The 109,351-nt window shown below is 66.6% G+C and carries 117 protein-coding genes and 1 tRNA gene (1 of these 118 cut by a window edge); 73 read left to right on the top strand and 45 right to left on the bottom strand.

Going from position 1 to position 109,351, the window contains the following annotated elements; genetic code table 11:
- Nucleotides 1–508, bottom strand: partial view of an acyl-CoA dehydrogenase family protein gene (locus ACS5NL_RS17780; protein ID WP_439355228.1) — the start only. It extends 674 nt beyond the left edge of the window; 508 of the gene's 1,182 nt are visible here — the first part of the coding sequence; its start codon is at nucleotides 506–508; its stop codon lies beyond the left edge, outside the window.
- 78 nt (nucleotides 509–586) lie between these two features.
- A complete protein-coding gene (locus ACS5NL_RS17775) occupies nucleotides 587–1,258 on the bottom strand; it encodes a YceH family protein (protein ID WP_439355227.1) in 672 nt (223 codons plus the stop codon).
- Nucleotides 1,259–1,306: 48 nt separating this feature from the next.
- Between ACS5NL_RS17775 and purN the strand changes: the two genes are divergently transcribed.
- Nucleotides 1,307–1,885 carry a phosphoribosylglycinamide formyltransferase gene (purN, locus tag ACS5NL_RS17770; protein WP_439355226.1) on the top strand — a complete coding sequence of 193 codons (579 nt, stop codon included), beginning with the start codon at nucleotides 1,307–1,309 and terminating at the stop codon, nucleotides 1,883–1,885.
- Here the strand turns inward: purN and ACS5NL_RS17765 are convergent, their stop codons facing one another.
- Nucleotides 1,886–3,505, bottom strand: coding sequence for a peptide chain release factor 3 (locus ACS5NL_RS17765; RefSeq protein WP_439355225.1), 1,620 nt, complete (start codon nucleotides 3,503–3,505; stop codon nucleotides 1,886–1,888).
- A 35-nt stretch (nucleotides 3,506–3,540) separates the two neighbouring features.
- Between ACS5NL_RS17765 and ACS5NL_RS17760 the strand changes: the two genes are divergently transcribed.
- Nucleotides 3,541–4,806 (top strand): RsmB/NOP family class I SAM-dependent RNA methyltransferase, encoded by a 1,266-nt coding sequence (locus ACS5NL_RS17760; RefSeq protein ID WP_439355224.1) that lies wholly within the window; start codon nucleotides 3,541–3,543, stop codon nucleotides 4,804–4,806.
- Between the two features lie 142 nt (nucleotides 4,807–4,948).
- Nucleotides 4,949–6,175: a DesA family fatty acid desaturase gene (locus tag ACS5NL_RS17755; protein WP_439355223.1), complete on the top strand. Its 1,227-nt coding sequence runs from the start codon at nucleotides 4,949–4,951 to the stop codon at nucleotides 6,173–6,175.
- Between the two features lie 95 nt (nucleotides 6,176–6,270).
- Here the strand turns inward: ACS5NL_RS17755 and rpmG are convergent, their stop codons facing one another.
- From rpmG to trxB, 3 genes are all read right to left on the bottom strand, one after another.
- Nucleotides 6,271–6,441 carry a 50S ribosomal protein L33 gene (gene rpmG / locus ACS5NL_RS17750; RefSeq protein ID WP_068173845.1) on the bottom strand — a complete coding sequence of 57 codons (171 nt, stop codon included), beginning with the start codon at nucleotides 6,439–6,441 and terminating at the stop codon, nucleotides 6,271–6,273.
- A 12-nt stretch (nucleotides 6,442–6,453) separates the two neighbouring features.
- The gene (rpmB, locus tag ACS5NL_RS17745) at nucleotides 6,454–6,687 is read right to left on the bottom strand and encodes a 50S ribosomal protein L28 (protein ID WP_056269541.1); all 234 of its coding nucleotides are present in this window, start codon (nucleotides 6,685–6,687) and stop codon (nucleotides 6,454–6,456) included.
- Between the two features lie 232 nt (nucleotides 6,688–6,919).
- Nucleotides 6,920–7,867, bottom strand: coding sequence for a thioredoxin-disulfide reductase (gene trxB / locus ACS5NL_RS17740; RefSeq protein WP_439355222.1), 948 nt, complete (start codon nucleotides 7,865–7,867; stop codon nucleotides 6,920–6,922).
- A 149-nt stretch (nucleotides 7,868–8,016) separates the two neighbouring features.
- Here trxB and ACS5NL_RS17735 point away from each other — a divergent pair, with 149 nt between their 5' ends.
- The 9 genes from ACS5NL_RS17735 (at nucleotide 8,017) to lysS (ending at nucleotide 18,590) form a co-directional block, all read left to right on the top strand.
- The gene (locus ACS5NL_RS17735) at nucleotides 8,017–8,691 is read left to right on the top strand and encodes a Crp/Fnr family transcriptional regulator (protein WP_439355221.1); all 675 of its coding nucleotides are present in this window, start codon (nucleotides 8,017–8,019) and stop codon (nucleotides 8,689–8,691) included.
- Nucleotides 8,692–8,806: 115 nt separating this feature from the next.
- Entirely contained in the window at nucleotides 8,807–11,164 is a 2,358-nt protein-coding gene (locus ACS5NL_RS17730; protein WP_439355220.1) for a DNA translocase FtsK, read from the top strand.
- Nucleotides 11,165–11,208: 44 nt separating this feature from the next.
- Nucleotides 11,209–11,847, top strand: a complete 639-nt coding sequence (lolA, locus tag ACS5NL_RS17725; RefSeq protein ID WP_439355219.1) for an outer membrane lipoprotein periplasmic chaperone LolA — start codon at nucleotides 11,209–11,211, stop codon at nucleotides 11,845–11,847.
- A gap of 5 nt (nucleotides 11,848–11,852) precedes the next feature.
- Nucleotides 11,853–13,142 carry a replication-associated recombination protein A gene (locus ACS5NL_RS17720; RefSeq protein WP_439355218.1) on the top strand — a complete coding sequence of 430 codons (1,290 nt, stop codon included), beginning with the start codon at nucleotides 11,853–11,855 and terminating at the stop codon, nucleotides 13,140–13,142.
- A 272-nt stretch (nucleotides 13,143–13,414) separates the two neighbouring features.
- Nucleotides 13,415–14,344 (top strand): branched-chain amino acid ABC transporter permease, encoded by a 930-nt coding sequence (locus ACS5NL_RS17715; RefSeq protein ID WP_439355217.1) that lies wholly within the window; start codon nucleotides 13,415–13,417, stop codon nucleotides 14,342–14,344.
- Between the two features lie 14 nt (nucleotides 14,345–14,358).
- Nucleotides 14,359–15,453 (top strand): branched-chain amino acid ABC transporter permease, encoded by a 1,095-nt coding sequence (locus tag ACS5NL_RS17710; protein ID WP_439355216.1) that lies wholly within the window; start codon nucleotides 14,359–14,361, stop codon nucleotides 15,451–15,453.
- Nucleotides 15,454–15,468: 15 nt separating this feature from the next.
- Nucleotides 15,469–16,239: an ABC transporter ATP-binding protein gene (locus ACS5NL_RS17705; RefSeq protein WP_439355215.1), complete on the top strand. Its 771-nt coding sequence runs from the start codon at nucleotides 15,469–15,471 to the stop codon at nucleotides 16,237–16,239.
- 17 nt (nucleotides 16,240–16,256) lie between these two features.
- On the top strand, nucleotides 16,257–16,973 hold the full coding sequence (locus ACS5NL_RS17700) for an ABC transporter ATP-binding protein (RefSeq protein ID WP_411363518.1): 717 nt from the start codon (nucleotides 16,257–16,259) through the stop codon (nucleotides 16,971–16,973).
- A 69-nt stretch (nucleotides 16,974–17,042) separates the two neighbouring features.
- Nucleotides 17,043–18,590: a lysine--tRNA ligase gene (gene lysS, locus ACS5NL_RS17695; RefSeq protein ID WP_439355214.1), complete on the top strand. Its 1,548-nt coding sequence runs from the start codon at nucleotides 17,043–17,045 to the stop codon at nucleotides 18,588–18,590.
- A 61-nt stretch (nucleotides 18,591–18,651) separates the two neighbouring features.
- On the opposite strand, the gene rpoH is transcribed toward lysS, so the two are convergent.
- On the bottom strand, nucleotides 18,652–19,608 hold the full coding sequence (rpoH, locus tag ACS5NL_RS17690) for an RNA polymerase sigma factor RpoH (protein WP_439355213.1): 957 nt from the start codon (nucleotides 19,606–19,608) through the stop codon (nucleotides 18,652–18,654).
- 155 nt (nucleotides 19,609–19,763) lie between these two features.
- Between rpoH and imuA the strand changes: the two genes are divergently transcribed.
- The 4 genes from imuA (at nucleotide 19,764) to ACS5NL_RS17670 (ending at nucleotide 25,351) form a co-directional block, all read left to right on the top strand.
- Nucleotides 19,764–20,642 (top strand): translesion DNA synthesis-associated protein ImuA, encoded by an 879-nt coding sequence (gene imuA, locus ACS5NL_RS17685; RefSeq protein ID WP_439355212.1) that lies wholly within the window; start codon nucleotides 19,764–19,766, stop codon nucleotides 20,640–20,642.
- Nucleotides 20,587–21,891: a Y-family DNA polymerase gene (locus tag ACS5NL_RS17680; protein ID WP_439355210.1), complete on the top strand. Its 1,305-nt coding sequence runs from the start codon at nucleotides 20,587–20,589 to the stop codon at nucleotides 21,889–21,891. Before imuA ends, ACS5NL_RS17680 begins: the two co-directional genes overlap by 56 nt.
- On the top strand, nucleotides 21,888–25,010 hold the full coding sequence (locus tag ACS5NL_RS17675) for an error-prone DNA polymerase (RefSeq protein WP_439355209.1): 3,123 nt from the start codon (nucleotides 21,888–21,890) through the stop codon (nucleotides 25,008–25,010). Before ACS5NL_RS17680 ends, ACS5NL_RS17675 begins: the two co-directional genes overlap by 4 nt.
- A gap of 62 nt (nucleotides 25,011–25,072) precedes the next feature.
- The gene (locus tag ACS5NL_RS17670; RefSeq protein WP_439355208.1) at nucleotides 25,073–25,351 is read left to right on the top strand and encodes a DUF2277 domain-containing protein; all 279 of its coding nucleotides are present in this window, start codon (nucleotides 25,073–25,075) and stop codon (nucleotides 25,349–25,351) included.
- Nucleotides 25,352–25,371: 20 nt separating this feature from the next.
- Here the strand turns inward: ACS5NL_RS17670 and ACS5NL_RS17665 are convergent, their stop codons facing one another.
- Nucleotides 25,372–25,839 carry an EVE domain-containing protein gene (locus ACS5NL_RS17665; RefSeq protein ID WP_439355207.1) on the bottom strand — a complete coding sequence of 156 codons (468 nt, stop codon included), beginning with the start codon at nucleotides 25,837–25,839 and terminating at the stop codon, nucleotides 25,372–25,374.
- A 102-nt stretch (nucleotides 25,840–25,941) separates the two neighbouring features.
- Between ACS5NL_RS17665 and ACS5NL_RS17660 the strand changes: the two genes are divergently transcribed.
- The 11 genes from ACS5NL_RS17660 to ACS5NL_RS17610 all read left to right on the top strand — a co-directional run bounded on the left by ACS5NL_RS17660 (nucleotide 25,942) and on the right by ACS5NL_RS17610 (nucleotide 34,080).
- The gene (locus ACS5NL_RS17660) at nucleotides 25,942–27,141 is read left to right on the top strand and encodes a multidrug effflux MFS transporter (RefSeq protein WP_439355206.1); all 1,200 of its coding nucleotides are present in this window, start codon (nucleotides 25,942–25,944) and stop codon (nucleotides 27,139–27,141) included.
- Nucleotides 27,142–27,245: 104 nt separating this feature from the next.
- Nucleotides 27,246–27,770, top strand: coding sequence for a DUF2889 domain-containing protein (locus ACS5NL_RS17655; protein WP_439355205.1), 525 nt, complete (start codon nucleotides 27,246–27,248; stop codon nucleotides 27,768–27,770).
- A 5-nt stretch (nucleotides 27,771–27,775) separates the two neighbouring features.
- Complete coding sequence (locus tag ACS5NL_RS17650) at nucleotides 27,776–28,555, top strand: NUDIX hydrolase (protein WP_439355204.1); 780 nt, start codon at nucleotides 27,776–27,778, stop codon at nucleotides 28,553–28,555.
- Between the two features lie 311 nt (nucleotides 28,556–28,866).
- On the top strand, nucleotides 28,867–30,243 hold the full coding sequence (locus ACS5NL_RS17645; RefSeq protein ID WP_439355203.1) for a tyrosine-type recombinase/integrase: 1,377 nt from the start codon (nucleotides 28,867–28,869) through the stop codon (nucleotides 30,241–30,243).
- Between the two features lie 12 nt (nucleotides 30,244–30,255).
- Complete coding sequence (locus ACS5NL_RS17640) at nucleotides 30,256–30,486, top strand: hypothetical protein (protein ID WP_439355202.1); 231 nt, start codon at nucleotides 30,256–30,258, stop codon at nucleotides 30,484–30,486.
- A gap of 219 nt (nucleotides 30,487–30,705) precedes the next feature.
- The gene (locus tag ACS5NL_RS17635) at nucleotides 30,706–30,912 is read left to right on the top strand and encodes a DNA-binding protein (RefSeq protein ID WP_439355201.1); all 207 of its coding nucleotides are present in this window, start codon (nucleotides 30,706–30,708) and stop codon (nucleotides 30,910–30,912) included.
- Nucleotides 30,909–31,208: a hypothetical protein gene (locus tag ACS5NL_RS17630; RefSeq protein WP_439355200.1), complete on the top strand. Its 300-nt coding sequence runs from the start codon at nucleotides 30,909–30,911 to the stop codon at nucleotides 31,206–31,208. The genes ACS5NL_RS17635 and ACS5NL_RS17630 overlap by 4 nt, the downstream gene beginning before the upstream one ends.
- Complete coding sequence (locus ACS5NL_RS17625) at nucleotides 31,205–32,197, top strand: plasmid recombination protein (protein ID WP_439355199.1); 993 nt, start codon at nucleotides 31,205–31,207, stop codon at nucleotides 32,195–32,197. Before ACS5NL_RS17630 ends, ACS5NL_RS17625 begins: the two co-directional genes overlap by 4 nt.
- Nucleotides 32,198–32,301: 104 nt before the next feature.
- Nucleotides 32,302–33,099 (top strand): hypothetical protein, encoded by a 798-nt coding sequence (locus ACS5NL_RS17620; RefSeq protein WP_439355198.1) that lies wholly within the window; start codon nucleotides 32,302–32,304, stop codon nucleotides 33,097–33,099.
- 64 nt (nucleotides 33,100–33,163) lie between these two features.
- Complete coding sequence (locus ACS5NL_RS17615; protein ID WP_439355197.1) at nucleotides 33,164–33,406, top strand: hypothetical protein; 243 nt, start codon at nucleotides 33,164–33,166, stop codon at nucleotides 33,404–33,406.
- A gap of 341 nt (nucleotides 33,407–33,747) precedes the next feature.
- Nucleotides 33,748–34,080 (top strand): hypothetical protein, encoded by a 333-nt coding sequence (locus ACS5NL_RS17610; RefSeq protein ID WP_439355196.1) that lies wholly within the window; start codon nucleotides 33,748–33,750, stop codon nucleotides 34,078–34,080.
- A 143-nt stretch (nucleotides 34,081–34,223) separates the two neighbouring features.
- Here ACS5NL_RS17610 and ACS5NL_RS17605 read toward each other — a convergent pair.
- Nucleotides 34,224–34,315 (bottom strand) — tRNA-Ser (locus tag ACS5NL_RS17605).
- A gap of 109 nt (nucleotides 34,316–34,424) precedes the next feature.
- On the opposite strand from ACS5NL_RS17605, the gene ACS5NL_RS17600 reads away from it, so the two are divergent.
- Nucleotides 34,425–35,837, top strand: a complete 1,413-nt coding sequence (locus ACS5NL_RS17600; RefSeq protein WP_439355195.1) for a sensor histidine kinase — start codon at nucleotides 34,425–34,427, stop codon at nucleotides 35,835–35,837.
- Between the two features lie 25 nt (nucleotides 35,838–35,862).
- Here ACS5NL_RS17600 and ACS5NL_RS17595 read toward each other — a convergent pair whose 3' ends face one another.
- The 7 genes from ACS5NL_RS17595 to ACS5NL_RS17565 form a co-directional block, all read right to left on the bottom strand.
- On the bottom strand, nucleotides 35,863–36,456 hold the full coding sequence (locus ACS5NL_RS17595; RefSeq protein ID WP_439355194.1) for a LuxR C-terminal-related transcriptional regulator: 594 nt from the start codon (nucleotides 36,454–36,456) through the stop codon (nucleotides 35,863–35,865).
- 204 nt (nucleotides 36,457–36,660) lie between these two features.
- The gene (locus ACS5NL_RS17590; protein WP_439355193.1) at nucleotides 36,661–37,956 is read right to left on the bottom strand and encodes a tryptophan--tRNA ligase; all 1,296 of its coding nucleotides are present in this window, start codon (nucleotides 37,954–37,956) and stop codon (nucleotides 36,661–36,663) included.
- A gap of 17 nt (nucleotides 37,957–37,973) precedes the next feature.
- On the bottom strand, nucleotides 37,974–38,642 hold the full coding sequence (locus tag ACS5NL_RS17585) for a site-2 protease family protein (protein ID WP_439355192.1): 669 nt from the start codon (nucleotides 38,640–38,642) through the stop codon (nucleotides 37,974–37,976).
- Nucleotides 38,643–38,693: 51 nt separating this feature from the next.
- The gene (locus tag ACS5NL_RS17580) at nucleotides 38,694–39,329 is read right to left on the bottom strand and encodes an L-threonylcarbamoyladenylate synthase (RefSeq protein WP_439355191.1); all 636 of its coding nucleotides are present in this window, start codon (nucleotides 39,327–39,329) and stop codon (nucleotides 38,694–38,696) included.
- A gap of 31 nt (nucleotides 39,330–39,360) precedes the next feature.
- Nucleotides 39,361–40,272: a DMT family transporter gene (locus ACS5NL_RS17575; RefSeq protein WP_439355189.1), complete on the bottom strand. Its 912-nt coding sequence runs from the start codon at nucleotides 40,270–40,272 to the stop codon at nucleotides 39,361–39,363.
- Nucleotides 40,269–41,123, bottom strand: coding sequence for a 3',5'-nucleoside bisphosphate phosphatase (locus ACS5NL_RS17570; protein WP_439355187.1), 855 nt, complete (start codon nucleotides 41,121–41,123; stop codon nucleotides 40,269–40,271). The genes ACS5NL_RS17575 and ACS5NL_RS17570 overlap by 4 nt, the downstream gene beginning before the upstream one ends.
- A 53-nt stretch (nucleotides 41,124–41,176) precedes the next feature.
- Nucleotides 41,177–44,101 (bottom strand): phosphoenolpyruvate carboxylase, encoded by a 2,925-nt coding sequence (locus tag ACS5NL_RS17565; protein ID WP_439355186.1) that lies wholly within the window; start codon nucleotides 44,099–44,101, stop codon nucleotides 41,177–41,179.
- A 137-nt stretch (nucleotides 44,102–44,238) separates the two neighbouring features.
- Between ACS5NL_RS17565 and hemC the strand changes: the two genes are divergently transcribed.
- Genes hemC through ACS5NL_RS17545 form a run of 4 tightly spaced genes read left to right on the top strand, consistent with a single transcriptional unit; the run spans nucleotide 44,239 to nucleotide 48,565 of the window.
- The gene (gene hemC, locus ACS5NL_RS17560; protein ID WP_439355185.1) at nucleotides 44,239–45,201 is read left to right on the top strand and encodes a hydroxymethylbilane synthase; all 963 of its coding nucleotides are present in this window, start codon (nucleotides 44,239–44,241) and stop codon (nucleotides 45,199–45,201) included.
- Nucleotides 45,202–45,219: 18 nt separating this feature from the next.
- Nucleotides 45,220–46,065 carry a uroporphyrinogen-III synthase gene (locus ACS5NL_RS17555; protein ID WP_439355184.1) on the top strand — a complete coding sequence of 282 codons (846 nt, stop codon included), beginning with the start codon at nucleotides 45,220–45,222 and terminating at the stop codon, nucleotides 46,063–46,065.
- Nucleotides 46,062–47,252 (top strand): uroporphyrinogen-III C-methyltransferase, encoded by a 1,191-nt coding sequence (locus ACS5NL_RS17550; RefSeq protein ID WP_439355183.1) that lies wholly within the window; start codon nucleotides 46,062–46,064, stop codon nucleotides 47,250–47,252. The genes ACS5NL_RS17555 and ACS5NL_RS17550 overlap by 4 nt, the downstream gene beginning before the upstream one ends.
- A gap of 29 nt (nucleotides 47,253–47,281) precedes the next feature.
- Entirely contained in the window at nucleotides 47,282–48,565 is a 1,284-nt protein-coding gene (locus tag ACS5NL_RS17545; protein WP_439355358.1) for a heme biosynthesis protein HemY, read from the top strand.
- A gap of 89 nt (nucleotides 48,566–48,654) precedes the next feature.
- On the opposite strand, the gene ACS5NL_RS17540 is transcribed toward ACS5NL_RS17545, so the two are convergent.
- On the bottom strand, nucleotides 48,655–51,669 hold the full coding sequence (locus tag ACS5NL_RS17540) for an Rne/Rng family ribonuclease (RefSeq protein WP_439355182.1): 3,015 nt from the start codon (nucleotides 51,667–51,669) through the stop codon (nucleotides 48,655–48,657).
- Between the two features lie 574 nt (nucleotides 51,670–52,243).
- Here ACS5NL_RS17540 and ACS5NL_RS17535 point away from each other — a divergent pair.
- The 6 genes from ACS5NL_RS17535 (at nucleotide 52,244) to galU (ending at nucleotide 56,733) form a co-directional block, all read left to right on the top strand.
- A complete protein-coding gene (locus tag ACS5NL_RS17535) occupies nucleotides 52,244–53,290 on the top strand; it encodes an RluA family pseudouridine synthase (RefSeq protein WP_439355356.1) in 1,047 nt (348 codons plus the stop codon).
- The gene (locus ACS5NL_RS17530) at nucleotides 53,287–53,679 is read left to right on the top strand and encodes an H-NS histone family protein (RefSeq protein WP_439355181.1); all 393 of its coding nucleotides are present in this window, start codon (nucleotides 53,287–53,289) and stop codon (nucleotides 53,677–53,679) included. The genes ACS5NL_RS17535 and ACS5NL_RS17530 overlap by 4 nt, the downstream gene beginning before the upstream one ends.
- Nucleotides 53,680–53,769: 90 nt before the next feature.
- Nucleotides 53,770–54,429, top strand: a complete 660-nt coding sequence (locus tag ACS5NL_RS17525; RefSeq protein WP_439355180.1) for an HAD family hydrolase — start codon at nucleotides 53,770–53,772, stop codon at nucleotides 54,427–54,429.
- A gap of 10 nt (nucleotides 54,430–54,439) precedes the next feature.
- A complete protein-coding gene (locus tag ACS5NL_RS17520) occupies nucleotides 54,440–54,811 on the top strand; it encodes a Rieske (2Fe-2S) protein (protein ID WP_439355179.1) in 372 nt (123 codons plus the stop codon).
- Nucleotides 54,812–54,822: 11 nt separating this feature from the next.
- A complete protein-coding gene (locus ACS5NL_RS17515) occupies nucleotides 54,823–55,815 on the top strand; it encodes a S49 family peptidase (protein WP_439355178.1) in 993 nt (330 codons plus the stop codon).
- Between the two features lie 33 nt (nucleotides 55,816–55,848).
- A complete protein-coding gene (gene galU / locus ACS5NL_RS17510) occupies nucleotides 55,849–56,733 on the top strand; it encodes a UTP--glucose-1-phosphate uridylyltransferase GalU (RefSeq protein WP_439355177.1) in 885 nt (294 codons plus the stop codon).
- A gap of 22 nt (nucleotides 56,734–56,755) precedes the next feature.
- Here the strand turns inward: galU and ACS5NL_RS17505 are convergent, their stop codons facing one another.
- Nucleotides 56,756–57,559 (bottom strand): SAM-dependent methyltransferase, encoded by an 804-nt coding sequence (locus ACS5NL_RS17505; protein ID WP_439355176.1) that lies wholly within the window; start codon nucleotides 57,557–57,559, stop codon nucleotides 56,756–56,758.
- A complete protein-coding gene (locus ACS5NL_RS17500; protein WP_439355354.1) occupies nucleotides 57,556–58,155 on the bottom strand; it encodes a Maf family nucleotide pyrophosphatase in 600 nt (199 codons plus the stop codon). The genes ACS5NL_RS17505 and ACS5NL_RS17500 overlap by 4 nt, the downstream gene beginning before the upstream one ends.
- Before the next feature lie 54 nt (nucleotides 58,156–58,209).
- Between ACS5NL_RS17500 and ACS5NL_RS17495 the strand changes: the two genes are divergently transcribed.
- The 22 genes from ACS5NL_RS17495 (at nucleotide 58,210) to nagZ (ending at nucleotide 77,748) form a co-directional block, all read left to right on the top strand.
- Entirely contained in the window at nucleotides 58,210–58,770 is a 561-nt protein-coding gene (locus ACS5NL_RS17495; protein ID WP_439355175.1) for a YceD family protein, read from the top strand.
- A 155-nt stretch (nucleotides 58,771–58,925) separates the two neighbouring features.
- The gene (rpmF, locus tag ACS5NL_RS17490; protein WP_439355174.1) at nucleotides 58,926–59,108 is read left to right on the top strand and encodes a 50S ribosomal protein L32; all 183 of its coding nucleotides are present in this window, start codon (nucleotides 58,926–58,928) and stop codon (nucleotides 59,106–59,108) included.
- Between the two features lie 138 nt (nucleotides 59,109–59,246).
- The gene (gene plsX / locus ACS5NL_RS17485; RefSeq protein ID WP_439355173.1) at nucleotides 59,247–60,308 is read left to right on the top strand and encodes a phosphate acyltransferase PlsX; all 1,062 of its coding nucleotides are present in this window, start codon (nucleotides 59,247–59,249) and stop codon (nucleotides 60,306–60,308) included.
- Between the two features lie 19 nt (nucleotides 60,309–60,327).
- Nucleotides 60,328–61,305 carry a beta-ketoacyl-ACP synthase III gene (locus ACS5NL_RS17480; RefSeq protein ID WP_439355172.1) on the top strand — a complete coding sequence of 326 codons (978 nt, stop codon included), beginning with the start codon at nucleotides 60,328–60,330 and terminating at the stop codon, nucleotides 61,303–61,305.
- Between the two features lie 59 nt (nucleotides 61,306–61,364).
- On the top strand, nucleotides 61,365–62,315 hold the full coding sequence (gene fabD, locus ACS5NL_RS17475; RefSeq protein WP_439355171.1) for an ACP S-malonyltransferase: 951 nt from the start codon (nucleotides 61,365–61,367) through the stop codon (nucleotides 62,313–62,315).
- 14 nt (nucleotides 62,316–62,329) lie between these two features.
- Nucleotides 62,330–63,091 (top strand): 3-oxoacyl-ACP reductase FabG, encoded by a 762-nt coding sequence (gene fabG / locus ACS5NL_RS17470; protein WP_439355170.1) that lies wholly within the window; start codon nucleotides 62,330–62,332, stop codon nucleotides 63,089–63,091.
- A 102-nt stretch (nucleotides 63,092–63,193) separates the two neighbouring features.
- On the top strand, nucleotides 63,194–63,433 hold the full coding sequence (acpP, locus tag ACS5NL_RS17465) for an acyl carrier protein (RefSeq protein ID WP_411363556.1): 240 nt from the start codon (nucleotides 63,194–63,196) through the stop codon (nucleotides 63,431–63,433).
- Between the two features lie 8 nt (nucleotides 63,434–63,441).
- Complete coding sequence (fabF, locus tag ACS5NL_RS17460) at nucleotides 63,442–64,686, top strand: beta-ketoacyl-ACP synthase II (protein WP_439355169.1); 1,245 nt, start codon at nucleotides 63,442–63,444, stop codon at nucleotides 64,684–64,686.
- A 29-nt stretch (nucleotides 64,687–64,715) separates the two neighbouring features.
- Nucleotides 64,716–65,183, top strand: a complete 468-nt coding sequence (locus ACS5NL_RS17455) for a hypothetical protein (protein ID WP_439355168.1) — start codon at nucleotides 64,716–64,718, stop codon at nucleotides 65,181–65,183.
- Nucleotides 65,184–65,239: 56 nt separating this feature from the next.
- Nucleotides 65,240–65,884, top strand: a complete 645-nt coding sequence (gene rpoE, locus ACS5NL_RS17450; RefSeq protein WP_439355167.1) for an RNA polymerase sigma factor RpoE — start codon at nucleotides 65,240–65,242, stop codon at nucleotides 65,882–65,884.
- 39 nt (nucleotides 65,885–65,923) lie between these two features.
- On the top strand, nucleotides 65,924–66,568 hold the full coding sequence (locus ACS5NL_RS17445; RefSeq protein ID WP_439355166.1) for a sigma-E factor negative regulatory protein: 645 nt from the start codon (nucleotides 65,924–65,926) through the stop codon (nucleotides 66,566–66,568).
- Nucleotides 66,569–66,575: 7 nt separating this feature from the next.
- Entirely contained in the window at nucleotides 66,576–67,607 is a 1,032-nt protein-coding gene (locus ACS5NL_RS17440; protein WP_439355165.1) for a MucB/RseB C-terminal domain-containing protein, read from the top strand.
- A gap of 81 nt (nucleotides 67,608–67,688) precedes the next feature.
- A complete protein-coding gene (locus ACS5NL_RS17435; RefSeq protein WP_439355164.1) occupies nucleotides 67,689–69,173 on the top strand; it encodes a Do family serine endopeptidase in 1,485 nt (494 codons plus the stop codon).
- A gap of 523 nt (nucleotides 69,174–69,696) precedes the next feature.
- Nucleotides 69,697–71,505, top strand: coding sequence for a translation elongation factor 4 (lepA, locus tag ACS5NL_RS17430; protein ID WP_439355163.1), 1,809 nt, complete (start codon nucleotides 69,697–69,699; stop codon nucleotides 71,503–71,505).
- Nucleotides 71,505–72,485 carry a signal peptidase I gene (gene lepB / locus ACS5NL_RS17425; RefSeq protein WP_439355161.1) on the top strand — a complete coding sequence of 327 codons (981 nt, stop codon included), beginning with the start codon at nucleotides 71,505–71,507 and terminating at the stop codon, nucleotides 72,483–72,485. The genes lepA and lepB overlap by 1 nt, the downstream gene beginning before the upstream one ends.
- 26 nt (nucleotides 72,486–72,511) lie before the next feature.
- The gene (locus tag ACS5NL_RS17420; RefSeq protein WP_439355160.1) at nucleotides 72,512–72,859 is read left to right on the top strand and encodes a DUF4845 domain-containing protein; all 348 of its coding nucleotides are present in this window, start codon (nucleotides 72,512–72,514) and stop codon (nucleotides 72,857–72,859) included.
- A gap of 43 nt (nucleotides 72,860–72,902) precedes the next feature.
- Entirely contained in the window at nucleotides 72,903–73,607 is a 705-nt protein-coding gene (gene rnc, locus ACS5NL_RS17415) for a ribonuclease III (protein ID WP_439355352.1), read from the top strand.
- 113 nt (nucleotides 73,608–73,720) lie between these two features.
- On the top strand, nucleotides 73,721–74,683 hold the full coding sequence (era, locus tag ACS5NL_RS17410) for a GTPase Era (protein WP_439355351.1): 963 nt from the start codon (nucleotides 73,721–73,723) through the stop codon (nucleotides 74,681–74,683).
- A 3-nt stretch (nucleotides 74,684–74,686) separates the two neighbouring features.
- Nucleotides 74,687–75,487, top strand: a complete 801-nt coding sequence (gene recO, locus ACS5NL_RS17405; protein WP_439355159.1) for a DNA repair protein RecO — start codon at nucleotides 74,687–74,689, stop codon at nucleotides 75,485–75,487.
- Between the two features lie 2 nt (nucleotides 75,488–75,489).
- A complete protein-coding gene (locus tag ACS5NL_RS17400) occupies nucleotides 75,490–76,266 on the top strand; it encodes a pyridoxine 5'-phosphate synthase (RefSeq protein ID WP_439355158.1) in 777 nt (258 codons plus the stop codon).
- Complete coding sequence (gene acpS, locus ACS5NL_RS17395; RefSeq protein WP_439355157.1) at nucleotides 76,263–76,655, top strand: holo-ACP synthase; 393 nt, start codon at nucleotides 76,263–76,265, stop codon at nucleotides 76,653–76,655. The genes ACS5NL_RS17400 and acpS overlap by 4 nt, the downstream gene beginning before the upstream one ends.
- 1 nt (nucleotide 76,656) lies before the next feature.
- Entirely contained in the window at nucleotides 76,657–77,748 is a 1,092-nt protein-coding gene (gene nagZ, locus ACS5NL_RS17390; protein ID WP_439355156.1) for a beta-N-acetylhexosaminidase, read from the top strand.
- On the opposite strand, the gene ACS5NL_RS17385 is transcribed toward nagZ, so the two are convergent.
- The 9 genes from ACS5NL_RS17385 to ACS5NL_RS17345 all read right to left on the bottom strand — a co-directional run bounded on the left by ACS5NL_RS17385 (nucleotide 77,749) and on the right by ACS5NL_RS17345 (nucleotide 87,892).
- The gene (locus ACS5NL_RS17385) at nucleotides 77,749–78,411 is read right to left on the bottom strand and encodes an LON peptidase substrate-binding domain-containing protein (protein WP_439355155.1); all 663 of its coding nucleotides are present in this window, start codon (nucleotides 78,409–78,411) and stop codon (nucleotides 77,749–77,751) included.
- Nucleotides 78,408–79,286 (bottom strand): acetyl-CoA carboxylase, carboxyltransferase subunit beta, encoded by an 879-nt coding sequence (accD, locus tag ACS5NL_RS17380; RefSeq protein ID WP_439355154.1) that lies wholly within the window; start codon nucleotides 79,284–79,286, stop codon nucleotides 78,408–78,410. The genes ACS5NL_RS17385 and accD overlap by 4 nt, the downstream gene beginning before the upstream one ends.
- A 169-nt stretch (nucleotides 79,287–79,455) precedes the next feature.
- On the bottom strand, nucleotides 79,456–80,265 hold the full coding sequence (trpA, locus tag ACS5NL_RS17375) for a tryptophan synthase subunit alpha (RefSeq protein ID WP_439355152.1): 810 nt from the start codon (nucleotides 80,263–80,265) through the stop codon (nucleotides 79,456–79,458).
- Nucleotides 80,262–81,548, bottom strand: coding sequence for a tryptophan synthase subunit beta (gene trpB, locus ACS5NL_RS17370; protein ID WP_439355151.1), 1,287 nt, complete (start codon nucleotides 81,546–81,548; stop codon nucleotides 80,262–80,264). Before trpB ends, trpA begins: the two co-directional genes overlap by 4 nt.
- Nucleotides 81,549–81,589: 41 nt before the next feature.
- Complete coding sequence (locus ACS5NL_RS17365; RefSeq protein WP_439355150.1) at nucleotides 81,590–82,267, bottom strand: phosphoribosylanthranilate isomerase; 678 nt, start codon at nucleotides 82,265–82,267, stop codon at nucleotides 81,590–81,592.
- Between the two features lie 101 nt (nucleotides 82,268–82,368).
- Nucleotides 82,369–83,148, bottom strand: a complete 780-nt coding sequence (gene truA / locus ACS5NL_RS17360; RefSeq protein ID WP_439355149.1) for a tRNA pseudouridine(38-40) synthase TruA — start codon at nucleotides 83,146–83,148, stop codon at nucleotides 82,369–82,371.
- Nucleotides 83,149–83,216: 68 nt separating this feature from the next.
- Complete coding sequence (locus tag ACS5NL_RS17355; protein ID WP_439355148.1) at nucleotides 83,217–85,940, bottom strand: FimV/HubP family polar landmark protein; 2,724 nt, start codon at nucleotides 85,938–85,940, stop codon at nucleotides 83,217–83,219.
- 261 nt (nucleotides 85,941–86,201) lie between these two features.
- Nucleotides 86,202–87,332, bottom strand: coding sequence for an aspartate-semialdehyde dehydrogenase (asd, locus tag ACS5NL_RS17350; RefSeq protein WP_439355147.1), 1,131 nt, complete (start codon nucleotides 87,330–87,332; stop codon nucleotides 86,202–86,204).
- A gap of 242 nt (nucleotides 87,333–87,574) precedes the next feature.
- On the bottom strand, nucleotides 87,575–87,892 hold the full coding sequence (locus ACS5NL_RS17345) for a DUF2322 family protein (RefSeq protein ID WP_439355146.1): 318 nt from the start codon (nucleotides 87,890–87,892) through the stop codon (nucleotides 87,575–87,577).
- 37 nt (nucleotides 87,893–87,929) lie between these two features.
- On the opposite strand from ACS5NL_RS17345, the gene ACS5NL_RS17340 reads away from it, so the two are divergent.
- Nucleotides 87,930–88,865, top strand: a complete 936-nt coding sequence (locus tag ACS5NL_RS17340; protein ID WP_439355145.1) for a M14 family metallopeptidase — start codon at nucleotides 87,930–87,932, stop codon at nucleotides 88,863–88,865.
- A 114-nt stretch (nucleotides 88,866–88,979) separates the two neighbouring features.
- Entirely contained in the window at nucleotides 88,980–89,408 is a 429-nt protein-coding gene (locus tag ACS5NL_RS17335) for a hypothetical protein (RefSeq protein ID WP_439355144.1), read from the top strand.
- Nucleotides 89,409–89,418: 10 nt separating this feature from the next.
- Here the strand turns inward: ACS5NL_RS17335 and ACS5NL_RS17330 are convergent, their stop codons facing one another.
- On the bottom strand, nucleotides 89,419–90,324 hold the full coding sequence (locus ACS5NL_RS17330; RefSeq protein WP_439355143.1) for a LysR family transcriptional regulator: 906 nt from the start codon (nucleotides 90,322–90,324) through the stop codon (nucleotides 89,419–89,421).
- A 115-nt stretch (nucleotides 90,325–90,439) separates the two neighbouring features.
- On the opposite strand from ACS5NL_RS17330, the gene ACS5NL_RS17325 reads away from it, so the two are divergent.
- The 4 genes from ACS5NL_RS17325 to ACS5NL_RS17310 all read left to right on the top strand — a co-directional run bounded on the left by ACS5NL_RS17325 (nucleotide 90,440) and on the right by ACS5NL_RS17310 (nucleotide 92,530).
- Entirely contained in the window at nucleotides 90,440–90,649 is a 210-nt protein-coding gene (locus tag ACS5NL_RS17325; RefSeq protein ID WP_439355142.1) for a hypothetical protein, read from the top strand.
- Between the two features lie 20 nt (nucleotides 90,650–90,669).
- Nucleotides 90,670–91,050, top strand: a complete 381-nt coding sequence (locus ACS5NL_RS17320) for a tautomerase family protein (RefSeq protein WP_439355141.1) — start codon at nucleotides 90,670–90,672, stop codon at nucleotides 91,048–91,050.
- Between the two features lie 64 nt (nucleotides 91,051–91,114).
- Complete coding sequence (locus ACS5NL_RS17315) at nucleotides 91,115–91,519, top strand: lysozyme inhibitor LprI family protein (protein ID WP_439355140.1); 405 nt, start codon at nucleotides 91,115–91,117, stop codon at nucleotides 91,517–91,519.
- Between the two features lie 48 nt (nucleotides 91,520–91,567).
- Nucleotides 91,568–92,530, top strand: a complete 963-nt coding sequence (locus ACS5NL_RS17310; protein ID WP_439355139.1) for a VgrG-related protein — start codon at nucleotides 91,568–91,570, stop codon at nucleotides 92,528–92,530.
- 18 nt (nucleotides 92,531–92,548) lie between these two features.
- Here the strand turns inward: ACS5NL_RS17310 and ACS5NL_RS17305 are convergent, their stop codons facing one another.
- Genes ACS5NL_RS17305 through ACS5NL_RS17295 form a run of 3 tightly spaced genes read right to left on the bottom strand, consistent with a single transcriptional unit; the run spans nucleotide 92,549 to nucleotide 94,161 of the window.
- The gene (locus ACS5NL_RS17305) at nucleotides 92,549–93,103 is read right to left on the bottom strand and encodes a GNAT family N-acetyltransferase (RefSeq protein WP_439355138.1); all 555 of its coding nucleotides are present in this window, start codon (nucleotides 93,101–93,103) and stop codon (nucleotides 92,549–92,551) included.
- Between the two features lie 14 nt (nucleotides 93,104–93,117).
- Nucleotides 93,118–93,504, bottom strand: a complete 387-nt coding sequence (locus ACS5NL_RS17300; RefSeq protein ID WP_439355137.1) for a DOPA 4,5-dioxygenase family protein — start codon at nucleotides 93,502–93,504, stop codon at nucleotides 93,118–93,120.
- 24 nt (nucleotides 93,505–93,528) lie between these two features.
- Entirely contained in the window at nucleotides 93,529–94,161 is a 633-nt protein-coding gene (locus ACS5NL_RS17295) for a hypothetical protein (protein ID WP_439355136.1), read from the bottom strand.
- Between the two features lie 116 nt (nucleotides 94,162–94,277).
- Between ACS5NL_RS17295 and ACS5NL_RS17290 the strand changes: the two genes are divergently transcribed.
- The gene (locus ACS5NL_RS17290; RefSeq protein WP_439355135.1) at nucleotides 94,278–94,565 is read left to right on the top strand and encodes a hypothetical protein; all 288 of its coding nucleotides are present in this window, start codon (nucleotides 94,278–94,280) and stop codon (nucleotides 94,563–94,565) included.
- Between the two features lie 53 nt (nucleotides 94,566–94,618).
- Here the strand turns inward: ACS5NL_RS17290 and ACS5NL_RS17285 are convergent, their stop codons facing one another.
- The 4 genes from ACS5NL_RS17285 to ACS5NL_RS17270 form a co-directional block, all read right to left on the bottom strand.
- Nucleotides 94,619–95,338 (bottom strand): hypothetical protein, encoded by a 720-nt coding sequence (locus ACS5NL_RS17285; RefSeq protein WP_439355134.1) that lies wholly within the window; start codon nucleotides 95,336–95,338, stop codon nucleotides 94,619–94,621.
- Nucleotides 95,339–95,342: 4 nt separating this feature from the next.
- A complete protein-coding gene (locus ACS5NL_RS17280) occupies nucleotides 95,343–96,287 on the bottom strand; it encodes a hypothetical protein (protein WP_439355132.1) in 945 nt (314 codons plus the stop codon).
- A gap of 1 nt (nucleotide 96,288) precedes the next feature.
- Complete coding sequence (locus ACS5NL_RS17275) at nucleotides 96,289–97,131, bottom strand: hypothetical protein (RefSeq protein WP_439355131.1); 843 nt, start codon at nucleotides 97,129–97,131, stop codon at nucleotides 96,289–96,291.
- A 203-nt stretch (nucleotides 97,132–97,334) separates the two neighbouring features.
- Nucleotides 97,335–98,288, bottom strand: coding sequence for a hypothetical protein (locus ACS5NL_RS17270; protein WP_439355130.1), 954 nt, complete (start codon nucleotides 98,286–98,288; stop codon nucleotides 97,335–97,337).
- Nucleotides 98,289–98,448: 160 nt separating this feature from the next.
- On the opposite strand from ACS5NL_RS17270, the gene ACS5NL_RS17265 reads away from it, so the two are divergent.
- The 4 genes from ACS5NL_RS17265 to ACS5NL_RS17250 all read left to right on the top strand — a co-directional run bounded on the left by ACS5NL_RS17265 (nucleotide 98,449) and on the right by ACS5NL_RS17250 (nucleotide 101,817).
- Nucleotides 98,449–99,414 (top strand): chemotaxis protein, encoded by a 966-nt coding sequence (locus ACS5NL_RS17265; RefSeq protein WP_439355129.1) that lies wholly within the window; start codon nucleotides 98,449–98,451, stop codon nucleotides 99,412–99,414.
- Between the two features lie 37 nt (nucleotides 99,415–99,451).
- Nucleotides 99,452–100,294 carry a glutathione-dependent disulfide-bond oxidoreductase gene (yghU, locus tag ACS5NL_RS17260; protein ID WP_439355128.1) on the top strand — a complete coding sequence of 281 codons (843 nt, stop codon included), beginning with the start codon at nucleotides 99,452–99,454 and terminating at the stop codon, nucleotides 100,292–100,294.
- Nucleotides 100,295–100,561: 267 nt separating this feature from the next.
- Nucleotides 100,562–100,891 (top strand): hypothetical protein, encoded by a 330-nt coding sequence (locus ACS5NL_RS17255; RefSeq protein ID WP_439355127.1) that lies wholly within the window; start codon nucleotides 100,562–100,564, stop codon nucleotides 100,889–100,891.
- 38 nt (nucleotides 100,892–100,929) lie between these two features.
- On the top strand, nucleotides 100,930–101,817 hold the full coding sequence (locus ACS5NL_RS17250) for an XVIPCD domain-containing protein (RefSeq protein WP_439355126.1): 888 nt from the start codon (nucleotides 100,930–100,932) through the stop codon (nucleotides 101,815–101,817).
- A gap of 1 nt (nucleotide 101,818) precedes the next feature.
- On the opposite strand, the gene ACS5NL_RS17245 is transcribed toward ACS5NL_RS17250, so the two are convergent.
- Entirely contained in the window at nucleotides 101,819–102,142 is a 324-nt protein-coding gene (locus tag ACS5NL_RS17245; RefSeq protein WP_439355125.1) for a hypothetical protein, read from the bottom strand.
- 130 nt (nucleotides 102,143–102,272) lie between these two features.
- On the opposite strand from ACS5NL_RS17245, the gene ACS5NL_RS17240 reads away from it, so the two are divergent.
- Nucleotides 102,273–104,024 (top strand): T6SS phospholipase effector Tle1-like catalytic domain-containing protein, encoded by a 1,752-nt coding sequence (locus ACS5NL_RS17240; protein WP_439355124.1) that lies wholly within the window; start codon nucleotides 102,273–102,275, stop codon nucleotides 104,022–104,024.
- A gap of 61 nt (nucleotides 104,025–104,085) precedes the next feature.
- Nucleotides 104,086–104,991, top strand: a complete 906-nt coding sequence (locus tag ACS5NL_RS17235) for a DUF3014 domain-containing protein (protein ID WP_439355123.1) — start codon at nucleotides 104,086–104,088, stop codon at nucleotides 104,989–104,991.
- A gap of 55 nt (nucleotides 104,992–105,046) precedes the next feature.
- Here the strand turns inward: ACS5NL_RS17235 and ACS5NL_RS17230 are convergent, their stop codons facing one another.
- The 8 genes from ACS5NL_RS17230 to ACS5NL_RS17195 form a co-directional block, all read right to left on the bottom strand.
- Nucleotides 105,047–105,907, bottom strand: a complete 861-nt coding sequence (locus ACS5NL_RS17230) for a restriction endonuclease (RefSeq protein WP_439355122.1) — start codon at nucleotides 105,905–105,907, stop codon at nucleotides 105,047–105,049.
- A gap of 58 nt (nucleotides 105,908–105,965) precedes the next feature.
- On the bottom strand, nucleotides 105,966–106,382 hold the full coding sequence (locus ACS5NL_RS17225) for a hypothetical protein (protein WP_439355121.1): 417 nt from the start codon (nucleotides 106,380–106,382) through the stop codon (nucleotides 105,966–105,968).
- Nucleotides 106,360–107,022, bottom strand: coding sequence for a nucleotidyltransferase domain-containing protein (locus ACS5NL_RS17220; protein WP_439355120.1), 663 nt, complete (start codon nucleotides 107,020–107,022; stop codon nucleotides 106,360–106,362). Before ACS5NL_RS17220 ends, ACS5NL_RS17225 begins: the two co-directional genes overlap by 23 nt.
- On the bottom strand, nucleotides 107,019–107,174 hold the full coding sequence (locus ACS5NL_RS17215) for a hypothetical protein (RefSeq protein WP_439355119.1): 156 nt from the start codon (nucleotides 107,172–107,174) through the stop codon (nucleotides 107,019–107,021). The genes ACS5NL_RS17220 and ACS5NL_RS17215 overlap by 4 nt, the downstream gene beginning before the upstream one ends.
- A gap of 18 nt (nucleotides 107,175–107,192) precedes the next feature.
- Complete coding sequence (locus ACS5NL_RS17210; protein ID WP_439355118.1) at nucleotides 107,193–107,903, bottom strand: nucleotidyl transferase AbiEii/AbiGii toxin family protein; 711 nt, start codon at nucleotides 107,901–107,903, stop codon at nucleotides 107,193–107,195.
- Nucleotides 107,896–108,408, bottom strand: a complete 513-nt coding sequence (locus tag ACS5NL_RS17205; protein ID WP_439355117.1) for a helix-turn-helix domain-containing protein — start codon at nucleotides 108,406–108,408, stop codon at nucleotides 107,896–107,898. Before ACS5NL_RS17205 ends, ACS5NL_RS17210 begins: the two co-directional genes overlap by 8 nt.
- Before the next feature lie 97 nt (nucleotides 108,409–108,505).
- Complete coding sequence (locus tag ACS5NL_RS17200) at nucleotides 108,506–108,853, bottom strand: HepT-like ribonuclease domain-containing protein (RefSeq protein WP_439355116.1); 348 nt, start codon at nucleotides 108,851–108,853, stop codon at nucleotides 108,506–108,508.
- Nucleotides 108,843–109,151: a nucleotidyltransferase family protein gene (locus ACS5NL_RS17195; protein WP_439355115.1), complete on the bottom strand. Its 309-nt coding sequence runs from the start codon at nucleotides 109,149–109,151 to the stop codon at nucleotides 108,843–108,845. Before ACS5NL_RS17195 ends, ACS5NL_RS17200 begins: the two co-directional genes overlap by 11 nt.
- Nucleotides 109,152–109,351: the final 200 nt, after the last annotated feature.

Below are 109,351 nucleotides of genomic sequence, written 5' to 3'. Positions count from 1 at the left end.
ACATCCAGTCGCCGTACTGGCCCAGGGTGGTCCAGGTCTTCTGGCCATTGACGATGTAGTGGTCCCCTTGGCGCTCGGCGCGGGTCTTGACCGAGGCCAGGTCGGAGCCCGAGCCCGGTTCGCTGTAGCCCTGGCTCCACCAGACTTCACCGCTGGCGATGCCGGGCAGGAAGCGATCCTGCTGCTCCTTGTTGCCGAAGGCCATGATCACCGGTGCCACCATCACCGGCCCGAAGGGCACGATGCGCGGCGCGCCGGCGAGAGCGCATTCTTCTTCGAACAGGTGTTTCTGCACGGCGGTCCAGCCCGGGCCGCCGAACTCCTTGGGCCAGCCGTAACCCAGCCAGCCTTTCTTGCCCAGGATCCTGGCCCAGCGCTGCATGTCGTCGCGCGAGAGGCGCAATGCGTTGTGGACCTTGTGGGCGATGTCGGCGGGCAGGTTGTCCTTGACCCAGCCGCGAATCTCGTCGCGGAACGCCAGCTCTTGCGGCGTGAATGCCAAATCCATGCTTGTCTCCGTGGTCGGGGGATCGGCGGCCGCCGGTGGTGGCGACCCGATCCACGGAGTTTCGCACGACCGTTCGTTTTAAGGCTGTCCGGGCTGCGACAAGCCCAGCTGCTCCCGCAGCTCGGCCAGCTGTGCCTGCAGGGCCGCCACCGTGGCTTCCAGCGCCTCCACACGCGTGGCCAGAGCGCCGTCCCCGGCCGACGGTTCGGCCGCCACGGGAGCCGTCAGATCCACCGGACCGCACAGCAGATGGGCCCAGCGCTGCTCGCGGGCACCGGGCGCGCGCGGCAGCTTGACCACCAGCGGGCCGCCTTTTTCGTCGCTGCGGTCCTGCATTTCCTCCAGAAAGCCCTCGACCGAAGCGATGTCGAGGAACTTGTACCAGCGGTCGGCGTTGATGCGCAGCTCGCCAGCCGTCTGCGGGCCGCGCAACATCAGCAGGCCCAGCACGGTGGCCGACTGGTCCGGCACGCCGGCGGCGCGGGGAAAGTTGTGTTCGTAGCGCGGCACGCGGGAGCCGCTGGACTCGATGACCATGGCGTAGTCGCGCAGCACGTCGATGGCATCACCGATCTCGGCCTCGCTGAGGTTCATCACCGGTTCGCGCGCGGTCTTCTGGTTGCAGCCGCTGTGCAGGCTGTTGAGCGACAACGGGTAGCTGTCGGGCACGGTGCGGGCTTTTTCCATCAGGGTGGCCAGCACGCGGGCGTCGGCGGGGGACAGGGGGCGGGTGCGGAAGTCGTGGGTCATTACACTTGGCGGCCCCAATGGGCGTTGAATCGGGCAGAACTTCGGGTCGTGAACAAGAACATCGTCATTCTCATCTCAGGCGGCGGCTCCAACATGGCCGCCATCGTCCAGGCGGCACAAAAAGGCCGCTGGCGCGAGCGTTTCGGCGCGCAGGTCGCTGCCGTGATCAGCAACAAGGCCGAGGCCGGCGGTCTGGCCTGGGCCCGCGAGCACCACATCCCGACCGCGGCCTTCGACCACAAGGCCTATGCCTCGCGCGAGGACTTCGACGCGGCGCTGATGGGCGAAATCGACCGCTACGAACCCGCGCTGGTGGTGCTGGCCGGCTTCATGCGCATCCTCACGCCCGGTTTCGTGCAGCACTACGAAGGCCGGCTGGTGAACATCCATCCCAGCCTGCTGCCAGCATTTGCGGGATTGCACACGCACCAGCGCGCCATCGACGCCGGCTGCCGGTTTGCCGGCTGCACCGTGCACCGCGTGACCGCCGAACTCGACCACGGCGAGTACCTGGACCAGGCCGTGGTGCCCGTCCTGCCGGGCGACACCGCCCAGACGCTCGCGGCCCGCGTGCTCACGCAGGAGCACCTGGTCTACCCCAGGGTCGTCGAGCGCCTGATCAGCTGATCACATCGATTTGTGGAACACCAGTCCCGCGTGCTCGCGCATCGCGTGGAACTTGATCTTCGGCCAGTTGGCCTCCACCGCGCGCAGCGTCGCGCCGTGGTCCAGCAGGACCGTCGGTGCATCCACCGCGTCCAGCGCCACCCGGTGGGCGTTGGCGTCGATGAAGCGCTTGAGTTCCTGCTCGCCGCCGTCCTCGGGCGCACAAGTGACCCAGCGCGCCACGTTGTAGGAACTGCCGGTGATGCGGGCACGCACGCCGTACTCGTGCTCCAGCCGGTGGGCCACCACCTCGAACTGCAGCTGACCGACGGCGCCCAGCAGCAGCACCGTGCCCGCCACCGGACGGAACACCTGGATCGCGCCTTCTTCACCCAGCTGGGTCAGGCCGGCGCGCAGCTGCTTGGTCTTGAGCGGGTCGGCCACTTCGACGCTGCGGATGATTTCCGGTGCGAAGAAGGGCAGGCCGGTGAACTGCAGGGCCTCGCCCTCGGTCAGGGTGTCGCCCAGCTGCAGCACGCCGTGGTTCGGGATGCCGATGATGTCGCCGGCAAAGGCCTCGTCCAGCAGCTCGCGGCGCTGCGACAGGAAGCTCACCACCGTGTTGGGGCGCAGTTCCTTGCCGCTGCGCACCACCTTCAGGCGCATGCCGCGCTCGAAGTGGCCGCTGGCCACGCGCACGAACGCGATGCGGTCGCGGTGTGCCGGGTCCATGTTGGCCTGGATCTTGAAGACCACGCCGCTGAACTTGGGCTCGACGGGTTCGACCACGCGCTGGATCGCGGCCTTGGCGCCCGGCTGCGGGGCCAGGTCGACCAGCGCGTCCAGCACCTCGCGCACGCCGAAGTTGTTGACGGCCGAGCCGAACAGCATGGGCGTCTGCGTGCCGCTCAGGAAAGCGGCCTTGTCGAAAGCCGGCGAGGCGCCTTCGACCAGTTCGAGTTCGTCTTTGGCCTGGGCCCATTCCATGCCGAAGCGGCTGGCGCTCTCGGCGTTGTCCAGTCCGGCCAGCACTTCCTCGTCGCCGCCACGGCGGTCTTCACCCGCGGCAAACACGCGCATCTGGTCTTCGCGGCGGTCGTACACGCCGCGGAACATCTTGCCCATGCCCACCGGCCAGGTGAAGGGCACCACGGTCATGCCCAGCTCGCGCTCGATCTCGTCCATCAGGTCCAGCGGGGCCTTCACCTCGCGGTCCATCTTGTTGACGAAGGTGAGGATGGGCGTGTTGCGCGCGCGGCAGACCTGCAGCAGGCGCCGCGTCTGCGGCTCCACGCCGTTGCCGGCGTCGATCACCATCAGCGCCGCGTCCACGGCGGTGAGCACGCGGTAGGTGTCTTCCGAGAAGTCCTGGTGGCCCGGGGTGTCCAGCAGGTTGATGACGCAGTCGCGGTATTCCATCTGCATCACGGACGACGCCACGGAAATGCCGCGCTGCTTTTCGATCTCCATCCAGTCGGAGGTGGCGTGGCGCGCGGCCTTGCGCGCCTTGACCGAACCGGCGATGTTGATGGCACCCGAGAACAGCAGCAGCTTCTCGGTCAGGGTGGTCTTACCCGCGTCGGGGTGCGAAATGATGGCGAAGGTGCGGCGGCGCTGCACCTGTTGGGCGATGTCGGACATAACCCTCGATTATCCCCGGTGGGACAATACCGCCCATGCACCCCAAAGCCCTCCTGGACGAAAGCGCCAGCCTGATCGAGAAAGTCTTCAAGTTCGACCACCCGGCTGACGCCGTGGTCGCACGCCATTTCCGCGAGAACAAGTCGCTCGGCCCGCGCGAGCGCGCCACGCTGTCGGACACCGTGTTTGCCGTGCTGCGCGAGCGGCTGAAGTTCGAGTGGCTGGCCCGTTCGGGCAGCGGCTCCAAGTGGCGCCGGCTGGCGATCCTGGCGTTTCCGGGTGAACGCGAGTTCCTCAAGAGCGCACTCAGCGACGCGGAAAAAACCTGGTGGGACGCCTGTGTGAAGGTGCCCGAAACGGAGCTGATGGCGCAGCACCGCCACAACCTGCCTGAATGGCTGGCGCAGGCGCTTCGCGAGCAAGTGGGTGACGGGTTCGACGCCCTGGCCGCCAGTTTGCTGGGCCCCGCGTCGCTGGACCTGCGGGTGAACACGCTCAAGCAGAAGCGCGAGGTGGCGCTGGCCGCGGTCGGCCAGGCCGGGTTGTCGGCCGAGCCGACGCCCCATTCGCCACTGGGCATCCGCCTGTCCGGCAAGCCCAATCTGGCCAAGCTGCCGGTGTTCGCCAGCGGCGAGGTCGAGGTGCAGGACGAAGGCTCGCAACTGCTGGCCCTGCTGCTGGCCCCGAAGCGGGGCGAAATGGTGACCGATTTCTGCGCTGGCGCCGGCGGCAAGACGCTGGCCCTGGGTGCGGCGATGAAGAACACTGGCCGCCTGTACGCCTTCGACACTTCCGGTCACCGGCTGGATGCGATCAAGCCACGGCTGGCGCGCAGCGGATTGTCCAACGTGCATCCCGTGGCCATCGCGCACGAGCGCGACGAGCGCATCAAGCGGCTGGCCGGCAAGATGGACCGGGTGCTGGTCGACGCGCCATGCTCAGGCCTGGGCACGCTGCGGCGCAGTCCCGACCTGAAATGGCGCCAGACGCCCCAGACGGTTGCCGAGCTGGCCGAACTGCAGCAACGCATCCTCGCCAGCGCCGCGCGCCTGCTCAAGCCCGGCGGTCGGCTGGTCTATGCGACCTGCAGTCTGCTGCCGCAGGAAAACGAGGCCGTGGCCCAGGCCTTTGGCCTGGCGCACCCCGGTTTTGAACCGCTGCCGGCGGTCGACCTGCTGTCGGCAGGGCAGGTGCCCGATGCCGCCGCACTCTGTTCGGCCGATGGCCGGTTCATGCGCCTGTGGCCCCACCGCCATGGCACCGACGGGTTCTTCGCCGCCGCCTGGCAGAAAAAGGCCTGATTCCACATTCGTTTCCGCTGTTTCACATTGTGGTTGCCGGTTTGTCGTTTTGAAGCGCCGCCTTTAAAATCGCGGGTTACCCGTTCCCCAGCGCCCAGGGGAATGGCACGACTCTTTCGCTTCTGGGCGCTTTAGGATTTCAATGTCTTCTTCCGATTCCGGGACCCTGTCCCTCCTGTGGGACAGGCTGGTCGATGTTCTCGCCAACGGTCTGACGCACGCCTCCGGCTGGCAGATGCTGGTGGTCGCTCTGGTGCTCACCCACATCACCATCGCGAGCGTGACGATCTACCTGCACCGTCACCAGGCCCACCGTTCGATGGATCTGCATCCGATCGCATCGCATTTTTTCCGCTTCTGGCTCTGGATGACCACGGGCCAGGTGACCAAGGAATGGGCGGCCATTCACCGCAAGCACCACGCCAAGTGCGAGCGCGAAGGTGATCCGCACAGCCCGCACGTCTTCGGCATCAAGACCGTGTTCTGGACCGGCGCCGAGCTGTACCGTGCCGAGTCGAAAAATCCTGAAACCATGGCGCGCTATGGCCACGGCACCCCCGACGACTGGATCGAGCGCAACGTGTACACCCCGCATTCCGCGCTGGGTGTCAGCCTGATGCTGATCATTGATGTGCTGCTGTTCGGTCTGGGTGGACTGGCCGTGTGGGCCCTGCAGATGGCCTGGATCCCGATCACCGCTGCCGGCATCATCAACGGCATCGGCCACTGGTGGGGTTACCGCAATTTCGAGGCGGCCGACGCCAGCACCAACATCTCGCCCTGGGGCATCATCATTGGTGGCGAAGAGCTGCACAACAACCACCACACCTTCCCGACCTCGGCCAAGCTGTCGGTCAAGCCCTACGAGTTCGACATCGGCTGGCTGTACATCAATGTCCTCAAGACCTTTGGTCTGGCTTCGGTGAAGAAGGTGCCGCCCAAGATGGCATATGGCGAAGTCAGGCCGGTGGCCGACGAGAAGACGCTGGAAGCCATCATCGCCAACCGCTACGAAGTCATGGCCGGTTTTGCCCGCGAACTGCGTGCCGCCTGCCAGCGCGAAGTGGAAGCGTTGAAGACTCGAAGTGGTGATGCAGCGGCGCTGGACGCCGCCCGCCGCTGGTTGCACCGCGACGACGACAAGGTGCCGGCCGAAGTCAAGCCGCAGCTGGCACAAGCCCGTGCCGAGCACCCGGTGCTCGACAAGATGGTGACCATGCGCGAAGAGCTGCGCTCGCTGTGGACGGGGACGAACGTCACCCGCGAGCAACTGGCGGCCGACCTGCAGGCCTGGTGCCGCCGCGCCGAAGAAAGCGGCATTGCCGCCCTGCGCGACTTCTCGATCCAGCTGCGTTCCGCCCGCGCCTGATCGGTGGGTGCACACCCCGCGCCGCGAAAGCGGTGCGGGCAACAAAAAAGCCGCTGTTTCCACAGCGGCTTTTTTGTTGGGGAAACCCTGCTGAATTACTTCAGCTTGATTTCCTTGTAGTCCACATGCTTGCGAGCCTTCGGATCAAATTTCTTGATCAGCATCTTCTCGGGCGTGGTCTTCTTGTTCTTGGTGGTGGTGTAGAAGTGGCCGGTACCCGCAGTGGATTCCAGCTTGATCTTTTCGCGTCCGCCTTTGGTTGCCATGTTGTGTGCTCCTTAAGCTTGGCCGCGTGCGCGCAGGTCAGCGAGCACGGCATCGATGCCGTTTTTGTCGATCAGGCGCAGGGCAGCACCCGACACGCGCAGACGAACCCAACGGTTCTCACTCTCGACCCAGAAACGGCGGTATTGCAGGTTCGGCAGGAACCGGCGCTTGGTTTTGTTGTTGGCGTGGGAAACGTTGTTCCCGACCATGGGCTTTTTGCCCGTGACGTCGCAGACGCGTGCCATGTGGACACTCCGATACTTTTAAACAGCTGCCGCAGCGGGTCGACTGGTCTGACTTGCAGAAACAGCCAACTGGCGGTTGAGCCTCACCTCGCCAGGAAAGGGTGGCGGTAACCCGAAATTTGCAGTGCATCCCGTCCTTCACAGGACGACGAAGGCACAGCAAAGCCCACCATTATAGCCACAGACCTCGTTGCAGGCCAGCCGCTGGTCGGCGGCCGGGACCTGCGGGCCGTCAGGCCGGGTTCTGTTCCAGAAAACGCTGAGCGTCCAGCGCAGCCATGCAGCCGGTGCCGGCGCTGGTGATGGCCTGGCGGTAGATGTGGTCCTGCACGTCGCCAGCGGCGAACACGCCGGGCACGCTGGTCATGGTGGCCAGGCCGTTGCTGCCCGATTGCGTGACGATGTAACCGTCTTTCATGGCCAGCTGACCCTGGAAGATCTCGGTGTTGGGGCTGTGCCCGATGGCGATGAAGCAGCCTTTGACCGAGACATCCTCGGTGCCACCGGTCTGCACATTCTTCAGTCGGGCGCCGGTGACGCCGCTGGCGTCGCCCAGAACCTCGTCGAGCACGCTGTGCAGCTTGAGTTCGATCTTGCCTTCCTTGACCTTGTCCATCAGCTTGTCGATCATGATGGCTTCGGCGCGGAAGCTGTCGCGGCGATGCACCAATGTGACTTTGTTGGCGATGTTGGACAGGTAAAGTGCTTCTTCGACTGCGGTGTTGCCGCCGCCGACCACGGCCACTTCCTGGCCCCGGTAGAAGAAGCCGTCGCAGGTGGCGCAGGCGCTCACGCCCTTGCCCATGAACGTCTCTTCAGAAGGCAGGCCCAGATAGCGGGCCGAGGCGCCGGTGGCGATGATGAGCGTGTCGCAGCTGTATTCACCGCTGTCGCCCTTGAGCACGAAGGGGCGCTTGCTCAGGTCGACCGCATTGATGTGGTCGAACACGATCTCGGTGTTGAAGCGTTCGGCGTGCTGCAGGAAACGCTGCATCAGGTCGGGTCCCTGGACACCATCCACGTCGGCGGGCCAGTTGTCGACCTCGGTGGTGGTCATGAGTTGGCCGCCCTGGGCGATGCCGGTGATCAGCACCGGGTTCAGGTTGGCGCGTGCGGCGTAGACGGCGGCGGTGTAACCGGCGGGGCCGGAACCTAAAATGAGGACTTTGGCGTGCTTCATGTGGATATCCCCGACGATCCTGCGGGGCAAGTGGTTTAGAGTCGGCGGGTATGCAATCGGGAACATGGTCCCGTCGTGCCGCGACGAACTGGATTGATCGGCATTGTAAGTAACGCGCTTTGTGCGCATTCACTGCAAAGGTATTTGGCATGGCCATTCTTTCCAACCTGGAACTGATCCGTCGGGTTCCGCTGTTTTCCACGCTGACACAGGCGCAGGCCGAGTCGGTGGCCGAGGCCGTGGTCAAGCGGCGCTACAAGCGTGGCGAGGTGATCGTCGAGCAGGGCAAGAAATCCAACTTCCTGGCCATCGTGCTGACCGGTCGGGCACGGGTCATCACCACCGACAGCCGCGGGCGCGAGGTGATCCTCGCGACGATGAATCCCGGTGACTACGTGGGCGAGATGAGCCTGATCGACAACCAGCCGCATTCGGCCACGGTGCGCGCCGAGGTGCAGACCGATGTGCTGATCCTGGGGCGGGTGGAGTTCGCCCGCTGCCTGCCGGAAAACACGTCGATGGCTTATGCCGTCATGAAGGGGCTGGTGTTGCGTCTGCGCCATGCGGACCGCAAGATCGAATCGCTGGCGCTGATGGACGTGTACGGGCGTGTGGCCCGTGCGCTGCTGGAGTTCGCCGTGCCGGACAAGGATGGTCGCCTGGTCATCCGCGACCGGGTGTCGCGCCAGGACGTGGCCAAGATGATCGGCGCCTCGCGCGAGATGGTCAGCCGTGTCATGAAGGATCTCGAGGACCGCGGGTTCATCGAGGTCGACGCAGACGGCACCACCATCATCAAGGACCGCCTGACTTCGCTGGGTTGAGTGCGTTGCAGCACGGAACATCCGTGCCGTTCTGACACAAGGTTTTACCAATGCGGCCCGGTGCGGGAACCGGTATCCGTTGGGGTAAGCTCGCCGCAGGACATCTGCGAGGTCTATGACGTATTCACTCAACACGCTCAACGCCGACCGGGCCAATGCGCCCCCGAGCGGCTTGTCGCGTTTCGCTCACGAAGTGGCGCTGGTGGCGGGCGCTGCCTTGCTGGGATTCTGGTTGGTGGCGCTGCTGAGCCATTCGCTGGCCGATCCGGCCTGGAGCACCACCGGCAACCGCGAACTGGCTGGCAACTGGGGTGGCCAGCTCGGCGCCTGGCTGTCGGACGCCAGCTATTACCTGTTCGGTTTTTCGGTCTGGTGGCTGGTGTTTGCGGGCCTGCGCGTCTGGCTGTCGGCACTGGCGGACCGGTTGCGGGGCAGCGCGCTGGCCCCGGTGGCCTCTCCTGCCGACGAAGACGGCCTGCCTCTCTGGCAGCGTCCGGCGGTGCGGCGCCTGGCTTCCGTGCTGTCGCTGGTGCTGCTGATGGTGGGCAGCGTGATCCTCGAATGGAGCCGTCTATACCGGTTCGAGCCGCTGCTGCCGGGGCACGGAGGCGGTGTGCTGGGGCACCTGCTGGGGCTGTGGGGCGTGCGCTGGCTGGGGTTCACGGGGTCAACATTGCTGGCTCTGGCGCTGATCGTGGTGTGTCTGCCCCGGGTGTTCCATTTCTCCTGGGGACAGTGGGCCGAGCGGCTGGGCAGCCTGTTTGACGGCTGGTTCGAGTCGCGCCGCGAAAAGCGGGAAGCGGTGGAAGACCAGCGCATCGGCGAGCAGGCAGCCCGCGAACGCGAAGAAGTGGTCAAGGTCGAGCGGGTGGAGATCGAGGAGCATCATCCGATGCCGGTGGTGATCGAGCCGACACTGGTCGATGTGCCCAAGAGCGAGCGGGTGGCCAAGGAGCGGCAGAAGCCGCTGTTCACCGAGATGCCCGACAGCAAGCTGCCCCAGGTCGATCTGCTGGACGCTGCACCGGCGCACCAGCAGGGTGTGGACGCGCAGACGCTGGAGATGACCAGCCGCCTGATCGAGAAGAAGCTCAAGGACTTCGGTGTCGATGTGCGGGTGGTGGCCGCCGCACCGGGGCCGGTGATCACGCGCTACGAAATCGAGCCGGCGACCGGCGTCAAGGGTTCGCAGATCGTCAACCTCGGCCGCGATCTGGCGCGCTCGCTGTCGCTGGTGTCGATCCGCGTGATCGAAACCATTCCGGGCAAGAACCTGATGGCGCTGGAGTTGCCCAACGCCAAGCGACAGACCATCAAGCTCAGCGAAATCCTGGGTTCGCAGGTCTATCACGACGCCAAGAGCTTGCTGACCATGGGTCTGGGCAAGGACATCGCCGGCCTGCCGGTGGTGGCCGATCTGGCCAAGATGCCCCACTGCCTGGTGGCGGGTACCACCGGTTCGGGCAAGTCGGTCGGCATCAACGCCATGATCCTGTCGCTGCTGTACAAGGCCGACGCCAAGGATGTGCGCCTGCTGCTGATCGACCCCAAGATGCTGGAGCTGAGCGTCTACGAAGGCATTCCGCACCTGCTGTGTCCGGTGGTGACCGACATGAAGCAGGCGGCCAACGGCCTGAACTGGTGCGTGGCCGAGATGGAGAAACGCTACAAGCTGATGAGCAAGATGGGGGTGCGCAACCTCGCCGGTTTCAATGCCAAGCTGGACGAAGCCCGGGCGCGCGGCGAGATCATCGGCAACCCGTTCAGCCTGACCCCCGAGCAGCCGGAGCCGCTGGAGCGTCTGCCCCACATCGTGGTGGTGATCGACGAGCTGGCCGACCTGATGATGGTGGTCGGCAAGAAGATCGAGGAGCTGATCGCCCGCCTGGCGCAGAAGGCGCGTGCGGCCGGCATCCACCTGATTCTGGCGACGCAGCGCCCCAGCGTGGATGTGATCACCGGCCTGATCAAGGCCAACATCCCGACCCGCCTGTCGTTCCAGGTCAGCAGCAAGATCGACAGCCGCACCATCCTTGACCAGATGGGCGCCGAGAGCCTGCTGGGCATGGGCGACATGCTCTACATGCCTTCGGGCACGGGCTTCCCGATCCGCGTGCACGGCGCCTTCGTCAGCGACGACGAGGTGCACCGTGTGGCCGCCTACCTCAAGGAGCAGTATGGCGAACCCAATTACATCGATGGCATCCTCGAAGGAGGTGTCGGCGATGGCGAGGGGGGCGACATCTTTGGCGAAGGTGGTGGCGATGGCGGCGAGAAAGATCCGCTGTACGACCAGGCCGTGGCCATCGTGCTGCAGGACCGCAAGGCCAGCATTTCCTATGTGCAGCGCAAGCTCAAGATCGGCTACAACCGCGCCGCGCGACTGCTCGAAGACATGGAAAACGCGGGCCTGGTCAGTGCATTGACCAGCAGCGGCCAGCGCGACATCCTGGTCGCGCCGCGCGGGGACTGAACCTGTCGGGAAACCTTTTCGGGAGCCTGAGGCTCCCAGCTTTCATGAACCTCAAGAACCTGATCCCTGCCGCCTTGGCCCTGACCCTGCTGTCCGCTCACGCCGATGGGCTGCAGGATCTCGAGGCCTTTCTGCGTGAGGTCAAGAGCGCACAGGCCGGCTTCACGCAGGTGGTCACTTCGCCCAAGCGCGAAGGCGAATCTGTGGGGCGCAGCAAGACCTCCAGTGGCCGTTTCGAGTTTCAGCGGCCGGGACGCTTCCGCTTCGAATACACCAAACCCTTCGAGCAGACCATCGTGGCCGACGGCCAGACGCTCTGGCTGTACGACGCCGACCTCAACCAGGTCACGGCGCGCAAGCAGCAGGACGTGCTGGGCAGCACGCCGGCGGCCCTGATTGCCTCGGGCACCGACCTCAAGGCGTTGTCGGAGTCGTTTGAACTCAAGGCCGCGCCCGCGAAGGACGGCATGGAGTGGGTCGATGCGCGCCCGAAGGCCAAGGACGGCCAGTTGCAGAGCGTGCGGGTCGGCTTCAAACAGGGACAACTGGCCGTGCTGGAGATCCTCGACAGCCTGGGGCAGCGCTCGGTGCTCAGTTTTGCCCAGTGGCAGGGCAACGCCGCCATCAAGCCCGAGCGGTTCAGGTTCCAGCCGCCGGCCGGCGCCGACGTCATCCGTCCCTGAACCCCGTGGCCACCGCTGCCCACCAGCCCCTGGCCGAACGCCTTCGCCCGCGCACGCTGGGCGAGGTGATCGGTCAGCAGCATTTGCTGGGGGAGGGCATGGCGCTGCGGCTGGCGTTTGAGTCGGGGCAGCCGCACAGCTGCATCCTCTGGGGGCCGCCGGGCGTGGGCAAGACCACGATCGCGCGCCTGATGGCCGATGCGTTCGACGCGCAGTTCATCACCATCAGCGCCGTGCTGGGCGGGGTCAAGGACATCCGCGAGGCGGTCGAGCGGGCCGAGGCGGCGCGCGACGGCCTGACCTCGCAGCGCACCATCGTGTTCGTCGACGAGGTGCACCGCTTCAACAAGAGCCAGCAGGATGCCTTCCTGCCGCACGTCGAGAGCGGGCTGTTCACCTTCATCGGCGCCACCACCGAAAACCCCTCGTTCGAGGTCAATTCGGCTTTGCTGTCTCGGGCCGCGGTGTATGTGCTGCAGCCGCTGGGCGAAGAAGACCTGCGGCAGTTGCTGGTGCGCGCGCAGGACATCGGGGCGGTGCCGGCCGTGGAGAAAGCCGCTGCCGACCGCCTGATCGCCTACGCCGATGGTGACGCCCGCCGCCTGCTCAATACGCTGGAGACGCTGGCGGTGGCGGCCGGGCGCGAAAAGCTGACCGAAGTCACCGACACCTGGCTGCTGCGTGTGCTGGGGGAACGCATGCGCCGCTACGACAAGGGCGGCGAGCAGTTCTACGACACCATCAGTGCCTTGCACAAAAGCGTGCGTGGTTCCGATCCGGACGCGGCGCTGTACTGGTTCGTGCGCATGCTCGACGGTGGCGCCGATCCGCGCTACATGGCGCGCCGTTTCATCCGCATGGCGGCCGAAGACATCGGCCTGGCCGACCCGCGCGCGCTGCGCCTGGCGCTCGACGCGGCCGAGGTGTATGAGCGCCTGGGCACGCCCGAGGGCGAGCTGGCGCTGGCCGAGTGCGTGGTCTATCTGGCGGTGGCGCCCAAGTCCAATGCGGTCTACAAGGCCTTCAACGAGGCCAAGGCCTTCGTGAAGAAGGATGGCAGCCGGCCGGTGCCGATGCACCTTCGCAATGCACCGACCAGGCTGATGAAGGACCTGGACTACGGAAAGGGCTACCGTTATGCCCACGATGAGGCGGGCGGCTTCGCGGCGGGCGAAAACTACCTGCCGGAGGGCATGACCGGTACGCAGTTCTACCGGCCGGTGGACCGCGGCCTGGAAATCCGTATCGGCGATAAGCTGCGCGAACTCAAAAAGCTCAACGATCAAAAGAACTAATGGATCGCCTGATGCGCTGATGCAGCGTGGTCCGGCTTCCGAAAACGAGGGAAAACCCGCGCCAGATCAGGGCTCGCCCGTATCCGGGGCCTCGTAACCCTTGGCTACAATCCGCCTCCAACCCGCCGTCTGCCCTGTGACAAGGTCCGACCTGGCGGGTTTTTTGCTAAGTTGAAGCGGGTCTGAACACGGGGCCCCGCGCTGCACAACGGCGCGGGATCGGATTTCCCGGTCGATGTGTCCCGGCCTGTCAAAAACACGGAGAAAACTTCATGGACGTCTTGCTGCAGCAGATCATCAATGGTCTGGTCCTGGGCAGTATGTATGCGCTGGTGGCGCTGGGGTACACGATGGTGTACGGCATCATCGGCCTGATCAACTTCGCGCACGGTGATGTGCTCATGGTCGGTGCCCTGACCAGCTGGACCATCATCGGCTGGATGAGCAATGCCTCGCCCGGTCTGCCGGGCTGGCTGGTGCTGCTGCTGGCCACGCTCATTGCGATGGTCGTGTGCGGCGCGCTGAACTACAGCATCGAGAAACTGGCCTACCGGCCGCTGCGCAACTCGCCTCGGCTGGCGCCGCTGATCACCGCGATCGGCATGTCGCTGCTGCTGCAGACCTTTGCCATGATCATCTGGCAACCCAACCCCAAGGCCTATCCGGCGATGCTCTCGCGCGAGCCGATCGAGTTCGCCGGCGCCGTGATCTCGGTGACGCAGATCGTCATCCTGGCCGCGACCGCGATCACCCTGGCCTTCCTGATGTGGCTGGTCAACAAGACCAACCTGGGTCGCGCCATGCGCGCCACCGCCGAGAACCCGCGGGTGGCGGCGCTGATGGGCATCAAGCCCGACGTGGTCATCTCCGCCACCTTCATCATTGGCGCCATGCTGGCCGCCATTGCTGGCGTGATGTGGGCCTCCAACTACGGCACCGTGCAGCACGCCATGGGCTTCATGCCCGGCCTCAAGGCCTTCGTGGCCGCCGTCATGGGCGGCATCGGCAACCTGGCCGGTGCGGTGGTCGGTGGCATCGCGCTGGGCCTGATCGAGTCGCTGGGTGCCGGTTACCTGGGCGAACTGACCGGCGGTGTGCTGGGCAGCCAGTACGTCGACATCTTCGCCTTCATCGTGCTCGCCCTGGTGCTCACGCTGCGTCCTTCGGGCCTGCTGGGTGAACGTGTGGCCGATCGCGCCTGACCGGGAGACGCAACATGACGAACACCAAGAACGGCAAGATCATTGCCTTTGTACTGGCCGGCATCGCACTGCTGGTCCTGCCCCTGCTGCTGCAGGCCACCGGTTCCAACTCCTGGGCCCGCATCGTCGACCTCGCGCTGCTGTATGTGCTGCTGGCACTGGGTCTGAACATCGTGGTGGGCTACGCCGGCCTGCTGGACCTGGGCTACATCGCGTTCTACGCGGTGGGTGCCTACATCTACGGCCTGCTGGCCTCGCCGCACCTGGCCGACACCTTTCCGGCCATCAAGGCCATGTTCCCCAACGGCGTGCACGTCAACGTCTGGCTGGTGATGCTCGCGGCCGCGGGGATCGCGGGTCTGGTCGGCATGATCCTCGGCGCGCCGACGCTCAAGCTGCGTGGCGACTACCTGGCGATCATCACGCTGGGCTTCGGCGAAATCATCCGCATCTTCATGCTCAACCTGGACCGTCCGGTGAACATCACCAACGGTCCCAAGGGCATCGCGCAGATCGACGCGCTCACCGTGTTCGGCATCAACATGGGACAGCGGCAGACCATCACGCTGGGCGACTGGAGCTACACCTTCCAGCCGGTGACGATGTACTACTACCTGTTCCTGTTCTTCGTGCTGCTGTCGATCGTGCTGTCGTACCGTTTGCAGGACTCGCGCATCGGCCGTGCATGGATGGCCATCCGCGAAGACGAGATCGCTGCCAAGGCCATGGGCCTGAACACCCGCAACCTCAAGCTGCTGGCCTTTGGCATGGGCGCCACCTTCGGCGGCATGTCGGGCGTGCTGTTCTCCTCGTTCCAGCGCTTCGTGTCGCCCGAATCCTTCTCGCTGATGGAATCGGTGATGGTGGTGGCCATGGTGGTGCTGGGCGGTATCGGTCACATCCCGGGCGTGATCCTGGGGGCGCTGATGCTCGCCGGCCTGCCGGAACTGCTGCGCCACATGCCCGACCTGTCCTATGTGACCGGCGGTCGTCTGGGCCCTGAAGTGTTGCGCCAGTTGCTGATCGCACTGGCCATGGTGGTCGTGATGCTGCTGCGTCCGAAGGGCCTGTGGCCTTCGCCCGAGCACGGCAAGGCACTGACGAAGTAACCGAAGGACACCACCATGAGCGAAACCATTCTGAAAGTGGCCAATGTGTCCAAGCGCTTCGGCGGCCTGCAGGCCCTCAGCGATGTGGGCATCACCATCGAACGCGGCCAGGTCTATGGCCTGATCGGCCCCAACGGCGCCGGCAAGACCACGTTCTTCAACGTGCTGACCGGCCTCTACACCCCCGACAGCGGCAGCTTCGAGCTGGCCGGCAAACCCTACACGCCCACCGCGGTGCATGAAGTGGCCAAGGCGGGCATCGCCCGCACGTTCCAGAACATCCGCCTGTTCCCCGAAATGACGGCGGTGGAGAACGTGATGGTCGGCCGCCATGTGCGCACGCACTCGGGCCTGATCGGCGCCGTGCTGCGCACACCGGGCTTCAAGAAAGAGGAAGCGGAGATCCGCAGCCGCGCGATGGAACTGCTGGAGTACGTGGGCATCGCCAAGTTCGCCGACTACAAGTCGCGCACGCTGAGCTACGGTGACCAGCGCCGCCTGGAAATCGCCCGTGCGCTGGCGACCGATCCGCAGCTGATCGCGCTGGACGAACCCGCGGCCGGCATGAACGCGACCGAAAAGGTGCTGCTGCGGGAACTGATCGACCGCATCCGCAAGGACAACCGCACCATCCTGCTGATCGAACACGACGTGAAGCTGGTGATGGGCCTGTGCGACCGCGTGACCGTGCTCGACTACGGCAAGCAACTCTCGTCCGGCACGCCGGCCGAGGTGCAGAGCGATCCCAAGGTGATCGAGGCGTATCTGGGCACTGGCGGCCACTGAAAGAGAGAGCAGACAACATGGCAAACACACTCCTCAAAGTCAGCGGGCTGAAGGTCTCCTACGGCGGCATCAAGGCCGTCAAGGGCGTCGACCTCGAAGTGCGCGAAGGCGAGCTGATCTCGCTGATCGGCTCCAACGGCGCCGGCAAGACCACCACCATGAAGGCCATCACCGGTTCGCTGGGCTTCGAAGGCGGCGACATCGAATACCTGGGCCAGAGCATCAAGGGCCGCGGTGCCTGGGATCTGGTCAAGCTGGGTCTGGCGATGGTGCCGGAAGGCCGCGGTGTCTTCACCCGCATGACCATCACCGAAAACCTGCAGATGGGCGCCTACATCCGCACCGACAAGGCCGGCATCGCCACCGACATCGAGCGCATGTTCGGCATCTTCCCGCGCCTGAAGGAACGCAAGGACCAGCTGGCCGGCACGATGTCGGGCGGCGAGCAGCAGATGCTGGCGATGGCGCGCGCGCTGATGAGCCAGCCCAAGGTGCTGCTGCTGGACGAACCTTCGATGGGGCTGTCGCCGATCATGGTCGACAAGATCTTTGAGGTCGTGCGTGACGTGTCGGCCCAGGGCGTGACCGTGGTGCTGGTCGAGCAGAACGCCCAGCGCGCGCTGCAGATCGCCGACCGTGGCTACGTGATGGACTCCGGCCTGATCACCATGACCGGTGCCGGCAAGGACCTGCTGGTCGACCCGAAGGTGCGTGAGGCGTACCTGGGGCATTGACCTCCGGCCGGAACTTACAATGACGGGTTGCGCTTTCCGGGCGCAACCCGTTTTTATTTGTCCCACACCATGACCACCGAACACGCCCACGCCATCCCCGCCGCCGACGACAACCAGCTGATTGCGGAGCGGCGCGAGAAACTCAAAGGCCTGCGCGAAGCGCAGCAGCGCGGCGAGGGCGTGGCCTTCCCGAACGACTTCAAGCCCCGCGACACCGCCGAAGCGCTGTTCGCCACGCACGGCGAATCGAGCAAGGAAGCGCTGGAAGCCAGCCCGGTGCGCGCCAGCGTCTCGGGCCGCATGATGCTCAAGCGCGTGATGGGCAAGGCCTGTTTCGCGACCATCCAGGATTCGTCCTTCGGCCCCAGCGGCGGCCGCATCCAGCTCTACCTGAACACCGACAGCGTGGGCGAGGAGAAGCTGGCCGCGTTCAAGCACTGGGACCTGGGCGACATCGTCGCGGCCGAGGGCGTGCTCATGCGCACCCGCACCGGCGAGCTGTCGATCCACGCCGACAGCATCCGCCTGATCACCAAGAGCCTGCGCCCGCTGCCCGACAAGTTCCACGGCGTGGCCGACCAGGAAATCAAATACCGCCAGCGCTACGTCGACCTGATGACCGACGAGGCCTCGCGCCGCCGTTTCGTCACCCGCAGCAAGGCCCTGTCCAGCATCCGCGACTACATGGTCGGTCACGGTTTCCTGGAGGTCGAAACGCCCATGCTGCACCCCATTCCCGGCGGTGCCAACGCCAAGCCCTTCAAGACGCACCACAACGCGCTGGACCAGGAAATGTTCCTGCGCATCGCGCCCGAGCTGTATCTGAAGCGCCTGCTGGTGGGTGGTTTCGAGCGTGTGTTCGAGATCAACCGCAACTTCCGCAACGAAGGCATCAGCGTCCGCCACAACCCCGAATTCACCATGATGGAGTTCTACGCGGCGTACTGGAACTACCAGGACCTGATGGACTTCAACGAGCAGCTGATCCGCCACGTGGTCAAGCAGGTGCACGGCGACACGCCGCTGACCTACAACGGTCAGCCGGTCGACGTGTTCTCGCCGTTTGAGCGCCTGACGATCCGCGAAGCCATCCTCAAGTACACCGACGCCGGTGCCGGCGTGGACGACACGGCCTGGCTGATCCCGGCGCTCAAGAAGCTGGGCATGAGCGAAGAGAAGCACCAGCTGTCCAGCCGCAGCCTGGCCAGCCTGCAGGTGCTGTATTTCGAAGAGACGGTGGAAGAGAAGCTCTGGAACCCGACCTTCATCATGGAGCACCCGACCGAGATTTCGCCGCTGGCCCGCGCCAACGACGACCGCCCGGAAGTGACCGAGCGCTTCGAGCTCTACATCACCGGCCGCGAATTCGGCAACGCCTTCTCCGAGCTGAACGACGCCGAAGACCAGGCCGCGCGCTTCCATGCGCAGGTCGCGGCCAAGGACGGTGGCGACGAAGAGGCGATGTACTACGACGCCGACTTCATCCGCGCGCTGGAATACGGCATGCCCCCGGCCGGCGGCTGTGGCATCGGCATCGACCGCCTGATGATGCTGCTGACCGACTCGCCCAGCATCCGCGACGTGATCCTGTTCCCGGCGCTGCGACGCGAGGCTTGATCCCAGACCGACAAAAAGAAACCGCCCTCGGGCGGTTTCTTTTTGGGTGGTCCGCGGCGGATCAGGCGAACTCGGCCAGCGCCTTGCGCATCTTCTTCATGGCCGCGACCTCGATCTGGCGGATGCGCTCGGCGCTCACGCCGTACTCGGCCGCCAGTTCGTGCAGCGTCATGCCGCCCGAGCCGTCGTCGTTCACCTTGAGCCAGCGCTCGGTCACGATGCGGCGCGAGCGGTCGTCGAGCTCGCCCATGGCGCGTGCCACGCCTTCGGTGGCCAGCGCGTCGCGCTGCGCCGATTCGAGCACGGCGGTCGGCTCGTGGGTCGCGTCGGCCAGATAGGCGATCGGGCCAAAACTGTCTTCGCCGTCCTCGCCGGGGCTGGGGTCGAGCACCACGTCGCCGCCCGAGAGCCGGGTTTCCATCTCGCGCACTTCTTCGGGCTTGACCTTCAGGTCGCGCGCGACCAGATCGACCTCGCCGTCGGAAAACGCTTCGCGGTGCGTGTCACCGTCCAGTGCCTCGGCGCGGAAACCCTGCTTCATCGAGCGCAGGTTGAAGAACAGCTTGCGCTGGGCCTTGGTCGTGGCGACCTTGACCATGCGCCAGTTCTTCAGGATGTATTCGTGGATCTCGGCCTTGATCCAGTGGATCGCGTAGCTGACCAGGCGCACGCCCTGTTCGGGGTCGAAGCGCTTGACGGCCTTCATCAGGCCGACGTTGCCTTCCTGGATCAGGTCGCCGTGCGGCAGGCCGTAGCCGAGGTACTGGCGGGCGATCGAGACCACCAGGCGCAGGTGCGACATCACCAGCTGCCCGGCGGCATCAAGGTCGTTGTGGTCGCGCAGGCGGCGCGCGGCCGACTGCTCTTCTTCCAGCGTCAGCAGCGGCATGCGGTTGACGGCGGAGATGTAGGCGTCCAGGTTGCCCAGTGGCGGCAGCGTCAGCGAACGGTTCCACGGGCTGGCAACGGCCAGCGTGGCAGACGGCAGGGCAGCGGGGGCAAGCAGGGTGTGGGACATCAGAAAGAGCCTCCTAAGTGGTCTCGCTCAAATATTAGCACTCTCTCTGAGTGAGTGCTAAAGGAATGGTTCCATGACCGTGAAGTCTGTGATGGACAATCGCTCCGGTTTCTTGTACTGTACATAAAAACAGTATTTGATGCCTTGAACCTGCCATGTCCGTCTTGCCCCTGCGTCTATCCGGCGACTTGCCGGAGGTTTCCGCGTCCGCTGCCGTTGCTGGCCGGCTGCCGCGCGAAACCATGCCACAGGCGTTGCCGCGTGCGGTGGCAGAGGCGATCTGGCGCGGTGACCAGCTGGGGCGACCGGTCATGGCCACGCTGCCCAGCGGGTTCGAGGCGCTGGACGCTGCCCTGCCGGGCGGCGGCTGGCCCTGTCAGGGGTTGACCGAGATCCTCAGCACCCAGGGGGGCACGCTGGAGTGGCGGTTGTTGGGGCCGGCGCTGGCCCGGGTCTGTGCCGCCGGTCGCAGCGTGGTGCTGGTCGGACCGCCGCAGCCGCCGCACCTGCCGGGTCTGCGTTTCGAGGGGGTGACAGAGCAGCAGCTGGTCTGGGTGCAGGCCGAAACGCCGGCCGAGCGCCTGTGGGCGACCGAACAGCTGCTCAAAGGGCGTTCCTGTGGGGCGCTGATCGCCTGGCTGCCCAAGGCGCGGCCCGAGCAGCTGCGCCGACTGCAGGTGCTGGCCGGTGCGGGCGATGCGCCGGTGTTCCTGTGCCGGCCGGCAGAGGAGGCCAGCAGTGCCTCGGCCGCACCACTGCGGCTGCTGGTGCGGGTGGAGGCAGACTGGTGCCTGGCGGTCGAGGTGTTCAAGCGCAAGGGGCCGCCGCTGGAGGCGCCCTTGCATCTGCAGGCCATGCCGGCGGCGTTGCACGCGATCCTGACGCCCCGGCTGCGCCAGCCCAGCCGGCTGCTGCCGCGCGATCCGGCGCGTGCACCCGCACCGGTGCCGACGGCGCCGGCTTTTCACGAGAGCGACCATGCTCTGGTCAGCGCTGCTGCTGCCACCGCCCGACGACAGCGCTTGGCCCACTGACGCGGCGCTGCAGGCGCTGGCGCTCTGGGCCCTTCAGTTCACGCCCCGGGTCGCCGTCGCCGACGAAGCCGTGGTCATGGAGCTGGCGGCCAGCGTGCGCCTGTTCGGTGGCCGGCATGCGCTGCACCAGCGTGTGCAGGCCGAAGGCGCCGAGCTGGGTGTGGGCCGGATCGCCTGGGCGCCCAACAGCCTGGCGGCGCTGGCGCTGGCGCGTGCCGGCATGTCCAACGGATTGGCCGGACCGCTGGGGGCACTGCTCGATGCCCTGCCCATGGAGACGCTCAGCGCCGTGCGCCCGCACCGGCTCACGCTGGCGCACATCGGCTGCCGCACCCTGGGCGATGTGCGGCGGCTGCCGCGGGGGGGCGTGGGCCGCCGCTTCGGCCAGCCGCTGCTGGCGGCGCTCGACCAGATCTACGGCCGGGCGCCCGAGGTGCACCAGTGGATCGAGCCGCCCGAGCGCTTTGCGCAACGGCTGGAGCTGATGTTCCGGGTGGACGACGCGCCGGCCCTGCTGTTCGGTGCGCGGCGCCTGCTGCTGTCGCTGTGCGGCTGGCTGGCGGCGCGCCACAGTGGCACCACCGCGTTCACGCTGCACTGGGCGCACGACGCCATGCGCGCGAAGTCGGCGGGCGAGGGCGGTTGCCTCACCGTGCGCACGGCAGAACCCACGCGCCAGATCGACCACCTGTGCCGTCTGCTGGCCGAGCACCTGGCCCGGGTGGAACTGCTGGCGCCGGTGGGTGACCTGGAACTCACCGCCGACGTCGTGCAGCCGCTGGAGGAGCACAGCGCCTCCTGGCTGCCCGACGAGGACGCCGGCAGCGAGGCGCTGCCCCTGGTGCTGGAGCGCATCGCCGTGCGCCTGGGACCGCAGCGTGTCCTACGGCCGGTGCTGTGCGAAGACCACCGCCCCGAGTGGATGTGCCGCTGGCAGCCGGCGGGCGAACCCTTGCCCCGCAAGCCGGTCCCGGGCAGCGATGTGCCGCAGCCCGGTTTCATCCTGCCGGCGCCGCTCAAGCTGCTGGTGCGCGGCGACCGGCCGTATTACCAGGGCGAGTTGCAGCTGCTTGTCGGCCCGCAGCGGGTCGAGGGCGGCTGGTGGGACCGCGACGAGGCGCAGGGACAGATCCGCCATGTGGCGCGCGATTACTGGGTCGCGCAGTCGGTGCACGCGGGGGTGCTGTGGGTGTTTCAGACGCGGCTGGATCAATCACCCGCATGGTTTTTGCACGGAGTGTTTGCATGAGCACGCTGCTGCCCGATTACGCGGAGCTGCTGTGTTGCTCCAACTTCAGCTTCCTGCGCGGCGCAAGCCGGCCGGAAGAGCTGGTGCAGCGCGCGCATGCGCTGGGCTACCACGCGCTGGCGCTGACCGACGAGTGTTCGCTGGCCGGGATCGTGCGTGCCCATGTGGCGGCGAAGGCGCTGCAGTTTCCGCTGCTGGTGGGCAGCCAGTTCCAGGTGCAGTGCGACGCGCCGTTCATGCAGTGCGACGCGCCGTTCAACCTGGTGGTGCTGGCCACCAACCTGAACGGCTACGGCAACCTCTGCGAGTGCATCACGCGGTTGCGCCGCACGGCGAGCAAGGGCACGTACCGGCTCACGCTGGAGCGCATCAGCGCCGATGCGCTGGCCGACTGCCTGGTGATCGCCGTACCGCAGCGCGGCAGCACGCAGGCGCAGATGGACAGCGTGGCGCGCTGGCTTCTGCAGCACTTCGTGGGGCGCTGCTGGCTGGGCGTGGAGCAGCTGCGCCTGATGGACGACGAGATGCGCCTGCACCGGCTGCGCCAGAGCAGCGAGCTCACGGCGGTGCCGCTGGTGGCGGTGGGCGACGTGCACATGCACGTGCGCTCGCGCAAGGCGCTGCAGGACGTGCTCACCGCGACCCGCGTCGGCAAGCCGCTGACCGCGTGTGGCCACGCGCTGGCGCCGAACGCCGAGCAGCACCTGCGGTCGCGGCTGTCGCTGGCGCAGTGTTACCCCGAGGCCCTGCTGGCCGAGACGCTGAAGGTGGCGGAACGCTGCCGTTTCTCGCTCGACGAACTGGCCTACCAGTACCCCAGCGAGGTGGTGCCGGCGGGCGAGACGCCGGCGAGCTACCTGCGGCGCCTGGCCTACGAAGGCATGGGCCGGCGCTGGCCCATGGGCGCGTCCGCGAAGGTGCAGCAGCAGGTCGAGCACGAGCTGGCGCTGATCGCCGAGCTGGGCTATGAGCACTACTTCCTCACCGTGTACGACATCGTCGCCTTCGCGCGCTCGGAGCACATCCTCTGCCAGGGACGCGGCTCGGCGGCCAACAGCGCGGTCTGCTACTGCCTGGGCGTGACCGAGGTCGATCCCGACCGCACGGCGGTGCTGTTCGAACGCTTCCTCTCGAAGGAGCGCAACGAGCCGCCCGACATCGATGTCGACTTCGAGCACGAACGGCGCGAGGAAGTCATCCAGTACCTCTACGCCAAATACGGCCGCGAGCGCGCGGCGCTGACCGCCACCGTCATCAGCTACCGCCCGCGCAGCGCCCTGCGCGACGTCGGCAAGGCGCTGGGTTTTGACGAGGCCGCGCTCGATGCGCTGGGCAGCGGCCACCGCTGGTGGGGCGAGGACGGTTTCGCGCCCGAACGCATCCGTGAGGCGGGACTGGACCCGGACAGCCTGCAGGTGCGCCAGCTGGTCCGGCTCACCGGGGACCTCATGGGCTTCCCGCGCCACCTCTCGCAGCACACGGGTGGCTTCGTGCTGACCCAGATGCCGCTCTCGCGCATGGTGCCGATCGAGAACGCCGCCATGGCCGACCGCACGGTGATCGAGTGGGACAAGGACGATCTCGACGCCATGGGGCTGCTCAAGGTCGACGTGCTGGCGCTGGGCATGCTGACCGCGATCCGCAAGTCGCTGGACTTCATCGGGCAGCGCAAGGGCTTCGTGTTCCAGATGCAGGACATCCCGCCCGAAGACCCGGTGACCTACGACATGATCTGCGCCGCCGATACGGTGGGCGTGTTCCAGATCGAGAGCCGCGCGCAGATGGCGATGCTGCCGCGCCTGCGGCCGTGCTGCTTCTACGACCTGGTGGTCGAGGTGGCGCTGGTGCGGCCCGGCCCGATCCAGGGTGGCGCGGTGCACCCGTATCTGCGGCGGCGCCAGGGCAAGGAAGACATCGACTACCCCAAGGGGCTGGAGGCCGCGCTGGAGCGCACGCTGGGCGTGCCGGTGTTCCAGGAGCAGTGCATGCAGATCGCCATGATCGCGGCCGACTTCACGCCCGGCGAGGCCGACGGCCTGCGCCGCGCCATGGGTGCCTGGCGCCGCACCGGCGGGCTGGGCGCCTACGAGCGCCGGCTGATCGACGGCATGACGCGCAACGGTTACCCGCTGGACTTCGCGCAGCGCGTGGTTGAGCAGGTCAAGGGCTTCTCCAGCTACGGTTTTCCCGAGAGCCACGCGGCCAGCTTCGCGCTGCTGGTCTACGCCAGCTGCTGGATCAAGCGCCACCACCCGGCCGAGTTCCTGGCCGCCATGCTCAACAGCCAGCCGCTGGGTTTCTATTCACCCAGCCAGCTGGTGCAGGACGCGCAGCGTCACGGCGTCGAGGTGCGGCCGGTGGACGTGATGGACAGCGACTGGGACTGCACGCTGGAGGAGTCGGCGGACGGGCAGGCCGCCGTGCGGCTGGGGCTGCGCATGGTCAGCGGGCTGTCGACAGCGGAGGGGGAGCGCCTCATGGCGGCGCGTGCGCAGGGTGCGTTCGTGGACACCGAAGACCTGGCCCGGCGCGCGGCGCTGGACCGGCAGACCATGGAGCAGCTCGCCGCCGCCGACGCACTCATGGGCCTGAGCGGCCACCGCCGCCAGCAGGTCTGGGACGCGGTGGCCCTCAAGGCGCCGCCCGCGCTGCTGCGGGATGCGCCAGTGGAAGAAGATGTGCTCGATCTGCCCGAAGCGCCCGAAGGCGAAGCGATCGTGTGGGACTACGCCAGCCTGGGCCTGACGCTGCGCCGCCACCCGCTGGCGCTCTTGCGCGAGCGGTTGAACCAGCGCCGCTTCATGACCGCCGCACAGCTCAGGGACGCGCCCGACGGACGCCTGGTGCGCGCCTGCGGCATCGTCACCGGCCGTCAGCAGCCGGACACCTCGCAGGGCGTGGTGTTCGTGACGCTGGAGGACGAAACCGGCGTGGTGCAGGTCATCGTCTGGAAGTCCGTGCGCCAGCGCCAGCGCAGCGAGCTCACCCGCTCAAGGCTGATGGCGGTGCATGGCGTCTGGCAGCGCGAGGGCGAGGTCTGCAACCTGATCGCCGGCCGGCTGGAAGACCTCACTCCATTGCTGGGCCGGCTGGCGACGGAGAGCCGGGATTTCCATTGAGCCATTGAAGCGGCGGCGCGGGCTTCGTACCATCGCGCCATCCACCGCAGGAGCCCAGACCCATGTGCCGCAACATCAAGACCCTGTTCAACTTCGAGCCACCGGCCAGCGAGCTGGAGATCCGCGACGCCTCGCTGCAGTTCGTGCGCAAGCTCAGCGGCTTCAACGTGCCGAGCAAGGCGAACGAAGAGGCGTTCGAGCGAGCGGTGCAGGAGGTCGCGGAGTCGGCGCGGCGGCTGATCCGCTCGATGGTGACCAATGCCGAACCGAAGAACCGCGAGGTCGAGGCACAGAAGGCGCGCGAGCGTTCGGCACTGCGTTTCAACGCGCCAAACAGATGACACCGTTGGCGAGGTGACGCTCAGCTGCCCAGCAACCGCTCCGTGATGAAGCGCCAGTGCGCCTCGCTCACCGGCGTGATCGAGAGCCGGCTGCCACGCTGCAGCACCACCATCTCGGCAAGCTCCGGTGTGGCGCGCAGCTCGGGCAGGCCGACCGGGCGAGTCTTCTTCAGCGCCTGCACGTCGCGCAGCAGCCAGCGCGGCGCATCGGTCTTCGACTTCGCATCGAAGTAGGCCGAGGCCGGGTCGAACTGCGTCGGGTCGGGGCGGATGTCCGAAGCCACCCGCGCCAAGCCCACGATGCCCGGTTCGGCGCAACTGGAGTGGTAGAACAGCACGCCGTCGCCGACCTGCATCGCGTCGCGCATGAAGTTGCGCGCCTGGTAGTTGCGCACGCCGGTCCAGGGCACGGTGGCCTGCGGGGCCGCCAGCGCGTCGTCGATCGAGCACTCCTCGGGCTCGGACTTCATCAGCCAGTACTGGGTCATGGCGCGATCTTAGCGAGGGGTATCGCACAGCGGACGGGGCCTGTCAGCGAATCGCGGTAGCCTCGGGGTCTTTCTCCGGGCCGAGCCCGCAGCCCCGCCCGCATGACCGAATCCTCCGCACGCCCCCAGCCGCACGGCTGGCTGATCGCCAACCTGCTGGCGCAGCTCGCCTTCGGCCTGCTGGCCATGACCATCTGCCTGCCCTCGATGCAGGAGTGGGGCGCGATCTTCGGCCGCTCGCAGGCGGCGGTGCAGCTGAGTTTCAGCGGCTACGTCGTGACCTACGGATCGCTGCAACTGCTCTACGGCCCGCTGTCGGACCGGCTGGGCCGCAAGCGCGTGCTGCTGTTCGGGCTCTCGGTGTCGTTCACCGGTTCGGTGCTGGCCGCGCTGGCGCCGAGCCTGCCGCTGCTGGTGGCCGCGCGCATCCTGCAGGGCGCGGGTGCGGCGGCGGGCATGGTGGTCGGGCGCGCCATGGTGCAGGACCTGTTCGCCGGCCCGGAGCGCACCCGCGTGATGGCCTATGTCGGCATGGCGATGGGCCTGTGCCCGCCGCTGGCGACCATCCTCGGCGGGCAGCTGCACGTGCGCCTGGGCTGGCAGGCCAACTTCGTCGTGATGGCGGTGCTGGCGGCGGTGCTGTTCGTGGCGGCCTGGCGCGGCCTGCCCGACCACCAGCCGTCGTCCACCGCGCAGCCGCACTGGCTGACCGCGATGCTGGGCTCCTACGCCCGGCTGGCGCGCGAGCCTTCCTTCCTGCTGCACGTGGCGATCCTGGCGATGACCACGGCGACCTTCTACGCCTTCCTCGGTGGCGCGCCGATCGTGCTGGGCAGCTATGGCGTGAAGCCCGACGGCATCGGCTTCTACATCATGTGCGTGCCCGGCGCGTACATCGTGGGCAACTTCCTGGCGGCGCGGCTGGCGATGGGCACCGGGCCGGTGCCCATGATGCGCTGGGGCCAGGCGCTGACCCTGGGCGGGATTGCATTGATGCTGGTGCTGGCCTATGCGGGCTGGCGCTCGCCGCTGGCGTTCGCGCTGCCGCTGACCCTGCTGGGTGTCGGGCACGGCCTGCTGGTGCCGCCGGCGCTGGCGGGCACGGTGGGCCTGGTGCCCGCGCTGGCCGGGTCGGCCGCGGCGGTGGCGGGGCTGTCGCAGCAGCTCACTGGCGCGGTCGGCGGTTTTGCCGTCGGCCTGTTTCCGCACGACGGCGCCGGCAACCTGGGCTGGCTGATGATCGGCTTCGCACTCTGTGGTGCCCTGGCGCAATGGGCGCTGCACCGCCGGCCGCGCCACTGACACCGGCGACAGCCCTTCACCGGTCCATCGGGGAAAATGACCGGCTTTCGTCCCACCTGCCGAGGTCCGTCTTGCCGCTGCCACCGCCCGCTCCCCGTTCCCTGATGCACACCCGCCGCGTCGAGTACCGCGGCTTCCGCCGCGACGACGGCCTTTGGGACATCGAAGGCGACCTGCTCGACACCAAGCCCTACGCGTTCGAGATCGAAGGCGAGGGCGAGTGGGCGCCCGGCGAGGCGATCCACCAGATGAGCATCCGCGTGACGCTGGATGAGGCCATGGTGATCCGCGACGTCGTGGCGTGCATGGACGCGCACCCGCACGACCCCTGCCCGCAGGCCATGCCGCCGATGCAGGGCCTGATCGGCGAGACCCTCGGCAAGGGCTGGCGCAAGACCATCGAGCGCCATCTCGGCGGCACGGTCGGCTGCACCCACCTGCGCGAACTGCTGTTCAACCTCGCGACCGCAGCCTTCCAGACCAAGGCCTCGTCGTTCGCGCCCGCCGGCGACGGTCGGCCGCCCATGCACCTGGGCCAGTGCAAGGCCTGGGCCTTCGATGGGCCGGTGGTCGAGAAGGTCTATCCGATGTTCTTCCGCTGGCAGCCGCCGGCCAGAAACGCAGGCTGAGCCGCATGGCACTGGAGATCCACTTCGACGCGGTCGACACCGCACCGATCGATTCCTCGACCGTGATGGTGCTGCGCGACGGGGCGCAGGGCCTGGAGGTGCTGATGGTGCGCCGGCACGGCGACTCGGGCGTGCTGGGCGGCGTGCATGTGTTTCCCGGCGGCAAGCTCGACGCGGCCGATGGTGAGACCGTCATCCGGGGCGAGCCACGGGCGTCCTCGTGGTACCCCGACACCCTGGGTGAACCCACGCTGTCGCCCGCCGTGGCGAGAGGACTGTTCACGGCCGCCGTGCGCGAAACCCGCGAGGAGTGCGGACTCGACCTGCCGGTGGACACGCTGTGGCCCTGGTCGCGCTGGATCACACCGCGCCAGCCTTCGGTGTCGCGCAAGCGTTTTGACACCCGCTTCTTCGTTGCTCCGGCGCCGCTGGGGCAGCAGGCGGTGCACGACGACTTCGAGGCGACCGAGACGGTGTGGGTGTTGCCCCGGGACGGGCTGCAGCGTTACTGGGCCGGTGAGATCGACCTGGCGCCGCCGCAGATCATGAGCCTGGTCCAGCTGGCGCGCGTCCGCGATGTGGCCCAGGCCATGGCCGCCGCCCGGCAGCGTCCGCCGGCCCTGATCGAGCCGCATCCGTTCGACGAGAGCGGCGAGCGGGTGATCTGTTATCCGGGTGATCCGCTGCACCCGGTGCGCGAAGCCGCGTGGGAGGGGCCGACCCGCCTGCGCTTCCGCAACCGCCGCTTCGAGCCGGAGGGCGGGTTGCCGGCCCTGCTGGGCTGATCCGGGGACCTGCAGAAACAGCAACGCCCACTGGTGTGGGCGTTGCTGCGGAACGAATTCCTGGCGGAGAGAGAGGGATTCGAACCCTCGGTACAGGAATACCTGTACGCCGGATTTCGAATCCGGCAAATGTGCTGTTTGTTGATGTTGATCTGTGTTTATAAAATCAATATAAATCAACAGCTTAGTTGGTTATACTGGACGGGTGAACAGTTGCGACTGTTGATCGAAATGCATCAAAATTGGGCAAAAGTGGCTACATGGTGGCTACATGGACCCAAGGTGCAGCCACCCAACCAGGATCAAGCAGCATGGCCAGACCGAAGAAAAGCGACGCACCCGACTTGTCCGAACGGGTGAGCCTGTCGGCGGGTGCAATCGAGCGTCTGACGTGCCCAGCAGGCAAGCAACAGGCGTTCATGCGCGACACCGAAGCGCCCGGCCTGCGCGTGCGCGTGACGGTTGCCGGCGCGAAGTCGTTTGTGTTCGAGTCCAAGCTGAACCGGCAGACCATTCGCCGCACCATCGGCGACGTGAAGTCATGGACCATTGAACAGGCCCGCACCGAAGCCCGCCGCTTGGCTGTGGAACTGGACAACGGGGCAGACCCCCGCGAAGTGAAGCGCCAGAAGGATGCCGCAGATACCGCCGAACGCCAGCGCCTGCAATCCATCGTTGTCCGGGAGAGATTGACCGGCCTGGAGGCATGGGCCGAATACGTCAAAGAGGGGCGCGAGGTGGGTTTCACCGAGCGCGGGCCGTGGGGCACCCGACACGCCGCAGACCATGACACCATGTCTACCGCTGGTGGCGTGGCCTACAAGCGAAAAACCAAGGGTGTGACCCAGCCGGGACCGCTGCACCCGTTGCTGTCCCGCCCGCTGGTGAAGATTGACGCGCCCGCTGTGGCTCAGTGGCTCAAAGAAGAAAACGCCCATCGGCCCGCACGTGCCGCGCTGGCGTTTCGCCTGTTGCGGGGCTTCTTGAACTGGTGCGCTGAACACGCGGTGTATTCGGCCATCGCAAAGCCAGAAGCGCACAAGCCCAAGGACGTGCGCCGGCTGATCCGCAAGCAGACCCCGAAAGATGATGTGTTGCAGCGCGAACACCTACCCGCATGGTTCGCAGGCGTGCTGTCTGATGCCAACCCCTACCCCCGCGCCTATCTGCTGGCGCTACTGTTGACCGGGGCTCGCAAAAATGAGCTGTCGCACCTTGCATGGGAAGACGTAGATTTTCGATTCGGCGGGAGCATGTCCATTCGGGACAAGGTGGACGGACTGCGCGTGATCCCGTGCCCGGCCTACCTTGCTCACATCCTGGCTCAATTGCCCAGGCGTGGCCCTTGGGTGTTTGGTGCCGGAGCTGCAGCCCCCGGCATTGGCGATACAGCGGCCTACAACCACCGAAAGGCCCTTGCCGCTGGTGGGCTGCCCCATGTGTCGCTTCATGGGCTCAGGCGCTCGTTTGGCTCGCTTGCGGAGTGGGTGGAGTGCCCGGCTGGTGTGGTGGCTCAGCTCATGGGACACAAGCCCAGCGCCACCGCTGAAAAGCACTACCGCGCCCGCCCCTTGGACTTGCTCAGAGTGTGGCACGAAAAAATCACTGCGTGGATGCTTGAGCAAGCCGGGGTTGAGTTCGACCCCAAGACCGCCGCCGCTGGTGGGCTGCGCGTCGTCAACAACTGAGAGGAAAACACCATGGACCTGAAAACACACGACTCCCAACAGCCCAATGGCTTCAATCTTGCTGACTTCGCAGCACGCGAACAGCGCCGCACACAACGTCTGGTGCGCGCCGCTTACGGTGTGGGGCACACCCACCCATGGTTCGTGGCGCTGTCGCGTGCTGATCAGGAAAAGAAGGTCAGGGAGTGGGTGGACGAAGCTTTGGACGCACGTGCGGAGCGACTTTGGTTGATGTCTTGTTAAAGAAATTTGCACAAGTCGCTTGCTCTCGTTTTTGGGTTGAACTTAAATAACCCCCACATAGCCCGGTTGGCTTTGCACTACAGCTCGGAGCGGGATAGCTCGGGTGGATGCCCTCTGTAGGCGACCCAACGAATAGTCTGGATGGACGGCTCAACAGTCACCTGTTGCCGTCCATTTTTCATCGGCAGCAGGTCAGTTACACCGACCTGGATCAATGCCATGAACGACCATTCTCGATATCCATCGCTGGCGCATGAAACCCGCGCCACCCTACCGACTCCCGAAGCCGCTTTCCATTTGAATCGCAAGTGCCAAACGTTGCGGCTGTGGGCGATGCGCGAGGATGGCCCTTTGCGTCCGCTGCGGGTGAACGGCCGGCTCGCCTGGAAAACGGAAGACCTGCGCCGTTTGCTGGGGGTGGCATGAGCACCCTCCGAAAAGTCTTCCAAGGCTCCGAAAACCCGCGCCAGCTCCGTGCAATTTTGGAACTGCTGCGTCGCAATCTTTGGCGCGAAGAAGTCGACGCCGTGGCCGGTGCATCCAATGGCCCCGACGTGGTTGCGCAGCTCCGCAGGCAAGGGCTTGAACTGCCCTGCAAGCTGGTGACGGTCACCGACCGAGACGGGCGCAAGGTCAGAGCAGGGCAGTACAGCTTGACCGCCGCCGACCGCCGCCTTTTCTACCGGTGGCTGTCGAACCGCATCAAGGGCAATACAGCGTGACCGGCACCTACGTCATGAGGGTGGGCGCTGTCGGTCTGTCAAAACTCGGTGCGCACAAACCTTCAACATTGCAACAGGCCGTGCGCCACAACCGGCGACAGATTCAGGCAGAACTCGGAGCGCATGGGAACATCGATCCGGCACGCACCTATCTGAATGAAGTCATTGCGGGGCCGGTTGATCCCGATGCCGTGGTGCCGCTGGCTCAGGCGCGCATGGCTGCTGCTGGGGTGGGCAAGCTGCGCCGGGATCATTGCCAAGCCGTCGAACTGGTCTATTCGCTGTCGCCTGACACCACGGTGAACGTCGGGGCGTTTTTCCGTCGGTGCGTGGTGTGGGTGGGTGAGCAGTTCGGCGCCGACAACGTGCTGACGGCAGATATCCACCACGACCAGTCTGCCCCTCACTGTCATGTCCTTGTGCTGCCGCTGATCTGTGGCCGCATGGTGGGCAGCTCGCTGATTACCCGGCCCGCTACCGCGAAGCTGCACGCCTCGTTTGCGCCAGTCGCAAAAGAGTTCGGCATGAAGCCGCCACCTGTGAAGCTGTCCGGCACATCGCGGGCCACTGGTGCACAGATGGTGATGGCACGGCTTGAATCGACCAATGACGCGATTTTGCGCAGCGCTGTGTGGGATGTGGTCCGCGATGCAGTCAAAGCCGATCCAGCGCCCTACATGGCTGCCTTGGGGATCAGTCGCGACGTGGTGAAGCCGAAGGCGGTCCAAAAGACCATGGCTCAAATCTTCACAAGCCCAGGACGCGGCCCGAAGGTGGAGAAACCAAACCCTATAGGGTTTGCTGTCGCATCGCCGAAACACCGAAGCCTATGTCCTGTAGGGTTCGCCCCGCCCGAGCTGTTGGTTTCAGTGACAGAAGCCACGACAGTGACCACCCGAGAGGCATCGGCAGGACGGCACTGCCACCGCATCGGCGGCTACGGCGCATACCGCCACTCAACTCAGCAGCCGCTCGGGTTCATCGCATGACCCACCACCGGCATATCCAAGGGTGCGGCCCACCTGCACCGCACACCAACTGTTCGCGTCCTCATTCCGACCACCTGGTCAAACCAACTTGAAAGCCTTTCCCAATGAACAACGACAAGACCTATACCTTGGCCCACGGCGGCTACGCACTCACGCAGGACAACCCCGAACGGCTCGGCATCGCTGGGACTGTCCCGCACAGTGCATTTCTGATGCTTCTTGAGCTGATGAACGGGCTGGCTTTGGACAAAGCTGCCATCGTTGGTGATAACGACCTGTCCAGCGTTGGCAGGCAGAACAAGCTTCAGCCGAAGTATTCCAAGGTCTGGGATGCTGTTTGCTTCGCCCATGCGACGCTGGCCGCCTATCAGCAGGCAACAGCCGAACGCGAGGCCCGACTGTTGGCTGTGCCGACGTTGCACGATGGCGCTACCGCTGTGGCAATCGAGGACGTGGAGACTCGGCAGTGGTGGCGCAGTCTCTCGCTTGGGGACCGGAATGAAGTGATGGCCGAAATCACCAAGGGCGGCGAAGAGGCGGCCACCAAATACAGCCGTCTGAGCATCGCACTCATGCGCAGCCCGACACCGTTGCCGCTTGAGCGGGAGACGGAATTTTTCCGTGGCGCATGGGCACAGGCCGCACGTGTTGCGAATCCTGGTGAGGCTGTGACCATTGACCGCGAAAAGGAGGCTGCACAGTGGGCCGTGCGTGGTCTGGCGCAGCTCGTCGGAATCTTGCATGGCCTCACTGGTTGGAGTCGTGCCGCCCTGCTGGCTTTCCTGGTGGCTGATCCCAAGCGCATTGGCGCTGCTGCTGCACTCGGGTACGGCAAGTTCGATGTTGCACGCGCTCAGCAAGCCCAGCAACAGACCGATGGACGCATCCCGGCGCTGGCCTAAGGCAAATCCACCCCGTGGCGCTGAGCGCTGCGCTACGGGGTCCCTACCGGCTTTGAATGACACCATGCCCAAGCTCAAACAACCCGCCCCGCCTGCATCCGAGCAGGCACCCCCCCGTCTCAGGCTCAAGCTGGCGACTGCTGACGATGTGCGCCGCGAGCTGGCCCGCCTCTATCGTGAGGGCAAGAACGGACAACGCGACGTGGGCGACGTGTCCCGCCTGGCGAACGTCTTGCAAATCCTGTCCCGCTGTATCGAGACAAGCGACCTTGAAGCGCGCATCAGCGACCTTGAGGGCAACACATGAGGCCCTTGGAGAAACGCATCGCCCGGCTTGAGCAGGCGGAACCAGACGGGCCACGTCCTGCATTGGTCATCGTGCATGGTGCTGGCTTCGATCCCGAAAGCATCACTTCAGTGGACGGCATCGACCTACACCGGGAAGACGGGGAGAGCGCCAGCGCCTACCTGGATCGCCTGACAGGCCATGTGAGGGCGACAAGGGGCAGGGCGGTGCCGTTCTTGGGGCTGGCGTGCTATGGGCCTGACGACGCGCCAGATGCACCACCCAAGCCAGACTCCGACGCGTTGTCGTGACCGACTGTTGATGATCCCTATGATGGGTCTCGAACCATAAGGGGAGCCATCGTGAAACACGCTATCACCACCGCCATCGCCGCAGCTCTTGCCTGCCTGACCGCGCATGCAGACGACGACCACCTGAACGCGAAAGCGATCTGTCAGAAGTTCGTCGCCAAGCAGCTCAAGGCACCAGCCACAGCGAAGTTCGAGCCCGTCAGCTCGGTCGCTGCACAGCCTGCGAAGGATGGCCCGGCGAACACCTGGGAGTCGGTCGGCTATGTGGACTCGCAGAACGCATTCGGCGCCATGCTGCGCTCCACCTACTTCTGCACTGTGCGCAAGACCGGCCCGGACAAGTGGCGACTGATCGAACTGTCCTGGTTGAAGGACAACGTGTGACGGTGCGACGGAAGCGCTGGCAATTGAGTCCACGGATGCTCAAAACCCGGTGCCGCTGGCTACATGGTGGCTACATGAGCGCTTGCTGCCAAAAACAAAATGCCCCGGACGCTACATAAAATATAGCGCCGGGGCCTTGTTCCTGGCGGAGAGAGAGGGATTCGAACCCTCGGTACAGGAATACCTGTACGCCGGATTTCGAATCCGGTGCATTCGACCACTCTGCCATCTCTCCGTGTCGAAGCCCATGATTCTAGCAGCAGCCGGGACGGCATTTTTGTGTTGCTTTTCCGGGCTTCACAACATGGTGTGCGGTGCGACAATGCCCGCCACTGAGCCCCTCCATGCTTGTCGACACCCAGCCAGTCACCTACCAGCACGTGCCGGCCACCGCCGAAGTCCGTGACCAATGGGTGAACTCGCGGCTGATCGCGGTCCTGATGGACAACGTGATGCCGACGCTGGGTGCTGCGCTGCTGGCCATCCCGCTGGTGGTGTTCATGTTGTGGAACGAGGTCAACGGCTATCTGCTGGCCGCCTGGGCGACCGCGCTGCTCTGCATGGTCGCGTTCCGCTACCGCATGCTGGGCATCTACCGCTTGCGTTTCGACAGCCAGGAAGGTCCCCAGCGCATGGCCTTCATCAAGCGCTACCAGTGGTCCTGGGGCGTGATCGGCGTGTTGTGGGGCAGCGTGGTGGGCCTGAGCTATGGCCGGGCCAGCATCGGCGTCCAGTTCATCTGCGGCATGCTGGTGCTCGGACAGGGCCTGATCACACTGGTCTCGTTCAGTTCCTATCTGCCGGTGTTCCGTCGCTATGCGAATGCCGTGGTGGTGGTCGTGGCGCTGTGTCTGGTGGTCGACGCGCTGACCAACCGCAGTGCGACCGCCATGCCGCTGCGCACCAGCGCCGGGTTGCTGGCGATGCTGGCCCTGTTCTGGTGGCTGCTGATGTCGGCGGGCAAGCGCCTGCACCAGGTCTACCGTTCCAGCTTCGAGTTGCAGTTTTCCAATCAGGAACTGATCGACTCGCTGACCCAGCAGACCCGCGCCTCGTTGCGCGCGGTGGCGACCAAGAACCGGTTTCTGGCCTCGGCTGCGCACGACCTGCGCCAGCCGGTGCATGCGCTGAGCCTGTATGCCGACTGGCTGGCGACCGAGCCGGACATGGCTCGCGAGATTTCACCGCGCATCCTGCAGTCGACCCGGGCGATCAACGAGCTGTTCGACTCGCTGTTCGACCTGACCCGCATCGACGCCGGCAACTACAAGGTGCGGCTGCAGCATGTGGACGTCCAGCAGCTGTTCGCCGATCTCGCGCTGCAGTTCTCGCCGGTGGCGGCGGGCAAGTCGATCAAGCTCAAGACCCACACGCAGCCGCGGCAGATCTGGGGTGACCCGGTGGTGTTGCGCCGCATTCTGGGCAACCTGCTGTCCAATGCCCTCAAGCACACGAGCAAGGGCGGCGTGTTGCTGAGCCTGCGGCAGCGGGAAGACATGCTGCTGTTCGAGGTCTGGGACACTGGCGTGGGCATCGCCCGTGAGCACCAGCAGGCGATCTTCCAGGAGTTTTTCCGTGTGTCCCAGCACCACGGCACCGAGGACAGCCTGGGCCTGGGGCTGACCATCGTGTCCAAGCTGGCCACGATGATGGGCTATCAGCTTGCGCTTTCTTCCGAGGCGAACCGGGGCAGTGTGTTCCGGGTGATGCTGCCGATCTACACGCAGGAACAGGGCATGCCGGACGTGCCGACCTGAAGCCCTCGGCTTCAGAGCTCGCGTTTCAGAGATCCAGCAGGCCGGCGGTGCGGGCCAGGTGGCTGGCTTGCGAGCGGCTCTTGACGTTCAGGCGGCGGAACAGGCGCCACAGGTGCACCTTGACCGTGTGTTCGCTGATCTGCAGTTGCTCGGCGATGTCGCGGTTGGACAGACCACGATCGAGCATGACCAGCAACTGCTTCTGCCGCTTGGAGAGCTTCTCAGGGATGGTCGGGGCGTTTTCGTCTTCGGGTTCGTCCGCGAGGAATTCGCGCAGCACGCGCCCGATCTGGGCGGCGCCGGCCGATTTCTCCACATAGGCGTCGGCACCGGCTTCCTTGGCCAGGTCTTCGTAATCGGAGGCCGGCGAGGCCGACAGCACGATCAGGGAGGTGTCGGGCAGCATCTGCCGGACTTCGCGCACCCCGGACACGCCGTGGGTATCGGGCAGCTTGAGGTCCAGACACACCAGCTCCGGCTCGCCATGCTCGGCGATCGCCCGGCTCACCGTGGCCAGTCGCTCCAGTTCCACGACCTGGGTGGAGGTGCGCAGACGCCGCAGCAGCATGACGACGGCTTCGCGCATCAGGGGGTGGTCGTCGATGACAAAGATACTCATGGCAGAGGCTGGAATGTGTTGGGTCTGTGTTTGCGAAGCATATCCACATCGGGGGCGCTTGGCGATAGCCAAAAGGACATGAATGCAGACCTTGTTTTTAGTTTTACCGGTCCGGGCATGTCCTCATGGGAACTCCGGACTTCCTGGGAATTGTCTCACCCTGGGCGCACCTCTGCGGTGTCCCGGGGGACCGAAACGCAGGGATCAAGCGGAATTCTGCGCAAAAAACCGAAGTGCGTCCCTGACTTTGGTGATGTCCGCCAGCAGGTTCAACCGTTCCTGGAGCGCGGTCAGGCCGGCGTCGCCCTGTTGCTGCAGCTGGGCAATGGCCTGCGCAGCGTCGCGCGGCGCAGGAAAACCGGTGCTCTGCAGCAGCAGCTCGCCCTGGGCGTCGATCAGTTTGAAATAGAACTGGCCGTCCTTTTCGCGGTACTGCTTGAACGACGGAGCCGCCACCTTGACCACCTTGGCGGCTTTCTGGTCGGACATCTGGTCCAGCGAGCGCAGGCCGACCGCATGGCGCAGGCGGGCGGTGAACGGGGTGGCGATGGCGCGGGCTTTTTCGGCGCCGGCCTTGAGCGTCTTCTCGATCCGGGACGGGTCCTGGATCAACTGGTTGTAGACCTCGCGCATCGGCGCGATTTCGCGGTCCAGCCGTTCGAACAGCACCTGCTTGGCCTCACCCCAGGCGATGCCGTCGGCGTAGGCCTTGGCCAGGGTGGCGGTTTCGTCGGCGCTGGCGAAGGCCTGGTAGAGCTGGAACAGGGCCGAGCCTTCGGTGTCCTTGGGCTCACCGGGTGCGCGCGAGTCGGTCAGGATGCCCATGATGAGCTTCCTGAGCTGATCCTTCGGGGCAAACAGCGGGATGGTGTTGTCGTAGCTCTTGCTCATCTTGCGGCCATCCAGACCGGGCAGCAGGGCCACGTGGTCCTCGGTCACCGCCTCGGGCAGCGTGAAGTGCTCGCCGTAGAGGTGGTTGAAGCTCGACGCGATGTCGCGCGCCATCTCGATGTGCTGAATCTGGTCGCGACCGACCGGCACCTGGTGGGCATTGAACATCAGGATGTCGGCCGCCATGAGCACCGGGTACATGAACAGGCCGGCGGTCACGCCCGCGTCCGGCTCTTCGCCCGCGGCGTTGTTCTTGTCGACCGAGGCCTTGTAGGCGTGGGCGCGGTTGAGCAGGCCCTTGCCGGTGACGCAGGTCAGCAGCCAGGTGAGCTCCGGGATTTCGGGGATGTCGGACTGGCGGTAGAACGTGACCTTCTCCGGGTCCAGGCCGCAGGCCAGCCAGGTGGCGGCGATCTCCAGCGTCGAGCGCTGCACGCGCACCGGGTCGCCGCCGGTCTTGATCAGTGCGTGGTAGTCCGCGAGGAAATAGAAGTTCTGTGTGTTGGCTTCGCGACTGGCACGCACCGTAGGACGCACGGCGCCGACGTAGTTGCCCAGGTGGGGGGTGCCGGAAGTGGTGATGCCGGTCAGGACGCGTTGGAGGCTCATGGGCAGGAGTCGGGATATCAGAAAAGGAGGGCGCGCAGCGGGGTCAGCAACAACTCGATCAAGGCGTTGGTCAGGCCCATCAGCGGGTACAACCACAGGCTGTCGATCACGTGGGTAACGACCAGGGCCATCACAATGAAGAAGCCCCAGGGCTCGATGCGGGAAACCGCCATGGCCTGTTTCCAGGGCAGCAGACCGACCAGGATGCGACCCCCATCGAGCGGCGGCAGCGGGAACAGGTTGAAGGCAAACATCACCAAGTTCACCGATACACCACCGCGCGCCATCTCGAGGAAGAAGCGCTCTTCGACGCCCATGGAACTCAACAGATACAGCACGATGGTCCAGAGCACCGCCTGCACCAGGTTGGCCCCGGGGCCGGCCAGCGCCACCCAGACCATGTCGCGCTTGGGATTCTTCAGCCGCCCGAACTGCACCGGCACCGGCTTGGCGTAGCCGAACAGGAATGCGCCGCCGGTGGAGAAAAACAGGATCAGCGGCATCACGATCGTGCCGACCGGATCGATGTGTTTCAGCGGGTTGAGCGTGATGCGCCCGAGCTTCCAGGCGGTGTCATCACCGAAGTGGCGCGCGGCATAGCCGTGGGCGGCTTCGTGCACCGTGATCGCGAAGAGCACGGGCAGGGCGTAGATGGCAATGGTTTGAACGATCTCGGCAAGGTCCATGCCGCTATTGTCCCAGACTGCGCCGCAGCCACGGCCCGCGGCGGGCCGACCTCACAGACCCAGCGGCTGCAGCGGACCCTGTCCCAGACGCACCACCTCGGGTTCGCCACCGTTGCCCATGGGCGTGAGGTCAACCACCGTGGTCGGCTCCAGCGCGCAGGCTCCGGCGTCGATCACGCCGTCCAGCACTTTCTCGAAGCACTCGCGGATCTCGCTGGCGTCGTTCATCGGCTCGCGCTCGCCGGGGGCGATCAGCGTGGTCGCCAGCAGCGGCGCGTTGTGCAGGTCGAGCAGGGCCAGCAGCGCGGTGTGCTGTGGCACCCGCAGGCCGATGGTCTTGCGCGACGGGTGGCTCACGCGCCGCGGCACTTCCTTGCTGGCTTCGAGGATGAAGGTGTAGGGGCCGGGCGTGGCGAGCTTGAGCAGCCGGTACTGGCGGTTGTCGACCTTGGCGTAGCTGGCGAGTTCGCTCAGGTCGCGGCAGAGCAGGGTCAGGTGGTGCTTGTCGTCGACCTCGCGCAGGCGGCGCAGCCGGTCGGCCGCGGCCTTGTCGTCGAGGTGACAGACCAGGGCGTAGCTCGAATCGGTCGGCACGGCCAGCACGCCGCCGCGTTCGAGCAGTTGCACCGCCTGCTTGAGCAGCCGCGGCTGCGGGTTCTCGGGATGGACTTCGAAGAACTGGGACATGCGCGTATTGTGCGCGCGCCGCCGCGACCGTTCAGGCTTCCGGTGGCTCCAGCAGACGCTGGTTTTCCCGGGCTGTGAGCCAGCTGGCGGTGATGCCACAGCACACGATCAGCGCAATGCCCATCGACTCCAGGCGTCCGGGCACATGGTCGAACACCAGCCAGCCGCAGAGCATCGCAAAGCCGATCTGGGTGTAGAGGAAGGGCGTGAGCGTGGAGGCGCTGGCGCGGGCGAACGCCAGGATCAGCAGGAAGTGCCCGACCGTGCCCATCAGTCCGACCAGGCACAGCAAGGCGAAGGTGCGCGCGTCGGGCATGGCCTGCCAGACGAAGGGCAGCACGGCGGTGGTCACCAGCGCGCCGACCCCGCCGGTGTAGAAATGCATGGTCATCGGGTCTTCGGTGCGTGCCATGCGGCTGGTCAGGATCTGGAACGCCGCATAGGAGAACACCATCACCAGCGGCAGCAGGCTGGCCCAGCCGATGCTGGCGCCACCGGGCTGCACCACCAGCAGCGCGCCGGCAAAACCGCCGCCCACCAGCACCCAGCGCAGGACCGACACCTCCTCCTTGAGGAAGGTCGCCGCCAGCAGGGTCACGACCAGCGGTGTGGTCATGACGAAGGCGGTGAATTCGCCCACCGGCATGTACTGCACGCTCACGAAACCCAGGATGCTGATCGTCAGCAGCAGGGCGCCTCGCAGCAGTTGCCAGCGGGGATGGGCGGTGTGCCAGAGCTGGCGACCACGCACCGGCAGCATCGCGGCGGTGACCGCGACGGCCTGGAACACATAGCGGAACCAGACCATCACCAGGACGGAAACGACGGCGCCGACCACCTTGACCGTGGTGTCGAGCACCGCGAAACAGGCCATGGCGCAGACCAGGAAAGCCACGCCCAGCACGGCGCGACCACCGGTCGACCCCGTTCGTGAGGCTGTCACTGAATGCGCGATTCGAGCAGCGACCAGACTGGCGTGAGGCCCGCGGGCAGTTCGGGCAGCTTGCCCAGATCGGTGTGGCTCTCGTCGGGGCTGTGGAAGTCGCTGCCGCGCGACGCCACGAGGTCGAACTCGCGGCAGAACTCGGCGTACTTCACCGCGTCGGCCTGGCTGTGTGCGCCGGTCACGACCTCGACACCCCGGCCGCCGTGGGTCTTGAACTCGTTGAAGAGGGCGAACTCTTCGTTGGCGGTGAACTTGTAGCGCGCCGGGTGCGCGATCACCGCGACGCCGCCGGCGCCGGTGATCCACCTCACCGTGTCGCCCAGACTGGCCCAGCGGTGTGGCACGAAGCCGGGCTTGCCTTCGGCCAGGTACTTGCGGAACACGGCATTGGTGTCGGGGCAATGGCCCGACTCGACGATGTAGCGCGCGAAGTGGCTGCGCGAGATCAGGTCGGGATTGCCGACGTACTTCATCGCTCCCTCGAACGCGTCGGGGATGCCCACGCGGGCCAGTTCGGCGCCCATCTGCCGGGCGCGCTCTTCGCGGCCACCGCGGGTCTCGCGCAGGCCGCGCTCGATGGCCGGATCGGTGGGATCGAAGCCCAGGCCGACGATGTGTACCGTGACGTTGGCAAAGGTGACCGACACCTCGGTGCCGGTCAGGTAGGGCAGTCCGACCGCGCGGGCCGCGGCCAGAGCGCGCGCCTGGCCACCGATTTCGTCGTGGTCGGTCAGGGCCCAGAGTGCGACGCCGTTGGCCTTGGCCCGGGACGCCAGTTCCTCGGGCGTGAGCGTGCCGTCCGAGACGACGGAATGGCAGTGCAGGTCGGCGTTGAGCTGTTGGGTCACGGATTCATTCTAGTGGGCCGACCAATCTCGCACAGTCTGCGTGGCGATCGGGCTCAGCCCGTGTTGCGCAGGCCGGCGGCGATGCCGTTGATCGAGATGTGGATGCCGCGGCGCACCTTCTCGTCGCGGTCGGCGTGGTTTTCGCCCGCCCGATAGCGTCGCACCAGCTCGACCTGCAGGTGGTGCAGCGGGTCGATGTAGGGGAAGCGGTGGCGGATCGAGCGCTGCAGCGCGGCGTTGTTGGCCAGGCGCTGCTTCTCGCCGGTGATCAGCGTCAGCGCTTCGGCCGTGCGGTGCCACTCGGCCTCGATGGCGCCGAACACCTTGTTGCGCAGCTTCCGGTCGGGCACCAGCTCGGCGTAGCGGCTGGCCAGCGCCAGATCGCTCTTGGCCAGCACCATGTCCATGTTGGACAGCAGGGTGCTGAAGAAGGGCCACTGCTTGCACATCTTCTGCAGCAGTGCTTTCTGCCTGGCGACGCCCTTCTCGCCCTCGGCGTGCAGGAAGGCCTGCACCGCCGAGCCGAAGCCGTACCAGCCCGGCAGCGTGAGGCGGCACTGGCCCCAGCTGAAGCCCCAGGGAATCGCGCGCAGGTCTTCGATCTTCTGCGTCGCCTTGCGTGAGGCGGGGCGCGAGCCGATGTTGAGTTCGGCGATCTCGCGGATCGGCGTGGCAGAGAAGAAGTAGTCGGCGAAGCCCGGGGTGTCGTACACGAGGGCGCGGTAGGCCTTCATGCTGTGGCTCGACAGCGTGTCGGCGGCCGACAGGAACTCGGCCGGCGCGTTGCGCGTGGGCTTGAGCAGCGTGGCTTCGAGCGTGGCCGCGACCAGGGTTTCCAGGTTGCGGCGGCCGATCTCGGGGTTGGCGTACTTGGAGCCGATCACCTCGCCCTGTTCGGTCAGGCGGATCTGGCCGCGCACCGTGCCGGGTGGTTGCGCCAGGATGGCCTGGTAGCTGGGGCCGCCGCCGCGGCCGACCGTTCCGCCGCGGCCATGGAACATGCGCAGGCGGATGTGGCCCCCACGCTCCGCCGCTGCGCGGGTCGCTGTCCCCCGAGGGGGCGCGGTTTCAGCTTGGGGCGGCCCGGCGCTGAAACCCTCTGCCTTTCCGGCATTGAGGCTGTCAAACAGCGCGACCAGCGCGGTCTCGGCGCGGTAGAGCTCCCAGTTGCTGGTGAAGATGCCGCCGTCCTTGTTGCTGTCGGAGTAGCCGAGCATGATGTCCTGCTCGCTGTAGCCGCTGGCGGCGCCGCGCAGCACCATGTCGCGCACGCCGGGCAGGGCGTAGTAGTCGCGCATGATGGGCGCGGCGTTGCGCAGGTCTTCGATGGTTTCGAACAGCGGGACCACGATCAGGTCGGCCACCGCGTCTTCGGCCAGCAGGCCACGCACCAGGCCCGTTTCCTTTTGCAGCAGCAACACCTCCAGCAGGTCGCTGACGGTTTCGGTGTGGCTAATGATGGCGTGGCGGATCGCCTGCGCGCCCAGGCGCTCGCGGCCCGCGCGCGCGGTCTCGAAGATCGCCAGTTCGCTGCGGGTGTGGTCGGAGTAGCTGGCGCCGGGCACGCGCAGCGGCCGCGCGTCGTTGAGCTGGCGCAGCAGCACCTCGCGCTTGGCCACTTCGTCGAGTGCGCTGTAGTCGGCCTCGACGCGGGCGGTCGCCAGCAGTTCGGCGACCACTTCTTCGTGCTTGTCCGAGCTCTGGCGCAGGTCCACACTCGCCAGGTGGAAACCGAACACCTCGACCGCCCGCATCAGCGGCCGCAGACGGCCGCGCGCCAGTGCTTCGCCGTGGTGCGACAGCAGCGAGGCCTCGATGGTGTGCAGGTCGGCCAGCAGTTCGGCGGCGCTGCGGTAAGGGTCCTGCGGTGCCACGGCGTGGCGCGCGGCCTCGCCACCGGTCAGTTCCTTCAGGGTGGCGGCCAGGCGCGCGTACATGCCGGTCAGGGCGCGGCGGTAGGGCTCGTCCTGGCGGTGGGCATTGGTGTCGGGCGAGCGCTCGGCCAGCGCCTGCATCTCGGGGCTGACCGAGGCCAGCATGGCGGAGACCGACAGCTCGGCCCCCAGCAGGTGCAGCTGCGTCAGGTGGTGGCGCAGCACCATCTCGCTCTGGCTCTGCAGCGCCAGTTCCAACGTCGGCGCGGTCACGAAGGGGTTGCCGTCGCGGTCGCCACCGATCCACTGGCCCATGCGCAGGAACGGCGCCACGCTGCGGTCGCCCAGACCCTCTTCCAGGTCGCGGTACAGGCGCGGGATCTGCGACAGGAAGGTGCTCTGGTAGTAGCTCAGCGCGTTCTCGATCTCGTCGGCCACGGTCAGCTTGGTGAAGCGCAGCAGGCGGGTCTGCCACAGCTGGGTCACGCGGGCGCGCAGCTGCGCTTCGTTGTCTTCCAGGTCGCGCGGCAGCAGGCCCTCGCGTTCGGCCAGCAGGTGGGCGATGGCGCGCTCGGCGTCCAGGATGCTCTTGCGCTGCACCTCGGTCGGGTGCGCGGTGAGCACCGGCGAGATGTGGCTGTCGGCCAGGGTCTCGACCACCTGCGCGCTGCCGATGCCGGCTTTCTTGAGCCGCTGCAGCGTCATCGCCAGGCTGCCTTCCTGCACGTCGCCGGCGCGGTCGTGGATCGCGCGGCGGCGGATGTGGTGCCGGTCTTCGGCCAGGTTGGCCAGGTGGCTGAAGTAGGTGAAGGCGCGGATCACGCTCACCGTCTGCTGGCCTGACAGGCCCTTGAGCAGCTTCTTGAGTGCCTTGTCGGCCGAGGCGTCGTCGTGGCGGCGGAAGGCCACCGAGAGCTGGCGGACCTGTTCGATCAGCTCGAACATGTCGCTGCCTTCCTGCTCGCGGATCACGTCACCGAGGATGCGGCCGAGCAGGCGGATGTCCTCGACCAGCGGCTGGTCCTTGTGATGGGCCTTTTTCGACGGCGCGGCGCGCGAACGCAGGGCGACGGAGGAGGGGCTCTTGGCGGTGGTTCGGCTCATGGTGCGCGCGGGTGGAGGTACGGAGGGTTTGCTGAAATTTTGGGCAGCGGGCATGCTAGCATCTTCGGTTGCTTTTCCCGTTACCAAGCGGGTACGAAAACGCCTCTGACGGCGTGATCTTTTCTGGATCTTCCGACGTGTCCATTTCAAACACCCCCGACAGCCTGAACATCACCATCGCCACCCGCGAAAGCCGGCTGGCGCTCTGGCAAGCCGAGCATGTGAAAGCGCTCTTGCAAGGTTTGGGCCACCACGTGACGCTGCTGGGCATGACGACGCAGGGCGACCAGATCCTGGACCGCAGCCTGTCCAAGGTCGGCGGCAAGGGCCTGTTCGTCAAGGAGCTGGAGGTGGCGCTTGACGAAGGCCGCGCCGACATCGCCGTGCATTCGCTCAAGGACGTGCCGATGGATCTGCCGCCGGGGTTTGCGCTGGCCTGCGTGATGGAGCGCGAGGACCCGCGCGATGCCTGGGTGTCGCCGGCCTGCGCGTCGCTGGCCGATCTGCCGCAAGGCGGTGTGGTGGGCACCTCCAGCCTGCGCCGCCTGGTGCTGCTGCGCGAGGCGCTGGACCGCCTGTGCCGGCAGGATGTGCGCATCGAGCCGCTGCGTGGCAACCTCGACACCCGCCTGCGCAAACTGGACGAAGGCCAGTACCACGCCATCGTGCTGGCCGCCGCGGGCCTCAAGCGCCTGGGCCTGTCCTCTCGCATCCGTGCCATCTTCGAGCCCGAACAGTCCCTGCCCGCCGCCGGCCAGGGCGCGCTGGGCATCGAGGTCCGCGCCGACCGCACCGATCTGGTGAAGGCGCTGGCCCCGCTGGTGCACATGCCCACCTGGCTGCGCGTGGCGGCAGAACGCACCGTCTCGCGCGCCATGGGGGGCAGCTGCTCGATGCCGCTGGCGGCCTACGCCCGCTGGGACCACGACGCACCGCAAACGCTGAAGCTGGATGCCGCCTGGGGCGACCCCGAAGGCCGGGCGCCGGTGGTGCGCGTGGTCGAACAGGCGCGCATCGAGACGCTGGAGCAGGCCGAGGCGCTGGGCCAGCGCGTGGCGCAGGCGCTGCGCGCCGGTGGCGCACTGGCCGCGGGAGCCTGAGGCTTGGTCGCGGCGCCGTTGACGCGCCCGACCCGCTGGTCCCGCGTGTTCGTGACGCGGCCCCGGGACGAAGGATCGGCTTGGGTCGATGCGCTGCGGGAACGTGGCTGGCCGGCGCTGTCGCTGCCGCTGATCGACATCGGCGCGCCGCGCGATCCGGCGGCGCTGGCCGCCCTGGCGCAGGCCCGGGTGGATTGGCCCGAAAAGGATGCGCTGATGTTCGTCAGCGCGGCCGCCGTGCAGCACTTCTTTGCCGAGCGGCCCACCGCGTTCCGGCATTCCGGGAGCCGGACGCGTTTCTGGTCCCCCGGACCCGGCACGGCGCGGGCACTGGCCCGGGCACTGGCGCCGCTGGGTGTGGCGGCGTCGCGGATCGACGCGCCGCCCGCCGACGCCGCGCAGTTCGATTCGGAACACCTCTGGCCGGTGGTCGAGGCCCAGGTCCATCCTGGCTTGCGCCTGCTCGTGGTGCGCGGAGCGTCGACCAGCGCCGACGGGGAAGCAGCGGGTGGCGCCACGGGCAGTGGCCGCGAATGGCTGCTGGACCGGTGCCGCGAGAAGGGTGCCCTGGTCGAACGGTGTGTTGCCTACGAGCGCCATGCCCCGCGGTGGAGCGACGCCCAGCGCGCCGAGGCGCTGGCCGGAACGGAGGCCGACAGCCTCTGGCTGTTCAGCAGCTCGGAAGCGGTGGCCCACCTGGTCGCTGCGCTGCCCGCGGCCGACTGGTCGCACGCGCAGGCCCTGTGCACGCACGAGCGCATCGCGCAGGCGGCGCGGGACGCCGGCTTCGGGTCGGTGTTCTCCAGCCGGCCGGCCCTGGACGACGTGCTGCGCAGCCTAGAATCGCTGCAAAGCCTGCCATGAGTCCAGACACCACCGATACCCCCACGCCAGCACCGGTCGAAGCGACACCCGCTTCGGGCGTTGCTCCCGCCGCCGCACCCGCGAGCGGCCGCCGCTTCGGTGCCTGGCTGACCCTGGCCGCGCTGGGCATGGGTGGGCTGGCGCTGGTGATGGCGGGACTGCTGTGGCAGAAGCTGGACTTCACCCAGCGCGAACTGGCGCGCCGCAGCCAGGACAGCGCCACCCAGTCGGCCGAGACCCGCGCGCTCGCCATGCAGGCCGAAGCGCAGACCAAGGAAATGCTGGCGCGGCTGGCAGTGGCCGAAGTCAAGCTCTCGGAGGTGAGTCTGCAGCGCTCGCAGCTGGAAGAGCTGATGCTCACGCTCTCACGCTCCCGCGACGACAACCTGGTGCAGGACATCGAGTCGGCCCTGCGCCTGGCCCAGCAGCAGGCCCAGCTGACCGGCAGCGTGCAGCCCTTGCTGGCCGCGCTGCAGGCGGCCGATGCACGCATCGCCCGCGCGGCCCAGCCCCGCCTCAACCCGGTGCAGCGCGCGATCGCCCGCGACGTGCAGCGCATTCGCGGCACCGCGGTGGCCGATGTGCCGTCGCTGGTGCAGCGGCTGGACGACCTGGTGCGCAAGGTGGACCAGTGGCCCGTGCCCAATGAAGTGGGGCCGCTGGCCACCGCGACCCGTCCCAAGACCACCGTGCCCGCGAAGGCGCCGGCGCGTTTGCCCGCCAAGGGCGAAACCAAATCCGCGGCGGCGGTCAATGTGCCGGCGCCGATCGGTCCGACCGAACCGATGGTGTCGGGCTGGGACGGTGTGGTGCAGTCCTGGAACGGTTTCTGGCGCCAGGTGTGGGACGAGACCACCCGCAGCGGTCGCGAACTGGTGCGGGTCAGCCGCATCGACCGGCCCGAGGCGGTGCTGCTGGCGCCCGAGCAGGCCTTCTTCCTGCGCGAGAACCTGAAACTGCGCCTGCTGAACGCGCGCCTGGGCCTGCTGGCGCGCCAGATGGACGCGGTGCAGGACGACCTCAAGAACATCGACGCCGCACTGGTCCGCCATTTCGACACCACCTCACCCGATGTGGTGGCCGCGCAGGGTGTGGTCACGCAGCTGCGCGCCGAACTGGCCGTGACCCAGCTGCCCCAGCCCGAAGAGAGTCTGGCGGCACTGACCGTGGCGGCCGGGGGACGCTGATGCGCGGACCGCACCGTCAGTCGGGCGCCATGCGCAATGTGTTCTGGCTGCTGGGGCTGGCCGCGCTGGCGGTCGCGCTGGCGCTGCTGGTGGGGCACAACCAGGCCATGGTCAGCCTGTTCTGGCCACCGTACCGCTTTGACGTGTCCTTCAACTTCGTGCTGCTGTGCTTGGTGGTCGGCTTCGTGCTGCTCTACCTCGCCATCCGGGCGGTGACCATGCTGCGCGAGTTGCCGCGCCAGGCCAAGCGCTGGCGCAGCCTGCAGATGGAGCGTGCGGCCGTGGGGGCGGTGATGGATTCGCTGGCGCACCAACTGGCCGGTCGTTTCGTGCGCGCGCAGTCGGCGGCGCTGTCGGCGCTGGAGCAACTCAATGGCCAGCCGGCCGAGCAATGGCCGCGGCGCGGCCAGCTGCAATTGCTGGCGCACCTGCTGGTGGCCGAGGCGGCGCAGTCGCTGCAGAACCGCGCCACGCGCGACGAACACCTGCAGGCTGCCCTGCATCCCCAGCTGGCCAAGGCCTCGCCCGAGGTGCGCGAAGGCGCCTTGCTGCGCGCGGTGCGCTGGGCGGTGGAAGACCGCGACGTGCAGGCGGCGCGCAGCCACCTGGCCGAGCTGCCTCAGGGCGCGGCGCGGCGCATCCAGGCGCTGCGCCTGAAGCTGCGTGTGGCCCGCCTGGGCGGCGCCACCGGCGAGGCGCTGGAAACGGCGCGCCTGCTGGCCAAGCACCGGGCGTTCTCGCCAGAAGCATCGCGCAGCATCGTGCGTGGTCTGGCGCTGGACGCCTTGCGCGAGGCGCACGACATCTCGCAGCTGCAGACGGTCTGGTCGAAACTCGACGCAACCGAACGCGCGATGCCCGAGCTGGTGCTGGCGGCGGTCGACCGTGCCCACCGCTTTCCGTCGGACGACCCGGTCGGCGACGAAACGGCGCAGGTCCACACGCTGGTCAGCGCCTGGATGGAGCCGCTGTGGCCGCAGTTCGCATCGCTCGGGGCCGAACAGCAGAAGCAGCTCGCGCTGGCGCTGGAACCCGGTCTTTCGCGCCTGGAGGCCTCCGGACTGGCGCGGCTGGAGCAGAGCCAGCGCCAGTGGCCGAACAACCCCTATTTGCAATACCTCACCGGTCAGGCCTGCCGCCAGCGCCAGCTCTGGGGCAAGGCCGCCCAGTTGCTGGGACAGGCCAGCCACAGCCTGAGCGACCCCGCGCTGCTGCGCCGCACCTGGTGTGCGCTGGCGATGCTGGCCGAGGAACGGGGCGATGCCTCCGGTGCCCAGAACGCCTGGAAGCGGGCGGCGCTCATGAACCACTGAGTCCTCTTCTGGCGCCCAACAAAAAAGCCGACCAGCAGGTCGGCTTTTTTGTGGCTGCCTCCCGCACAGGGCGGGAGGTGGATGCCGGGTCAGCGGTTCTCGAACGGCAGGCTGATGTTGCTCAGATCCTTGCGGGTCTCGACCAGCACCAGCGGGCCTTCATCGACCACGACCACCGGCTTGGGGTCGCGCGGCACGTGGATCGGCTTGGGTTCGGCGGCGATGGCGGCCTGCACCTGGGCGACCTTGGCAGCGTCCGAGTTCACCCATTCCAGCCCACTGGCCTGCGCCACCTGGCTGAGCTGGTCCAGCGACAGGGTGTACGGCGCGACCTTGGGCATGCCGGCAGCGACCGGAGCCGCCACGGGGGCGACTGCCACGGGTGCCGCCACCGGGCGGGGTGCCGGAGCCTGGCGTGCTGGCGCAGCGGGGGCTTCGTTCACCACCACCGGCTCGGACACCGACGGCGTCACCGTTGCAGCGGCCGGGGCGGCCGGCTGGGCGAAGTAGCTGCGCGCGGGGCGCTGCTCGCCGCTGTCTTCCGTGGCGCGGACGGCGGGAGCCGCCTCGGCGATGGCGTCGGGCTGTGCTTCCGCCTGCACATCGGCCGTTTCGCCTTCGCGCGGGCCACGGTCACCGCGGCGGTCACGGCCATAGCGGTCACGGCTGCGGCGTTCACGCGGGGCGCGGGGCGCGGCGTTCTCGCCGTCGGCACCTTGCGCTGCGTTGCTGTCCACGGCGGTATCGGTCGTGGCTTCGGCGACCGGCACACCGGCATCGGCTGCCAGTGCCTGTGCAGGCGCTTCCATGCCATCACCCTGGCGGCGGCGGTTCTCGCCGCGGCCGTTGCGGCGTTCGCGGCGACCGCTGTCGGCGGCGGCATCGGCGCCTTCGGCCGTCGGCAGGGCCAGGTTCAGGTTGTCCACATTGCCGGTTTCGGCAGCGGTGACGGCGCTGGCATCGGTGCGGTTGTCGCGGCGACCGTCGCGGCGCTCACCGTTGCGGCCCTGGCCTTCGACGCGCTCACCACGGCCTTCACCGCGGTTGTCGCCACGGCCTTCACCCCGCGGCGGGCGGTTGCCGTCGCGGCGCTCGCCGTTGCGGCCCTGGCCTTCGACGCGCTCACCACGGCCTTCGCCGCGGTTGTCGCCACGGCCTTCGCCCCGCGGCGGGCGGTTGCCGTCGCGGCGCTCACCGTTGCGGCCCTGGCCTTCGACGCGCTCACCACGGCCTTCGCCGTTGCGACCACCACGGCCGCGGCCATCGCGCGATCCCTTGTTGCCATCCGCGCGTTCGGTCTTGGCGGACTCGGGCACGGCCGGCGCTGGCGCCACGGGCGCGGGTGCCGGGGCAGCACCGAACAGGTTCTTGATCCAGCCGAAGAAACCCTTCTCGGCCGGAGCCTTGGCCACCGGAGCGGGGGCGGCGACGGGCGCAGGGGCCACCACCGGAGCCGGTGCGGCCACGGGCGCCTCGGGCTTGGGTGCGGCCACCGGCGCAGGACCGTCGAACACGACGCTCTTGATCACCGGCTCCTGCTTGTTGGTGCGTTCCTGGCTGCGGCGCGTGAAGCCGGTCGCGTCGTCGGCCTCGTCGGCCAGCTTGTAGCTGGCGTCCAGGTTGTCCAGGCGCGGGTCGTCGTGCTTGAGGCGCTCCAGCTTGTAGTTGGGCGTGTCCAGCGACTTGTTGGGCACCAGCAGCACGCTGATGCGCTGCTTGAGTTCGATCTTGGTGATCTCGGTGCGCTTTTCGTTCAGCAGGAAGCTGGCCACTTCGACCGGCACCTGCACCAGCACCGCGGCCGTGCTGTCCTTGAGCGACTCTTCCTGGATGATGCGCAGGATCTGCAGCGCCGAGCTTTCGGTGTCGCGGATGTGGCCGGAACCACCGCAGCGCGGGCAGGGGATCGACGCACCTTCGCTGAGCATGGGCTTGAGGCGCTGGCGGCTCATTTCGAGCAGGCCGAACTTGCTGATGGAGCCGAACTGCACACGGGCGCGGTCCTGGCGCAGCGCATCGCGCAGGCGGTTTTCGACTTCGCGGCGGTTCTTCGACTCTTCCATGTCGATGAAGTCGATCACGATCAGGCCGCCGAGGTCGCGCAGGCGGGCCTGGCGGGCCACTTCGTCGGCGGCTTCCAGGTTGGTGCGGGTGGCGGTCTCTTCGATGTCGCCGCCCTTGATGGCGCGGGCCGAGTTCACGTCCACCGCCACCAGTGCTTCGGTCTGGTCGATCACGATGGCGCCGCCGCTGGGCAGCTGCACGATGCGGCTGTAGGCGGTTTCGATCTGGTGTTCGATCTGGAAGCGGCTGAACAGCGGCGCGTCGTCGCGGTAGCGCTTGACGCGGTGACCGTGTTCCGGCATCACGTGGCTCATGAACTGGTGAGCCTGTTCGTAGATGTCGTCGGTGTCGATCAGGATCTCGCCGATGTCGCCGTTGAAGTAGTCGCGGATCGCGCGGATCACCAGGCTCGACTCCTGGTAGATCAGGAACGCGCCCTTGCCGCCCTTGGCGGCGCCGTCGATGGCGGTCCACAGCTTGAGCAGGTAGTTCAGGTCCCACTGCAGCTCGGGCGCGTCGCGGCCGATGCCGGCGGTGCGCGCGATGATGCTCATGCCGTTGGGGTATTCGAGCTGGTCCAGCGCCTGCTTGAGTTCCTGGCGGTCCTCACCCTCGATGCGGCGGCTGACGCCACCGCCACGCGGGTTGTTCGGCATCAGCACCACGTAGCGGCCGGCCAGGCTGACAAACGTGGTGAGGGCCGCGCCCTTGTTGCCGCGTTCTTCCTTCTCGACCTGGACCAGCAGCTCCTGGCCTTCCTTGATCACGTCGTTGATGCGGGCCTGCGAGGGCGAGACGTTGCCCTGGAAGTACTGCTTGGAGATTTCCTTGAACGGCAGGAAGCCGTGGCGGTCTTCGCCGTAGTCGACGAAACAGGCTTCCAGCGAAGGCTCGACGCGCGTGACGACGGCCTTGTAGATGTTGCCCTTGCGCTGTTCGCGTCCTTCGATCTCGATTTCGTAGTCGAGCAGCTTTTGCCCGTCCACGATCGCCAGGCGGCGTTCTTCGGCCTGCGTGGCGTTGATCAGCATGCGCTTCATGATGCGTTTCCTTTTCACTGTCACTGACAAAAGCGCACGGACAGGCCGCACGCCGGTTTGCCGGGAACCAGCGAAAAAACGCGAACAGGGGAGGAATTGCCGGAGAGCCGATGACCCGGAACAGTCCCGAGCAACTCGGGCGCTCATGTTGTCGGGTGCAGGGTCGCGACAGTGCGCAACCTTGCACCGGGCCGGGTCAGGGCGTAGGCGCGTGGATGTGGGTGAGCAGGCGGGGCCAGATGGATGTCGTCGACATGGATCTTGCCGGTTCGGTCTCTGTCTTCACTTTGTCCTCGGTCAGCCCCTGATCCGGGCGCGGGTGGCGCCGTGGCAGTGGCTGGCCGATTGGGGTATTCCGTAATCGGGTTCGCTTCTTTTCAGGCCGGTTCTCCTGCCGCACGCTTCCGGTGTTGCCTTGACGGGAGCGTCGATCACGCATTCCGGACAAGGTCCCAACCGGCCGCGGCAGGTGGCACGGGTACCCGTCGTGCCCGTTTTCAGCTCTGCTGTCTGGGCCCCGTTGCAGGTGACTGCCTTAAACTCAGGAAAATCAATCACTTACAACGCACGACTGGTGCGGCACATTATAGGGGGCTGCCCCGGTCTGTGGCGCACAGTTGACGGTGTCAAACCCTTGAATTCTTCTTTTTCTGATGGTCCGGCGGCCGTGCGCCACATCCGGGTGGACGAAGAGTCCGCCGGGCAGCGCCTGGACAATTTCCTGTTCCGGGAGCTCAAGGGCGTGCCCAAGACCCACATCTACCGGATCATCCGGTCGGGGGAGGTGCGTCGCAACAAGGGCCGGATTTCCGCCGACGACCGGGTCGAGGCCGGAGATATGTTGCGCATTCCGCCGATTCGCCTGTCCGAACGGGCTGCAGAAAAGGCGCAGGCGGTGGTGCCAGCGCGTTCGTTTCCCGTGCTGTTCGAGGACGAAGCCTTTCTGGCGCTGGACAAACCCGCGGGGGTGGCGGTGCACGGTGGCAGCGGCGTCAGTTTCGGTGTCATTGAGCAGTTGCGCCAGGCCCGCCCTCAGGCCAGGCTGCTGGAATTGGTGCACCGGCTGGACCGGGAAACCAGCGGATTGCTGCTGATTGCCAAGAAAAAGAGTGCGCTCAAGGCCTTGCAGGACCAATTCCGGGAGCGGGAAACCGGCAAGACCTATTTGACCCTGGTGAAAGGCCGTTGGCCGGAGCGCCTGAAGGTGCTGGACCAGCCGTTGCACAAATACCTGCAGGCCGACGGGGAGCGCCGGGTGCGGGTGGTGGAGCCGGGGCACCCCGATGGCATGCGCTCGGTGACGCTGGTGAAAGTGCAGCAGCACATTCCCGCCAGGGTTGGTCTTGAAGCACTTTGCCCGGACGGATTGACCTTGCTGGAAGTCACGATCAAGACCGGTCGCACCCACCAGATCCGGGTGCATCTGTCGCATGCGGGGCACCCGATTGCCGGCGACGACAAGTACGGGGATTTCGAGTTGAACCGCCAATTGGCCAAAACCGGGCTGCGCCGGATGTTTCTGCATGCCTGGCGATTGCGGCTGGCCCACCCGATATCGGGCGACGCCATGGAGTTACATTCTGAATTGCCTTTTGAGTTGAAAAATTGGCTCGCTTCGTGAGCGTTGCCTATTACAATGCCGGCGGACATCGTTGGGATGTCGAGAACGATGGACGCAACCCAATCAAAGGACAATCAATGGCAACCTATTCCGAACTGATGGCGCAAGCCCAGGCACTGATGACCCAGGCCGAACAGGCACGCAAAGACGAGCTTTCGTCGGCAATTGCGGACATCAAGGCCAAAATGAAGCAATACGGCATCACTGTCGCCGATCTGGGTGGTGGTGCAACGGGCGGCGCCAAGAAGCCGGCCAAATCCAAATCCAAGGCTGCTGCCAAGTACAAGGGCCCCAACGGTGAACTGTGGGCTGGCGGCCCGGGTCGCAAGCCTGAGTGGGTGCGTGCCGTGCTGGCTTCGGGCAAGAGCATCGAAGACTTCCGTATCTGACCCGTCAGGGCAGCACGCGTCCAGGCACCTTCGGGTGCCTTTTTGTTTTCTGCTGGCGCCGATAATCGGTGCATCTTTATTCCCTTGCCCATGCGCCCGCGCCAATTCGACCTCATCGCCTTCGACTGGGATGGCACCCTGTTCGACTCCACCGCCATCATCACGCGCTGCATCCAGGCGGCAGTCAAGGATGTCGGTGGCACCGTGCCCACCGACAAGGCGGCCAGCTACGTGATCGGCATGGGGTTGATGCAGGCCCTGGCGCACGCGGCGCCGGACGTGCCGCCCGACCGTTACCCGCAGCTGGGCGCGCGATACCGCCACCATTACTCGGCACACCAGCACGACATCAGCCTGTTTGAAGGGGTGCTGCCGATGCTCGCGGCGCTCAAGGCCAGGCACCACTGGCTGACCGTGGCGACCGGCAAGAGCCGTCGCGGGCTGGACGACGCCCTGCATGCCGTGGAGCTTCAGGGGCTGTTCGACGGGTCGCGCACCGCCGATGAGACGGCGGGGAAACCCAGTCCGCTGATGCTGGAGCAACTGATGCGCGAATTCGGTGTTTCGCCTGAGCGCACGCTGATGATCGGTGACACCACGCACGACCTGCAGATGGCGGTCAATGCCGGTTGCGCTGGCGTGGGTGTGAGCTACGGTGCCCACGAACCCGATGCGTTCGTGGCCCTCTCGCCGCGGTTCGTCGCGCACTCGGTGGCCGAACTGCACACCTGGCTGCAGGCCAACGCCTGAAAGGAGCAAGGTGTCCGACGGCGATCTTCACCCTCTCTGCAACAGCCGGGACCTGGCCGACGGCGGTCTGGCGGTCCCTTTCGACGTGGTGCACGCCGGGCAGACTTGCCGGGCATTTGCGGTCCGCTTCCGCGGCGAGGTGCATGCCTACCTGAACCGGTGTTCGCATGTGGCCATGGAGATGGACTGGCAGCCCAACCGGTTTTTTGATGACAGCGGCCAGTGGCTGCTGTGTTCCACCCATGGCGCGGCCTACGACCCGGCGACCGGAGCCTGCCGGGGAGGCCCCTGCCGTGGCGGACTGGTGCCGGTGCCTCTGGTCGAGCGCGAAGGCGTGGTGTACTGGCAGGCACAATATCCGTTTGCGCCTCTGGCCTTTTGAGTGGCATTCACATGAACGACGAAACGCAGGATCCGTCTCCCCCCGCCGCAGTACCGCCCCAGCCCCAGCGGCAGGAGGTGGCCTGGGAACGCGAGACGATCGAAAAGCTGGTGCTCGCCACTGTGCGGGAGCAGCAGTCGGCCAGGCGCTGGAAGCTGTTTTTCCGGCTGGCCTGGCTGGCACTGTTTGCCGCGGCGGTCTGGACCTGGGTCAAGCAGACCGAAGTGCAGGGGCCGGTGAGCAAGCCGCACACGGCGCTGATCGAGATCCGGGGCGAGATCGCGTCCGGCGCCAGCGCCAGTGCCGACAATGTGCTGGGCTCGCTGCGCACCGCGTTTGCGGACGACGGCGCGCAGGCGGTCGTGTTGCTGATCGACTCGCCCGGCGGCAGTCCGGTGCAGGCCGGCATCATCAACGACGAGATCACGCGACTCAAGGCGGTGCACCACAAGAAGGTGTACGCGGTGGTCGAAGAGACCTGCGCGTCGGCCGCGTACTACATCGCCGCCGCATCCGATGCGATCTATGTCGACAAGGCCAGCCTGGTGGGCAGCATCGGTGTGCTCATGGATGGCTTCGGGTTCACCGGCCTGATGGAGAAGGTCGGTGTGGAGCGTCGCCTGATGGTGGCGGGCCAGAACAAGGCCATGCTCGACCCGTTCAGCCCGCAGGACGATGCCCAGCGCGCCTACATCCAGACCATGCTGGGCGAAATCCATGCGCAGTTCATCGCCGTGGTCAAGCGCGGGCGCGGTGATCGCCTGAAAGAGACGCCCGACACCTTCAGTGGCCTGGTCTGGAGCGGCCAGCAGGCGGTGACGCAGGGCCTGGCCGACGGGCTGGGCAGCCTCGACTACGTGGCGCGCGAAATCGTCAAGGCCGAAGACATCGTGGACTACACCCAGCGCGAGAACGTGGGCATGCGCCTGGCGCGCGAGCTCGGTGTGCACATGGGCATCGGCGTGGTCAGGGCCACGCGCAGCGCCGGCATCACGCTGCGCTGAGACACCTTCAGTTTTCACTACATCACAACGGATATGAAGATTCAGAAAGCCGTCTTTCCCGTGGGAGGCATGGGCACCCGTTTCCTCCCGGCCACCAAGGCCATCCCCAAGGAGATGCTGCCGGTGGTGGACAAGCCGCTGATCCAGTACGCGGTGGAAGAAGCCTACGCGGCGGGCATCCGCGAGATGATCTTCGTGACCGGGCGCCACAAGCGCGCGATCGAAGACCACTTCGACACGGCATACGAGCTCGAGGCCGAGCTGGAAGCGGCCGGCAAGAAGGCCTTGCTGGATCTGGTCAATTCGATCAAGCCGGACGACATGGACTGTGTCTATGTGCGCCAGCCCAAGGCGCTGGGCCTGGGGCATGCGGTGCTGTGCGCCGAGCGGCTGGTCGGCAACGAGCCGTTTGCGGTGCTGCTGGCCGACGACCTGATGCTCGGCGCCCGGCAGGGCGACGGCGGTCCGACGGTGCTGCAGCAGATGGTGCAGGCCTACCAATCCAGCCCCGGCACCATCCTGGCGGTCCAGGATGTGCCCAAGGAAGACACGGGGCGCTACGGGGTGGTCGACGTGCACGGAGCACACGCCACGGTGGCCGAAGTGTTTGCGATGGTCGAGAAACCCAAGCCGGCCGTGGCGCCGTCGACGCTGGCGGTGGCCGGGCGCTACATCCTGACGCCGGCGGTGTTCGAGAGCATCCGCCGCCAGCCGCGTGGCGCCGGTGGCGAAATCCAGCTGACCGACGGCATCGCCGCGCTGATCGGCACCGAAAAGGTCTTTGCCTTCCGCTACGACGGCAAGCGCTACGACTGTGGCAGCAAGGAAGGCTTCTTGCAGGCGACCATCGACCTGGCGCTGGCCAATCCCGAACTGAGCGCCGCCGTTCGCGCGCACATGCAGGCGGCGCTGGCCTGAGGCGGCCGCAGCCGCCGGATTCTCAGCGGCCGATCAGGAACACCGCTGGCAATGCCAGCGGCAGTTGTGTTGCCAGGTTGCGCGACTTCCACTCACTCACCAGTGCGCTGCGCGTGCACTGCCTGGACAGCCCCAGTCCGCAGGCCACCGCCAGCCGGGTGTGCGGGTGCAGGCTTTGCTGCAAGGCCTGCAGCAATGCGGTGTTGCGGTACGGCGTCTCGATGAGGATCTGGGTCTGCCCGGTCTTGAGTGCCAGCGATTCGAGCTCCCGCAGGCGCGCGCCGCGTTCGCGGGGGTCCTGGGGCACGTAGCCGACGAACGCGAAATCCTGTCCGTGCAGCCCGCTGGCCGCCAGCGCCAGCATCAGAGACACCGGTCCGGTCAGCGGAATGACCTCGATGCCCAGGGCATGGGCGGCGCGCACAACGGAGCTGCCCGGGTCGGCAATCGCGGGCATGCCAGCTTCGCTCAGCAGGCCCATGGCGTGTCCATCGAGTGCGGGAGCGAGTAGTGCTCTCGCCTGTGCGTCGCCCGCACTGGCGGGGGCATGGTCACCCTTCTTGTGGACCTGCCTCGGCAGTTCGACGATCTGCTGGGATTGCACGGCGGCGGCCAGACGGTGCACCGCGTCGACCCGTTTGAGGAATGCGCGTGCACTCTTCGCATTTTCGGCAATCCAGTGCGTGAGGCCGGCGGCCACCTGAATCGTTTCCCCGGGCAGCAGCAGTTCCAGCGGGGAGGGTGTCTCACCGTCGGGCACCGCACCGAAGTCCAGCGGCGTCGGCACCAGGTAGAGCTTGCCCAGCGGGCGGGCGGGGGCGCTCACAGGATCTTCACGCCGGCGGCGCGCAACATCTGGCAGGTGCGGATCAGCGGCAGGCCGACCAGCGCGCTGGGATCGTCGTTGTCGATGCGTGCGAGCAGGGCAATGCCCAGTCCTTCGCTCTTGGCGCTGCCGGCGCAGTCGTACGGTTGCTCGGCCCGCAGGTAGCGCTCGATCTCGCCATCGTCGAGGTCGCGGAACACCACGCGCACCGGGGCCAGGTCGATCTGTTCAAAGCCCGTGGCCTGGCAGACCACCGCCACGGCCGTCTGGAACACGACGGTCTTCCCCCGCATGCGCTGCAGCTGCGCCACCGCGCGCTCGTGCGTGCCCGGTTTGCCCAGTGGTTCGCCATCAAGATCGGCCACCTGGTCGCTGCCGATCACGACCGCTTCGGGAAAGCGCCGGGCCACGTCCCGGGCTTTGGCCAGGGCCAGCCGAAGGGCCAGTGCTTGCGGGGTTTCGCCGGCTTGTGGGGTTTCGTCGACGTCCGGGCTGGCGGTATCAAAGGTCAGCCGAAGGCGGGACAGCAGTTCGCGGCGGTAGCGCGAGGTCGATCCCAGGATCACGGCGCGGGTCGCCGAAGGAGAGAAAGGCATGCTCATGGACACGATTGTCCCCGCTTTGGAGGAGCCATCTTTTACACTGCCCGGATGAAGACGACGTCCCACAAGACCTGGAACCCACGCCGCTTTGACGTGCTGGCCTTTGCCGAGGCCGGCGCCTCACTGGACGGTGCCGAAGCCCTGGAGGGGTTTGAACGCCTGCTGGCCGAGCGCCATGCCGATGGTGGGGTGTTGCCTGTGGTGAACTGGTCGGCCAGCGCTGAAATGCGTCCGGATGCGGGCGGCAAGCCGGTTCCCTGGTTGCATCTGATGGTCCGGCTGGATCTTCCGGTCGGATGCCAGCGCTGCCTGGGTCCGGTGGTCGTGGCGCTGGAGGTCGATCGCTGGTTCCGTTTTGTGGCCGACGAGGCCACCGCCGAGGCCGAGGACGACGACAGCGAAGAGGACGTGCTGGCCATGGAGCCGCGCCCCGACCTGCTGGGCCTGGTGGAAGACGAGTTGCTGATGGCGATTCCGCTGGTGCCGATGCACGAGGAATGTCCTGAGCCACTGGCGGCTTCACGGGGACAGGCGGCCGCTGACCCGCATGAGGCTTCGGTGGAGGAGCGCCCCAACCCGTTCGCGGCCCTGGCGCGCCTCAAGAAGTGAGTCGGCAAACCATATTTGGTGGTCCGGTCCGGTTCGGGCTATAATTCTTGGCTTTGCGCTGCCGCCCGTATCGACGGGCCGGATGGCGGGTGAATCCCCACTGGATATTCCCGGATCGGCGCAACCCTCACCAACACCGATTTCAGGAGCCCATCATGGCCGTCCAGCAAAACAAGAAGTCCCCCTCCAAGCGCGGTATGCACCGCTCGCACAACGGCCTGTCCGTGCCGGGCATCGCCGTCGAGCCGACCACCGGTGAAACCCACCTGCGTCACCACATCAGCCCCAACGGCTTCTACCGTGGCCGTCAGGTTCTGAAGAACAAGTCCGAAGCCTGAAGTGTCGGCGGGTCGTGCCCTGCCGCTTGAACGCGTCAGGTGCGATGTTCGCTGTCCAGGTACAGGCCCGCATGAACCTCATGCGGGCTTTTTTCATGCTGGTGGCGCCCTTGTGGGTGCCCCGATCGGGAAGTTGACATGATCACCGTCGCAGTGGATTGCATGGGGGGAGACGTCGGTCCGGCGGCCACCCTGCCGGCCTGTGCGGCCTTTCTCGCCAGCCATCCGCAAGCCCAGCTGTTGCTTGTGGGGCAGCCGGATGCCTTCAAGCCTTGGCCGGAGTTGCTCAACAACGTGCGCTGCCAGGTCGTGCCCGCGAGCGAAGTGGTCACCATGGACGACCCTGTCGAGGTCGCCATGCGCCGCAAGAAGGACTCTTCGATGCGGGTGGCCATCCAGCAGGTCAAGGACGGCGCAGCACATGCTGCGGTGTCGTCCGGCAATACCGGGGCGCTGATGGCGATTGCCCGCTACCTGCTCAAGACCATGGAAGGCATCGATCGCCCTGCGATCGCCAGCCAGATGCCCAACGCCAAGGGTGGCGCGACCACGGTGCTGGACCTGGGCGCTAACGTTGACTGTACGGCCGAGCACCTGCTGCAGTTTGCGGTCATGGGTTCGGCACTGGTGGTGGCGATCACTGGACGCGAAGAGCCCACGGTCGGCCTGCTCAACGTCGGTGAAGAAGTCATCAAAGGCAGCGAAGTGATCAAGGAAGCCGGCGTTCTGCTGCGAAATGCGGCCAATACCGGTGATCTGAATTTCTTTGGCAATGTCGAGGGCAACGACATCTTCAAGGGTACCGTCGACATCGTGGTCTGTGATGGTTTTGTCGGCAACGTCGCACTCAAGGCCAGCGAAGGCCTGGCGACGATGATCGGCAACTTCATCAAGACAGAGTTCTCGCGCAATATCTTCACCAAAATCGGTGCCTTGTTTGCATATCCGGTGATATCTGCGTTCAAAAACCGCATGGATTACCGGCGCTACAACGGCGCCGCCCTGCTCGGGTTGCGCGGGCTGGTGTTCAAGAGTCACGGGTCGGCCGACGCCTTTGCGTTTGAGCAGGCGCTGGCGCGGGCTTATGATGCGGCCCACAACCAATTGCTCGACAAGGTCAAGGAGCGCATCGCCCACGCGGCACCGCTCATCTCTCCGGAAGACATTCCCAGCGATCTCAAGAGCATTCCGACGATCTGACTGAGTCTTCCCTTCCCGCATGACACGTTTTGCCCGTATCTCCGGCACCGGCAGTTGCCTGCCCGCCCAGCGCCTGACCAATGCCGACATGGTGACCCGGCTGGCGGCAAGGGGCGTCGAAACCAGCGACGACTGGATCGTTGAACGCACCGGCATCCGGGCGCGGCACTTCGCAGCCGACGGGGTGTTCGCCAGTGATCTCGCCGCCGAAGCCTGCCGGCAGGCCATGGCCGCCGCCGGCGCCACTCCACAAGACATCGATCTGATCATCGTGGCGACGTCGACGCCGGACATGGTGTTTCCGTCGACCGCCGCGATCCTGCAGCACAAGCTGGGCATCGCGGGTTGTCCCGTGTTCGACGTCCAGGCGGTCTGCAGTGGATTCATTTACGCGCTGACCGTGGCCGATTCGCTGATCCGCACCGGCAGCGCCCGCAAGGCCCTGGTGGTTGGCGCTGAAATCTTTTCCCGCCTGCTCGATTTCGACGATCGCACGACCTGTGTGCTGTTTGGCGACGGCGCTGGCGCGGTGGTGGTGGAGGCCAGTGACACGCCTGGCATTCTGGCCACCGACATCCACGCCGACGGCAAGCATGTCGGCATCCTGTGCGTGCCGGGCCATGTCAGTGGCGGCGAAATTTTGGGCGATCCGTTGCTCAAGATGGATGGCCAGGCTGTGTTCAAGCTGGCGGTGGGTGTGCTTGAGGAAACCGCACGCGCTTCGCTGGCCAAGGCCGGGCGCACCGAGGCCGACATCGACTGGCTGATTCCTCACCAGGCGAACATCCGCATCATGGCGGGCACTGCGCGCAAGCTCAAGCTGCCGATGGACAAGGTGGTGGTCACGGTGGACCAGCATGGCAACACCTCGGCCGCCTCCATTCCGCTGGCGCTCGACCATGCGGTCCGGCAGGGCCAGGTCAAGAAGGGCGACACCCTGTTGCTTGAAGGCGTGGGTGGCGGATTCACCTGGGGTTCGGTGCTGCTGGACTTCTGAGGATGCCTTGACGGCCGCCTCTTTCACTCTCTCTGATTGATTCCTCCCTGGAACTGTCCATGACCGCATTTGCATTTGTCTTTCCCGGCCAGGGCTCGCAGGCCGTCGGCATGCTCGACGCCTGGGGTGAGCATCCGGAAGTGAGCCTTGCGCTCAAGGAAGCCTCCGACGCCCTGGGCGAAGACGTGGGGCGCCTGATCAAGGAAGGTCCCAAGGAAGCGTTGGCGCTGACCACCAACACCCAGCCGGTGATGCTGGTGGCGGGGGTCGCAGCCTGGCGTGTCTGGCGTGCCGAAGGCGGCGCCCTGCCGTCGGTGGTGGCCGGGCATTCGCTGGGGGAGTATTCGGCGCTGGTGGCGTCTGGCGTGCTGACGCTGGCCCAGGCGGCCCCGCTGGTGCGTTTCCGCGCAGCGGCCATGCAGGAGGCCGTGCCGGTGGGCACCGGTGCGATGGCCGCGATCCTCGGCATGGCCGCGGACCAGGTGATCGCCGGTTGCGCCGAGGCGCAGGCGGCGTTTGCCGCCGGCAGTGGCGAGGTGGTCGAGGCCGTGAACTTCAATGACGCGGCCCAGACCGTGATCGCTGGCAGCAAGGCAGCGGTCGAAAAGGCTTGCGAAGTGCTCAAGGCCAACGGCGCCAAGCGTGCGCTGCCTCTGCCCGTGTCGGCGCCGTTCCACTCCAGCCTGATGAAGCCGGCCGCCGACAAGCTGCGCGAGAAGCTGGCAGCGACGGCGCTGGCTCCGCCACAGATCCCGGTGATCAACAACATCGACGTGTCGGTCGAATCCGATGCCGACCGCATCCGTGACGCGCTGTACCGCCAGGCCTTTGGACCGGTGCGCTGGGTTGAATGCGTGAAGGCGATCAAGGCGCGTGGCGTGGCCACGCTGGTCGAGTGCGGTCCGGGCAAGGTGCTGGCCGGCATGACCAAGCGCATCGACGCCGAGCTCACCGGTGCCGCGATCTACGACCCGGCCAGCCTGGCCGAAGTGAAAACCCTGTTGGCCTGATCGAGGAGACCGGCATGTCTGAAGTCAAATTTGCGGGCCAGGTGGCCCTGGTGACCGGCGCCTCGCGCGGCATCGGTGCGGCCATTGCCGCCGAACTCGCCGCCCGCGGCCTGATCGTGGTGGGCACCGCCACGTCGGACGATGGCGCAGCCAAGATCTCTGCGGTGCTCAAGGCCGTGCCCGGTGCGGCCGAAGGCTGTCGGGGGGCGAAGCTGGATGTCAACGACGCCGCCGCCGCCGAGGCGCTGATCGACGAGATCACCAAGGCCCATGGCGCGCTGCAGGTGCTGGTCAACAACGCCGGCATCACGCGCGACATGCTGGCCATGCGTCTGAAGGACGAAGACTGGGATGCGGTGCTGGACACCAACCTCAAGGCGGTGTTCCGCATGAGCCGCGCGGTCATCCGGCCGATGATGAAGCAGCGCTACGGTCGCATCATCAGCATCACCAGCGTGGTCGGAGCCTCGGGCAACCCCGGCCAGGCCAACTACGCGGCGGCCAAGGCCGGCGTGGCCGGCATGACCCGCGCGCTGGCACGCGAGCTGGGCAGCCGCAACATCACGGTCAACTGCGTGGCGCCCGGTTTCATCGAAACCGACATGACCGCCTCGCTGCCGGAAGAGCAGCAGAAGGCCCTGCTGGGCCAGATTCCGCTGGGTCATCTGGGCAAGCCGGCAGACATCGCGCATGCGGTCGCCTACCTCGCCAGCCCGCAGGCTGCCTATGTGACGGGGCAGGAGCTGCACGTCAACGGCGGCATGTTCATGGTCTGATTCCCCACAGCCGCCGCGGAGCCGTCCGGCGGGCCGTCTAGGGGCCTCTCCCTAGCCCGGCTAAAATGGCGGTTTGTCATCCAACCACCCTCAGAGGGACTTATGAGCGATATCGAAGCACGTGTGAAGAAAATCATTGCCGAACAACTCGGCGTGGAAGAAGGGCAAGTGACCCCCGAGAAGGCTTTCGTGGCCGATCTGGGCGCCGACTCCCTGGACACGGTGGAACTGGTGATGGCGCTGGAAGACGAGTTCGGCATCGAGATCCCCGACGAAGACGCTGAGAAGATCACCACGGTCAAGAACGCCATCGAGTACGCGCTGGCCCACCAGAAAGCCTGATTGCATCCATGAGCCGTCGTCGCGTTGTAGTGACCGGTCTGGGTTGTGTCTCACCCGTGGGCAACACGGTGCAGGACGCCTGGGCCAACATCCTGGCCGGCCAGTCCGGTATTGACCTCATCACCAAGTTCGATGCGTCGGGCATGGCCTGCAAGATCGCGGGCGAGGTCAAGGGGTTCAATCTTGAGTCCTACATGAGTGCCAAAGAGGCGCGGACGATGGACAGCTTCATCCATTTCGGCATCGCCGCGGCCCACCAGGCCGTGATCGATTCCGGCCTGCCCACGGGCGAGGCGCTGGACGAAGAATTGGCCACGCGCATCGGCTGCATCGTGGGTTCCGGCATCGGCGGCCTGCCGCTGATCGAGGAGACCCACGCCGAATACGTCAGTCGCGGAGCACGGCGGATTTCGCCGTTCTTCGTGCCGGCCTCGATCATCAACATGATCTCTGGTCATGTGTCGATGCGCTTTGGCTTCAAGGGGCCAAACCTCGCTGTCGTGACGGCCTGTACCACCGGCCTGCACTGCATCGGCGAAGGCGCCCGCAAGATCGAGTACGGCGACGCCGACGTGATCGTGGCCGGTGGCTCCGAGGCGACGGTCTCCCCGCTGGGGGTGGGCGGTTTTGCCGCGATGCGTGCCCTGTCGACGCGCAACGACGATCCGAAAACGGCTTCGCGTCCCTGGGACAAGGACCGCGACGGTTTCGTCCTGGGTGAAGGTGCCGGTGTGGTGGTGCTCGAAGAGTACGAACACGCCAAGGCACGCGGTGCCAAGATCTACGCAGAGGTGGTCGGTTACGGCATGAGTGCCGACGCCGGGCACATGACGGCACCCAACATGGACGGCCCGCGCCGCGCCATGCTCAATGCCCTGCGCAATGCCGGCGTCAATGCCGACCAGATCGACTACCTGAACGCGCACGGCACCTCGACGCCGCTGGGCGACGTCAACGAGACCAACGCGATCAAGGCCGCGCTGGGTGACCACGCCCGCAAGGTGGTGGTCAATTCGACCAAGTCCATGACCGGTCACCTGCTGGGTGGCGCCGGTGGCATCGAAAGCGTGTTCACCATCCTGGCCTTGCACCACCAGAAGAGCCCGCCGACGATCAACATCTTCAACCAGGATCCCGAATGTGACCTGGACTACTGCGCCAACACCGCGCGGGACATGAAGATCGACGTGGCAGTGAAGAACAACTTCGGGTTCGGCGGCACCAACGGCACGCTGGTGTTCAAACGCGTCTGATCTTTCGCTGAAGCCACGGCTGACCAGACATGCGCAGCGCCCCATCGGTCACATACCCGGTGGGGCGTTCTGCTTTTCTGGCGGCGCTTCTGGCCGGTGCAGGCGTGGCTGGACTTGTCGCGCTGGTGCTGGGCCTGACCTACCGGAGCCAGGCATCACCTGGCTGGTGGGTGGCCACGGGGGCCTGGACCCTGTGGGTGGTGATAGCGGGGTTCGCCTGGCGGCGTCAGCCGGGCGGTTGTCTGTCGTGGAAAGCGGCACAAGGCCGGTCAGGGGGCGTCCCGTCGGAGGTGTCGCACGGTGACTGGGTCTGGAGCAGCGCCGCCTATCTGGAGGGGGTCACCCTGAAGCGGGTCGAGCGTGTCTACGACCTGCAGGCCTGGATGCTGCTGCGGCTGCACAACCCCGACGGCGCACGCCTCTGGGCCTGGGTAGAGCGGTCCCAGGATGTCCGGCGATGGGGCGATCTGCGGCGTGCCTTGATAGCCCACGCCTGAACTTTCCCGCCACCACGGGGCTTGGGTTATATTTCCGCCGCCCCACAGCCCCACGCATGACCCCATCCGAAGACCATATCGCGCCTCCTGCTCCGGACAGCGACGCCATGCTGGTGCAACGCACCCTGGCGGGCGAAATGCGGGCCTTCGAGTTGCTGGTCCTGAAGTACCAGCGCCGCGTGGAACGCCTGATCGGCCGCATGGTCCGCGACAGCGACCTGGTGCAGGACATCGCGCAGGAAACCTTCATCCGCGCCTACCGTGCCCTGGCCCAGTTCCGGGGCGACGCTCAGTTCTACACCTGGCTCTACCGCATCGCGGTCAACACCGCCAAGAAGCAGTTGATGGAGCTCAAACGGGATCCATTGGTGTTCCAGTCCCAGCTCAGTTCGGGCGACGACGATGAAACTTCCTCGGTCGAACGCGAACTAAGCAGCAGTGCGACCGACTCCGAGACGCCCGAAGCGGTGTTGGCCAGCAAGGAAATCGCCGAAGCGGTCAATGCGGCGATGGATGCGTTGCCGGAAGAGTTGAGGATGGCGATCACCTTGCGGGAAATCGAGGGCTTGAGCTATGAAGAAATCTCTGTTGCCCTCGAATGCCCGATCGGAACGGTGCGCTCGCGGATCTTCCGGGCGCGTGAAGCGATCTCGAACCGGATCAAGCCCATGCTGGAGCGCCAGACGGGCAAACGTTGGTAGTGCCGCCCCGAAAGCCAGTGATTCCATTGGAAATCAGTCATGAATGCAGAAACGCGCAAACCTTTCTCGGACAGTCTGCCTCAGGGTTGGGAGGACCGTCGCGCCATGGCCGTGTCGGCGCTGGTCGATGGTGAGTTGTCGGTGACGGAGCTCGATGAGTTGCTGCGCGACGATGGCCCGGCTGCCTGGGAGGCCGACTGGACGACCTACCACCTGATCGGCGATGCGCTGCGCAGTGGTGAAGCGGGTCTTTCCGCCCGGTCGGGCCGTGGTGATCTGGCAGCCGTGGTCAGCCAGCGCCTGCGAGAGGAGGCCCTGGTTCCTGCCCGGCAGGCGGATGCGGTGGCGCATGTGCGTGGCCCGGCGGCGAATGCCTCGGTGTTTCGCTGGAAGCTGGTGGCTGGGTTCGCTTCGTTGACCGCCGTCGCTGCGGTGGGGTGGGCTCTGACGGGTGCGGTCACCGGACCGGCGGAAGCCGGCAAGCAGCTGGCATTGGTGTCGCCCTCAGCGGCGCCTGCCGCTGCCCAGGAAGTGGTGGTGCAGACGCCCCAGGGGCCGATGTCGCGCGACCCCCGTCTGGAGCAACTGCTGGCCGAACACCGGCAGTATGGAGGCATGTCGGCGTTGCAGACGCCCACTGGTTTCCTGCGCAATGCCACCTATGACACGGCTCCCCAGCGCTGAGTCCGCCATGCCCGTGTTCGTGTCCCGATCCAACCACCGCCGCACCCGCTGGAAGCACTGGTCTGCTGCCGGTGTGCTGGCACTGGGGCTGTGTCAGTCCCTGCTGGCGCAGACCGCGACCGACGCGCCGGCGTCGCGCAGCCTGACCGAGTGGCTCACGCGCATGCACGAGGCCTCGCGCCAGCGGGCCTACACGGGAACGCTGGTCGTGTCGTCGGCGTCGACCATGTCGGCCTCACGCATTTGGCACATCTGCGACGGGACGCAGCAGATGGAGCGGGTGGAGACGCTGACCGGGGCCCCCCGTTCGACCATCCGCCACAACAACGACGTGATCACCTTTGCGCCGGACCACAAGGTGGCCTGGGTCGATCGCCGCGAATCGCTGGGCGTGTTTCCCGAACTGCTGCGCACGCCGAGCAACATCCTTCCCGATTTCTACGGGGTGCGCGAGGGCAGTCCGGAGCGGGTGGCGGGACATCTGGCCGATGTGGTCGACATCCTGCCGCGCGACAGCCTGCGCTTTGGTTACCGGATCTGGTCGGAGAAGAAAACCGGTCTGGTGGTGAAGTTGCAGACGCTGGGTGAGCAGGGCGCGGTGCTGGAGCAGGTCGCGTTTTCGGAGCTGCAGCTGGATGCGCCGGTCCGGATGGACAAGCTCAAGAAAATGATGGGCGACACCAAGGGCTATGAGGTGCACCGGCAGGTGCTGCGCAAGACAACCGCCGAGGCCGAGGGCTGGCGCCTGAAAGAAACCGTGCCCGGCTTCCAGTCGATGAGTTGCCACACCCGCGAGACCGAGACCTCCAGTGCCCCGGGCCAGGCGCCCATGCAGTGGGTGTTCTCCGACGGTCTGGCGTCGGTGTCGCTGTTTGTCGAACCGTTTGACCCGCGGCGCCATGGCAACGAAGGCGCTGCCGTGACTGGCGCAACGCATTCGGTGACGCGGCGCATCGGCAACCATTGGGTGACCGTGCTGGGCGAGGTGCCGCTAGGGACGGTGCGCCGGTTCGCGATGGCGCTGGAGCGGTTGCGTTGAGCGCTTGCTTCCCCGCACACCCATGCTGTGGTTTGTTCGCCTGACAACCCGTCGGGCTCCTGCTTGTCTGTGAGGACGTCGATGAACTTCGTTTTTTCTCGCCATCGCCTGTCGACGCGTGCGTTGCTCGGTGTTGGGGTCGCGGGGGCTTGTGCCCTGTTGCTGCCGGTCATTCCGGGTGTGGCGGTGGCCCAGTCGGCACCGGTGGTGCGTGGCCTGCCCGATTTCACGGAACTGGTGGAGCAGGTCGGGCCGTCGGTGGTCAACATCCGGACGCTGGAGCGTGCCAGTGCAGAGTCCGGGACAGGCAATGCCGATGAGCAGATGCTGGAGTTCTTCAAGCGCTTTGGCATTCCGGTGCCTCCTGGTGCGGTGCCCAAGACGCCGCGACAGGACCGTGCCCCCTCGGAAGAAGCGCAGCCCAAGGGCGTGGCCTCCGGCTTCATTCTCAGCGCCGACGGTCTGATCATGACCAACGCGCACGTGGTGGACGGCGCCGACGAGCTGCTGGTGACGCTGCCCGACAAGCGCGAGTTCAAGGCCAGACTGGTCGGTGCGGACAAGCGCACCGATGTGGCGGTGGTGAAGATCGAGGCCAGCGGGCTGAGCGCGGTGCGCATCGGTGACGTGAACCGTCTCAAGGTCGGCGAGTGGGTGATGGCCATCGGTTCACCGTTTGGTCTCGAGAACACGGTCACGGCCGGCATCGTGAGCGCCAAGAAGCGCGACACGGGCGATTTCCTGCCTTTCATCCAGACCGACGTGGCGATCAATCCGGGCAACTCCGGCGGTCCGCTGATCAACATGCGGGGCGAAGTGGTCGGCATCAACAGCCAGATCTATTCGCGCTCGGGTGGCTTCCAGGGCATTTCCTTTGCGATTCCGATCGACGAAGCCGTGCGCGTGTCCGACCAGTTGCGCAGCAACGGCCGCGTGACCCGCGGACGCATTGGCGTGCAGATCGGACAGGTCGGCAAGGACGTGGCCGAGTCGATCGGTCTGGGCCAGCCGCGGGGTGCGCTGGTGAATGGTGTGGAGCCCAACTCGCCCGCGGCCAAGGCGGGGCTGGAGCCAGGCGACATCATCGTGAAGTTCGATGGGCGTGAGATCGAGAAGTCGACCGACCTGCCGCGCATCGTCGGCAACACCAAGCCCGGCAACCGCAGCACAGTGACGGTGTTCCGGCGCGGCAGTCAGCGCGATCTGTCGATCACGGTGGCCGAGCTGGAGCCCGAACGCGCGGACCGCAAGGCGGCGGCGCCTGAGGCCAAACCTCCGGTGTCCGGTGTGGTGACTTCGCTGGGTCTGACCCTGGGCGAACTGACGGCCGCGCAGAAGAAGGAGCTCAACATCAAATCGGGTGTTCGTGTCGATGGTGCCGAGGGTGCCGCGGCCAAGGCAGGTCTGCGGGAAGGCGACGTGATCGTGGCGGTGGCCAACACCGAGGTGGGCAGTGCCAAGGAGCTGGAGACCGTGGTCGCGCGTCTGGACAAGTCGCGTCCCATCAATGTGCTGTTTCGCCGTGGCGAGTGGGCCCAGTACACGGTGATCCGGCCATCGCGCTGAAGTCCTCGGAGGAACTCGAAATTTGTTGAGCAGGCGTGAATAACCCCTTGTCCTGATTGGGATTAAGGGGTTATTGGCCGAGTTGGTTGTTTTGCCACAGGGTGGCTGGAGGCCTGAAAAGCTCCTGGAGGCACCAGACAAGTTGGTGATTGCTCACAAGCTTTTGGGGCATGTTGACCGATTTCGATAAAATCGGGGCTCTCGAACCATGATTGCGGCATCGAACACTGTTCAGTGTTCACCATGTGGGAACCTGTCGATCCAGGTCCCGGTGCTCCACAGCTGGTGCACAAGTTACCCAGTTTTCTTGTGGATGATCTGTGGATAAAATGGCCGTTGTTGCGCTGCAACGGGCGTTGTCCGTGGGTTTCAGGGTGTGCAGCCCGGGCTTTTTGCCTACAATGAAATCCCAACTATCGCAGTTGCCATTGATTGTTGGTTACGGGCGCGTCACGACCTGACGCGCCCTTTTTTATGGTCCGCCACCAGGTGGTGCCGACCCGGTTTCCTGACTGTTTCCCCGATGAATCACATCCGCAATTTTTCGATCATCGCGCACATCGATCACGGCAAGTCCACGCTGGCCGACCGCATCATTTCCCGCTGCGGAGGTTTGTCCGACCGCGAGATGAGCGAGCAGGTGCTCGACTCGATGGACATCGAGAAAGAGCGTGGCATCACGATCAAGGCGCAGACGGCTGCGCTCAAGTACAAGGCGCGCGACGGCAAGGTCTACAACCTCAACCTGATCGACACTCCGGGGCACGTGGACTTCTCTTATGAAGTGAGTCGTTCTCTCTCGGCCTGCGAAGGTGCGCTGCTGGTGGTGGACGCCAGCCAGGGTGTCGAGGCCCAGACCGTGGCCAACTGCTACACCGCACTTGATCTGGGCGTGGAGGTGGTGCCGGTGCTCAACAAGATGGATCTGCCCAACGCCGATCCCGACAACGCCAAGGCCGAAATCGAAGACGTGATCGGCATCGACGCGACCGATGCGATTCCCTGCTCCGCCAAAACCGGCATGGGTGTGGAAGACATCCTGGAAGCGGTGGTCGCCCGCATTCCTGCACCCAAGGGCAACCCGGATGCACCGCTGCGCGCCATGATCGTGGACAGCTGGTTCGACACCTATGTGGGCGTGGTGATGCTGGTGCGGGTGGTGGATGGGCGACTGCTCAAGGGCGAGCGCTTCAAGATGATGGCGACCAACACGGTCTACAACGCCGACAACCTGGGTGTGTTCACGCCGGCCAACGAATCGCGCGACTCGCTGGAGGCCGGCGAGGTCGGCTACATCATCGCGGGCATCAAGGAACTGCAGGCGGCCAAGGTCGGCGACACCATCACGCTGGAAAAGAAGCTGCCCAACAACCTGGGCCCGGCTTCGGAAGCTCTGCCGGGCTTCAAGGAAGTCCAGCCGCAGGTGTTTGCCGGTCTGTACCCGACGGAGGCCAGCGAGTACGACGCGCTGCGCGACGCACTGGAGAAGCTCAAGCTCAACGACGCAGCGCTGCATTACGAACCCGAGGTGTCCCAGGCGCTGGGCTTCGGTTTCCGCTGCGGCTTCCTGGGCTTGCTGCACATGGAGATCGTGCAGGAACGCCTGGAGCGCGAGTTCGACCAGGACCTGATCACCACCGCGCCGAGCGTGGTGTACCAGGTGGTTCGGGGGGACGGCGAGGTCATCATGGTCGAGAACCCCTCCAAGATGCCGGACCAGGGCCGCATCGAGGAGATCCGCGAGCCGATCGTGACGGTGCACCTGTACATGCCGCAGGAATACGTGGGTGCGGTCATGACGCTGGCCAACCAGAAGCGCGGCATGCAGCTGAACATGGCGTACCACGGCAAGCAGGTCATGCTGACCTACGACATGCCGCTGGGCGAGATCGTGCTCGACTTCTTCGACAAGCTCAAATCGGTGAGCCGCGGCTATGCGTCCATGGACTACGAGTTCAAGGAATACCGGGCCTCCGATGTGGTGAAGGTCGACATCCTGCTCAACGGCGAGAAGGTCGATGCCCTGTCGATCATCGTGCACCGCAGCCAGTCGCAATACCGCGGCCGCGCGGTGGCTGCGAAGATGCGCGAGATCATCAGCCGCCAGCAGTTCGATGTGGCAATTCAGGCGGCCATTGGCGGCAACGTGATCGCGCGCGAGACCATCAAGGCATTGCGCAAGAACGTGCTGGCAAAATGCTACGGCGGTGACATCACCCGCAAACGCAAACTCCTCGAAAAGCAGAAAGCAGGCAAGAAGCGCATGAAACAGATCGGTTCCGTCGAAGTGCCCCAAGAGGCATTTCTTGCCATTCTGCAGGTGGAGGATTGATGCAAAAGACCATGGGTGTGGTCACTTCCGTGATCCTGGTGGCGTTTGCCGCCTACGCTGCAGCGTTTTTCTTCGGCATCATCGAAGGCAACTTTGCCTTGCTGCTGTTGCTGGCCACGGTCATCACCGGCCTGTACTGGATGGCCGAGAAGTTCTACTTCCTGCCGACGCGGCGCAAGGCCGCCGAGCGGGCGGCCCAGGAAATCCAGCGGCGCCAGGAAGAACTGGCTCGCCAGGGCATCGCCCGCACCGATCTGAGCTTCGATGAAGCGGCCCGCCAGAAGATGCTGTCGCAGCCCTGGTGGCTGGACTGGACCGCAGGGCTGTTCCCGGTGATCGTGGCCGTGTTCGTGCTGCGCAGTTTCCTGTTCGAGCCGTTCAAGATCCCGTCGGGCTCCATGATCCCGACGCTGCGGGTGGGCGATCTGATCCTGGTGAACAAGTTCTACTACGGTGTGAGACTGCCGGTGATCAACACCAAGGTGATCGCCAACCACGATCCCCAGCGCGGAGATGTGATGGTGTTCCGGTACCCGCCGCAGCCGAGTCTGGACTACATCAAGCGCGTCATCGGCGTGCCCGGCGATGAAGTGGCCTTTCTCAACAAGCGCCTGACGGTCAACGGCCAACCAGTGCCGCGAAGCAATCAGCCGGACTTTTTCGACGGTGAGCAGATGCGCTACGTGAAGCAGTTCGGCGAGGAACTCGGCGGACGCCGGTACAACACGCTCAACGACGACATGCGGCCCCCGTTTGTGACGCCGATGGTGGAATACAGCTTTCGCGAGAACTGCCGCTACCCGGCAGAAGGCGTGGTGTGCAAGGTGCCTCCCGGCCACTATTTCATGATGGGTGACAATCGAGACAATTCGCTGGATTCCCGTTTCTGGGGGTTTGTCCCGGAGTCCAACATCGTGGGCAAGGCATTTTTTGTCTGGATGAATTTTGGCGATCTCGGGCGCATCGGTTCGTTCGAGTGAATGACGCAACTACTGGAGGTGGGGTGATGAAGCTGAAGCAACGGCAACGCGGCCTGACGTTTTTCGGTCTGCTGTTCGTTGGTGTTTTCCTGGCATTTGCCGGAGTGACGCTGGCCCAGGTGGTTCCCACCTATATCGAATACATGGCTGTGCAGAAGGCCGCACAAAAGGCCTCCGGTGGTACGACTGTTGCGGACGTGCGCATCACTTTCGATAAGGCAGCACAGATTGATGACATCACTTCGATAACCGGTAAGGATCTCGAGGTGAGCAAGCAAGGTGACAAGGTTGTGGTCTCGTTCGCATATTCGCGCGAAATCCATCTGATGGGGCAGGCGTACCTTGTGATGAAGTACGAGGGTTCCTCCAAGTGATCCTGTGGCCCTCTCTGCCTGGCAAGGGCAGCCGCGCGTGTCTTTGACGCCGGAGTTGTCGGCGCTGCAGCGGCGCCTGGGTCATGTGTTTGCCAATCCGCGTCTGCTGGAGCGGGCCCTGACCCATCGCAGCTTTTCGGCCGATCACAATGAGCGGCTGGAGTTTCTGGGCGATTCGGTCTTGAATCTGTCGGTTTCCGGCTTGCTGTTCGCGAAACTCGACCAGTTACCCGAGGGCGATCTTTCGCGCGTGCGTGCCAATCTGGTCAAGCAGGACACCCTCCACCAGCTGGCGGCGGACCTGGGTCTGTCGACCTGCTTGCGTCTGGGCGACGGCGAGAAACGCTCCGGGGGGCACAAGCGGCCTTCCATCCTGGCCGACGCGCTGGAAGCCTTGATCGGGGCCGTGTATCTGGATGCCGGTTTCGATGCGGCCTCGGCGCTGGTGCACCGTCTCTACAGTGGCGTCGAGCTGAATGCGCAGATGAGTGCCATGGGCAAGGATCCCAAAACCGATTTGCAGGAATGGCTGCAGGGGCGCAAGATGAAGCTGCCGCAGTACCGCGTGGTGGCCACGCTGGGGGAGGCTCACCGGCAGACCTTCGACGTGGAGTGCACGGTGGAGGAGCTCAACCGCAGCGAGCGCGGCATTGGTGCGTCCCGCCGCGCAGGTGAACAGGCCGCCGCGGCCGCCATGTTGCTGTACCTGCGGACAGCCGAGCCGTCGCGTTCGACGGCGTCCCGTTGACCGTCGTCTGCCCCGTCACCCGAACACCATTTTTTTCCATGCCCCGATCGACCCGTCCTTCTTCCGAACCTGCTCCCACCACCGCCGCTGCGCCCGACGCCGATCTGGAGGCCATGCTGGCATCGGCGCTGGGCAAGAGCGCCCCGGCACCGGTGGAGGTCGATGAACCGGTGGCGCCCGAGCCGGTCGATCCGGCGCAGCAGCGCTGTGGCTACGTGGCCATCGTCGGCAAGCCCAACGTCGGCAAATCGACATTGCTCAACGCCCTGGTCGGCCAGAAGATCAGCATCACCTCGCGCAAGGCACAGACCACGCGCCACCGCATCACCGGCTACCGCACCGTCGGAGCCAACCAGTTCGTGTTTGTCGACACGCCGGGTTTCCAGACCCGGCATGGCAACGCCCTGAACCGCGCGCTCAACAAGACGGTGCTGGGGGCTGTGGCCGATGTGGATCTGATCCTGTTCGTGGTCGAGGCCGGGCATTTCCAGCCCGGTGATGCCAAGGTCATGGAGCTGCTGCCCGACAACGTGCCGGTGATCCTGCTGGCCAACAAGTTCGATCTGGTGCACCGGCGTGGCGACCTGGCGCCCTGGCTCAAGTCGATGCAGGAAAAGCGCGCCTTCGCCGAGTTCGTGCCCATGTCGGCCAAGACGCCACGCGACATCCAGCGCCTGTTTGCGATCTGCGAGAAGTACCTGCCCCAGCAAGCCTGGATGCACGACCCCGAAGAGCTGACCGACCGCAGCGAGCGCTTCATGGCCGCCGAGATGGTGCGCGAGAAGCTGTTCCGCCTGACCGGCGACGAGCTGCCCTACACCTCGACCGTGGTGATCGACAAGTTCGAGGACGAAGGCACCCTCAAGCGCATCGCGGCGACCATCGTGGTTGAGCGCGAGGGCCACAAGGGCATGGTGATCGGCGAGAAGGGCGAGAAGCTCAAGCGCATCGGCACCGAGGCCCGCCAGGAACTGGAGAAGATCTGGGACTGCAAGGTGTTCCTGGAGCTGTGGGTGAAGGTGCGTTCGGGCTGGGCGGACGACGACGCCCGCGTGCGCTCCTTCGGCTACGAGTGATGAATGGCCACGCGCCGCACCTCTGAAGAGCCTGCGTTCGTCCTGCACCGCTACGACTGGAGCGAGTCCAGTCTCATCCTTGAGGTCTTCACCCGCCACCACGGCCGCATCGCGCTGGTGGCCAAGGGTGTCAAGAAACCGACCTCGCAGTTCCGCCCGGTGCTGCTGCCCCTGCAGCCCTTGCACCTGTCCTGGGGTGGCGATGCCGAGGTGCGCACGCTCAAGGCGGCGCAGTGGCAGGGTGGCCATGTCATGCCGACGGGGGACGCGCTGCTCTCGGGCAGCTACCTCAACGAGCTGCTGATGCGCCTGCTGGCGCGCGACGATCCGCACCCCGGCCTGTTCGACCACTACACGCTGGCGGTGCAGTTGCTGGCGGAAAAGTCCGATGCCCAGCAGCTGATCCTGCGGGCCTTCGAACTGCTGCTGCTGCGGGACATCGGGCTTTTGCCCGACCTGTCGTGCGAGGGCAGCACGCTGGCACCGTTGCAGGACACGATGGCCTATGTGGTGAGTCCGGAAACCGGTCTGCGGATGGCCCATGCCGACGACACGCACGTCCTGGACGGCGCCCATTGGCGATCGCTGCAGGCGGCGCTGGATCACCCCGATCCGCTGATCGCGACCCTGCGTGCCTGCGCCGGCTGCCAGCAGGCCCTGCAACCCCAGTTGCGTGCCCTGCTGCACTACCATAGCGGCGTCCGGGTGTTCCGGACCCGCCAGCTGCTGCTGGACGTGCAGTCCCTGGTCCGGCCGCGAATGGCCGACGACCCGGGTGCTTCTTCCGGCCCCACGACCTCCTGACCATGGCCCACGCTGCATCCCATCCGACCGCGCTCTCGGTGAACCTCAACAAGGTCGCGCTGGTGCGCAACACGCGCCACCTCGGCATCCCCTCGGTCACCCGCGCCGCGACCCTGTGCCTTGACGCCGGTGCACGCGGCATCACCGTGCACCCGCGACCCGACGAGCGCCACATCCGCCGGCACGACGTGTTCGACCTGGCCGAGCTGCTGCAGGCATGGCCGGGCCGCGAATACAACATCGAAGGCAACCCGTTCCACAACCTGATGGACGTCGCGCGCGAGGTCAGGGCGCGTGGCCTGCCGCTGCACCAGCTGACCCTGGTGCCCGACAGCGAGGGCCAGTTCACGAGCGACCACGGCTGGAGCTTCCCGCAGGACGCTGAACGCCTGCGGCCTCTGATTGCCGAGGCGCAGGCGCTGGGTGCGCGCGTGAGCCTGTTCATTGACCCGGAGCCGGCGCAGATGGCAGCCGCAAAGGCCGTGGGTGCGGACCGTGTCGAGCTCTACACGGAGCCGTACGCAGCGGCCTGGGACACGCCAGAACGCAGCACCCAGCTGGAGCGCTACCGTGCAGCGGCACAGGCGGCACTCGATGCCGGCCTGGGCGTGAACGCCGGTCACGACCTCAACCGCGACAACCTCACCGCCTTTCTGCGCGCCGTGCCGGGTGTGAGCGAGGTCTCGATCGGTCACGCGCTGATCGCCGACGCGCTGGAGCTGGGCTACACCGCGACGATCGTGGACTACAACCGCTGCATCGCGGATGCCTTTGCATGATCTTCGGCATCGGCACCGACATCTGCGACATCCGGCGCATCGACGCGACCTTCCAGCGCCAGGGCGAGCGCTTCGCGCAGAAGGTGCTGGGTGACCAGGAGCTGGTGATCTGGCAGCGCCGTCAGGCGCGCTGGCCTCAGCGGGGCCTGAGCTATCTGGCCACCCGCTTTTCGGCCAAGGAAGCGTTTTCCAAGGCCATTGGCCTGGGCATGCGCTCACCCATGGCCTGGCGCCGTTGCGAAATCCTCAATCTGCCGAGTGGCCAGCCGGTGATCGTCCTGAACGGCGAACTCAAGGACTGGTTCGAGGCGCAGGGCCTGCGCGCCCATGTGACCGTGACCGACGAAACCGACTATGCCGCCAGCTTTGTCGTCGTCGAGAAAGACTGACATGCACCCCCACGCACCCCTGATCATCGACGTCGCCGGATTCGAGCTGACCGACACCGACCGCCAGCGTCTGGCGCATCCGCTGGTGGGTGGCCTCATCCTCTTTGGCCGCAACTGGCAGAGCCGCGAGCAGCTGACGCGGCTGTGCGCGCAGGTCAAGGCGGTGCGGCCAGACCTGCTGATCGCGGTCGACCACGAAGGCGGGCGCGTGCAGCGCTTTCGCACCGATGGGTTCACCCATCTGCCGCCCATGGCCGCCTTCGGCCAGTGGTGGCTGTCGGCGCCGAAAAAGGGCGAAGGCGAGGGCGGCCCGGCCATGCGAGCGACCAACGCGGCCACAGCGGCCGGCTACGTGCTCGGCGCCGAACTGCGTGCCTGCGGCGTGGACCTGAGCTTCACTCCGGTGCTCGATCTGGATCACGGCGAAAGCTCGGTGATCGGCGACCGCTCGTTCGGGCGCGATCCGCGCATGGTGAGCGTGCTGGCGCAGGCGCTGATGCACGGCCTGCGTGCCAGTGGCATGGGCAACTGCGGCAAGCACTTTCCGGGGCATGGCTTCGTTAAGGCCGACTCGCATCTGGCGATTCCGGTCGACCGGCGCAGTCTCAAGGCCATCCTCGCCGAGGACGCCGCGCCCTATGGCTGGCTCTCGGCCAGCCTGGACGCCGTGATGCCCGCGCACGTGATCTACCCGAAGGTGGACACCCGGCCGGCCGGCTTCTCGCCGCGCTGGCTGCAGGACGTGCTGCGGCACCAACTGGGCTTCACCGGCGCGATCTTCAGCGACGACCTGAGCATGGCGGCGGCGCGGCAGATCGAAGGCCGCGAGGTGAGTTTCACCGAAGCGGCGCTGGCGGCACTGGGAGCAGGTGGTGACATGGTGCTGCTGTGCAACCAGTCGGTGGTGGACGGGGGCTCGCCCATCGACGAGGCGATCGAGGCGCTGTCGAAGGCCTTGGTTCTGGGGAACTGGCAACCCAATCCCGCGAGCGAAGAGCGGCGACTGGCGCTGCTGCCGCGTGGCGACGCGATGGACTGGGACGACCTGATGGTCAGTGCGCGCTACATGCAGGCGCTGTCGCTGCTGCCCTGACTACCGCTCCACACCCAGCTTGTCGAGCAGGTCGGAGATCAGCTCCAGCCGCAGCATCGGGTTGTCCAGCGCCATCAGCCGCTGCTTGAGTTCGGCCGGTGCCGGCAGCAACTCGGTCCAGCGGTTCGCCACCCAGCCACTGTCGTCCCACTGGTAAGGCGGTTGCAGTGGCAGTTCGTTCATCGACTCGGGTTCGCGCTCGCGCAGGTTGGCCAGCACGCGCTGCAGCGCATCGCGCGTGCTGCGCAGGTGCTCGGGCACCGGCACGACACGTTCGGGCTCATCCAGCTGGACGTCGGCCACCCACAGGCCGTGCGGCAGGCGGTGGCTGGCGGTGATGCGAAAGCGCTGCAGGCCGCGGCAGTGGATCACCATCAGGCCGGCTTGCGGATGCTCGATCTGTTCGATGCGGGCGATGGTGCCGACCGGGTGGAAGGCCTCGTGAGCGAAGCTGTCCGGCGAGGACGGGTCGGCACGCCGCACCTCGCTGCCTTCGCTGAGGCAGACCACGCCAAACGGCGCGCCCGCCGCGTGGCAGCGCTTGATCATGTCGAGATAGCGCACTTCGAAGATGCGCAGCGGCATCCAGCCGCCGGGAAACAGGACAGTCTGCAGCGGAAACAGCGGCAGCTGTTTCAGCGTCAGCGGACCGTCCTCGCTCAATCGGGCACCACCGCGTCGGCGCTCTGGCGCTGCAGCATGGCCAGGGTGCTGGCCACGGTGCTGCGCAGCTCGCGGCGGTCGCAGATGAAGTCGACCGCGCCCTTGGTCTGCAGGAATTCGGCGCGCTGGAAACCCTCGGGCAGCTTCACGCGCACGGTGTTTTCGATCACGCGCGGGCCGGCAAAGCCGATCAGCGCCTTGGGTTCGGCGATCACGACGTCGCCGACAAAAGCGAAGCCGGCCGACACGCCGCCCATGGTCGGGTCGGTCAGCACGCTGATGTAGGGCAGGTTCTTCTTGGCCAGGCGCGTCAGCGAGGCGTTGGTCTTGGCCATCTGCATCAGAGACAGCAGGCCTTCCTGCATGCGGGCGCCGCCGGTGGCGGTGAAGCAGACGAAGGGCACCTTCTGGGCGATGGCCTCTTCGACGCCGCGCACGAAGCGCTCGCCGACCACCGAGCCCATGGAGCCGCCCATGAAGTCGAACTCAAAGCACGCGACCACCAGGCTGATGCCCTGCACCGCGCCGCCCATGACGATCAGCGCGTCGGTCTCACCGGTGTTCTCCAGCGCCTCTTTCAGGCGCTCGGGGTACTTGCGGCTGTCCTTGAACTTCAGCGCGTCGACCGGCAGCACTTCCTGCGCCAGCTCGTAGCGGCCTTCGGCGTCGAGGAAGGCGTTCAGGCGCGCGCGCGCGCCGATGCGGTGGTGGTGGCTGCAGTGCGGGCAGACGTTCTGGTTCTTTTCCAGGTCGGTCTTGTAGAGCACGGCCTCGCAGCTCGGGCACTTGATCCACAGGCCTTCGGGCACGCTGCGGCGTTCGGCCGGGTCGGTGTGCGTGATCTTGGGCGGTAGCAGTTTTTCAAGCCAGGACATCTGGGTTCTCCTAGGGAAATGACCACCCCCGCGCCGCTTCGCGGCACCCCCTTCGAGGGGGCACCAGCTGCGGCCCGGCAAAGCCGGTTCCGCGCTGGTCTGGCGGGGCGCCGTGGATGGGCGTTGTGATGCGATGGTCGTGTTCGGGACGAATTAAAACACGGGGTGGTCAGGCGTCCAAAGCCTTGCGGATGCCGCGCAGGAAGTGCGCCGCCACCGGCACCACCTTCTCGAACGGCTCGTTCTCGATCAGCTGGATGATCTTGCTGCCGATCACCACCGCATCGGCGGTCTTGCCGATCGCCTTGGCGGTCTCGGCATCGCGGATGCCGAAGCCCACGCCGACCGGGATGCTCACGTGCGCACGGATGCGCGGCAGCATGGCCTCGACCTGGCCCACGTCCAGCGTGCCGGCACCGGTCACGCCCTTGAGCGAGACGTAGTAGACGTAGCCGCTGGCCACACGCGCGACCTGCGCCATGCGCTCGTCGGTGCTGGTGGGGGCCAGCAGGAAGATCAGGTCCATGTTGGCGGCGCGCAGCGCGGCGGCGAAGTCCTCGCACTCCTCGGGCGGGTAGTCCACCACCAGCACACCGTCCACACCGGCGGCCGACGCGTCGCGCACAAAGCTGCCGGCGCCGTGCTTCTGGTCGTAGCGTTCGATCGGGTTGGCGTAGCCCATCAGCACGACCGGGGTGGCGTCGTTGTCCTTGCGGAACTCGCGCACCATGGCGATCACCTGCGCCAGGCCGATGCCCAGCGCCAGCGCGCGGTCGCCGGCCTTCTGGATCACCGGGCCGTCGGCCGACGGGTCGGAGAACGGGACGCCCAGTTCGATGATGTCGGCGCCGCCCTCGACCATGCCGTGCATCAGCTTGGGCGTGATGTCGGCGTAGGGGAAGCCGGCGGTGACGAAGGGGATCAGCGCCTTGCGGTTCTGCGCTTTGAGCGCGCTCAGGGTTTTTTCGATGCGGCTCATTTGGAAACCTTCACAACGGATTCGGCGCCACCCTTGACGGACTGGCCGCGGCAGCTGGGGCGGCAGTAGAAGTCGGCATTCGACAGGTCGGCCACGGTGCCGATGTCCTTGTCGCCACGGCCAGACAGGTTGACCAGCACCGACTGCGTGGGCTTCATGGTCTTGGCCAGCTTCATGGCGTAGGCCACGGCGTGGCTGGATTCGAGCGCGGGGATGATGCCCTCGGTGCGGCAGAGATAGTGGAAGGCTTCGAGCGCTTCCTTGTCGGTGATGCCGACGTACTCGGCGCGGCCGATGTCCTTGAGGAAGGCGTGCTCGGGGCCGACGCCGGGGTAGTCCAGACCGGCGCTGACGCTGTGCGTTTCGGTGACCTGGCCGTTGTCGTCCTGCAGCACGTAGGTGCGGTTGCCGTGCAGCACGCCGGGGCTGCCCTTTTGCAGCGAGGCCGAGTGCTTGCCGCTGTCCAGGCCTTCGCCCGCGGCTTCCACGCCGATCAGGCGCGTGGCCGCGTGGTTGATGTAGGGGTGGAAGATGCCCATGGCGTTGCTGCCACCGCCCACACAGGCGACCACCGCGTCGGGCTGCTCGCCCTCGCAGCCGGCTTCCTTGAGCATCTGCGGCATCTGCACCAGGCATTCGTTGCCGATCACGCTCTGGAAGTCGCGCACCATCATCGGGTAGGGGTGCGGGCCCGCCACGGTGCCGATGATGTAGAAGGTGTTGTCCACGTTGGCGACCCAGTCGCGCATGGCTTCGTTGAGCGCGTCCTTGAGCGTGCGGCTGCCCGACTCGACGGGCACGACGGTCGCGCCCAGCAGCTTCATGCGGTAGACATTGGGGCTCTGGCGCTTGACGTCTTCGCTGCCCATGTAGACCACACATTCCAGGCCGTAGCGCGCGCAGATGGTGGCGGTGGCCACGCCGTGCTGTCCGGCGCCGGTCTCGGCGATCACGCGCGGCTTGCCCATGCGCTTGGCGAGCATGGCCTGGCCGATCACGTTGTTGATCTTGTGCGCGCCGGTGTGGTTGAGGTCTTCGCGCTTGAGGAAGATCTGCGCGCCGCCCTGTTCGCGGCTCATGCGCTCGGCGTGGTAGACCGGGCTGGGCCGGCCGACGAAGTGGGCCAGTTCCTTGCGGAATTCGGCCAGGAACTCGGGATCGTGCTGGTACTTCGCGTACGCGGCCTTGAGCTCGTTGATGGCGTGGGTGAGCGTCTCGCTCACGAAGCTGCCACCGTAGATGCCGAAATGGCCGCGGGCGTCGGGTTGCTGGTAGGTGTCCATGGGGTTCTCGATGCTGTGGCCCGAGCGACCCTGCGGCGGGTTCAGCTCGGACGGGATGACGGGGTGTCGGCCGCACGCACGGCGGCGACGAAGGCGTGGATCTTGTCGGCGTCCTTGATGCCTTTCGACACCTCGACGCCGGAACTCACGTCAACGGCCCAGGGCCGCACGAGGCGAATGCCATCGGTCACGTTTGCAGGCTTGAGTCCACCAGACAAAACGAGGCGAGAGCTGGCGTTTAGTAGCGGATGTGACCAAGGGAAAGCGTTCCAGTCGAAGGATTGACCGCCGCCGCCATAACCCTCGACGTGGGCGTCGAGCAGGATGGCCTGGGCCGCAGCGAAGTCAGACGCGTATTTTAGGAGATCGAAGCCCGCGCCGGCAGGCCCGGGGGGAATGCGCGCCGCGCGGAGGAACGGACGCCCGGCAACGGCGCAGTCGGCGGGTGTTTCGTCGCCGTGAAACTGCAGCAAGGCATTGGGCACCGCCGCTACGCCCTGTTCGATGAACTCCGGGCTGGCGTTCACGAACAGCAGCACCGGCGTCACAAAAGGAGGCAGGCGGCGAGCGAGTTCGCCGGCCCGCTCCGGGCTGACAAAACGCGGGCTGTGCGGATAGAGCACGAAGCCGACGGCGTCGGCACCGGCCTGCACGGCGGCGTCCACATCGGCCTCGCGCGTGAGGCCGCAGATCTTGATACGGGTGCGAAGAGGTTTCATCGGCGAAGTGGCTGGATCAAGGACACCGCGGAACCGGCTCTGCCGGGCCGCCAGTGTCGCCCCTTGTGGGGGTGACGCCGCAGGCGGCGCGGGGGTGGGCATCAAGGCAACCAGTCGAAGGCGGGCGTGCGTTCCGGGATGTTCCACGACGGATCGTAGACCGGCCCGAGGAAGTACAGGCCATCGGGGGCAAAGGTGGGTGCTGCGGCGTCCCGGCTTTTTGCGGCCAGCACCTCGGCCATCCAAGGCGCAGGGCGGTTGCCGCTGCCGATGGCGATCAGGCAGCCCATGATGTTGCGGATCATGTGGTGCAGGAAGGCCGAGGCCTCGAACTCGAAGCGCCAGTAGGCGCCACGGCGGGCGATTTCGATGCGGCGCATGTCCTTGACGGGGCTGTGGGCCTGGCAGGACGATGCGCGGAACGAGGTGAAATCGTGCTCGCCGAGCAGGACGCTGGCGGCCTGCTCCATCGCCAGTTGGTCGAGAGGCCGGAACACCCAGCCCACCTGGCCATGGTCGACGCTGGGTCGCACTGGCGATTCGAGCAGCACGTAGGCGTAGCGGCGCGAAGTGGCCGCGGCCCGCGCATGAAAACCGGGCGGTACGTGGCGCGCCCATTGCACCGCGATGTCGGGCGGAAGAAAGCTGTTGGTGCCGCGCACCCAGGCGTTGTCGGGCCGCTCCAGCACACTGTCGAAGTGCACCACCTGCATCAGGCCATGCACGCCCGCGTCGGTGCGGCCGGCGCACAGCGTGTTGACCGCGGGCGCGTCCAGAAAGCGCGCCAGTGCGCGCTCCAGCTTGTCCTGCACGGTGTTGCCGCTGGGCTGGCTCTGCCAGCCGTCGTAGGCGCAGCCGTTGTAGCTGACGCCCAAAGCCACACGCCCCCCAACCCGTGAGGGCCGGGGGGCGTGTTCCAGATCCAGGTCGGTCAAGGGGCTCGGATCGATCAGGCCAGATCGGCCAGGAAGGCCGTGGCCTTGGTCTTCAGCGCACCGCTGGCCTCGGCCAGCACCTCTTCGGCCAGCGAGCGGGCACCTTCGAGGTCACCGATGGCACGGAACTCTTCGGCCAGAGACAGCTTGGTTTCCAGCGGGCTTTCGGAACCCAGTGTTCCGTCGGCGTTCGGTGCGTCCGTGGCAGACGGCTTGTTCAGATCCAGGCTCAGGTCACCCAGGTCGAAAGACATCAGGTCCCCGGCCTTGGATGGCTCGGCCGGCGCGGGTTCGGAAGGGGCCGACAGGTCGAAGTCGGGCAGTACCTCGCCATCGTCGAAGGTGGAGCTGGCCTGGGCGACAGGTTCCGGCGTCAGCGGCATCGGGTCGGACGGGAAGTCCAGATCAAAGTCCATCGGGCGCGACGCTGGCGGGCCCAGATCGACCGGCTTGGACGTCAGGGCGTCGGTCTGGGACAGGTCGTCCATGGCCGACACCGGCGGCTGATCCGCCACACCGGTCGCGCTGGCCAGCGGTGCCCGGGACGACTCTTCGATGAAGTCCAGATCCAGATCCAGATCGCCGTCTTCGCCGGGCTTGGTGTTCTGGCCCAGCGTGCTGCTGCCGAACGGCACCGTGTTGGGCGCACCACCGCCCACCGGCACCGGCATGCCGGCGCGTGCGGCGGGGGCACCGCCCGGCTGGTACATCGGGTTCTCGGGGTCCAGGTCCTTGCCGAGCTGGCAGGCGTGCTCCCACTCGGGGCCCTGACCCTGCGTCAGACCGTAGGCCTCGGTGGCCACCACCTCGAAGGCCTTGGCGTCGCGGCGCTTGGCGTAGATTTCCAGCAGCTTGTTGTGGATGGCCACGCGGGTGGGCGCGCTGCGCATCGCTTCCTTGAGGATTTCCTCGGCCTGCAGATCGCGGCCATAGGCCAGGTACACATCCGCTTCGGCCACCGGGTCCACGTCACCGGCTGCGTCGAGCTGGCTGGGGGAGTAGACCATCGACGAACCCGATGCCGGGGCTTCGTTGGTGTCGATGCGCTGGCCGCCGCTGGAGCCGAAGAAGGAGTCGGGTTGCAGACGGCTTTCCAGGAACGAGCTGTCGACGCCGTTGCCTTTTTTCTTCTGGCGCAGGCGGTAGAAGCCGAAGCCACCCAGCAGGGCCAGCAGCACGCCGGCACCCGGCAGCACCAGCGGGTTCTCCGTCAGCTGGCTGATGAAGGACGGCTCCTCGGGTTGCGGCGCGGGCGGCACGACCACCGGTTTCTTCGGCGCTGGCTCGGGTGCTGGCGTGGGTGCAGCGGCCGGCGCCGGGGCTTCTGCAGCCGGTGCGGGCGCCGCTGCGGCGGGCGCGGGGGCTGGCGTCGGTGCAGCCGCGGCCGCCGCTGCGGGTGCCGGCGCGGCAGGCGTTGCCGCCGGGGTAGCAGGCGCCGGAGCTGGAGCGGGTGCGGCAACTGGGGCGGGCGTCGCTGCAGCCTTGGGTGCTGCGGCTGCGGCTGGGGCAGGAGCGGCAGCCGGGGCACCGACCGCCACTGCGGGGGTGGTGGCGCCAGCGGCCGGTTTGGCGGGGGCCGTGGCCGATCCAGCGGGTGCGGGAGGCGTCAGCTTGGAGAGGTCGTTGATGTTGCGCGAGATCTCGGCGACCCGGGTCGAGGACTCCTTGGCCTGCCGCTCATTCGCGATCTTTTCTTCTTTGGCGTTCTGGCCTGCGGTGCCCTTGGACAGCGTGAGCTTGTCCTGGGTGGCCGGTGCGGGTTTCTTGTCTTCGACTTCGGTCTGTACCTTGCCACTGACCTGACGGTCGGCCGCGGACACACCGGCAGCGGGCACGGCGCCAGCCAGGCGGCGACGGAAATCATTGAAATCGCGGCTCTGTGCGGCCACGATGCGGCGCGCTTCAGGGGCGGTGACACCCGTGGAGGAGCCGTCGGTCGGCAGGTCCAGAATGGCGCCCGCCTTGATGCGGTTGACGTTGCCGCCGATGAAGGCCTTGGGATTGGACCGGAGCATGGCCACCAGCATCTGGTCCAGCGAGGCGTTGGACGGCAGGTTGTTGGCGGCGATGCGACCGGCCGTTTCACCCACCTTGACACGCACCTGCTTGCGATCGCCTTCTTCGGCGGCTGGTTTTTCTGCGGGTTTGGTGGCAGGCGCCGCAGCCGGTTCGGCCTTGGGCGCCGCTGCGGGTCTGGCCGTACGGGTGGCCGGGCGGTTGGCGGCTTCCGGTGCCGTCACTGGAGCGGCTGCGGGCGCTGCGGCCGCCGGAGCGGTTGCTGCCGGAGCGGGCGCGCGGGCCACCGCGGCATTGAGAGGCGCCGGTGCCGGGGCCGCAATCTTGGGCGGATCCAGCAGCAGGGTGTAGTCCCGCACCAGCTTGCCGGAAGCCCAGTTGGCTTCGAGCACCATGTCCACGAACGGCTCCGTCACCGCGCGCGAGCCCACCAGGCTCAGATAAGGGCGACCGTCGGGGCGGCGCTGCAGGGTCACCTGCAAGCCGCTGAGGGCACCATTGAATTCCATGCCGGCAGCACGGAACGCATCGACGGGCGCCAGTCCCACGCGCAGGCTGCCCGCTTCTTCTGGGGTCATCTCCAGCACATCGACCTCGGCGCGCAGGGGCTCACCCAGCGCGGACTGCACCGCGACGCGACCCAGCGCGAGAGCAGCGGCGTCTCCGTGGTGCATCAGGCTGGCGCACAGCAGCGCGGCCGCGGCCACGGTCTGTAACCTCATTGCGCCTCGCCTTCCGGCATCAACGGGAGCTGTCTGGGTCCCGAACAAGGGGGTGTGGCGGGTGGAATTGGGCACATGAACCTCGACGTAAAAATCCGAGAATTGACCTTAACATCAACGTATTACGGTGACAAGCTGAGAATCCGCTTGAGTTTCCCGGGCGACCTTTGGTCGGTTGATGGGCGGCTTTGTCGTTGCGGCCTCACAACGACAAAGCCGGCTCAAGGCCGGCTTTGTTGTGAAAGTAGGTAAGAAGTAGTGTCAGGCGTCGAGCAGGATGCGCAGCATGCGGCGCAGCGGCTCGGCGGCGCCCCACAGCAACTGGTCGCCGATGGTGAACGCACCCACGTATTCCGGACCCATGGCCAGCTTGCGGATGCGGCCGACCGGGATGGTCATGGTGCCGGTCACGGCCACGGGCGTCAGGTCCTTGATGGTCGCTTCGCGGGTGTTCGGCACCACCTTGGCCCAGGGGTTGTCGGCGGCGATCATGGCTTCGATGTCGGCCACGGGCACGTCCTTCTTGAGCTTGAAGGTCAGGGCCTGGCTGTGGCAGCGCATCGCGCCCACGCGCACGCAGAAACCGTCGACCGGGATGGCCGAGGTGCCGAAGCCTTCGCCCAGACCCAGGATCTTGTTGGTCTCGGCCATGCCCTTCCATTCTTCCTTGGACATGCCGTTGCCCAGGTCCTTGTCGATCCAGGGGATCAGGCTGCCGCCCAGCGGCACGCCGAAGTTGGCGGTCTCGGCGCCGGTCAGGGCGCGCTGCTTGGCGATCACCTTGCGGTCGATTTCCAGGATGGCGCTCTTGGGGTCGTCCAGCAGGGCCTTCACTTCGGCGTTCAGCGTGCCGTACTGCGTCAGCAGTTCGCGCATGTGCTGGGCGCCGCCGCCGGACGCGGCCTGGTAAGTCTGGGTGGACATCCACTCGACCAGACCTGCCTTGTACAGCGCGCCCACGCCCATCAGCATGCAGCTGACGGTGCAATTGCCGCCGATCCATTCCTTGCCGCCCTTGGCCAGCGCGTTCTTGATCACCGGCATGTTGACCGGGTCGAGGATGATGACGGCGTCCTTTTCCATGCGCAGGGCGGAGGCGGCGTCGATCCAGTGGCCGTTCCAGCCGGCAGCGCGCAGCTTGGGGTAGACCTCGTTGGTGTAGTCACCGCCCTGGGCGGTGATGATGATCTCGCAGCGCTTGAGGGCGTCGATGTTGTTCGCGTCCTGCAGCGTGGTCTCGTTCTTGGCCATGACGGGGGCCTTGCCGCCGGCGTTCGAGGTGGAGAAGAACAGCGGCTCGATCAGGTCGAAGTCTTTTTCTTCGACCATGCGATCCATCAACACGGAGCCGACCATGCCACGCCAGCCGACCAGACCAACCAACTTGCTCATTGAGATTGCCCTTTCAAGTGAATAAACAGTCCAGACCGGACCGACTTGCCCGGCTCGTCAGGCCGGGGAGGGCGCACGACGAACCAGGCTGGGTCAGCCCTTAATGGTCGTGGTTTTGATGGTGATTGCGCGCACGGCCACACCGGCCATGGCGGCGGGTGCTTTGTTCAGGAGAAACGGGCTGGCGACAAACATAGCCCGCGATTGTAGTGCACGGCCCTTGACGCCAATCTGACCGTTGGTCAGGCGTTGTGTGGTCGCACCAGGTAAGACGCCGAACCTTGGGACCAGTCGACGAGACGGTCGATGTTCGGGTGCTTGCCCGGATGCGCGGCCGCATCGGTGGTGTGCTCGGCGTACCACTGCAGGCCCAGCGCCGCGGCGGCGGGCGTGATCCGGCCACCGTGCTGTTGCGCCAGCGCGTGATAGACGGCCAGCGAGCCGGCCTGTCCGGGCTTGTTGTGCAGGGTGGCGATCACCTGGCCGCTGCTGTCCAGCAGGTCCAGCGAGGCGAGGTGGGCGACGGAAGGCAGGGTCTTGAGGCGTTCTGCAAAATTCATGGGCGGCATTGTCGCTGCTCCCATTCACCCAACGCCCATGACATCACACACTGCACACCGTTCTTCCTACCCCATCGGCACCCCCGGACAGCCCTGGGGGCCGGCCGAGGTGACGCAATGGGGTGCGGCCCAGCGGCGCCAGCGCAGCCATGCGGAAGATGTGATGCAGCCGATCGAGCGGCTGCGCGCACGCTTCGATGTGCAAAGCTATGGCGAGGTGGCGTATGGCGACGAACGCTACCCGTTGCCGGTGCTGCGCAACCGCGACTGGGTGCCCGGCCGGCCGGTCGTGCTCGTCACTGGTGGCGTGCATGGTTACGAAACCAGTGGCGTGCACGGCGCCTTGCGTTTTCTCGACCTGCATGCGCAGACCTACGAAGGGCAGCTCAACCTGCTGGTCGCGCCTTGCGTCAGCCCCTGGGCCTACGAACGCATCCAGCGCTGGAACCACGATGCGATCGACCCCAACCGTTCGTTCCGTGAACCGAGTCCGGCACAGGAATCGGCGGCGCTGATGCGGCTGGTGGCGCCGCTGAAGGGGCAGTTCGCCGCGCACATCGACCTGCATGAAACCACCGACACCGACGAGTCGGAGTTCCGGCCGGCCAAGTCGGCGCGCGACGGCGAGGTGTTTGAGCCCTGCACCATTCCCGACGGTTTCTATCTGGTCGACGACACCGAGAACCCGCAACCGGCATTTCAGGAAGCCATCATCACGGCGGTGGAGCGGGTGACGCACATCGCACCCGCCGACGCACGCGGCCACATCCTTGACGCGCCGCAGGAGACGCGCGGTGTGATCTGCTACCCGCTGAGAGAGCTGGGTCTGTGCACCAGCATCACGGGCGCTCGCTACACGACCACCACCGAGGTCTACCCGGACAGTCCGCGCGCGACGCCGGCGCAATGCGATGCGGCGCAGGTGGCGGCGGTCTGCGCGGCCATCGAATATGTCCTCCGGGGTGATCAGTGACTGTGCTCCTTTTTACAGAGCTGTAAGGCCAATACAACACTGGGTTGATCGGGTTTTGGTTCGGCGGCAACGGAGCCTTGCACCGCCTTGCCAGGGGCGTAGAGTGGTTCGGTGATGACCAACACGAAACCATTCGACGATGTTTTTCCCAGCCGTGCTCTGCCCTTGGCCCGCGTCCACCACGAAGGCCGTCTCACACAGCTGTACTGCCAGGTCCCCGACCTGGCGTCCTTGCAGGATCTGGAGCGTTCGACGGGACGGGTTGCTCTGACCTACGTGCCCGTGCTGGGCTGGGCGGCGCACGCCCTGGCGCGCTGGGAGCGCGAGCACGGCGATGTCACTGCCTCGCCCTGGCACCCTTCCGCCGGCGGGCTGGCCGTGCCCGCGCCGGTCTACCGGCTGGACGAAGAGGGGCTGGCGATCGTGGACGAACCCGGGAGCGTGAAAGCGGTGCTCGATCTGGGGCAGGACGTGACCCACATGCCGGGTCTCTTTCTGTCCGACCCGGGCGGCGTCGACGCCGATGGGGCGGGAGAGATCTGACGACCCCGCCTCAGACCTTGCCCTGCATCCACACCGACCAGTGTTCGATGCAGGCCCGGATCTTGGGCAGGCGGTGGCGCTCGGGCAGCATCACCGCGTAGATCGGCACCCGGCTGCGGTCGAACCAGTCGTCGAGCACCGCCACCAGTTCGCCGTTGGCGAGATGGCGGTGGCTCGCGACGTCGTTCAGCCGCGCAATGCCCACGCCCTGCAGCACCAGCGCCAGCGTCAATGACGTGTTGTCGCTGCGCGTGTGGCCCCGGGCGACGTACACGCTGTCCCTGGGCTGACCTGCCTTGGTCGACCAGGGCCAGCGGTTGAGCATGGGGCTGGCGCTGCTGGTGATCAGACGGTGTTGCGCCAGATCGTCCGGGTGTTGCGGAATGCCGAAGCGCTGCAGGTAGGCCGGCGAGGCGAACAGCCGCCGCCCGTGTTCGGCCATCGGACGCGCCACCAGGTTGTCGCCCGCAGGTGAGCCGGTGCGGATTGCGATGTCCACACCGTCGCGCGCCATGTCGTGCAGCCGGTCGTCGGCCATCACCTCGACCTGCAACTGCGGGTATTTGTCGTAGAGCGACGGCAGGCTCGGCGCGATCACCGCCTCGGCCAGCACCGGGCTCACCGCCAGCCGCACCCAGCCGCTGGGGCCGCCGCGCTTGATGTGCAGCGCCGCGGCCAGTTCGTCGCGCGTGTCGACCAGCCGCCGTGCGTGGGCCGCAAAGGTATCGCCCTCGTCGGTCAGGCTCAGGCCGTGCGTCGTCCGGTGCATCAGCCGCACACCGCAGCGCGCCTCCAGCCGCGCCAGCGAGCGCGAGACCTGGCTCACCGGCGCGTTGCGCTCGCGCGCCGCGGCCGAGAGCGAGCCGAGTTCGGCCACGCGCAGGAAGAGGGCGGCTTCGTCCAGGTCCAGGTTCATCGCGGACTCCTTGGTGTTGCGGTAAATGCAAAACCAATTGTCCTTGATTGTGGTTTCCGAGGTTTGGCTTTGCTGGGAAAGTGCAGTCACCGCCAACCAACCACCGGAGCCCGCCATGACACCCGACCGCCTCGACACCCTCATCCGTGCCCATCAGCATGCTGCCGCGCTTTGCCAGGCCGAAGGCGACCGCCGCGACGCCATCAACGACTTCTGGCGCGGCGCCGACGCCGCCTGGGCCCGGGTCCAGCAGGGTGCCAGCGCGCGCCTGAGCCGCAGCGCGCGCCGGCTGCAGGCCCGGCTGGACCGCCGCGCCGCTGCCTGACGCCGAAAGGAGATGTCGCCATGCCTCTCGTCACCCTGACCCTGAGACAGCGCCGGCCGGCCGTGTACAAGGCCGCCGTGCTCGATGCCATCCACGCCGCGCTGGTGCAGGCCGGCGTGCCGGAAACGGACCGCTTCCAGCGGGTCTTCACGCTCGACCCGGGCGACGTGCACATCGACCCGACCTACCCGGACCTGGCCCGCCCGCGCACCGCCGACGCGCTGCTGATCGAAATCCTCTGGTCGATCGGCCGCAGCGTGAAGGTCAAGCGGGCATTGCTCACCGACCTGATGCGGCGCTTGGCCGACCTCGGCATCGACACCGAGCAGGTGATGGTGGTGCTGCAGGAGACCGCCTGGGAGAACTGGAGCTTCGGCGGCGGGCGGCAGTTGCACGTGTAACTGCTGTCAGGCAGGGCCGGTCGCCGTCGTATAAACGCGGTCTGACTGTTTTCAGGGAGTTTTCATGAACGTTCGTCCGTTGGCCGCTGCGCTGGCCGTGTTGCTCTGTGGCGCTGCGCACGCCGAGGAGCCCAAGTACACCCCGGCCTATACCGCATGTGTCGACAAATCGGGTGGCGTCACAGTGGAGATGCTCAACTGCGGTAGTGCCGAGCTTGATGTGCAGGACAAGCGGTTGAACGAGTCTTACCGGGCCTTGATGGCGGCCTTGCCTGGCAAAGACAAGGCTGCACTCAAGGCATCCCAGCGAGACTGGCTCAAATCACGCAAGTCCACCTGCGATTTCCACGCCAAGGTGGCCGATGGAAGCATGGTGTCTCTGATTGTGCAGAGCTGCTATCTGGAGGGGGCTACCCGGCGGGCCGCTCTACTGGAGCACTGGGCGTCTCTCAAGAATCTTTCGCGATGACGGTAGGGCTTGCCGAAAACTTCAAAAATCATCAGGGAAGGATCACTCATGTCGGATTGGACGCTGGGTCAGACATCGTCAAAACATGAAACCGGCGGACGCGGGCCGGGCAGCATTTCGGATGGGAAGGGAGACAACGGTGGCGTTTCATATGGCTCCTACCAGCTTTCGACAAGCAAGGGCGCGGTGCAGGAGTTCCTGCAGTACAACCCCGCCGTTGGTGCTGAGTTCAAAAAACTGACACCGGGCACCAAAGCCTTTAGCGAAAAATGGGAAGCGCTGGCCAGCGCCGACCCGAAGGGTTTTCATGCGGCGCAGCACGACTTCATCCAGCACAAGTTCTACGACGTGCAGATGGGGCGCCTGCAGGGCGCCGGCATCGACCTGAGCCAGCGCGGTGCGGCGGTGCAGGACATGCTCTGGTCCACCTCGGTGCAGTACCGTGGCCTGACCAAGGGCGTCGTCACCGGCGCGCTGGCCGGCAAAGACGTGACCACGCTGTCCGATGCCGACATCGTCTCGGCGGTTCAGGACTACAAGCGCGATCACAACAGCACGCTGTTTGCGAGTTCTCCGACCTTGTGGCCTGGCCTGCTCAAGCGGGCGGCCAACGAGAAGCAGGACCTGCTGGAGCTCGCCCGCAGCTACGGCGGTGACAAGGTGCCGGAAAAGACCGCGTCGCTGCCGTCAGAGCAGCAGGACACGCTCAGGCAGTTCAAGGAGCAGACGGGCGAGCGGCTCGCAGCCAGCGGCCTGACGGCCGAACAAATCGATACCCTGGGGCAGGCGGCCTTGCGACACGTGCAGGAGCAGTCCGGCAAGGTTGAACCCAGGGGGTTCCTGGTCAGCAAGGACGCGTCGACCATTGCCATGCGCCACGACAGCGGACAGGTCACCGAATTCAAGGTGGCGGACGCCCTGCAGGCGCCGCAGGCTTCGCCAGAACAGCCGACACCAACTGCCACGGCGGCACCCACGCGCGAGATGGCTGAATCTGCTTTGAGCCGTTGAGACTGGTGGCAGGTCCGTTCAGGACGTCTGCCGGTCGCCAATGCATCCATCCGAGATCAGCTGCGCCAGCCCCAGGTGCCGGTACAGATTCGCCTGCCCGTGGCGGTAGGTGATCTCGCGCTCGAGGGTTGCGCCCAGCCGCTGCGCCACCGCCTGTGAGGCCGGGTTGTGCACCGACACCACGCTGACCGCCGTGGTCCAGCCGAAGTCTTCGTAGGCGGCCTGCAGTGCGCGGCGCGCGCCTTCGGTGGCGTAGCCCTTGCCGTGGGCACCCGGCACCAGCGCCCAGGTGATTTCCGGTTCGGCCCAGCCCTCGGGGTACCAGAGGCCGGTGAGGCCGACGTACCGGCCGGAGGCCTTGTCTTCCAGCGCCCAGGGCCCGTAGCCGCGCAGCAGCCAGTGGCCCGAGTACACCGCGAACTTGCGCCACGCGTCTTCGCGCCCGCAGGGGCCGCCGTAGTAGGCCGACACCGGGTCGGCGAAAAACGCCGCCATCGGCTCGAAGTCCGATGGGCGGAACGGGCGCAGGATCAGCCGCTCGGATTCGAGGGTCGGGATCGGGGAGCTCACCATGGCGCGGCGGTGGCTCAGAGGTCGTACTCGACCGACGCTTCGGGCAGCACGCTCAGGTCCAGCGGCCGCACATCGCCCATCCACATGGCGCGGTCGCGGTGGTCGATCAGGTCCTGCCCGGTGATCGGGTGGATGAACACGACCAGTCCCTGGCGGTTCAGGAGCAGCCAAGGGATTACCTCGGCGAACAGGGCCGCCTTGAAGGCCAGCTGGCAGCTCCAGTCCGGGTGCGGCCCCACTGGCTTTTCATGCACCCTCCCCATCTTGAGCGGAAAGCGGGCGGCGGCCGCTTCGCACAGGGCGCGCGCCTGCGCGAGCGTGTCGGCGTTGAAGTAGACGTGGGCGTGGTAGCCGTGGATGCGGGGCACGGTCGTCGAGGGAGTGTCGGTGGGCGTGGTCATGGTTCGTATGTTCCCACGATCGGTTCAGCGCACGTCGACCTCGACCGCTTCGACCTCGATCACGCCCTCGAACAGATCGATCGCCGTCGCCGCGACCTGCGCGGTGTCGACATAGGCATAGGCGCCCATGCCCACCGCGCCGATCACCGGCACCCAGCGCGCCATGCCCTTGCCCGCAGCCCGTTGCGCCAGCTTCGCGCCGATGCGGCGCGCGATGTTGCGGATCAGCAGCGGCGAGGCCTTGCGCACCAGCGCGCGCTCGCCCACGCGCGCCACCAGATCGCGCACACCCTGCGCCGCCGTGTGCTGGAACAGGCAGTACACGACCTGCTCCGGCGTCAGCGTCGCCTGCTTGCCGTAGATCGCCGCGATGTCGGCCACCAGCTGCTTCTGGATCTTCCAGACCCCCATCATTTCCGGAAGGATCGTCAGCCAGCCGACCACGCCCGGTGGCAACGCCAGCGCTCCTGCGGCCAGCGCCGCTTTCGCAGCGGCGCCATTGGCCTTGCGGCGCGCGTCTTGCGCCGGCTGGCGGCTCCGGGGCTCCCTGGACGCGGGCAGCTTGCCGATCAGCGACAGGATGGCCTGACCGATCGGCGACGGGTCGGCGGCTTCGTCGGATGGTGCGTCGGCGGACTGGCGATGGCGGGTGGTCATGGTGCGCTCGTGAAGGTTCCAGCCATTCTCTGCCAAGGGTTGTCGGTCTTGATCCTTTCCCCTTCTGCGCCTTAGCATTTGCCAACGTCACCAGCGTGTTTGCGGGAACCCACCACATGAGCGAAGTCGACCGGCTGCCAGCCATCAAGCAGGGCCATTGGTTCTTCGGTGGTCTCACGGCCTGCCCGGTGCGCATCGTGCACCACCACACGCTGTTCGGCACGCACGACCCCGAAGACCCGCCCGAACTCGCTGCCGACCAGGCCGCCGAGTGCTTCTACATCCGCTACCACCCGCCCGGCCTGCACGAGTTCTGGCACGACGGGGGCGTCGCTCTGTCGTTGCGCGAGGCGGTGTTCCTGGCCGAGCGCAAGCTGGGGCCGGTGGTGCAGTGGGAGAACTGAGCGGCCTCGGCCGCGCAGCGCCCCTCACCGTCCACCGGCCGGTCCTGCGGTCGTCAGCGCGCGCTGGCCGTAGGCCCGGGCGTCTGCGCCGGTTTCTGCCAGCGCAGGCCGGGCTTGCCGCGTGGCGTGGGTTCCGGTTTCTCCCGGGTGATCACGATGCGCGACGGGTCCTTGACGCGAAACACCAGACCCTGCGTCGAGGCCAGGGCGATCTTTCCGCTCGAGAACTTCTTGCCCTGCACGTCGACGTACACCGTCTCCAGCGAACGGATGCGGCGGGCGATCTCTTCGTCGAACGACACCGCGATGCCGCCCTTGGCCCCGCTCAGGCTGTTCTCCAGCCGGTAGGCGGTCGGCTCCAGCAGCGAGACCGCGAACAGGTCGCCGTTCTCCAGCCGCGTGCTGTCGAACACCGGCTTGCCATCGGCGTGGGTCACCGTGACCGCGTAGCCGCCGCCGGTACTGGCGTGGAACAGCACATGGCCTTTCGGGGAGACCGACGCCGTGGCACCTGCCTGACCGTGGCAACCACAGTCGGTCGCCGCGCTGGCGCCCCGCGGACCGCTGGCGGACAGGTCGATGTCCAGCTGCATGGCCTCGGACTTTTCGTCCACGACAAACGCGATCTCGCCGACCGGCCGGCCGTGCCGCAGCACCAGACCGCTGTAGTGCCCGGGCTGGGAGAAGGAATGGACCACCATCGCCAGCGGGCCCAGGGCGCCGCTGTCGTGCGAGTGGGTGTTGAGCAGTTGCATGTTCAGTTTGGCTTGCATGGCATCACCCCACATTGGCTTCCAGGACCATCTCGACGTCGTTGTTGAACACCCGCAGGTCGCGAATCGGGATCTTGACCGGGATGAGCTGCGAGGGGGCGCCCGGGTTCGGGTTGGCCGTGGCCTCGAGGATCGGGAACGGGTCCTCGATCTGGTGGATGGGCGTTTGCGCCGCGAAGTAGTCGGCCACGAATTGCAGCACGAGGTCCAGCAGGCCGAAGCTGACGTTCAGCAGGTCCGAGATCCATTCCTGGATGTCGTCCGCGATGTCCAGCACCGCGCGGATCAGGTCGATCACCGGGCCCAGCAGCGCCTTGAGCAGGCTGCGCGCCCAGCCCGGCAGGAAGCCCAGCAGGTTGTCGATCGCGGCGTTGACCGCGTTCTCCAGCAGGTCGCCCACGATGTCGGCGATGTCGAAGATGTCGACGTCGACGAACTGCGGATCGACGAACAGCTGCCAGTGGCTGGCCAGCGAAGGCGTGGCGTCCTGCGCGTCCCAGTCGTTCATGCCCGCCGGCCGCGCGGGATTGGTCGCGTAGCGCGTCAGCAGCGAGCCGGTCACCGAGATCTCGGACGTGATCAGGCCGCCCAGCGGCAGCGTCAGGCTGATGTCCGGGTCGGCGCTGAAGGCGCACAGCCGTGGCGCACGCAGGATGCAGCCGCCGAAGGGGTTGGGGATGATGCAGAAGCCGCCGACGCAGATCTCGGGGATGTCGATGCCCAGCGAGAGGTCCAGCTGGTCCCACTTGATGTCCAGCTCCTTGATCTGCACCGTGTTGTCGGCACGCAGGTCGACGCTGCCGCCTTCCAGGTGCGCCTTGACGGCGTAGGACGCGCTGAACGGTCCGAAGTCGCCGCTGTCGGCGAGACTGAGTTTGAAGTTGTCGCGCAGGGCCGCGAACAGGGCCTGAAAGGTCTGTTCCGACGCCGCAATGGTCATGTGTGCCATGTCAGTTCACCTCCGCCTTGATGAATACCTTGAGCTGGTCGTCCTCGATCGCCGGGTTGTTCGGCACCGCGGCCGAAACCGGCGTGGCCGACAGCGTGACGTTGGTCGGCTGGGGGAACAGGTCGGTGGCGCCCTGCGTCAGGTTCAGCGGTGCGCGTTCCAGCAGGATGCGCAGGCCGGGCAGCACCACCAGCCGCAGCAGCACGCCGATGTAGCACTCCAGGCTGTTCTCCAGACCCTCGGGCTGGATGTCGACGATCTCGAAGCCGTCGAGGAACGGCTCCAGGTAGGGCTTGCCGCCGTAGGTCGCGATGCGGATGCCTCCGGTCACGTACGCCTCCAGGCAGAAGCAGTGCAGCTTGCGCGTGGGCAGGGCGACGATCGGCCCGCGCGGGTCCTTGCCTTCCGTGTTGCGGCCCGGCACCTTCGGCGGCGGGATCAGGCGGTCGAGCTGCTCCTTGTCGGGGCAGCCGATGCCGCCGCACACGCCGAGCTTGATCGCCAGGCGCTGCTCCTTCAGGGGCGGGTTGAGCTCCGGCGGCAGCGCCACCGACTTGCCCGGGTGGAAGTCGATCTGCAGGTCGGCCAGCTGCACCGCGAAGTTCACGCCGTAGTTCGTGCCCGGGATCGGCAGCGGGTCTGCGATCGTGACGTGCGGGTTGTTCCGCAGGTCGACCACCGGGTGCACGCCAATCTTGCGGCACAGCATCCGCTCGTTGCGCGCGACATCGGCGGTCGCGTAGTTGAAGAGCGAAGGTCGCTGCCGTCGCACGTGTTCGATGATGCGGTTGAAGCCGTCTTCGTGAAAGGACGCGAAGACGTCGCAACTGTCGGTGAAAGCCATGGGTCACCTCTCGGAATGCGTTGAAGAGACAGGCCGTGCGGCGGTCCTGCGGGCGGCCGGACAGCGCGGATGCTGGCCGGTGCGTGAGATGTACGCCCGCGCTCTTCAGGCTCCCATCCCCCGTGGGGGGATGCGCTCCCCCGTCAGAGGGAGGGGGGTGCAACCGGATGTGTCGGTGCGACCCGGTGCTCAGGTGATCAGGCTCAGAAGTAGAGCGCCACGACCTCGGAGACGGCGTCGTTGACCAGCACCGGCAGCGCCAGCACCGACTGCGCGCCCGATGCCGTGAGCCCGCTCTGCTCGGCCGCCGTGCCGGCGGTGGGCAGCGATTGGCTGGCCTGTGCCACGGCAGTGCGCCAGGCGTCGCCGATGGCCCCCAATGCCTCAAGCTTGTGCGCGGTGGCGGTCCCGGTGGACAGCGGGCCCGCACCTTCGCAGTAGCCCGAGCTGCGCACCAGGGTGTCGCCCTGGCCGGCCGGTGCGGTCCAGATCTCCACCCGCAGCGTGATCGGCGTGACCGGAGACGACAGCATCGCGAGCACCCAGGTGCCCGTGCCACGCACGCTGCAGGGCAGGGCCAGCGCCCTGCCGATGCCCGCGTTCAGGGCCGCTTCCTTGCGCAGGAAATGTTTGGAGGTGGCGATGTCGGGAATGCACACGGCCTCTTCCTTCTGCCAGGCCAGCCCCGGCGCGCCGGCGCCGCGGGGCAGCCAGCCGTCGCGCGTGAGCGCCTCCAGCTGTGCCGCCGCCGGGCCGGTGCCGAAGTACCCCTCCACCAGCGTCATGTCCGACGACAGGCGCGGGTCGTGCTGCCACAGCTCCACCGAGCCCACCGACGACGCCGGACCTCCCATCAGCAGCACCACCACACACTGCAGCACATCGCCCCGGTACACCGGGCAGGCCACGGCGCAGCTCAGATCGATGGCCCTGGCCGCGGCGGCACGCTGGAAGTAGCCGCCCGAGAGCTCGCGCATCATCAGCGGGTGGCCCGCTTCCCAGGCGCGGCCCGGCAAACCTTCTCCCCGGGCGAAGATCATTTGCCGCGTGATCGCCTCGAAGGCCGAGGCCCCCGGAAACAGACCGCTCGACAACACCAGCGACGCACCATCTTCGGTCGGCGTCCAGACTTCGGCAATGCGGATGAAGGTCTTCATGCGGGACGCCAAGCAATTCACAGGCCAGGCGGGTCGGCCGGCCTTCTGCCCCGTGCAGCCCCGTGAGCCGGAGAACTGGGCGGTGTTCGTGCCCATTACCGGTGCTTTGCGGTGCACCGGCTCCCCATATCCTGCTGCAAGCCACCCCACCGGAGCCACCATGTCCACGAGCCTGAGCAGCGCGCTGCACGACGTCAACGAGCGTACCCAGCTCACCAGCAACAACCAGTTCGAGCTGATGCTGTTCCGTCTCGGCGAGGCGCCCGACAGCGAGCGCCGCGAACTGTTCGGCATCAACGTCTTCAAGGTGCGCGAAATCCTGGTCATGCCCAAGATCACGGGCATCGCCAACGCCCCGCCGCAGGTGCTCGGCGTCGCCAACATCCGTGGCCAGATCATTCCGGTGATCGACCTGCCGGCCATGGTCGGCTGCACGCCCCGGCGCGGGCACAACATCCTCATGGTGACCGAATACGCGCGCACCACCCAGGCCTTCGCGGTGGAAGAAGTCGACGAGATTGTGCGGCTGGACTGGAGCGACGTGCTGGCCGCCGAAGGCAATGGCGGCGACCTCGTGACCAGCATCGCCAAGCTCAACGGCGACACCGAAAACTGCAAGCTGGTGCAGGTGCTCGACGTGGAGCAGATCCTGCGCAACGTCATGCCCGGCACCAGGGAAGAAACCTCGCTGGAGGACGCGGGCGGCGCGGTCGTGCTGCCCCAGGGCACCATCGTGCTGGCCGCCGACGATTCACCCGTCGCGCGCCTGATGATCGAGCAGGGACTCAGCGCCATGGGCGCGCCCTACGTCATGACCAAGACCGGGCAGGAAGCCTGGGACCGCCTGCAGACCATCGAAGCCGAGGCCCAGGCCGAGGGCAAGACGGCAAAAGACAAGGTGGCCGTGGTGCTGACCGACCTGGAGATGCCGGTGATGGACGGCTTCACGCTCACCCGCAACATCAAGCAGGACCCGCGCTTCAAGTCGATCCCGGTGGTCATCCATTCCTCTCTGACCGGCACCACCAACGAAGCCCACGTGCACACCGTGGGTGCCGACGCCTACGTCGCCAAGTTCATGGCCTCCGAGCTGGCCGCCTCGCTGCGCCAGGTCATTCGCCACTGACCCGGCGCGCCGCCCGCCGCTGCAATACCATGCGGCGATGAGCGACGACCACACCTCCTCCAAGACCGCCCCTTACACCCCGCCCGCCGTCTGGGCCTGGGACCAGGCCAGCGGTGGCAAATTCGCCAACATCAACCGCCCCATTGCGGGCCCCACGCACGACAAGGAGTTGCCGGTCGGGAAGCACCCGCTGCAGCTCTACTCGATGGGCACGCCCAACGGCGTGAAGGTCACGGTGATGCTCGAAGAGTTGCTCGAACTCGGCCACGCCGGTGCCGAGTACGACGCCTGGCTCATCAGGATCAACGACGGCGACCAGTTCTCCAGCGGCTTCGTCGACGTCAACCCCAACTCCAAGATCCCGGCCCTGCTCGACCGCAGCACCGAGCCGCCCACGCGCGTGTTCGAGTCCGGCGCCATCCTGCTGTACCTGGCCGAGAAGTTCGGCGCCTTGCTGCCCAGGGAGCACGCCGCGCGCACCGAGACGCTCAACTGGCTGTTCTGGCAGATGGGCTCCGCGCCATACCTCGGCGGCGGCTTCGGACACTTCTACGCCTACGCGCCCGAGAAGTTCGAGTACCCAATCAACCGCTTCGCGATGGAGACCAAGCGCCAGCTCGACGTGCTCGACCGCCACCTCGCCACGCACACGCACATGGCTGGCGATGAATACACGATCGCCGACATCGCCATCTATCCCTGGTACGGCTGGCTGGTCGAGGGCAAGCTCTACAGCGCGGGCGAATTCCTCTCGGTGCACGAATACACGCATGTGCGGCGCTGGGCCAAAGCCATCGGCGAGCGCCCGGCCGTCAAGCGCGGGCGCCGCATAAACCGCGTGTGGGGCGACGAAGCCGACCAGGTGCCCGAGCGGCACTGAGCCTCCCGGGCGGAGCCGGCTGTCCGGCGGCCTATACTCCGCAAAAAATGCATTTAGGGAGCGCCAGTGCGCACGGTCCTTGACCTCACGTGCATCGTGGTCCGTGTGCGGCCTCCCTCGTTCCTTCCACGGTTCGCATCCAGGAGGTAGTTCGTGACCACACCCCGATCCCCGCACACGCGCCGACCTTGGCTCGCCGGCCTGTCCGCCGGTCTTCTCGTCCTCTCCGGAACCGCCTGTTCCGGCACCACCTCCGTCAGGAATGCCATGAACGCAACCGCTTCGCCGTCGCTTGTCAGCGCCTGGAACATCCAGCTTCGATCCGTGGGCAACGAGCAGGCCCAATTGAGCTTCCGGCCGCTGGTCTCCAGCGCCAAGAAATACGTCGGCGCCGACCACCGCAGCGACGGCAAGACCCTGTGGGTCACGCTTAAGAGCTGCCTGGTTACCGAGAGCTGCAGCGCCATGAGTCCGGCGCAGCCCGCGCCGGACGCCGCCGACAAGTTCACCTACATGGTGGTCCTCCCCTACAAGGGCGAGAAGGTGGTCGTACAGGGGCAGGGCGACGTGCAGGAAGAACTGCCGGTGTCGCGCTGAGCCGCACATCACTCAGCAGCTCTGGGGAGGGCAACACCATGGCAGACGACGTCATCCTGGGCGTGCACAGCAACGTCCGCAAAGGCCAGATCGACCCTGAAACAGGCCAGGCCTACGGGTTCGACGCCGGTCACGCCTGGATCTCGGTCACGCGCGACGGCAAGACCACCAACTACGGACTCTGGCCGGATGGACACCCGCGGGTCGAAGACAACGGCAGCGGCAGCGACATCCGAACGAGCATGGAAGACGGCGACACCCCCGCCGCCAGCCGCTATTACCGGTTGACCCCCGAACAGGCCACCAGGCTCGATGGCCTGCTCAAGACCAACGAAACCTGGGGCTACACCAACAATTGTTCTTCGTGGGCGCGCGACACCGTGGAAGCGGTCACCGGCGTGCACCTGAATGCCGACGACCCGGGCGTGCTGTGGACAGAGACGCCGCGCCAGCTTGGCGACAGCATCCATCGCCTCGAAGAAAAGGACCGGACCAGCCCCATGAGCCCGACCACCCCACCGCCTGCCAAAAGCTGCAGTTCGCTGGGCGCGCGCGCCGACCTGTCGGACACGTCCCGCCAGCTGCTGCAGGACAGCGACCAGCACGTGAGGCGGCTGGCCGAGCAGCACGGGCTGCCCTGGGACCAGGGCATGGACAACACCGTCGCGGCCGTCGCGCAGCAGGCGCGGGACGACGGCCTGACCGGCATCACGCACCTCAAGGCCGGCGGCGGCGAGATCCGCTTCGCCCAGGCCGACAGTTATGGGCTCAAGGAAGGCGCGGTGGACGCGCGCGAGGCCGCGAACACTCCGGTGCAGGAGTCCGAAGCCGCGCTGGCCATGGCCGATGCGCGGACGGCGTCTCAGCCTGCCACCGAAACCCGGGCCGCGCCCCAGGTCGAGGCGCCAGCGATGCAGCTGGGCTGAGCTAGGCCTGCCACACCCCGAACCCCGCCGAGCGCAGGTCGATGCCGATCTCGACCTCGCGTTCCTGCGCGGCCTTGTAGGTCATCGGGTTGAAACCCTCGTACAGGTCCGGCAGCAGGCGCAACCCGTACTTCATCACGTAGGCGTTGGACTGGATGCCGGCCTTGTGCTTGTCGAAGCGCACATCCGGGTCCAGCCCCGTCATGCCCACATACACACAAGGCCTGCCGTCGACATAACCCGGGTTGCACTGGCGGAACTTGCGTTCCTGCAGCACATCCGGGTGCAGCTCGATCACGTAGACGTGGTGGTGGAGACGGGGCATGCTTCGGACAGGGGCGCGCGGAGATGCAACGCAGTGTAGGGGCCGCGGCGTGGAACCTCCCCCCGACGGAGGAAGTGTCCGCAGGCCCGCGCGCCCACACTGGATGCCCCACTGCTTGAAGGAGCGACCCATGAGCGAATCGACTCCACGCCAGATCATCCTCTGCTGCGACGGGACCAACAACAACCTCACCGGCGGCGAGAGCGACACCAACGTGGTGCGGCTGTGCCAGTTGCTCAGGAGCCATGGCGACGACCGTCAGCTGGTGTTCTACGACCCCGGCGTCGGCAACCCGGGCGAACTGCCCGGGGCCACGCTCTGGGACAGCGTCAACCGGTACGGCGAGCGACTGGCGGGCCTGGCCTTCGGCCGTGGTGTGTACGAGAACATGGCCGAGTGCTACCAGTTCCTGATGGCGCACTACCGGGCCGGCGACGAGCTCTACATCTTCGGCTTCTCCCGCGGGGCCTTCACCGCCCGCAGCGTGGCGGGGCTGGTCAACATGTTCGGCATCCTGCAGCCCCACATGGTCTCGATGGTGCCGTCGCTGCTGCACATCTACTTCTCGGACCGTGGTGGCGGCGGCGACCACGCCCGGCGCATCGCCCGGCAGACCACCCAGCTGTTCGCCGGGGCTCACGCGCAACACGTCAACATCCACTTCGTGGGCGTCTGGGACACGGTGGCGTCGGTGGGCATGCCGCCGTTCTCCAAGCAGTTCACCGCGCGGGCGGACGTCGGCGGCAAGCGTTTTCTCAACGTCCGGCAGGCGCTGGCGCTGGACGAGTACCGGGCCCAGTTCGCCCCCCGGCAGTACGTCGATCCCAACGGCGAATACCGCTCCGACCAGGGCCTGCCCGTTTCACTCAAGCAGCTCTGGTTCTCCGGCGCCCATTGCGACGTGGGCGGCGGCTATGTGCCCGACAAACTGGCCCTCGCCGATCAGGCCATGGGGTGGCTCGTCGGCGAAGCGGTCCGCTGCGGCCTGCACCTCTACGGGGCCGATGGCCGACCCCTCACGGACCAGCAGGTGCTGCAGGCGCTGTACGCGGACCAGCCCGGCGCCAAGCCGCTGCCGCCCGTGGCCCACAGCGAGCTCTACCGCACGCCCTTGTGGGCCGTCACCGGCATGGCGGTGCGCTCGCCCGGGCTGGTCGAGGACGGCGCCGGAGGCCTGCAGACCATCCCCGCCCAGGAGCACCCCAGCGTGCAGGCCCTGTCGGTCGCCTACCCCAAAGACACGGACTGGGCCTACCCTCGGCCCTGGCTCGCCACGATCGCGTGGTGCCTGGCGTTCCTGCTGTTGTACGGCGGCATCGGGCAGATGCTGCTCAAGGGCGAGTACTACGCGCAGGAGAGTTTCTGGTCGGACCTGCGCCAGGTGCTGTCGAGTTACCCGCGGTTCCTGGCCACCAACCTGGACTTCGTGCATTGGCAGATGCTGTGGTTCCGCGACGGTCTGGCGGCCGTGCAGGACGGCCACGTGTGGGAAGGCCTGATCACCGGCTTGCAGCAGGTGAACCAGTTCGGTTCGCCGCGCTGGTCGCTGCTCTGGGATCTGGGGCTGATCCTGGCCTACGCGCAGGTGCTGTCGCGCTTCTGCGTGGCCGGATTTGCCCGGGGCGCCGGCCTGCGGCGGGTGGGGCAACCGGTGTCGCGCTGGCTCAACCGCCTGGGCTGGGCGCTGCCGCTGATGGTGTTTGCCGACGTGGGCGAAGACCTCTTCACCTGGCTGACCATCAGCCTGACCCACAGCGAATACTTCTTCATCGCGGCCTTCACGGGCGCGCTGATGGCGCTGCTCGCGTTGCTGAAGTGGATCGGTCTGGTGGGGGTGATCTGGCTCACCCTGTGGCCGGGCAGGGCGGGGCGCCGCGGGTAGACCCCTGCCCACTGGGCGCGTAGGATGGGCAGCCCCTCCCCACACCGGTGAAGACGAGGCCATGGAACCAGCGCTGGACCACGACGACTACCGTCCCCCCGAACCTTCCCGCTCTTCCGCCAGGGTCTGGGCGGCGATCGTGCTTGCGCTGGTGGCCGTGGCTGGCTACTTCGGCTGGCGGCACTACCAGCCGGTGCCCGCCCCGGCAGAGGCGCCGGTGGTCGCTGCTCCGGCCGCCGAGGCACCACCGCCAGCGCCCGCCGCCGCCGAGGTGCCGCCCGCTGTCGAACACCCCATTGACGCCACCGGGCCCACCGACAAAGCCCAGGGCGACAAAGAAGCCATGCCTGCGCTGGCCGACGCCGGCCCCTACGTGAAGAAGTTGCTTGAGCGCCTGATCGGCAGCAGGAACGCGCTCACCTACCTGCAGCCCGACCGCTTCGTGGCCCATGCGGTCGCCACCGTGGACAACCTCGCGCGGGCGCAGGCGCCCGTCGCTGTCTGGCCCGTCAACCCCGTGCCCCAGCGCTTCACCACGCTGCGCAACGGTGCCGATGGCACCGAGACCATCCACCCCGACAACAGCCGGCGCTACCAGCCGCTGGTCAGCCTGATCGAGTCGGTGGATACCGCGCAGGCGGTCGGGCTGTACCGCGACCTCTACCCGCTGTTCCAGCAGGCGTACGAAGAGTTGGGTTTCCCGGGGCGCTATTTCAACGACCGGCTGATCCAGGTGATGGACCACCTGATCGACACACCCGTGCCCGCGCAGGCGCCCGCCGTGCAACTGGTCGATGTGAAGGGCTCTGTGCCGTCGCTGCGGCCCTGGGTGCGTTACGAGTTTGTCGACCCGCAGCTGCAGTCGCTGTCGGCCGGCCGCAAGATCCTGCTGCGCGTCGGCGCGGACAACCAGCGCCGCCTGCAGGCCAAGCTGGCCGACATCCGCCGGCAACTGGTGAAGAAGTAGGCGAAGGGTGCGGTCGTTTCGCTGGTGAACACTGGTGCCGGCCACTGGATGCGTGTCACCTCGTCCCGGTTTTGACTGCTTCCACGGACCGCATCGGCAACGTCGCCCGACACCCCGGAAAGTTCGCGCAACCCCAGAACGCCGCGCCGCCGCTCTTCGGCGTGCGCTCCTCCATCTTCACGCCGCAGCTCGCGCAGGTCGGGCGCCAGTATTCGCCCTCGGTCGCGATCGCCAGCAGCGCGGCCTGTTGCGCGGGCGAGCGGCTGCGGATCATGCGCAACAGGCCGCTGCCGTCCTGTGCGTTGATGCCGTTGGCCTTGGCGAATGCGAGGGCGTCTCCGGTGTAGGTCGATGAGGTTGCGTAGGTGCCGCGCCGGAGGCCGTGCGACACCATCACGCCCAGGAACTCGCGCATCTCGCGCACGCCGACCTGTTTGCCCTGCCAGTGCTTGCACTGCACCACCGCCACCGGCCCCTCAGCGTTCTTCGAATGCAGCCAGATATCGACGCCGCCGTCGGCGCCGTGCGACTGGCTGCGCGTCTCGAAACCGGCCTGTGCAAACAGCGCCTCGACCAGCGCCTCGAAGCGGCGCCACTCGACCTTCGCCAGCACGTCGTCGTTCCATGAGGTCAGCGAAGGCTGCTGCTTGACGGGAAGCGGCGCCATGACTGGCTCTTTGCGCTCGGTGGCGCTGTGGCTGCGCCGCGGTGCGGTGGTGCGGAGAGAGGCCGGAGCCTCTTCGTTCGGTTCAGCGGCTTTCCTGACCAGCGCGTAGATCGCCAGCAGCAGCACGCCAATGCCGATCAGCAACTGGGCCGGTATCCGCAAGCCTTGGGCAACACCGCTGAAGATCGGGTTCCCGTTGAGGAACACCGGCGCCACCCAGAGTGCAATGCCGATGACCAGAACGGTCAAGCCCGCTTCCAGCAACTGTTCGGAGCGGTGTTGCGTTGAGCGCCGACCCCGACCCCGGTCACGCAGCCCCGAGCGCATCCGCCACCTTCTGCGCCGCCAAGATCAGATCCTTCACCAGCCGCTCGTCCACCTCCAGCAAGCCTTCGTACTCGCCGAGGTTGCGTTTGTTGTGGCATAGGTTCAGCACGCGCCAGACCTCCGGCCCCAGCCCCAGCGTGTGTGGCAGCACTTGGAAGACGATGTAGCGGTTGGCGGCGCGAAATCCCTTGGCGCGCAGTGCGGCGAGGCACAAGGCGTGGGCCGCGTTGTAGGCAAGGTCGAAGCGGCTCTCCAGCGCCAGCGAAGCGTTGCCTGCGTCTGCCAGCCTCGCGCGACCGGTGCGCAGCAAGCCGGCGATCTCTGCCGCGTCGGGCGGTTCCGGCTTCAGGGCGCCGCCTGCGCGGCTCAGGTTTTCAAGTGGGTTGGTCGGGCTCATGTTGCGGTGATTCCTCCTGGCCGATCAGCCATATCTTTGGCTGTTGCATCACGCGATTGATGAACGCATTGTCGCCCTGCAGCCGGGCACGGAAATCGGCCGCGGTGTAGAGGGCAGGGTTGATCGGGCGGCCCAGCGCCCGGCTGGCGCTTTCCAGCGCGCCAAACACGTCGCCATAGCCCAGCGTGTCGCTCACCACCAGCAGGTCCACATCGCTGGCCGCCGTGTCCTGCTGCCGGGCGATGGAGCCGAACACGAAGGCCCGCTCGATCTGCGGCGCCAGCGGCGCCAGCGCGGCCCGCAACACATCGGCCAGCCCCATCGTCTTGAGCACCAGCCCACGCAACTCGGCATAGATTGGCGACGCAGCGTTGGCCTGAAAGTGCTTCTGGTTGCCCTGCCTGCGCACGGTGAGCAAACCCGCCCCGGCCAGATCGGCCAGCTCGCGCTGCACCGCGCCCGCCCCCGACTGCGCCAGGCCGATCACCTCGTTCGTGTAGAAGCTGCGGTCCGGCGCGCCGAACAGCACGGCCAGCACACGCTGGCGAACCTTGGGGAAGAGGGCGTCGGCGGCGGAGGATGAAGCGGGAGCGATGAATGTACCCATATTGGGTTCAATCATACCCAAATAGGTTTTCAAAGCCACACCGACCCCGGCGCCGGGCTGGTCTGGATCTGGAAGTCGGGCGTGCCGCCCAGCACGAACGCGCCCAGCACCAGGCTCAGCACCGCAATGAACAGGCTGGCCCACAGCGAGACGGCGGTGATCGCCCTGTGACCGACAACAAACAAGTTCTGGCAGACCACGCCTCAGCCAGCGTTCAACACCCTGCGCAGGGTGCGGACCTTTTGCCAGAGCACAGCCTTTGGCATCGCCATGGCCATCGCCTGCATGCACCGCTCCAGCCAGCCCTGGCGTTCTTGCAGGCGGTCTATCGCCTTGGTCAGATCGCGCGCAACGGCGGGCCCGTATGCCTGCTCGGCCTTGCTCAGCGCCGCTCTCAACAAAGGCAGGCGCATGTCCATCATCGCCAGGTCGATCACATCGCGGCTGAACACGCCATCGTCTGCCTGGCGGTCTGAGTTGGCCAGCAGTTTGGAGGTCGCCAGGTCGAGCCGCGTCAGCGTGCCGATGCCGCACACCACATCGTCCGGGCCGGGCGCCTCCAGAGCGAACCGGGCCTCGCGGACGATTTCAAACTTGATCGCTTGACCGTCCATCTGCACCACCGTGCGCATGCCGTACTGATCGGCACGCACTTCGCGCAGCATGGTCAATGGCTGCGCTCCGGGCCGCACCACCGCGTTGAGCCCGGTTGGCCCGGAGAGCAACTGGCGCAGTTCCCGGTAACCCGCTGCGTCCGACACCAGAAAGTCGATGTCCACCGATTCGCGGTACTCGCCGTGGCGCAGAGCGATGCAGGTGCCCCCGCCGAACAGGCAGCCGTGCTGGCGCAACGCTTCGCCGTCCAGCGCGGCCAGCACATGCGCAATGCGCTGGTGGTGCGGGCGCTCAAACATCGGTCGTATCCGAAGTCGCGCTCCGGAGGCCCGTGCGCAAGGCCTGCAGCAGCGCTTGCTCAGCAGCCGACATGGCTTCCGTATCCAGATGTCGCGCGTTGCGCTCGTAAATGCCCAGCGCCTCGACGGGCGTGAGCACGTCGGTGCCGTGCACCTGCCAGGCCAGTGCCTTGAGCTGCGGATAGTCCGCCAGGCGCACCCGCACGGGTATCCAGTTGGGCAGATCCGGCCCGTTGGCACTTTCGGGGCGCGTGGCGTGGACGTCCTCGGCGTTGAGCGCCACCAGCGACATGCCCAGCGCCGCCACGGCGTTGGCCCAGGCGCCGGCCGCCACCGAAGGCTCCCCCTTCTCGATGCGATGCAGCGTCACCCGCGACATGCCCGCGGCCTCCGCTGCCGCGGTGCTGTTCACCCGCAAGGCCTTGCGGCGTGCGCGAAGCTGCGTGCCCAAGGCTTGCAGCTGGGCGGTGCTTTGGGTGGTTGGAAGGGGTGGTTTGGCTGGCATTTGTTTCTCATTCTGTTCAATATGGCTATATTGTCAAGTATGAGAAACACTTTACTGCCTGCAAAGGCGTTTCTGATCGAGGTGCAGGCACAGAGGCTCAAGCCCCCGACTCGTCCAGCAACTGTTGCACCGCTGCCAGCAGCCCCGGCAGCGCGTTCTGCGCGATGTTCCACACCGTGTCCGGGTTGACCGTTGCGTAGCCATGGATCAGCTGGTTGCGAAATGCCACGATCTGCGGCACGTCCGGGATGCGGGCGGCCATTGCTGTATCCAGCTTCGCCAGCTGGTTGAGCGCCTCGCCGATCACCTCGAACTTGCGCTCCACCGCCGCTTGCACCATCTCGTTGCCCACGTAGGCCTTCACGTCCAGACCCGCCGTGAACGACTGGATCGCCTGCGCCGCCTCGCGCACATCCCACAGGAAGGCGCGCGGGTCACGCTGCATACACAGGCTCGCGGTGGCGGTTGATGCTGGCCAGCACGTAGGGGTTGCGCACCGCGCCCGGCTCCACCAGGTCCACACCCCGGCCCAGCAACTGCTCCAGCTCGGCCTTGGCGCCGTAGAAGCTGTGCAGGTCGGGCTGCGTGCCCGCTGCAAACTCCACCAGAAAGTCTGCATCGCTGCTCTCAGGAACGAAGTCGTCGCCCCGCGCGGCCGAGCCAAACACCTCCAGCCGGCAGATGCCGTAGCGCTGGCAGATGGCCGCGATGGAGGCGCGGTGTTGGGCGATGGCGGGGTGCATGGGCGCGAGTGTACCGATGGGCACCGTTGACAGCGAGTGCTGCTGCAACCCCTGCGAGTTGGTGCATCATGCCGCTCAGGATGGTGTTCAAAACACGTTTAGCGCCAGCCGATAGCGGGCGGCTTGCCACGACATGAAACAGCGCGACTCGGAATCAGCGAATTCAACGCAGTTTCTGCGTTTGCACCGCCCGTTTTCGG

The sequence above is a fragment of the Hydrogenophaga sedimenti genome, assembly GCF_051857515.1.
In the GTDB taxonomy this organism is placed as follows: Bacteria; Pseudomonadota; Gammaproteobacteria; order Burkholderiales; family Burkholderiaceae_C; genus Hydrogenophaga.
Note: the sequence above shows the minus strand (reverse complement) of the source record. Positions and strands in the feature narration are given on the sequence as shown.

Coding starts and splice junctions, on each gene's coding strand:
- ACS5NL_RS17675 (WP_439355209.1), top strand. CDS start 21,888: ATGAGCACGCTGCTGCCCGATTACGCGGAGCTGCTGTGTTGCTCCAAC.
- ACS5NL_RS17250 (WP_439355126.1), top strand. CDS start 100,930: ATGGCAGACGACGTCATCCTGGGCGTGCACAGCAACGTCCGCAAAGGC.
- ACS5NL_RS17615 (WP_439355197.1), top strand. CDS start 33,164: ATGCCCAAGCTCAAACAACCCGCCCCGCCTGCATCCGAGCAGGCACCC.
- ACS5NL_RS17635 (WP_439355201.1), top strand. CDS start 30,706: ATGAACGACCATTCTCGATATCCATCGCTGGCGCATGAAACCCGCGCC.
- galU (WP_439355177.1), top strand. CDS start 55,849: ATGAAGATTCAGAAAGCCGTCTTTCCCGTGGGAGGCATGGGCACCCGT.
- ACS5NL_RS17310 (WP_439355139.1), top strand. CDS start 91,568: ATGTCGGATTGGACGCTGGGTCAGACATCGTCAAAACATGAAACCGGC.
- ACS5NL_RS17305 (WP_439355138.1), bottom strand. CDS start 93,103: ATGGTGAGCTCCCCGATCCCGACCCTCGAATCCGAGCGGCTGATCCTG.
- ACS5NL_RS17595 (WP_439355194.1), bottom strand. CDS start 36,456: ATGAGTATCTTTGTCATCGACGACCACCCCCTGATGCGCGAAGCCGTC.
- lepA (WP_439355163.1), top strand. CDS start 69,697: ATGAATCACATCCGCAATTTTTCGATCATCGCGCACATCGATCACGGC.
- ACS5NL_RS17315 (WP_439355140.1), top strand. CDS start 91,115: ATGAACGTTCGTCCGTTGGCCGCTGCGCTGGCCGTGTTGCTCTGTGGC.
- ACS5NL_RS17285 (WP_439355134.1), bottom strand. CDS start 95,338: ATGCAAGCCAAACTGAACATGCAACTGCTCAACACCCACTCGCACGAC.
- ACS5NL_RS17435 (WP_439355164.1), top strand. CDS start 67,689: ATGAACTTCGTTTTTTCTCGCCATCGCCTGTCGACGCGTGCGTTGCTC.
- ACS5NL_RS17210 (WP_439355118.1), bottom strand. CDS start 107,903: ATGTTTGAGCGCCCGCACCACCAGCGCATTGCGCATGTGCTGGCCGCG.
- ACS5NL_RS17335 (WP_439355144.1), top strand. CDS start 88,980: ATGACCAACACGAAACCATTCGACGATGTTTTTCCCAGCCGTGCTCTG.
- ACS5NL_RS17550 (WP_439355183.1), top strand. CDS start 46,062: ATGAGTCCAGACACCACCGATACCCCCACGCCAGCACCGGTCGAAGCG.
- ACS5NL_RS17205 (WP_439355117.1), bottom strand. CDS start 108,408: ATGCCAGCCAAACCACCCCTTCCAACCACCCAAAGCACCGCCCAGCTG.
- ACS5NL_RS17340 (WP_439355145.1), top strand. CDS start 87,930: ATGACATCACACACTGCACACCGTTCTTCCTACCCCATCGGCACCCCC.
- ACS5NL_RS17525 (WP_439355180.1), top strand. CDS start 53,770: ATGCGCCCGCGCCAATTCGACCTCATCGCCTTCGACTGGGATGGCACC.
- ACS5NL_RS17265 (WP_439355129.1), top strand. CDS start 98,449: ATGTCCACGAGCCTGAGCAGCGCGCTGCACGACGTCAACGAGCGTACC.
- lepB (WP_439355161.1), top strand. CDS start 71,505: ATGCAAAAGACCATGGGTGTGGTCACTTCCGTGATCCTGGTGGCGTTT.
- ACS5NL_RS17735 (WP_439355221.1), top strand. CDS start 8,017: ATGGCCATTCTTTCCAACCTGGAACTGATCCGTCGGGTTCCGCTGTTT.
- ACS5NL_RS17455 (WP_439355168.1), top strand. CDS start 64,716: ATGCGCAGCGCCCCATCGGTCACATACCCGGTGGGGCGTTCTGCTTTT.
- rpoE (WP_439355167.1), top strand. CDS start 65,240: ATGACCCCATCCGAAGACCATATCGCGCCTCCTGCTCCGGACAGCGAC.
- ACS5NL_RS17645 (WP_439355203.1), top strand. CDS start 28,867: ATGGCCAGACCGAAGAAAAGCGACGCACCCGACTTGTCCGAACGGGTG.
- ACS5NL_RS17420 (WP_439355160.1), top strand. CDS start 72,512: ATGAAGCTGAAGCAACGGCAACGCGGCCTGACGTTTTTCGGTCTGCTG.
- plsX (WP_439355173.1), top strand. CDS start 59,247: ATGATCACCGTCGCAGTGGATTGCATGGGGGGAGACGTCGGTCCGGCG.
- era (WP_439355351.1), top strand. CDS start 73,721: ATGCTGGCATCGGCGCTGGGCAAGAGCGCCCCGGCACCGGTGGAGGTC.
- recO (WP_439355159.1), top strand. CDS start 74,687: ATGGCCACGCGCCGCACCTCTGAAGAGCCTGCGTTCGTCCTGCACCGC.
- acpP (WP_411363556.1), top strand. CDS start 63,194: ATGAGCGATATCGAAGCACGTGTGAAGAAAATCATTGCCGAACAACTC.
- ACS5NL_RS17270 (WP_439355130.1), bottom strand. CDS start 98,288: ATGAAGACCTTCATCCGCATTGCCGAAGTCTGGACGCCGACCGAAGAT.
- ACS5NL_RS17760 (WP_439355224.1), top strand. CDS start 3,541: ATGCACCCCAAAGCCCTCCTGGACGAAAGCGCCAGCCTGATCGAGAAA.
- imuA (WP_439355212.1), top strand. CDS start 19,764: ATGTCCGTCTTGCCCCTGCGTCTATCCGGCGACTTGCCGGAGGTTTCC.
- ACS5NL_RS17280 (WP_439355132.1), bottom strand. CDS start 96,287: ATGGCACACATGACCATTGCGGCGTCGGAACAGACCTTTCAGGCCCTG.
- rpmF (WP_439355174.1), top strand. CDS start 58,926: ATGGCCGTCCAGCAAAACAAGAAGTCCCCCTCCAAGCGCGGTATGCAC.
- rpmB (WP_056269541.1), bottom strand. CDS start 6,687: ATGGCACGCGTCTGCGACGTCACGGGCAAAAAGCCCATGGTCGGGAAC.
- rpoH (WP_439355213.1), bottom strand. CDS start 19,608: ATGTCCCACACCCTGCTTGCCCCCGCTGCCCTGCCGTCTGCCACGCTG.
- yghU (WP_439355128.1), top strand. CDS start 99,452: ATGAGCGACGACCACACCTCCTCCAAGACCGCCCCTTACACCCCGCCC.
- ACS5NL_RS17440 (WP_439355165.1), top strand. CDS start 66,576: ATGCCCGTGTTCGTGTCCCGATCCAACCACCGCCGCACCCGCTGGAAG.
- lysS (WP_439355214.1), top strand. CDS start 17,043: ATGACCACCGAACACGCCCACGCCATCCCCGCCGCCGACGACAACCAG.
- ACS5NL_RS17680 (WP_439355210.1), top strand. CDS start 20,587: ATGCTCTGGTCAGCGCTGCTGCTGCCACCGCCCGACGACAGCGCTTGG.
- ACS5NL_RS17275 (WP_439355131.1), bottom strand. CDS start 97,131: ATGGCTTTCACCGACAGTTGCGACGTCTTCGCGTCCTTTCACGAAGAC.
- acpS (WP_439355157.1), top strand. CDS start 76,263: ATGATCTTCGGCATCGGCACCGACATCTGCGACATCCGGCGCATCGAC.
- ACS5NL_RS17245 (WP_439355125.1), bottom strand. CDS start 102,142: ATGCCCCGTCTCCACCACCACGTCTACGTGATCGAGCTGCACCCGGAT.
- fabF (WP_439355169.1), top strand. CDS start 63,442: ATGAGCCGTCGTCGCGTTGTAGTGACCGGTCTGGGTTGTGTCTCACCC.
- asd (WP_439355147.1), bottom strand. CDS start 87,332: ATGAGCAAGTTGGTTGGTCTGGTCGGCTGGCGTGGCATGGTCGGCTCC.
- ACS5NL_RS17585 (WP_439355192.1), bottom strand. CDS start 38,642: ATGGACCTTGCCGAGATCGTTCAAACCATTGCCATCTACGCCCTGCCC.
- ACS5NL_RS17445 (WP_439355166.1), top strand. CDS start 65,924: ATGAATGCAGAAACGCGCAAACCTTTCTCGGACAGTCTGCCTCAGGGT.
- ACS5NL_RS17775 (WP_439355227.1), bottom strand. CDS start 1,258: ATGACCCACGACTTCCGCACCCGCCCCCTGTCCCCCGCCGACGCCCGC.
- ACS5NL_RS17345 (WP_439355146.1), bottom strand. CDS start 87,892: ATGAATTTTGCAGAACGCCTCAAGACCCTGCCTTCCGTCGCCCACCTC.
- ACS5NL_RS17325 (WP_439355142.1), top strand. CDS start 90,440: ATGACACCCGACCGCCTCGACACCCTCATCCGTGCCCATCAGCATGCT.
- ACS5NL_RS17670 (WP_439355208.1), top strand. CDS start 25,073: ATGTGCCGCAACATCAAGACCCTGTTCAACTTCGAGCCACCGGCCAGC.
- ACS5NL_RS17660 (WP_439355206.1), top strand. CDS start 25,942: ATGACCGAATCCTCCGCACGCCCCCAGCCGCACGGCTGGCTGATCGCC.
- ACS5NL_RS17495 (WP_439355175.1), top strand. CDS start 58,210: ATGAAGACGACGTCCCACAAGACCTGGAACCCACGCCGCTTTGACGTG.
- nagZ (WP_439355156.1), top strand. CDS start 76,657: ATGCACCCCCACGCACCCCTGATCATCGACGTCGCCGGATTCGAGCTG.
- ACS5NL_RS17300 (WP_439355137.1), bottom strand. CDS start 93,504: ATGACCACGCCCACCGACACTCCCTCGACGACCGTGCCCCGCATCCAC.
- ACS5NL_RS17765 (WP_439355225.1), bottom strand. CDS start 3,505: ATGTCCGACATCGCCCAACAGGTGCAGCGCCGCCGCACCTTCGCCATC.
- fabD (WP_439355171.1), top strand. CDS start 61,365: ATGACCGCATTTGCATTTGTCTTTCCCGGCCAGGGCTCGCAGGCCGTC.
- ACS5NL_RS17620 (WP_439355198.1), top strand. CDS start 32,302: ATGAACAACGACAAGACCTATACCTTGGCCCACGGCGGCTACGCACTC.
- ACS5NL_RS17710 (WP_439355216.1), top strand. CDS start 14,359: ATGACGAACACCAAGAACGGCAAGATCATTGCCTTTGTACTGGCCGGC.
- ACS5NL_RS17225 (WP_439355121.1), bottom strand. CDS start 106,382: ATGAGCCCGACCAACCCACTTGAAAACCTGAGCCGCGCAGGCGGCGCC.
- ACS5NL_RS17565 (WP_439355186.1), bottom strand. CDS start 44,101: ATGAGCCGAACCACCGCCAAGAGCCCCTCCTCCGTCGCCCTGCGTTCG.
- ACS5NL_RS17665 (WP_439355207.1), bottom strand. CDS start 25,839: ATGACCCAGTACTGGCTGATGAAGTCCGAGCCCGAGGAGTGCTCGATC.
- ACS5NL_RS17400 (WP_439355158.1), top strand. CDS start 75,490: ATGGCCCACGCTGCATCCCATCCGACCGCGCTCTCGGTGAACCTCAAC.
- ACS5NL_RS17330 (WP_439355143.1), bottom strand. CDS start 90,324: ATGAACCTGGACCTGGACGAAGCCGCCCTCTTCCTGCGCGTGGCCGAA.
- ACS5NL_RS17700 (WP_411363518.1), top strand. CDS start 16,257: ATGGCAAACACACTCCTCAAAGTCAGCGGGCTGAAGGTCTCCTACGGC.
- trpB (WP_439355151.1), bottom strand. CDS start 81,548: ATGGACACCTACCAGCAACCCGACGCCCGCGGCCATTTCGGCATCTAC.
- ACS5NL_RS17655 (WP_439355205.1), top strand. CDS start 27,246: ATGCACACCCGCCGCGTCGAGTACCGCGGCTTCCGCCGCGACGACGGC.
- ACS5NL_RS17235 (WP_439355123.1), top strand. CDS start 104,086: ATGGAACCAGCGCTGGACCACGACGACTACCGTCCCCCCGAACCTTCC.
- ACS5NL_RS17650 (WP_439355204.1), top strand. CDS start 27,776: ATGGCACTGGAGATCCACTTCGACGCGGTCGACACCGCACCGATCGAT.
- ACS5NL_RS17290 (WP_439355135.1), top strand. CDS start 94,278: ATGAGCGAAGTCGACCGGCTGCCAGCCATCAAGCAGGGCCATTGGTTC.
- ACS5NL_RS17200 (WP_439355116.1), bottom strand. CDS start 108,853: ATGCAGCGTGACCCGCGCGCCTTCCTGTGGGATGTGCGCGAGGCGGCG.
- ACS5NL_RS17365 (WP_439355150.1), bottom strand. CDS start 82,267: ATGAAACCTCTTCGCACCCGTATCAAGATCTGCGGCCTCACGCGCGAG.
- ACS5NL_RS17255 (WP_439355127.1), top strand. CDS start 100,562: ATGAACGCAACCGCTTCGCCGTCGCTTGTCAGCGCCTGGAACATCCAG.
- ACS5NL_RS17240 (WP_439355124.1), top strand. CDS start 102,273: ATGAGCGAATCGACTCCACGCCAGATCATCCTCTGCTGCGACGGGACC.
- lolA (WP_439355219.1), top strand. CDS start 11,209: ATGAACCTCAAGAACCTGATCCCTGCCGCCTTGGCCCTGACCCTGCTG.
- fabG (WP_439355170.1), top strand. CDS start 62,330: ATGTCTGAAGTCAAATTTGCGGGCCAGGTGGCCCTGGTGACCGGCGCC.
- ACS5NL_RS17715 (WP_439355217.1), top strand. CDS start 13,415: ATGGACGTCTTGCTGCAGCAGATCATCAATGGTCTGGTCCTGGGCAGT.
- ACS5NL_RS17540 (WP_439355182.1), bottom strand. CDS start 51,669: ATGAAGCGCATGCTGATCAACGCCACGCAGGCCGAAGAACGCCGCCTG.
- ACS5NL_RS17630 (WP_439355200.1), top strand. CDS start 30,909: ATGAGCACCCTCCGAAAAGTCTTCCAAGGCTCCGAAAACCCGCGCCAG.
- ACS5NL_RS17590 (WP_439355193.1), bottom strand. CDS start 37,956: ATGAGCCTCCAACGCGTCCTGACCGGCATCACCACTTCCGGCACCCCC.
- ACS5NL_RS17355 (WP_439355148.1), bottom strand. CDS start 85,940: ATGAGGTTACAGACCGTGGCCGCGGCCGCGCTGCTGTGCGCCAGCCTG.
- ACS5NL_RS17755 (WP_439355223.1), top strand. CDS start 4,949: ATGTCTTCTTCCGATTCCGGGACCCTGTCCCTCCTGTGGGACAGGCTG.
- trxB (WP_439355222.1), bottom strand. CDS start 7,867: ATGAAGCACGCCAAAGTCCTCATTTTAGGTTCCGGCCCCGCCGGTTAC.
- ACS5NL_RS17730 (WP_439355220.1), top strand. CDS start 8,807: ATGACGTATTCACTCAACACGCTCAACGCCGACCGGGCCAATGCGCCC.
- ACS5NL_RS17580 (WP_439355191.1), bottom strand. CDS start 39,329: ATGTCCCAGTTCTTCGAAGTCCATCCCGAGAACCCGCAGCCGCGGCTG.
- ACS5NL_RS17600 (WP_439355195.1), top strand. CDS start 34,425: ATGCTTGTCGACACCCAGCCAGTCACCTACCAGCACGTGCCGGCCACC.
- ACS5NL_RS17320 (WP_439355141.1), top strand. CDS start 90,670: ATGCCTCTCGTCACCCTGACCCTGAGACAGCGCCGGCCGGCCGTGTAC.
- ACS5NL_RS17500 (WP_439355354.1), bottom strand. CDS start 58,155: ATGCCTTTCTCTCCTTCGGCGACCCGCGCCGTGATCCTGGGATCGACC.
- ACS5NL_RS17295 (WP_439355136.1), bottom strand. CDS start 94,161: ATGACCACCCGCCATCGCCAGTCCGCCGACGCACCATCCGACGAAGCC.
- ACS5NL_RS17480 (WP_439355172.1), top strand. CDS start 60,328: ATGACACGTTTTGCCCGTATCTCCGGCACCGGCAGTTGCCTGCCCGCC.
- accD (WP_439355154.1), bottom strand. CDS start 79,286: ATGTCCTGGCTTGAAAAACTGCTACCGCCCAAGATCACGCACACCGAC.
- rpmG (WP_068173845.1), bottom strand. CDS start 6,441: ATGGCAACCAAAGGCGGACGCGAAAAGATCAAGCTGGAATCCACTGCG.
- ACS5NL_RS17640 (WP_439355202.1), top strand. CDS start 30,256: ATGGACCTGAAAACACACGACTCCCAACAGCCCAATGGCTTCAATCTT.
- ACS5NL_RS17705 (WP_439355215.1), top strand. CDS start 15,469: ATGAGCGAAACCATTCTGAAAGTGGCCAATGTGTCCAAGCGCTTCGGC.
- trpA (WP_439355152.1), bottom strand. CDS start 80,265: ATGAGCCGCATCGAAAAAACCCTGAGCGCGCTCAAAGCGCAGAACCGC.
- ACS5NL_RS17545 (WP_439355358.1), top strand. CDS start 47,282: ATGCGCAATGTGTTCTGGCTGCTGGGGCTGGCCGCGCTGGCGGTCGCG.
- ACS5NL_RS17515 (WP_439355178.1), top strand. CDS start 54,823: ATGAACGACGAAACGCAGGATCCGTCTCCCCCCGCCGCAGTACCGCCC.
- ACS5NL_RS17195 (WP_439355115.1), bottom strand. CDS start 109,151: ATGCACCCCGCCATCGCCCAACACCGCGCCTCCATCGCGGCCATCTGC.